The following is a 115,343-nucleotide window of genomic DNA, read 5'->3' as shown; positions in this document are numbered from 1 at the left end:
AAGTTTTTTCAACTTGCTGTATATGCTCAATTCCATCTACATTTAATGTTTTTGTATTATTTGCTTCTAATTGATTGTAATTGTGAGACACAATTTTGGATAAGTTTTTATCAATTTCGCAATGCGTTACTTCTTCAAAATATTTTGAAAAGAAAAAGCAATCAACTCCAAAGCCACCTGTAATGTCAATAATGGAGTTGCCATTCATTAATCTGGATTTGTAATCTGCGGTAATTTCTGAAGATGTTTGCTCAATATTTAACTTGTTCGGATAATAAATATTAGAAGTTTTAAACCAAGTTGGTAGTTTTGTTTTACATTTTCTTTTGGCTTCAATCTGTTCAATAACCTCTTTTAATTCAACATTACTAAAAGATTTTTTTTTAAATAATAAAGAGGCTACATCTGAATTAATATTATCATCTATGAATTCTTGAATTTCAGTATTTAAAATAGAATTATTCAAATAGATGTTATATATCTTTAGTAAGTTGCTTGACTATCTTGTTTTCGGCTAAAAACTCCTTTAAAATCACTTTAATAGCTGTGTAAGTTGGTATTGCGACAATCATACCTAAAACGCCAAATAAAATTCCAGCTATTATAATTACTAGAAATATTTCTAAAGGATGAGATTTTACACTTTTCGAGAAGATAAATGGTTGGCTAAAAAAATTATCAACTAATTGACCAATAACGAAACCGATCATTACATACGTCGTTTTGGGTACAATTACTTCGCTAAAACTAGAGCCCATAAAACTTGACATGGTAAGCGTTAGCATTAAAACGCCTCCAACCATAGGTCCTACATAAGGAATTAAGTTTAATAAGGCGCATAGAAACGCAATTACAATAGCGTTTTTCACTCCAAAAACGAGTAATACGATTGTATAGATTACAAATAGGATGAGTATTTGAAATATCAAGCCAACAAAATAGCGAGACAATAATGTTTTTATTTTTTCAAATGATTTTTTAGACCGTGTTTCCTTATTATCTGGAACAAAAACCATAATACCTTGTTCTAATAATTGACTGTCTTTTAGTAAGAAAAATGCAATAAATAGTACTGAAAACAATCCTACACTAAAACTACCTAAACCACTAACTACAGAGTTTAAAAAATTTGGAATGATAGAGTAATCAAGCTTTGAGAGTAGATTGGATTCTTTTATTGAGCGTTCAACATCATAACTATTTAAACCAAAATAATTGGTTAATTGAAAGTATAAATCTTCAACATTGTCTTGTAATTGGTCAATATTTAGCAAAGACAAGTTATGACCTTGCTCAACTATAAGCGGAATAAACATTCTCACAAGCCCAATTAGTAATGCTATTAAAATAGCCATGGTAGTAACAACAGCTATAGTGCTTCTAAATTTTAATTTTGCCTTTAAAAACCTAACAATTGGTAAACCAATTAATGAAATAACAGAAGCAATAGCGATATATACTATTACTGACTGAATTTTATATAAAAAATAAAGCAATACTGTTATACCAAGAATAATTGCTAACGCTCTTAATATACCGTTTGATATGATTTTAGAATTCATTTAGTAAATATATAAAAGAGTTTACAATAATTGCTTAGTCATTTCATATAGTGCAATATTTGCTGCTTGTACAACATTCATACTACTGTTTTGCCCAAACATATCTATATGGATTATTGCATCTGAAATGTTTAAAATTTCTTCAGAAACTCCGAAATTCTCATCTCCAATGACTAATGCAATAGGCATATTTTTTGGAATTTTAAACTGATGAATTGGTTTGCTGTTAGTAGTAATTTCTAAAGAAATGATTTGATGGTTATTTTCTTTAAGTTTTTTAACGACTTCAATGGCAGAGTCATTTACTTGATGTGACACAATTTTTTCGGTAGCTCTAGACGTCTTAGTCATTTTACGTCCTAACGGAATATATTCACCGCAAAAAATAAGTTCTGTAATCCCAAAAGCATCAGCAATTCTAAACAAACTACCAAGGTTTGGTGCATTAGTGATGTTATCACAAATTAGTGTGATTGGAAACTGTCGTTTAGTGAAATTGGTATTGTAGTGGTTGAGTTGCAATTTAATACGTGCAAAATAAATTGTTTGTACTACAATTAACAGATAGATGATCAGGCCAACATCCAAAACAACCGCAATTGTAATGAAAGCTATCAATTCCAGTTGTATAAGTATGCCCATTTACATCATTAAGAGATAGAAATGTCATGAATAGCGTAAGTACTACTGCAATAATTTTATGGTAAATTTTAAATTTCTTCATGAATTTAAAAATACAAATTAATTCTCAAAAGCATATTTAATAATATTCGCTCCCATTTTTAGTGCTTTTTCTCTAACATCTTCTGGATCGTTGTGTATTTCTGGGTCTTCCCAACCATCACCTAAATCACTTTCAAACGTAAAAAGCACTACCAAACGTGACTCGTAAAATATACCTAAAGCTTGCGGACGCTTACCATCATGCTCATGGATTTTTGGTAAACCTTGGGGAAAGTCATACGCAATATTAAATAGCTTGTGATTTGCTGGAATCTCTACTAAATCGGTATTTGGAAATACTTTTTTAAGTTCTTTTACAATATAGGGTTGCATGCCGTAATTATCGTCGATATGTAAAAACCCTCCAGAAGTAAGATAGTCCCTTAAGTTTCGAGCGTCGTCATCATTAAAAAAAACGTTTCCATGACCAGTCATGTGTAAAAAAGGAAATTGAAATATATCTACACTATTGGCTTCAACAGTTTGAGGCTTCGACTTTATTTTGGTATTAATATTCTCGTTACAAAATTCTATTAGATTTGGTAAAGCGGTTGGATTACTATACCAATCGCCACCACCTCGATATTTTAATATAGCTACTTCCTGTGATATTGAGACAAGAGAGAAAAGAGAAAAGACAATAGAAAATACTAGCTTCATAGATTATTCATTAGTATAGGCAACCGAATGACTAGCAACTACTGCAGCAGTTTCTGTTCGTAATCTGGTTTCTCCCAAAGTTACAGGAATAAATTGATGCTCCAAAGCCATTGCAATTTCTTTAACACTAAAATCGCCTTCTGGTCCAATTAAAATAGTCACATCTGCATTTGGTTTTAGTTGACTTTTTAGCGACTGCTTTTTAGTTTCTTCACAATGTGCTATAAATAATTGTCCGTGGTGTTGTTGATTTATAAAATCTGTAAAGGAGATAGCATTATTCAACTTAGGTAAATAATAGTGTAATGATTGTTTCATGGCAGATTGTAATATCTTCTCAAAACGCTCTGGTTTAATAACTTTACGTTCGCTATGGTCGCAAATAATAGGAGTGATGCTGTCGATTCCAATTTCGCTAGCTTTTTCTAGAAACCATTCGTAGCGGTCGTTCATTTTTGTTGGAGCTACTGCTATATGTACTTTATATGATTTTGGTTCTTTATAAGTCTTTGAAACAATAGTTACCATACAATTTTTTAAATCGACCATTTCAATTTCTGCTTCAAATAGCCAACCATTACCATTGGTGATGCAAAGCGTATCTCCAGTTTTTTTGCGTAACACTTTGGCAATATGCCTGCTTTCATCTTTTGGAAAAGTGAACTGAGAGGTGTTTTCGTTGATATCTGGATTGTAAAATAGTTGCATGATTCAAATATAAAAACATTTGTGTCATTGCGAATATAATGAAGCAATCTTTTGAATTTAACAGATTACCACGTCATTTCATTCCTCGTAATGACATTATGATTTTCTTTTAAAGTACTTAAAAGTACTAAGAAGTATGTTGATAATGAAAAGAAATTTTGCAAAGAAAAAGGACGAAAAAATTATGATTAAGAGAGTATTTAGTATAGAATTATAATTAAACTCGCCATTACTTAACTGTGAATCATCTTCTAATACAGCCATACATAAAAAATATAAAAAAAAAGCGATACTAGCAATATATGAATGTAATTTAACCAATGATTTAATTAGTTTAAACTTCTTGTTTGAAGTAAGCAGATAGATGATTCCGGGGATCAAATACAATAATGCCAATATTGTAGTAACGTAGAAGACATGTACGATATAGTAGGTGTCATAAATACTAAATTCTAAAGAAGCTGATTTGTCTTTTATTGTTATAAGTCCTAAAATAAAGGAAATAATACCAACAAAAAACAGTAAATAATAACTCTTTCCTTTAAACATAAACCTATATTTTCAATCTTGCAGAAGCAGTAATATTTTGTTCTGCAAAATCTTCTTCTAGATATTTTAAATACCCAACAATGGCTATCATAGCGGCATTATCTGTGGTGAATTCAAACTTTGGTACATAGGTTTTCCAACCAAATTTTTGCTCACCATCTTTTAATGCTTTTCGTATCCCAGAGTTAGCAGATACTCCACCACCAATAGCTATTTGCTTAATTCCAGTTTGTTTAGTGGCAAGTTTTAGTTTATCAATTAAAATACCAATAATAGTGTATTGTATAGAAGCACAAATATCATTTAGATTTTCCTTTATAAAATCTGGATTCTCTTTGGTTTCACGCTGTATAAAATAGAGTATGGCTGTTTTTAATCCTGAAAAACTAAAATTTAAACCATCAACTTTGGGTTTGGTGAATTTAAAAGCCTTAGGGTTTCCTTGTTGTGCACGTTTATCCATTTCTGGACCAGCTGGATAACCAAGGCCAAGTACCTTTCCACTTTTATCATAAGCTTCACCAACAGCGTCATCAATCGTTTCTCCAATGACTTCCATATCAAAATAGTGGTTCACTTTTACTATTTGTGTATGTCCGCCAGAAATAGTCATTGCTAAAAACGGAAATTCTGGTTTGTCGAAACCTTCTTCATCAATAAAATGTGCCAAAATATGTGCTTGCATGTGGTTGACATCTATTAGCGGAATGTTTAATCCATAAGCAAGTGATTTAGCAAATGATGTTCCAACCAGTAAAGAACCCATTAATCCTGGACCTCTTGTAAACGCAATAGCATTAAGTTGTTCTTTTGTAATTCCAGCTTTTTCAAGCGCTTGATGCACGACAGGAACAATGTTTTGTTGGTGAGCTCTAGATGCTAATTCAGGCACAACACCACCATATTCTTGATGTATTTTCTGGTTAGCAACAACATTGCTTAAAATGCTTCCGTTGTGTATAACAGAAGCGGCTGTATCGTCGCATGATGACTCAATTCCTAATATGTAAATATTTTGTGATGTCATTAAGAAGTTTTAGGCATAATAATTGCTTATTTTGTAATTAGATAAACGTCTGTATTTTTTTCTTTTAACGTATATACAAATAAATAAAAAAATAAAGAGCTAATAGTTAAAAATAGCCTTAAAAATTGATAAGTTTAAAGCTAGTTTTAAATTAGGGTTTAGAATCAAAATTCATAACTTTACTACAACATTAAAAAAGCACTTAAAATAGCGTTAAAAATTATAGCAATCTTTTTGCTATTGTTCATCATTTTGGTGCTATTGTTATCTATTCCTGCAGTTCAAACTCGGTTGGGTAAATATGCTACAAAAACTCTAAACGAAGATTTTGGAACGAATATAAATATTGAAAAGGTAGGTCTTCAATTTAACGGAGATGTAGAACTAAAAAACATCTACATTCAAGATTATAAAAAAGATACACTTATAAGTATTAAAGAGTTAAATACTGCTATAATAAGTTTTAGAAAGCTATACAACAACAAGCTTACTTTTGGAGACATAGATATAGAAGGGATGGTGTTTAATCTTAAAACCTACAAAGGAGAAGAAGATACCAACTTAGATATTTTTGTGGCTAAGTTTGATGAAGATTCTCCAAGTAGAGAAAAAAGCGATTTCCTACTATCATCAAGTGATGTGTCAATAATTAATAGTGAGTTTAGGCTGGTTGATGAAAATAAAGAAGAAAGTAATGTACTTACATTTAAGGACTTAAATATTAATGCAACCGATTTTTTAATATTAGGGCCAGATGTGAGTGCAAGAATAAACAAGCTTGGATTTGTTGACAATAGAGGATTACAGATAACCAATATGACTACAAATTTTGGTTATACTTTGCAGGATATGACCTTTGATTTTCTTCAAATAAAAACACCTAATTCTACTTTAAAGGGTAATTTAAAATTCGAGTACGAAAGAGAAGATTTACAATACTTTGTAGACAAAGTAAAGCTTACTGCAACTTTTGAAGATTCCGAGATTACTTTAAGTGATTTAAATATATTTTACGACGAATTTGGAAACAATCAAAAAGCGAATTTAAATGTAAATTTATTCGGTACTTTAAATAATCTAACTGCAAGTAATTTAGAATTTAGTAACTCTAGAAACACTATAGTAGACGGAGTAATTGTGCTTAAAAACTCTTTTGATAATAAGGAGGATACATTTTTAATGGATGCTAATTTCAATAGACTTACATCTAGCTATAGTGATCTTACTAGAATACTTCCAAATGTTTTAGGAACATCTATACCAACAATTGTAGATAGCTTAGGTGTATTTACTATTAGAGGAAAAACAAACCTTACTACAAAAAATCTTGATACGGATATAAAGTTAACTTCTAATATTGGAGATTTAACTGCAAAACTTAAAATTGTAAATATAAATACCAATGATGCAGCTACTTATATTGGTAACGTTGTTATGGATAATTTTGATGTAGGCGCATTAATAGGCGATGCAAATGCAGGTAGTATATCATCAAATTTAGATGTTAAGGGAACAGGTTTTACAGCCGAAAGTATTAACTCGCAAGTAAAAGGAGACGTGTTTAGTATTGTCTATAATGCGTATGAATATGAAAAAATCAAAGTAGTAGGAAATATTAAAAACAAGATATTTGATGGTAATTTAATTGTGAATGACCAAAATTTAAATCTGACTTTTAATGGTTTAGTAGATTTTTCTGAGAAGGAAAAAAAATATGATTTTAATGCCAATGTAGAACATGCAAACTTGAAAGCTCTTAATTTTATAAAAAAAGATAGTATTTCAATCTTTAAGAGTAATGTAAGCATGAACATGAATGGAAGCTCTTATGATGATGCTTATGGGAATATTAGTTTTGAAAACACACTCTATAAAAACCAAAATGATGAATACTATTTTAAGGATTTTGCTATTTCCTCAAGATTTGATAAAGATGTCAGGTATATAGAGGTAAACTCACCAGATATAGTTAAGGGAAGTCTTAATGGTAAATTCGTTTTTAGAGACATTTATAAACTTTTAGAAAACTCTTTAGGAAGTATTTATACCAACTTTAAACCGCACGATATAGCTTCTAACCAATTCATAAACTATAAATTTAATATTTATAATAAGATAGCCGAAGTATTTTATCCCGAATTAGAACTTGGAAGTAATACCTATTTCGAAGGTCGTGTAGAAAGTGATGCTAAAAAATTTAGTTTAGAATTCAATTCGCCACAAATAAAACTACAAGATTATTTTGCAAATAACATTCATCTAGAAGTAGATAATAAAAATCCTTTGTATAACACTTTTGTTGAGATAGACAGTATGTCCTCAAAGTTTTACAATGTCTCTAAATTTAGTTTAATTAATGTAACTAAGAATGACACTTTATTTGTTAAAACAGAATTTAAAGGCGGAAAAGATAATCTTGATGATTTTGACCTGAATCTGTTCTATACCATAAATGAAGAGAATAACTCAGTATTAGGATTTAGAAAGTCTAACATAGTATTTAAAGAAAATGATTGGTATATAAACGAAGAAAAGAATGACTTCAATAAAGTTGAATTTGATAGAGAATTTAAAAACATCAATATTAGAAGCTTGCGAATGAGCCATCAAAATGAAATTATTAATTTATATGGTGTCATAAAAGGTAAAACAAATAAAAATATAAACTTAGATTTTAAAGATGTTGAGCTTGCAAAAATAACACCAAGAGTAGATAGTCTTACCTTGGCAGGAAATGTGAATGGTAAATTAAATATACAACAAGCTCAAGGCGTCTATATTCCAGAATCTAATGTTACCATAGACAATTTTAAAGTTAACGATTTCAATCTAGGTTCATTTAAAGCTAATATTAAAGGGAATAGATCTCTTACTAACTATGCTGTAGACATTAGTTTAAAAGACGACAATACCGAATCTCTTTCAATAACTGGAGGATTGGATTTTTCAGGCAATAACTCAACAATTGATTTAAATGTTAATCTTAATGAGTTTATATTAAACCCTCTAAATCCTTTTGGAGAAGGTGTTATTACTGATATTCGCGGTGAAGTATCAGGAAATGCAAAAGTTTCAGGATTATTAAGTAAACCACAAATAAATGGTGAATTAAGTTTAGATAGAGGAGGACTTAGAGTTCCTTATTTGAATGTTGATTATTCATTTGGAGATGAAACAAAAATCATCTTGCAGCAACAAAGTTTTATATTTAATAATGCCAGATTAACCGATTCTGAATTTTTCTCAAGAGCAACATTAAGTGGTAATATAAATCATGTAAATTTTTCTAACTGGCAACTAAACCTTGATATAGATTCTGATAGACTATTAGTATTGAATACAGACGATTCAGAAGATGCTTTATATTATGGTAGAGCCTTTGTTAATGGTACTATTGATATTGTTGGTCCAACAGATCAATTAGTTATTGGAGCTATTGTGTCATCTGAAGAAGGTACGTTTTTCAAAATTCCACTAAACGATACAGAGTCATTTGGCGAGAGCTCTTATATTCATTTTTTAACTAAAGAAGAAAAGATAGCCCAAATTAATGATGAGAAAGTTGCTGCAGAAGCCATAAAAGGTTTAGAAATGGACTTTGAATTGGATATAACTGATGATGCCGAAATCGAAATTATAATGGATAAAAGCACTGGAAGTGCTATTAAAGGACGTGGTAGAGGTGCTTTAAGAACAAGAATTACTACCAATGGTATTTTCGAAATGAATGGCGATTTTTTCATTACTGAAGGAACTTACAATTATAGTTTTCAAGGTGTTGTAGAAAAAGAATTTAGAGTGTTAAACGGAGGTACTTTGGTTTGGGAAGGTGACCCATTAAAAGCACAAATAAACATTGAAGCGGTTTACGATAAAATTCAAGCAAATCCATCGGTATTGTTAGATAACCCTATTAATACAAGTATTCCAGTTGAGGTGAAAATTCATTTAACCGACCAATTAGAGAAACCAACTATTGATTATGATTTAGCGTTCCCAACTGTAAGTTCCACTTTAGATTCCGAGCTGCAATACCGTTTAAACGATAAAGATAGTAAGGAACTACAAGTAATTTCTTTATTACTTACAGGAGGTTTCCGAAGTGAATTGAGTTTTGGCTCTCAGGATGCTTTTGGATTGGTTTCAGATAGATTACAGTCTATGTTAAACGAAATATTATCCTCAGAAGACGGTAAAGTAAATTTAGGATTAGACTTTCAAATTGGTCAAAACACTCCAGATTTTGAAACTAGCAGTCGCGTAGGTGTAACATTGTCAACTAAATTAAGTGATAATATCCTTATTAATGGTAAGGTTGGTGTACCAATTGGAGGTGTTAGCGAAACTGTAATTGCAGGAGATTTTGAAGTAGAAATGCTAATTAACGAAGACAGAACCTTATCGTTAAAATTTTTCAATAGAGAAAATAGTATCAGGTATTTTGGAGAACAAATTGGTTATACACAAGGTGTAGGGCTTTCGTATAATGTGGAGTTTGATAATCTAAAAGAATTAGTTCAAAAAATATATAGTGGTAAAAAGAAGGAGAAAAGGAAAAAAGAAAATACTACCGAAAACGCAACTCCGTCTTATATTAATATCAAGAAAAAAGATTCTATAAACTCACGTCAATCTAATAACTAAATAGTCGTTTCTTAATCATATTTTAACGAAAATTGAAACTCAAACGTTTTCGTTAAAATATGATAAAACTTAGCTTTTTTCTTGTTTAAGTTTATTAGTTTTACTTTTTCAAAGGCTTAAAAAATGGCAAAAAAAATCAAAAGAATAGGAGTGATGACTTCTGGAGGAGATGCTCCAGGAATGAATGCTGCAATTAGAGCTGTTGTTAGAGCTTGTGCTTATTATAATATTGAATGTATTGGTATTTATAGAGGTTATGATGGCATTATTGAAGGAGATTTTAAACCTATGAACGCTCGTAGTGTAAAAGGCATTATAAATAAAGGCGGAACGATTTTAAAATCTGCACGTTCTGATGATTTTAGAACTAAAGAAGGTCGAAAAAAAGCGTATGAAAGCTTAACGAATGCTGGAGTTGATGCTTTAGTTACTATTGGTGGTGACGGAACATTTACTGGAGCACTTATTTTTAATGAAGAATATAACTTCCCTGTTATTGGAATTCCTGGAACTATCGATAACGATATTTTTGGTACAACACATACTCTAGGTTACGATACGGCTTTAAATACTGTGGTTGAAGCTATCGATAAAATTAGGGATACTGCAAGTTCTCATAACCGCTTATTTTTTATTGAAGTAATGGGAAGAGATGCTGGACATATAGCACTAAACGCTGGTGTTGGAGCTGGAGCTGAGGAAGTATTAATTCCTGAAGAGGATTTAGGATTAGACAGACTTTTAGAATCTTTAAATCGAAGTAAACAATCTGGAAAATCATCAAGTATCGTAGTTGTCGCCGAAGGTGATAAAATTGGCAAAAACGTATTCGAATTAAAAGACTATGTCGATGAGCACATGTCTTACTATGATGTTCGCGTATCTGTTTTAGGTCATATGCAACGAGGTGGAAGCCCTTCTTGTTTCGATCGTGTTTTAGCAAGTAGAATGGGAGTGAAAGCGGTAGAAACTTTACTTGAAGACAAAACCAATTTTATGGTAGGGCTACTTAACAATCAAATGGAATTAACACCTTTAGAACAAGCAATTAAAGGAAAATCAACAATAAATTTAGAATTATTGCGTGTGTCAGATATCATGACAATATAAATTAGAAAAAGAATATGTCAAAAGTAAAAATTGGGATTAACGGATTTGGTCGAATTGGAAGAATTGTTTTAAGAGAAACAATAAAGAGAGCAGACATTGATGTAGTAGCTATAAACGATTTGCTAGATGTTGACCATTTAGCATACTTATTAAAATACGATTCAGTACATGGTAATTTTGATGGAAACATTCAAGTTAAAGATGGTCATCTAGTTATTAACGGAAAAACGGTAAGAGTTACAGCCGAAAGAGACCCTCGAAATCTTAAATGGAACGAGGTGGATGTAGATGTTGTTGCTGAGTGTACGGGAATTTTCACCACTCTAGAAACTGCAAATTATCATATTGAAGCTGGCGCTAAAAAAGTGGCTATTTCTGCACCTTCAAAAGATGCACCTATGTTTGTAATGGGCGTAAATCATAAAAGTATTAGCGACTCAGATGTGATTGTATCTAATGCATCATGTACAACTAATTGTTTAGCGCCTATAGCTAAAGTATTACATGATAATTTTGGTATAGAAGAAGCATTAATGACAACCATTCATGCTGCAACTGCAACACAATTAACGGTTGATGGTCCATCAAGAAAAAATTATCGCTTAGGCCGTTCAGCTTTAAATAATATTATTCCATCAACAACTGGAGCAGCCAAGGCTGTTGGAAAAGTAATACCAGAACTTAATGGAAAACTTACAGGAATGGCATTTCGTGTTCCAACTGTAGATGTGTCTGTAGTTGATCTTACGGTGAGATTGCAAAAAGATACTAGTTATGAGGCGATTAAGGAAGCCTTTAAAAAGGCAGCAGATGGAGAACTTAAAGGTGTTTTAAAATATGTAGACGAACCAGTAGTTTCGCAAGATTTTGTTGGTGAATCACATTCAAGTAACTTTGATGCTCAAGCTGGAATCGAATTAAATTCTAAGTTCTTTAAAGTAGTATCGTGGTACGATAATGAGTATGGGTATTCTGCTAAATTGGTAGATTTAATCCAATACATTCATAATCTATAATATTTATAAAGTATAAGCTGCTAATCATTATATTTGATTGGCAGTTTTTTTATGCATTAACAATTTTTTTATGATTTTTATAGTTGATAGTGGCTCTACAAAATGTGATTGGTTAGCAATTGATAATACTGGAAATCAATTGTTGGAAAAGCAACGTACTAAAGGAATGAATCCTGCAATTTTAAGCGAGAAAAAACTCTATAAAACCATAAAGAAAAACGAAGTTTTAGACCAAGTAAAAAACGATGTAACACATATCTTTTTTTATGGAGCAGGTTGTGGTACAGAAAGACCTAGACAATTATTAGAAGATGTACTTCATAACTTTTTCTCTAATGCAAAAGCCGAAGTAAGAGAAGATACTTATGCAGCTGTCTATTCAACAGTTGGAATTAATTTAGAACCAGCAGTAGTTTGTATTTTGGGTACTGGTTCCAATTGCAGTTATTTTAATGGTACAAGTGTAGAACAAAAAGTGAAATCTTTAGGCTATTCTGTAATGGATGATGCTTCTGGTAATTATTTTGGAAGACAACTTATAAGAGACTATTATTTTAACCATATGCCACAGCATTTAAAAGTATCGCTTGCTGAAAAACACAACATGGATTCCGATTTTATAAAATACAATCTCTATAAACAACCAAATCCAAATGCTTATTTGGCATCTTTTGCGGAATTTATGTTTCTTAATAAAGATTCAGAGTATATTGTAAATGTTATAAAAGAAGGAATTCGTTTGTTTGCTAAAAACATGATTTTGCAATATAAAGATGTATTAAATACTGTTCCTGTACATTTTGCAGGCTCCATTGCTTATTTCTCGCAAGAAGAGATAAAAGAAGTTGCTAGTGACATGGGATTCACAGTCGGTAATTTTGAACGTCGTCCTATTGAAGGATTAGTACACTACCATAGTAATCAATTATCTTAGCAGAATTTTGAAGAAGAAACTTGCTTATCCAACCTATTTTATTTCCAAGCTTTATATATGTAGTTCTGCATATAGCTACTAAAGAAAAATTTGACTAACTTCGTTTAGCCTCTGATATAAAACATTTAAATGTTGTATATCATCGTTTTGGCATTAATATAAACTAACCCATCGAATTATTGGAAAACGAGTTTGCAAAAGTGATGTCTGAAAGGACAAACGAGGAATTAATTAAGATTGTAATGGTAGAGAGAGAAAGGTATAACCCGACTGCAATCGAAGCTGCCGAATCTGAAATTGAAAAGCGGAAAATAGACACAAACGAGTTTGAAAAAATAAAAGAACAAGCAATTGTCGAGAAAGAACAAAAACAAAAAGTTGACTCAAATGTAGTTGGATCGGGAATTAGATTTTTGAATTTAATAATTGACTCAATTGTTTGGTATATATTAATTGTTCTCGTTTTTTTTATTGTTGGTTTATTGTTTCCAACTTATATCATAAACAACAACTTTACTGTTGTAATAATTAATTTGATTTTAATATTTGGGGCTTTTTTTGTTTATCATTCAATTATGGAAATCAAGTTTCAAAAAACTCTTGGAAAATTTGTAACAAAGACTAAAGTTGTTAAAATAAATGGAGAGAAGCCGACTAATGAAGATATAGTTACTCGGACTTTTTGTAGACTAATTCCATTTGACCGAATTTCATTTTTGTTTGTTAAGAACGGAATTCACGATTTTTTATCGAAGACTAAAGTTGTAAAAGATACAGCGGAATAAAAAAAACTATTACCAACAAAGAACTGAGTTAAAAAACAAGCAATTTTAACCAAATTTAGTTATTTGTTTGTTAGCTTTCGGAAAACTCTCGCACACAAAGATGCAACTTTCCATATTTATAACCGTTAAACAAATCTACTTCACCGCTATCATACTAATTTCTACATTCACATTTTTTGGTAAACAAGCTACTTGTACAGTTTCGCGAGCAGGTGCAGTCGCTTCATTAAAATATGACCCATACACAGCATTAATAGCTCCAAAGTCGTTCATGTCGCTAATAAAAATTGAGGTTTTTACAACATTTTCAAAGGTCATTCCAGCAGCTGCTAATACTTCTTTCATGTTTTCCATAACTTGTTTGGTTTCATCGGTAATATTGTCTAAAACTAACTCGTTAGTTTCTGGGTTAAACGCTATTTGTCCAGATGTAAAAAGTGTATTTCCACTTAAAACTGCTTGATTGTATGGTCCTATTGGTGCAGGGGCTTTGCTAGTAGTAATAATTTGTTTCATTGAAAATTGATTTTCATTTCCGTGAAAACGGAAATCTGTTAATATTATTTTATAAATCTCTATCGCGTTGTCTTCGCTTTTCGTATTTAATATCTTGTAAGATACTAGACTTAATACCTATAAAGAAATTCCATTGTTTATTGGCGCTAAATGGAATCCAAGAAAAATTCATTCGCCAACTTTCTAAATCACGCTCAAAACGTAATTGCGTATAAGTAATACCTTTATTTTTTAAATCGTAACCAGAAGACGCTCCTAGCGTCCAACGCGGAGAAATCTCTATATCTCCAGAGAACATCAACGAGTGCGACGCAATTTCGTTTTGTCTACGTGTGTTACTGTAATTTATAGCGTAAGCCAACCGAATGTTCCAAGGAATTTTATATCTATAAAGGTCGCTTGGTTTTTGAGCTTCGGAGTCATCCTCATTATTATTAAATGATTTATCGGCAAAATCTTGAGGTTTTCCAAATAAATCATCATCACGTCCACCACTACGCAACGATTCCTGTTGAGATCTACTATTGCTTGTATTGTCATCTTTTTCAGAATCATTACTAGAAAATGAATAACCAGTAGTTAAATTGGCGCTTGTTAGCCTAAATAGACTTCCGCCATTATTTATATTGAATTCATCAATTTTAATATTGTTACTATCAAGTGCATAAGGATCTAATGTGGCACCAAAATTCACGGTCATATCTTTAAGCAATTTGAAGCCACCATTAACTCTAACAGGGCTCCATTTTAACGAATCACCAGCAAGATTGTATGAGGTAGAGAAGTTTAAGTTATTAATAAGTGTAATTTTTTTAGGCTCTACAACAGTACTATCTCTATCTCGTATTTTTGCTTCAAAATTGTTACTAACAGAAATACCTATAGCACTGGAATAGTTATTGGTTGGACTTCCAAAAATTGATTGTTCAAAACGGGTATAATCAGCTTCAGTGGAGGTAAGTCCATCTGCACTTATCACTTCGTAAGTATCATAATATTGGTCAAAAGCTGGAGAAATATTATAGCTAATAGATGGTCTCATAACATGCCTAATAGCTTGAATTTTTTTATCCTCTCCAAATTCAAACATACCATAAAGCGTCGTGCCTATGCTGGCACTAAAATTATATGTTCTAAAAGAGTCAAATCCATTCTTTTCGGTAATTACTGTTTTTTGTGTCGCTTGGTTGAAAGATTTTTCTATCGTATTAAGCGTCCAAGTTTCTTGAAAATTAGCCGAAGCGCTTAAGCTTAAATAATTAAATACTTTAAAGTTGGTACTTATTGGAATACTATGTTGCATACCTACTTTGGCATCTTCAAACATTTCTTTTTTAAAGAATAACGAATCGGTAGTTTGAATTCTGTTTTCGGCTCTAGTATTATATTGCAAGTTTATATTTTGAATAATCCCTTTTTTCGCACCAATCCTAGGAGCAAAAGGGAATACACGACCAATACTTCCTTGAAATGTAGGAAGCGTCATATTAATGGTTTGAGTATTTGTATTTTGCGAATGATTGGCAGTAAGGCTAACATTTACTTGAGGTTCACCTTGAAATGTTTTGGAATATGATACAGATGATGATAAGGTATTATTTAAATAATTTGAAGCATTTAATTGATTGATAGATTGTTGATAATAGCGACTACTACCAAGGTTTACAGAAGCCGAAAATCTAGAGCTTGGATTTGCTTTCCCATCTTGACTATGTGACCAACGTAAGTTATAAATAGCACTTTTTGAGTAGTCTGGAAAACCTCGCTCACTACTAATTAAGTTTTCATACCTAAAACTTAGGTTGCCTCTAAATTTATAGCGTACAGCATAGTTGCTCTCTATACGCATACCATAACTACCATTGGTATAATAATCTCCTAATAAAGCCAAATCAAAATAATCGCTTACAGCAAAATAGTAACCACCATTTTGCACAAAATAACCACGACTATTTTGTTCTCCAAACGATGGAAAAATCACACCTGACGTTCGTTTTTGAGTTAGAGGGAAATAAGCAAAAGGTAAGCCAATAGGTGTTGGCACATCTGCTATAAACATATTTGTTAAGCCAGTTACCACTTTTTTGCCAGGAACTATTTTCGCTTTTCGCATTAAAAAATAGTATTCTGGATTTTCAAGATCTTTTGAGGTTGTAAATTTTCCACGATCTATAAAATAGACAGAGTCATTTTCTTTTTTCGTAGTTTCAGCAATTATATAACCTCCACTTTGCTCAGTTCTGGAATTAAATATTAAAGCTTTTTGAGTATCAAAATTAAAACGGATAGAATCAGGCTCAACAACATCACTACCTTGCTTAAAAATAGGAGCTTGAGTGTAATTGCCTAATGAATCTTTTAATCTACCTGCATACACTTCATTTTTTTCATAGTCAATTACAATGATACCTGCGGTAATTTCCATATCCTCATAATTAATCTGGGCATTATCATATAAGGTGATTTTTTGATCTTTTCTAGTAATAGATGTATAACCAGACGCACTGTATTTTACAATATCTTTTAAAAGTTTGGGCTTATTTGGGATACTGTCTAATTTAATAGTATCGTTTACTAGAATGTTAGATTCTGCATTTCTAGTTTTTAAACTGTCTATTTTTATAGGAATAGTATCTCTTGCTACAATAGGTTTTATTTTTTCCTTTTTTGGAGGAATATCTTGAGCGTAGCTAAAAGTGTTTATAAGCACTGTAAAACTTAAAGCAAAAAGTATTTGAAAGATGTTTGTTCGCAACGCTTTTAGATGTATTTTTGTAAAAGTATGGCTCGGTTTTTGAATTGCCAAATGTACATATATTTTTTTGTGAATATTTTAATAACTAAAAAAATATAGAATTTAAAATAAACCTAGTTTTAATGCCGTTTTAGACTTTATATGAAAACGAATCTGAAATACCTTTTAGTATCTTTTTTCTTTATATTTTCCTCCTATGCGTTTCCTCAAAAATCAACCGATAAATTTGTGGTTGTACTTGATGCTGGACATGGAGGCAAAGACCCTGGTAGACCTACAAAGTTTGATACCGAAAAGAATGTAGCTTTAAGTGTTGTGTTGAAAATAGGTAAAGAACTTGAAAAGCATAAAAACATAGAAGTTATTTATACTCGAAAAACTGATGTTTTTGTTGAGTTAAGAGAACGAGCAGCAATAGCGAATAGGGCTGATGCCGATTTATTTGTTTCAGTGCATTGTAACGCTCATAATACTCAGGCTTATGGAACTGAGACTTATGTGCTCAGCGTTGGTAATACTGATAGAAATATAGAAATTGCTAAAGCAGAAAACGAAGTAATATTTTTAGAAGATAATTACGAAAAACATTACGAAGGTTACGACCCAAACTCACCAGAGTCTATTATTGGCTTGACATTATTACAAGAAGACTATGTAGAGCAAAGTATTTTATTGGCTAGCATGGTAGAGAAAAATTTCAAAAATAAATTAAACAGAAAGAGTAGAGGTGTTAAGCAAATTCCTCTTTGGGTTATGCATAATACGTACATGCCAAGTGTTTTAATCGAAACTGGATTTCTAACCAATAAGCATGAAGGAAAATATTTAAGTTCAAAAAAGGGACAGCAAGAAATTTCGAAATCGATTTATGAGTCAATTTTGATGTATATAGAAACCGTAAACGAAAACAATGGTTTTGAAATTATAGCTAATACCGATAATGATAATACAACTATTAATTCTAGTATTACATTCAAAGTTCAAATAGCAGCTGGAGCTAGAAAGTTAGAAACAAAGCCTTATAATTTTAATGGTTTAAGAGGTATAACCTCTGAAAGTATTGGTAATGGATATAAATACTTTTATGGTGAAACTTCTAATTATGAAGACATAAAAAGACACAAACAAGAAGCTTTAGAAAAAGGATATACTAGCTGTTTTATTGTGGCTTATAAAAATGGTGTACGTATAGATGTTAATGAGGCTTTAAAAACTATTTCAAATTAAGGCTTTATTTAAATTAATTGCTAATTTTGTGTTTAACAAAAAAAAATCATATTGAAGATCACTAGAGAAGTAAAAACAGCAGTCTTAGTCATCAGTGGGTTGTTACTAATTATATATCTATTTAACTATTTAAAAGGTGAAAACCTCTTAGATTCTTCCCGTACATTTTACGCAGTTTATGATAATGTTGAAGGTTTAGCGACATCAGCACCTGTGACTATTAGCGGTAATGTTGTTGGAAAAGTTCAAGAAATTGTATTTACAGAAGATGGTTCAGGAAAGCTTCAGTTAAAGCTTATGGTTGATAATGATTTTCAATTTTCTAAGAATAGTAAAGCAGAAATCTATGAGACTGGCCTTATTGGAGGTAAAGCAATAGCTATTGTACTTGCAAACGATGGGTCGGAAACTGCAGTTGATGGCGATTTTCTTCAAGGCACAATTAAAGCAGGTTTAACAGAATTGGTAAATCAAAAGCTAACGCCATTGCAAGGAAAAATTGAAAATGTCATGGTAAGTGCCGATTCACTTTTAAAGAATATTAATGATGTGTTTGATGAAAAAACGAAAACGAACTTAAAGAGTAGTGTTTCTAGTTTAAACGAAACAATACTATCTTTTAAAAACACATCTAAATCAATCAATAGTTTAATTGCAGATAATAAAGGAAAACTAGACAGTACTATTACTAGTTTTGAAAGTACTTCGGCAAATTTAGCATCAATAACCGATGACATGGCTAAAGCAAATCTAGGACAAACTATTACGGAATTGCAAACAACTATTAATAGCTTTAAAAACATATTGTCAAGTATCGAAAAGGGTGAAGGCTCTATGGGTAAACTATTAAAAGAAGATGCTTTATATAATAATATTGAGGGAGCTACCAAAGAGCTAGAAGAGTTATTGAAAGATATAAAGTTACATCCAAAACGTTATTTTAGAATCCTATCTAAAAAGGAAATTCCATATAAGGAGAATTAATACATTTTATAAATCCAACCAACTATGAATTATTTACCAAACATACTTTTTGCAATTGCATTGGTTATTGGTATAGGTTATTTTGTTAGAAACGTTCAAAAACTCATTCGTAATATTAAACTAGGAAAAGATGTTGATGTTAGCGATAATAAATCGCAGCGTTTAAGAAACATGGTAAATATTGCGCTCGGACAGAGTAAAATGGCACGTCGTCCAATAGCTGGTTTTTTGCATATAATTGTATATGTTGGGTTTGTTATTATCAATATTGAAGTACTGGAAATAATAATTGATGGCCTATTTGGCACACACCGTATTTTTTCTGGAATTGGTAGCCTATATGGTGTTTTAATTGGAAGTTTTGAAATTCTAGCAGTATTGGTTTTAGTATCTGTAATAGTGTTTTGGTTAAGAAGAAATATTATAAAACTAAAGCGCTTTTGGAATAGTGAAATGACTAGTTGGCCAAAGAATGATGCTAATTACATTTTGTATTTTGAAATGGTGTTGATGTCTTTGTTTTTGATTATGAATGCAACTGACACTTCATTTCAAGCAATGGACTCAGGAAACATTATAAGTCAATATATTGCTCCGTGGTTTAGCGGATTTTCTGAAAACAGCTTACACTTAGTTGAAAGGACCGCATGGTGGATTCATATATTAGGTATACTAGTATTTTTAAACTACTTATATTTTTCTAAACACTTGCATATATTGTTAGCATTCCCTAACACCTATTATGCAAGTACAAAGCCTAAGGGACAATTAGATAATTTAGAATCTGTGACTAAGGAAGTGATGCTCATGATGGATCCAAATGCAGATCCTTTTGCAGCGCCTGAAGACACAGAAACCGATGATGTCCCAGAAAAATTTGGAGCAAGAGATGTCACTGATTTAAACTGGACGCAATTACTAAGCGCATATACATGCACCGAATGTGGGCGTTGTACCTCATCTTGCCCTGCGAATTTGACAGGAAAAAAATTATCTCCTCGTAAAATCATGATGGATACAAGGGATAGATTGGAAGAAGTTGGTAAAAACATAGATGCTAATAAAGGCGAGTTTAAGGATGATGGAAAGCAATTATTAGGCGATTATATCACTAAAGAAGAACTTTGGGCATGTACCACTTGTAACGCATGTGTTGAAGAGTGTCCTATAAGTATTAGTCCTTTATCTATTATCATGGATATGAGACGTTATTTGGTGATGGAAGAATCTGCAGCACCTGTCGAATTAAATAATATGATGACCAATATTGAAAACAATGGTGCGCCATGGCCTTATAATCAAATGGATAGGCTAAATTGGAAGGACGAATAAATTAAATTTGAAATGAATCTCAAAGTACTAACAATGGCCGAATGTATGGCTGAAGGCAGACAACCCGAAATATTATTTTGGGTAGGTTCAGCTGGAAGTTATGATGATCGTGCTAAAAAAATCACAAAAGCATTTGTAAAATTGTTAAATGCAGCAAATATTGATTTTGCAGTGTTGGGTACTGAAGAAAGTTGCACTGGAGATGCTGCAAAACGTGCTGGAAACGAATTTTTATTTCAGATGCAAGCAGTAACTAACATAGAAGTACTAAATGCCTACGAGGTAAAAAAAATAGTGACTGCTTGTCCGCATTCTTTTAATACGTTAAAAAATGAATATCCTTCTCTTGGTGGTAATTACGAGGTACTACATCATACACAGTATTTACAGCAACTAATTCAGGAAGGAAAATTAAAAATAACTAATAATACCTTCAAAGGAAAACGAATCACATTTCACGACCCTTGTTATTTAGGAAGAGCGAACGAAGTTTATGAAGCACCAAGAGAGCTTTTAAAAGAACTTGGAGTTGATTTAGTTGAAATGAAACGTCATAAGCGTACAGCGCTTTGTTGCGGAGCTGGAGGTGCACAAATGTTTAAAGAACCTGAAAAAGGTGATAAGGATGTAAATGTATTACGCACTGAAGATGCTTTACAAACAAATCCAGACATTATCGCTACTGGTTGTCCTTATTGTAACACTATGATGACAGATGGTGTTAAGTTTAAAGAAAAAGAAGCTGATATACAAGTGTTGGATGTTGCTGAGTTGTTGGCTAATAATCAAGAATTATAAAAATTTAAATGCTAGTAGATTTTAATACATTACCAGAAACCGCTAGAGTTTGGATCTACCAAGCCAATCGTTCATTTACCGAACAAGAAATAGAGGAAATAAGTTCCAAATTAGATATGTTTATTGAAAACTGGACTGCGCATGGAAGCGATTTGTATTCTGGTTATGAAATTAAATATAAGCGCTTTATAGTTGTTGGTTTAAATCAAAACTTGAATAGTGCGACTGGTTGTTCTATAGATGCTTCTGTACATTTTATTCAACAGTTAGAAAAAGAATACAATGTCGATTTAATGGACAAAATGAATGTGTCCTATAAACAAGGTGAGTATATTGCTTATAAGCCTTTGACAGACTTTCGAAAAATGGCTAAAGACAAAGCGGTATCCAAAAACACAATTGTATTTAACAATTTAGTAGCCAATAAAGCAGAATACCTTGAAAATTGGGAAGTCCCTGCTAGTGAAAGCTGGCACAATAGATTTCTTAATTAGATAACTCCTTACCAAGGTTTTTAATTTTTAAATAGTATGGCAAACGAGATTATCTTATTAAACATATCTGGACAGGATAAACCGGGTTTAACATCAGAGTTAACATCAATTTTGGCCGCATATGATGCTAAAATATTAGATATTGGTCAAGCAAATATTCATAATACATTATCTCTAGGTATTTTATTTGAAGTACAATCTGGTAAAAAATCAGGAGCTGTGTTAAAAGATTTGCTTTTTAAATCGTATGAACTTGATATTCAGGCTAAATTCACACCTATTTCACTTAAAAATTATGAGAATTGGGTAAACCTTCAAGGTAAGGATAGGTATATTGTTACAATTCTTGGAGAAAAATTTGGAGCAAAACAGATATCTGAAGTGACTAAGGTAATCTCAGAAAAGAAGTTAAACATTGATTCTATAAAAAGACTTACGGGACGTTTATCGCTAGTGAAAAATGATGAGTACCCAAGAGCATGCATACAACTATCTATTCGTGGTGAAATAAATAATAAAGCAGAGATCACTGAAAGGTTTATGAAGATTTCTCATGATTTAGATGTAGATATTGCATTTCAAGAAGACAATATTTATCGCCGCAATAGACGACTAGTTTGTTTTGATATGGATTCCACACTTATTCAAGCAGAAGTTATAGACCTGTTAGCGGAATTAGCTGGTGTTGGAGATGAGGTTAAAAAAATTACCGAATCTGCTATGAATGGTGAGATAGATTTTAAAGAAAGTTTTAAAAAACGTATGCAACTTTTAAAGGGGCTAAGCGAAGAAGTATTGCATAACGTTGCTGTTAATTTACCAATTACTAAAGGAGCACGAAGACTTATTGATACTCTAAAAAATTACGGTTACAAAACGGCCATTCTATCTGGGGGATTTACATATTTTGGAAAATACTTACAGAAAGAATTAGGGATAGATTATGTCTACGCCAATCAACTAGAAATAAAGGATGGTATGTTAACTGGTGGCTATTTAGGTGAAATAGTGGATGGAAATAAAAAGGCGGAATATCTTAGAGAAATTGCTATTAAAGAAGGGATAGATATTGGACAAACAATAGCTGTTGGTGATGGTGCTAATGATTTAGCTATGCTCAATATTGCAGGCTTAGGCATTGCTTTTCATGCTAAGCCGAAAGTAAAGGATAATGCTCAAAGTTCTATTTCAAGTATTGGTTTAGACGGCGTATTGTATTTATTAGGTTATCATGATAGGCATATTGATCTAATCGCCCGCTAACAAAATAAATAAAATGCTATTGTTATTATCTTGGTTATAAAACTATCTTAAAGTTTTTTATTCTTCGTTGTAAAAATGCTATTTTGGCATAGTTTTTCGTTTTCCATGTAACAATGGATAAATTAATTAATCCCAAACTATGCGAAATATAACTTTACTATTACTTTTTTCGTGTGTATTTGCTTCAGCACAAAGCAATCACCCTTTAGCTACAAAAGATTATGAAGCTCAACAAAAATGGGTGGACAGCGTTTATAACTCAATGACTTTAAAAGAAAGAATTGGACAATTATACATGGTTCAAATTTTCTCTAGTCAAGATGAAAAAACGAAACAAACACTTATTAAGCAGCTTAAAGAATATCATCTTGGAGGAATTATCTATTCTAAAGGTGGACCAGTAAGGCAAGCAAAACTCAATAATGAGTTGCAGGCTATGTCTAAAATCCCTTTACTAATTGGTATGGATGCTGAATGGGGATTAAATATGCGACTAGATTCTACTTACGCCTTTCCCTATAATATGGCTCTTGGAGCAATACGGGATAATGAGTTAGTTGAAAAAGTAGGGAAGCATATAGGAGAGCATTGTAAACGATTAGGAGTACATTTTAATTTTGCACCAGTTGTAGATATTAATACCAATCCAAAAAATCCTATTATTGGAAATCGTTCATTTGGTGAAAATCGTGATAATGTCACTAATAAATCTCTAGCTCTAATGAAAGGAATGCAGGAAGCTGGTACATTGGCGTCTGCAAAACACTTTCCTGGACATGGTGATACTGAACTAGATTCACATCATACGCTACCAACAATTAGTTTTAATGAGCAAAGAATAGATTCAGTAGAGTTATATCCTTACAAAGAACTTATTAGCAAAGGACTCTCTAGTGTTATGGTTGCACATTTAAACGTACCAAGTTTAGAGCCAAGAGATGGTTATCCTTCGTCATTATCAAAACATATTGTAACAGATATTTTAAAAGAAAGATTAGGTTTTGAAGGTTTAATTTTTACCGATGCACTTACAATGAAAGCTGCTTCAAATTTTAGTAACCCTGGCGAAATAGATTTGGGAGCTTTTAAAGCAGGAAATGATGTCATGCTAATGTCTGCAAACATTTCTCAAGGTATTGATAAAATTTTAGAGGCTTATAACAATAAAGATATTACAGAAGAACGTTTAGCGCATTCAGTAAAAAAAATATTAATGGCAAAATATAAAGTAGGCCTTAATAATTATAAACCTATTGGAACTGCTAATTTGGTTGAAGATCTTAATCGCTTGAAAGACGACGTGTTAAATGAAAAATTGATAGAAGATGCGCTAACAGTTATAAAGAATAATGGCGATTTATTGCCTTTACGAAAACTAGAAAATAAGTCAATAGCTTATGTGAAATTTGGAGATGACAATGGAACAGAATTTTTAAAAGAACTAAAAAAATATGCAAAAGTTCATGAAATATCTGCAACTAATTTAGACGATCTTATTTCTAAACTCAATAACTATAATACTGTAATTATTGGCTTTCATAAATCTAATAAAAGTCCATGGGAAAGTTATAAATTCTCTAACCAAGAATTAGTTTGGTTGTACGAAATAGCAAGAACTAACACAACTATTTTAACTGTATTTGCAAAGCCTTATACGTTATTAGACTTAAAAACCAACGAAAATTTAGAAAGTATTCTAGTTGCATACCAAAATAGTGATGTTGCACAACAAAAAGCTGCGCAACTAATATTTGGAGCTATTCCTGCAAAAGGTGTTTTACCAGTTACTTCTGGTGATGAATTTAAAGTTGGAGATGGGATTCATTTTCCATCATTGAGTAGGTTGGGCTATGGCTTACCAGAAAGCGTAGGTATGAACTCTCATAGACTTGCAAAATTAGATTCTGTTGCTCAATTTGCAGTAGACTCAATAATGACTCCTGGATTACAACTATTAGTTGCCAGAAAAGGAAAAGTTGTTTATAATAAAAACTTTGGAAAACATACTTATCAGGGAAAGCAAAAAGTTAGATTTTCCGATATTTATGATATCGCTTCGTTAACCAAAATTGTTGCTACCTTACCATTAATAATGGAATTGGAAGAAAAAGGAATCATCTCTTTAGATAGTAAATTATCAGACCTATTACCAGAATTTAAAGGAACTAATAAGGAAGATGTAACTATAAAAAAAATGCTATCTCATTATGCACAATTAAAACCTTGGATTCCTTTTTATGTAAATACATTAGACTCAATAACAAAAAAACCAGATGCGAAATATTATAGAAGAAAATCAAGTAAAGGTTTTGATATTGAGGTTGCAAACAAATTATTTTTAAGATCTGATTATCAGGATTCTATACAGGAAACTATAAAAGAGAGCGATATGTTAGAACGACTAAGATATCGTTATAGTGATTTACCGTATTATATTCTAAAGAAATTTATTGAGAAACATTACGACCAACCTTTGGATGAATTGGTTCAACAGCATTTTTACAAATCATTAGGTGCAAATTATACAACTTATAAACCTAGGGAAAGATTTAGTAAAACTCAGATTGTACCAAGTGAAATAGACGATTATTATAGATTTCAAGAAGTGCATGGATATGTACATGATATGGGTGCTGCAATGCAAAATGGAGTAGGTGGTCATGCAGGAGTGTTTAGTAATGCAAATGATATTGCAAAAATTATGCAAATGTATTTGCAAAAGGGCTATTATGGTGGACAAAGATATTTTAAAACGGAAACTTTAGATAGATTTAATGAATGCTATTACTGCGAAAGTGATAACAGAAGAGGTGTAGGTTTTGATAAACCACAACTAGATGAAGATGGTCCAACATGTGGCTGTGTGTCTATGACTAGTTTTGGTCATTCAGGATTTACAGGAACCTATGCTTGGGCTGATCCAGAAGAAGAAATTGTGTATGTGTTTATGGCAAATAGAACCTACCCAACATCTTTAAATGGAAATAAATTATTAAAAGAAAATATTAGAACAGAAATACAACGATTGATTTACGAAGCTATTGAAGAATAAAAAAATGATTATAGGTATAGTTTGCTATCCAACGTTTGGAGGAAGTGGCGTTGTGGCAACTGAGTTAGGGTTAGAATTATCCAAACGCGGACATGAAGTGCATTTTATAACATATAGTCAACCAGTTAGATTAGATTTGTTGAGCCATAATGTACATTTTCATGAAGTAAATGTTCCCGAATACCCTTTGTTTCATTACCAGCCTTATGAGTTGGCACTTTCAAGTAAATTAGTCGATACTGTAAAGCTACATAATATAGATGTGTTGCATGTACATTATGCCATTCCGCATGCTTATGCTGCGTATATGGCAAAAAAAATGCTGCATGAAGAAGGTATAGAATTACCAATAGTAACAACACTTCATGGAACAGATATTACATTGGTTGGAAGTCATCCATTTTATAAAACAGCAGTTGAATTTAGTATCAATAAATCTGATGCAGTAACATCTGTTTCGCAAAGTCTAAAGGACGATACATTGCGTTTATTTAATATTAAAAACGATATACAAGTTGTGCCAAATTTTATTGATTTAGAAAGGCATGTAAATCAGTTTACAGACTGTCAAAGAGCTATGCTTGCTAATGAGAATGAAAAGGTAGTAACACATATCAGTAATTTTAGAGAGGTTAAGCGCATAGGCGATGTAATTCATATTTTTAATAATATTCAAAAAGAAATACCTGCGACATTAATGATGGTTGGAGAAGGACCAGAAAAAGAGCCAGCAGAAAGACTTTGTGAAGAATTGGGAATTGAAAATAAGGTGAAGTTTTTAGGGAATAGTAGCGAAATAGATAAAATTTTGTGCTTTAGCGATTTGTTTTTGCTTCCTTCCCAAACTGAAAGTTTTGGACTAGCTGCTTTAGAAGCCATGGCATCAGGTGTTCCTGTTATATCAAGTAATACAGGAGGAATACCAGAAGTGAATAAACATGGTGTATCTGGGTATTTAAGTAATGTAGGTGATATTGACGATATGACTAAAAATGCTTTGCAAATACTTAAAGATGATACAGTTTTAGAGAAGTTTAAAGAAAACGCAAAAAAAGAAGCTTTACAATTTGATCTTCATGCTATTGTCCCTAACTATGAAGAAATTTATAGATTAGCATTAACACGATGTGTATCAATTTAAATCTCAAATAACCTTTGTTAAAACATTATTAGTCTGGCAGAGGTTCACATTGAAAGCCTCTAGCTTTAATCAAAGTTTTAATATCGTTTTCATTTAACGCTTCTGTAGCTTTCACTTTTAGCACTTTGTCAACATCTTCTATATCGATTGACCAATTAATAATACTAGACTGAAATTTAAAAAGAGATTTTACAGCCTTTATGTTTTTTTTAGTTTCTATATCTGTTCTAAAAATCAATAGTTTCATTATAACTTCTTATTATATTGATTCTTCATTAGAAGAATCTTCTAAATTATTATATTGTCGTTCTACATATTGTTTATAAAGTTCATCACCTTCTTCTTTCCAAAATTTATCATAATGTTTCCATTTTGAAAAACTTGTTTTAGAATCGGTTTTACTATCTGATTTTGAATTTTTTGATGAATCGCAGTTGCCACTACTACCACTACCACAGCTACCAGTAAGGATTTTAAATAATATAAATAATCCAACACCTTGCCAATATGTTATTGTAGTTAATCCAAATAATTCAGGCATTAACCAGTTCCATAGCCACATTATTACAAAACCAAAAAGGATGGCTAATCCAGTTATACCAATAACTGCTAGTATGATTAACCCAGCAATTTCTCCAGGGGATCTCCCTCTTAACTTGTGATTGAAAAAATTTGTCATCTCTCTCTTTTTTAATTAATATTTTTTAATTCTATTTTTTTATAAAGTATGCCAATAGCTCTATGTCTTCTTGACATTAAAGTACCTTTTGGTATTCCAGTTTCTAACGATAGTTCTTTATAACTATACCCTTCAAAGTCAATAGCTATAATAATATCTCTGTATTCTGGTTTGAGATTTATAATAGCCTTTTTCAAGACATTATCCATTTCTTCGGAATATGGATTATCTGGTGAATCATATACCATTTCCGCAAATTCTTGAAGCTTAGCCTCGGCATTATCTTCATAACTAACATTATGTTTATTAGACCGCATAATATCAATAATTTTATTTTTTATCGAGTTATACACAAAGCCTGCTACATTGTTTATAGGCGAATATCTATCGGCTCCAGCAAACAGTTTTAAAGCCACATCTTGAATTATATCTTCGGCATCACGACTAGCCGTTGCTTTTATTCTTGAGTTGACATAAACTTTAAGTGATTGGTATTCTTCACCAAAAAAGTCTTTAAGTTTTTTATTGTTTTCTGATTTCTGAGTCATTTAAAAGCCTTTTAAACAAGTCTTCAATTATAAAGACGAAACTTTTTAAATCTATTGCATTTATTTTTATTAAAATAAAAAAGACCACTTAAATAAGTGGTCTTTAGTAAAATAAAATATTTCAATGTAGTTAGAATTGATAACGCAATCCTAATGCAATATCAAAATCTAGGTCGTCATTAATATCTCCAAAACCAAGTTCAGGTCTAAAGTCTAATGAAATTAATAGTGGAATATCAAAATTATATTCAATACCAATATTACCAGCTACCAATAAAGAGGTGCTACTATCATCAACTCCTGGAGCTACATTATCTAAGCTGTATGAAGCAAAACCACCACCAGCTCCAGCGTACCAGTTAAAGTTTCCATCAAGAGGCATTACCCATTGGTACAACCCAACTGCTCTCAATGCACTGTAATTATTGCCATCTCTCCAGCCTAAACCAAACTCTAATCTGTTTGTGTCGCTTAAACCAAGTTGATATGAAATTTCAGCTCCAAAGCCATCACTATCACCTAATCGTAATCCAATTGCATGATCTGAGATATCCTGTGCTTGAGCAGTAAGTGCAAACCCTAATAAGGTCATTGATAATAAAAATAATTTTCTCATAAGTTTTAAGTTTTTGTAAATGTAATTATTTTGATAAAAAATTATAAATCTATAACGCTAATATTGTGCCAATATTGAAATTTCGAGTATAATATCGCAATATTTAGAGCTAATATTTAAAATCCATTTTTGTTTCTCTAATAATACAATTACATTAGCAAAACTAACTAATAAGAATATACAATTAATGGCTGGAAATTCTTTCGGTAATTTATTTAAACTTACAACCTTTGGCGAATCTCATGGAATTGCTATTGGAGGCATAATAGATGGTTGTCCTGCAGGACTTCAATTAGATTTTGATGCAATTCAGCAAGAAATGGATAGACGTAAACCTGGACAGTCTGAAATTGTAACACAACGCAAAGAACCTGACACAGTTGAATTTTTGTCAGGTATTTTTGAAGGACAAACTACAGGAACTCCAATAGGTTTTATTATTAAAAATGCTAATCAGAAATCTAAAGATTACTCACATATAAAAGATGTGTATAGGCCAAGTCATGCCGATTATACTTACGACCAAAAATATGGCGTAAGAGATTATAGAGGAGGAGGGCGAAGCTCAGCAAGAGAAACAGCTTGTAGAGTTGTTGCTGGAGCAATTGCTAAACAATTACTAAAGGATGTAAAGATTCATGCGTTTACATCGTCAGTTGGAAAAATAAACATTAATCAACCTTATCAAGATTTAGATTTCTCGAAAATTGAAGCAAATGCTGTACGTTGCCCAGATGAAACTATTGCAGAAAAAATGATAGCACGCATTAAAGAAATTAGAAAAGAAGGCGATACTATTGGAGGTACAGTTACTTGTGTATTGCAAAATGTTCCAATAGGTTTAGGAGAGCCTGTTTTTGATAGACTACATGCCGAATTAGGAAAAGCTATGTTGTCTATAAATGCTGTTAAAGGCTTTGAGTATGGTAGCGGATTTTGCGGTGTTGAAATGAAAGGTAGCGAGCATAATGATAGCTTTAATGTAGATGGAAGCACTAAAACGAATCTTTCGGGAGGCATCCAAGGTGGTATTAGTAATGGTGAAGATATTTATTTTAGAGTCGCTTTTAAGCCAGTAGCTACCATTATGCAAAAACAGGAAACTATTGATGCGCAAGGGAATACTTTAGAAATGCAAGGTAAAGGGCGTCACGACCCTTGTGTGGTACCAAGAGCTGTGCCTATTGTTGAGGCAATGGCTGCCTTGGTGTTAGCAGATTACTATTTATTGAATAAGATTACTAAACTATAAAATTATGAAGAAACTCGCATTACATTGGCAAATTCTAATTGGAATGCTATTAGGACTAATCTTTGGCTTTATCATGTTGCAAATTGATGGTGGTAAAGCTTTTACTGATGATTGGATAAAACCTTTTGGAACTATTTTTGTAAAGTTATTGAAGCTAATCGCAATACCTTTAATACTAGCATCTTTAATAAAAGGAATTTCCGATTTAAAGGATATTTCAAAATTTAAAAGTATTGGTATTAGAACAATCATAACGTATGTAATTACTACAGTTATTGCTATATCTATAGGTCTATTAATAGTAAATGTTTTACAGCCAGGTAATGGTGTGTCTGAAGAAACAATTTCAAAATTAACTAGTACATATTCAGAAAACAGTAGTGTTCAGGAAAAAATTAGTGAAGCTTCTAAACAAGTTGAAAGTGGGCCATTACAGTTTATTGAAGATATGGTTCCAGATAATGCAATAAAAGCCATGAGTGAGAATAGCCTGATGCTTCAAGTTATTTTCTTTTCTATATTCTTAGGAATCTCTATGCTATTAATTGGAGAGAAAAAAGCTGAGCCTTTAAAAAACTTTTTTGATTCGCTTAATGATGTTGTTCTAAAAATGGTAGACCTAATTATGCTTACTGCACCATATGCTGTATTTGCGCTGTTAGCAAGTGTTGTAGTATCTTCCGACGATCCAGATATATTAGTAGCATTAGCACAATATGCTGGAGTTGTATTACTAGGGTTAGTACTAATGATAGCTTTTTATACAGTTATTGTGGCAACAGTTACAAAAAAGAATCCGTTTTGGTTTTTAAAAGAGATTAGTCCAGCACAATTGTTGGCATTTTCAACCAGCAGTAGTGCAGCGACACTTCCTGTAACTATGGAACGTGTTGAAGAGCATATAGGAGTAGACAAGGAAGTTTCAAGTTTTGTTCTTCCAGTTGGAGCAACTATTAATATGGATGGAACTAGCCTATATCAAGCAGTTGCCGCAGTATTTATATTTCAAGCACTAGGATTAGACCTTACATTTGGAGATCAAATAACAATTGTTTTAACAGCTTTACTAGCATCAATTGGTAGTGCAGCAGTTCCAGGCGCAGGTATGGTAATGTTGGTTATTGTTTTAGAGTCTGTTGGACTTCCTCCTGAACTTTTACCAATTGGTTTAGCTTTGATTTTTGCAGTAGATAGACCTTTAGATATGTGTAGAACTGTTGTAAATGTTACTGGTGATGCAATGGTATCAATGGTGGTAGCCAAATCAGTTGGAAAACTTGGTGAGCCAAAAATTAAAAATTGGGATGACCATTATGAAGAAGTAAAATAAACAGATAAAAATTTAAGATAAAGAAGATGAATGTTTGTTTTATAATGTACCCATGGGAAGATATTGATGCAGAAAACGATACAAGTTTAGCATTAATGAAAGAATGTGCCAAACGAGGACATGGAGTGGCAATGTGTACCCCAGCAAATTTGACTATTAGAAACAGTGTAACCAATGCATTTTGTACTGTTATTGGTAGGATGGATAAAGTACCTGCTTCACTAAAAGCATTCTATAATAAGGCAGAGTTACGTGAAGAAATGCTGCCATTAGCTGGCTTTGATGCGATTTTTTTTAGAGCAAACCCTCCATTAGACCCAATCATGTTAAATTTCTTGGATTCGGTAAAAGACGATGTGTTTATAATTAATTCGCTTCGCGGAATGAGAGAAGCCAATAATAAGTTATACACAGCTGCTTTTGGTGATGCACATAGTAATATTATTCCTGCTACACATGTATCAAAAAATAAGGATTATTTAGTAAAACAAATAAAAGAGTCTAAAGCAGATAAAATGATTTTAAAGCCATTAAATGGTTTTGGAGGCTCAGGAGTGATTCTTATAGAGAAGTCAGCAATGAGTAATATTAATTCCTTATTAGACTTTTATATAACAGGCTCAGATGGTGTTTCGAATTACGTAATTTTGCAAGATTATATTGAAGGTGCTGATCAAGGAGATATTAGAATTTTGTTACTCAATGGAGAACCGGTTGGTGCGATGAGGCGTGTTCCTGGAACTGACGACCATCGTTCTAATGTTTCTGCTGGTGGAAGTGTACAAAAACATACACTATCAAAAGCCGAAAAAGCTTTGTGTAAACAAATTGGCCCGAAATTAGTAAATGATGGATTGTATTTTGTTGGTATTGATGTTATTGGTGGAAAACTAGTTGAAGTAAACGTGATGTCTCCTGGTGGGATTACGTACATAAATAAAGTATACAAACCAAAAATTAGGGTTGAAGAAAAAGTAATTGACTTCCTTGAAAGTAAAGTTATTGACAAATTACAAGCTTTTGACAGACGTACACGTTTACGTAAAACTGTAGATGAGGCTTAGTTTAATAAGGATAGTATGGGTAGCACGTCACAATTTGGTTCTTTGGTTTCGGTTGAATGGTTACATAATCATTTAAACGAAAATAACTTGCTCATCTTTGATGCAAGTATGAATAAAGTTACTGATAATAAAACGGATTATGAAAGCTCACAAATCCCGAACACTCAGTTTTTTGATATAAAGTATGTATTTAGTGATACAAGTGCACCTTTTCCTAATACAGTACCTTCAGAAGAGAAATTTTCCAGAGAAGCTCAAAATCTAGGAGTTAATAATAACTGCAAGATTGTAGTGTATGACGATAAAGGTATTTATTCCAGTGCAAGAGTTTGGTATTTGTTTAAAGCTTTTGGTTTTGAAAACGTTGCAGTACTAGATGGAGGTTTGCCTGAATGGAAATCTAAAGGTTATAATTTAGAAACAAAGAAAGCGCACTCAAAGACTAAAGGAAACTTTATAGCAAAATACAACCCTAAAGCGTTTAAGTTTTTTAACGACATTCAAAAATCATCTAATAACAGTAAGCATTTAATTATAGATGCACGATCAGAAAATAGGTTTAATGGTATAGTACCAGAGCCAAGGGAGGGTTTACGAAGTGGCTCAATTCCAAACTCAGTTAATATTCCTTTTTCTAAGCTTTTAGATAAAAATTGCTTCAAGTCTACAAAACAAATTGAAGAAGCATTTGATATAGTTAATGTTAAAGACGAGCATTTAGTTTTTTCTTGTGGTTCAGGAATCACAGCTTGTATATTAGCATTAGGAGCAGAGTTGATTGGTAAAAAAAATGTTTCAGTTTATGATGGCTCATGGACTGAGTATGGCACATTAACAAAAGAATAATTTTAAAATGAGCAATACAAAGAATTTGATACCAACAAAAATGATTATCGGCGAATTACATCTGACCTATAAAAAAACAAATAAACTAAACTGATGAAACAACCTCATTGGACCAAAGAAGAGTTAGTTGCTTATATATTATTATATACAGCTCATTCAAATTTTGAAGAAGCAAATACAGAAAAAAACGTTATCATCTCAAAAGTAGACATGCAAACGTTTCAAAAAATACATGATGAGTTTGATAAGGATAATGACTATCAAAGTCTTCAAAAAATAATTCAAGGTGTAAAAGACCATAATTATAATGCTGATGAGCTAGAATCACTATTTACTGATATTAAAACGCTTTTTTTAAGTGATGGCGAATATGATATTATGGAACGTAATATGTTTCTATTCCTTAAAAAAATTCTGAGTTGATATGCAGAAGTTATCTATTGAAGCAATAATTAATAACATTAAATCTCAACAAACATTTCATGCAGTAGCTGAAGATTATTCATTTACAATAAAAATAGAAGAATATGTGCCTTATGTCTGTGCAGCTATACACGATGGGCACCAATTTAGAAAAGAGCTTTGGGATAATTGTTTACATACAGAATATGATAGGTGGTACGAAGAAGACCCTGAAACTAAGAACATGATTATTTCTCATCCAATTGTAATAGCAGGTTGCGATTCTCGTTTCGAATATGATTTAAACAGAGCACCTGAAGATGCAGTGTTTGAAACCGCATGGGGAAAACAACTTTGGAGATTACCTTTACCTGAAGAGCATAAACTAAAATCGTTATCTAAGCATAAAGCGTTTTACAATGTTACTTATGCTTTAATCGAAAGTATAGAGGCAAAATTTGGAGCAGCTATAGTTTACGATATGCACAGTTACAATTGGAAGCGTTGGGATAGGGAAGTGCCAACATGGAATTTAGGAACTAGTAATGTTGATAATAATCGTTTTGGAGAAGATATTGAACTGTGGAGACAAAGTTTGTCTGAAATACAGCTTCCTAATAATATCAAGTCTACTGCGTTGATAAATAACACCTTTTTTGGTAATGGATATTTTCTAAAGTTTATTACCAATAGTTTTAAAAATACATTAGTTTTAGCAACTGAAATTGCTAAAGTGTATTGTGATGAATGCGAGCAGATTAATTTCCCGGAAGTTGCCCAGAGTGTGGAAAATCAGCTAAAAAAACGACTTCCAATTCACGCAAAAACATTTATAGAAAAGCACAGTAAATAAATTACTTAGTAAAGAAGTTTTCACTTTCGTGAAAAATAAATATGAAGCAAGAGACGAGCACACCTAGTAAAACACTACTAGAGATTGACACTTATTTAGACAAATTGGTTAAAAAAATAGAGCTTTTAACTTACGTTAACCCTGTTAATATTGAAAGTGAAAAAGAGAAATTTTTCGCGTCTAAGTATTTAACCAATCCAGTTTTCCATTATCCAAATATTGACTTTGATAAGTTTAATCTTCATCGTGAGTTCTTTTCTTTACCTATCGAGCGAATTGAAGATGAACGAATTAGAGACTTGTATGAAGAAATTATATATTTTTATTCTGGACTTATTCAAAGTATTGAAACCATAGGGAAAGGAAAAAAGTTTTATTATAACAGTCTACATTCATTCGGAACACCAACTGAAAAAGATGTTGAAAATGCAAAGTACATTCTTCATTTTGAAGATAACTACGATGATGCTCATTTTAAACCTAAATATACGGCAGAAGAAACTGAAGAAATTTTTAGGGGGTTTTCGGGAAGATACGATTTTACTTACAATATAAAATACTCAACCACTATGGGAGCCATAGCTATGGTTCTTAATAATTCAAAAACATTAGTACTTAACAATCATCATACATTTAGCGAAAACGAAATTGGTGTACTAACCAATCACGAAATTGGAGTACATATGGTTACCACTATGAATGGGTTATTACATCCTTTAAAAATCTTTTCTCATGGTTTTCCAAATAATGTTGAAACACAAGAAGGGTTAGCCGTTTTTAGCGAATATATGTCTGGAAATTTAACTATCAAGCGATTACGAGAGTTAGCGTATAGAGTTATTGCTGTTAATAGTTTGGCAAAAGGATATTCCTTTTCAAAAACATTTAGACTACTTCATAATACGCACGATTTAAATAGAGAAGACGCTTTTCATATTACTGTAAGAGCGCATCGTGGTGGAGGTTTTACAAAAGATTATTTATATCTGTCAGGTCTAAAGAAAGTGTTTGATTATTACCAATCAGGAAAAGACCTGAGCTTACTACTTACTGGAAAAGTGTCATTAGAACACATCGATACTATTGAGTATCTCATTGAGAATGGATATGCTGTAAATTCAAAGTATTATACAGATTCTTATTTGAGTAATGATAATAAAAATGAAACGATAGATTTTATTTTAAAGAATTTAAAGTAGCAATTACTTCTTTTATCAAATAAAAGAGAGTTTTAACGATAATTTTGCACTATAAGACAAATGCTTAGTTATATTTATTGTCACCAAAATAAGTGTGCTAAGATTTACATTTAATTGTGTTAATTGTTAAATGTATAAAACCCAAAGATAAATCTTTGGGTTTTTTTATTGTAAAAATTTTGCTTTTAGTTCTTGGGTTGGTATCATGCAAATATCTTTTTTACCATACCACTTATATCTATTCTTGGCAATATAATCATATACCCAATTTCTAATAAATGGTGGAATAATGTAAAACACTACTAGTAAATTTCTTGGAAAACCTAATTTGGAAGCTACCGCTAAAGCTGCTGTTGATTTTATTTTTAAACCTTTTTCTTGAGAATATAAAAGAATAGAATCGGTTTTTGAAGTATCTAATTGAAATTGTTTTCTAATTAGACCACCAACCTCTCCTTGCAATGGAGCAAACATAAACACATCATTTTTATCATGCTTTATTACATAATTAATACTAGAATTGCAGAGGTTGCAAACACCATCGAAGAGGATAATATGTTTATGTTTTGGTAACTGTATCATTTCTTATTTTCAACTAATTCCAATTGTTCCATACTAACATTTGTTGTAAATAAGCCGTAGTTTACTATAGCTTTATTTTTTTCAATCTTATCAATGCTTCCAATGGCACGACCATCTTCCATTCTAACTCGATCTCCAACTTTAAGTATAGGTTTTGGCTTTGGCGTTTCTATGTTTTTTTTCTTTGCGGCTATCTTTTTCTTTCTAATAACTTCAACTTTTTTCTCAACTTCTTTCTTTACTTGTTGCTCTTTTTGTTTGATAACTTTTTTTTCGCGAACGGATACTTTTTTGCGTTTTGAATTTTCAATTTGAACCAACTTGAATAGTTCAGCCATCAATTCACGTTTTCGTTTGTTATTTAAATACTTTTCAGATAAATCGTTTACTTTTTGCCCTAAATAGATAAGTCTCTGGTTACTATCGTATAACTCCTGATAGCTTTCAAGTTTCTTTTGAACTTTATCGTTAATTGCTTCTAGTTTATCAGCTTCGGCAAGTTTCTTTTTCTCATTTTGTTTTAATGATTCTCCAGTTTTTTCAAGCTTAGATCGTTCTTTCTGTAACTTAGCAATAGTAGCATCAAAACGTACTTTTGAACGTTCAATTTTCTTTTTAGCTTTATTTATTAAGTTATAGGGAATACCATTTTTTTGAGCAACTTCAAAAGTAAACGAGCTTCCAGCTTGACCTAATGCTAGTTTATATAATGGCTCTAGCGAGCGTTCATCAAACAGCATATTAGCATTAATCATGTGTTCCTTCTCATTGGCTAACAATTTTAAATTGGAATAATGAGTTGTTATAATACCAAAAGCTCCACGATCATAAAAGACTTCTAGAAAAGTTTCAGCTAAAGCGCCACCAAGTTCAGGATCACTACCTGTACCAAACTCATCAATTAGAAATAATGTTTTCTTGTTGCATTTCTTTAAGAAATAATTCATTTGCTTTAGTCTGTAGCTATACGTACTCAAATGATTTTCTATGGATTGATTATCTCCTATATCGCTCAATATACGATCAAATAAGCACGCTTTACTACGTTCATGAACAGGAATTAGCATGCCACTTTGCAGCATTACTTGTAATAAACCAATAGTTTTAAGTGTGATGCTTTTTCCACCAGCGTTAGGCCCAGAAATAACAATAATTCTACTGTCATGCTTTAAGGCAATAGTTTGCGGAAATGTTTTTTCTTTCTTTTCTAAATTGGTCAAATATAGTAGTGGGTGGTATGCATCTCTTAAGTACATATCACGTTCTTCTGTAATTTCAGGAAGAATTGCATTCATAGACTTTGCATACTTTGCTTTGGCCGCAATAACATCTATAGTTGTTAGAAACGATTGGTAATTTTGTAATAAAGGCAAAAATGGGCGAATATAATTTGTTAGCTCTTTTAATATCCTAACAACTTCTTCGCTTTCTTCATATTCTAAATTGTTGAGTTCTCTAGAATGTTGAAGAGTTGCTTCTGGCTCTATATAAACGATACTTCCAGTTTTGCTACCACCCATAATAGCACCTTTTACTTTACGTCTATACATAGCTTTTACAGCCAAAACACGCTTATTTTCTACGACAGATTCACGAATATCATCTAGGTATTCTAAATTATGGTAGGTGTTTAAGGCACTTGTGAAACTAGAATTAATTTTACCTTTTAATTTATTAATACCTTGTCGTAATTCATAAAGCAATGAAGATGCATTATCCTTTACATCACCAAAACGATCAACAATAGTATCAACACTCTCAATAAGTGCAGTAGTTATTTCAATATGCGAGGTGTAACGATGTAAGTTAGGATAATATTCTTCGAATTTTTTTAAGAATTTAAGAATATCATTTACCGTTAAAGATATGAATACTAGCTTTTTCAAGCTGTGTGTTTCTAAATAAGTATTTTCAATATTTAGTAATTGTAGTTCTTTTGTTATAGGATCAAATCCGTGATTTGGTATACGATTATCATTATAAAACGAGGACACATACTCATGTGTTAACTGTAGGCTAATGAGTAGGGTTTCCTTTTTATCATATGGTGTAATATTAAAAACCTTTGCTTTGCCAAGAGCAGTAACACAATGGTCACTTACTTGTTGCAACACGGTAGAAAACTCTAAATCTTGAAGTGTCTTTTCGTGAATGTTAATCATCCTCTGTAATCCTATTGTTTTAAAGGAAGACAAAGTTACGTATTACAATCGAGATGTGGAATTTTTAGAGTTAAGCTTACGTATTTGTGCATAATTTATTCTTATTTAATTTTTTCGATGTCCATTTAATTATTAACAATCAATAAGACCAAAATTCCAATAGCACAAAAAGAATTTCTTCCATTAACTTTATCAAATATCTACTAAAATTGTTTTAATGTTTTACATGCAATGTCATAAATCGCTCCAAAAAGAATATTTTTGTATATAGAAAACACATATAGAAAATGATTCCAAACTTTAATAAAATTCATGACAAATTCAAACTAAATGGAAAGTACTACGACCGAGGCGCTTTAAGTGAATTTGCTTCCGATTTTATTAAAGAAGGTTTGCCATTTCAAAAAGTGATTGGCGACTTTTTATTGGACTGGTTAAATGATAAGGAGGTTATCTCTGTAACTACGTCTGGCTCTACTGGAACACCAAAATTATTGGCTTTAAAAAAACAGTCTATGGTGCATTCGGCTCTAGCGACAGGCGATTATTTTGGGTTAGTTTCTGGAAATACTGCTTTGCATTGTTTGCCAACTGGTTTTATTGCAGGAAAAATGATGTTGGTAAGAGCTTTAATTTTAGGTTTAGAATTGGACATTGTAGAACCAAATTCACAACCACTTTTATTTATTGATAAGTCTTATAATTTCTGTGCAATGGTGCCTTTGCAATTACAGAATTCGATTAATCAATTACGTGACATAAAAACCCTTATTGTTGGAGGAGCAGCCGTATCAAACAAGCTTCAAAATAAAATTCAAGAAACCAACTGCAATATATATGCAACCTATGGCATGACCGAAACCATTACGCATATTGCTGTTAAGAAACTAAACAATTTTTCGTCATTGCGAGGAAGCAAGACAAAACAACCTGATAATGAAACGTTTGAAATACTTCCAAATATAAGCATATCAAAAGATGATAGAGAATGTCTAGTAATAAATGCGCCTCAATTAACAGATGTTCCAGTAGTGACTAACGATATTATTGAACTGTGTTCTAAGAACAGCTTTAAACTACTTGGTCGTATCGATAATGTCATTAATTCTGGTGGTATAAAATTATTTCCTGAGCAAATAGAAGAGAAGTTAGCTCAAGTTATTGAAGTGCCCTTTTTTATTGCCTCAAGAAAAGATGATTCACTGGGTGAGTGCCTAATTTTAGTTATCGAAGGCTCTTGTGATATTGAGCAAATTGCCGAAACCATAAAAAAACTCCCAAATCTAAATGTCTACGAAATCCCAAAACAGATATTTTGTCTCCCTCAGTTTGCTACTACTAATTCAGGAAAACTACAACGTAAGCAAACTCTAGAATTATTACAATAAGGTGTTCACTCACTCAAAGTACCACTTCACTCATTCTTGGTTTTAAATATTACTATTTGACTATAGTTTTATATAAACTTTAAAACCGAGACAAGATGAAAGTATTCACTACATTAATACTAACGGCATTTATAACAATGTCTAGTATGGCGCAACAAAAAATGATTAAAGGAACAGTATCTGATGAATCTGGAATGCCACTTCCAGGGGTTAATATTATGATTAAAGGAGCAACTACTGGAACACAATCTGACTTTGATGGCAACTATGAAATACTAGCTAATGTTGGAGATGTTTTGGTGTTTACTTATGTAGGCTTAAAAACCTCAGAACAAACTGTAGGGGCTTCAAATACTATTAATGTGACTATGCAAGAAGATGCTGCTCTTTTAGAAGAAGTTATTGTTACAGCTTATGGATATTCAAGAGTTAATCATAAACCAACCAAAGCACAGCTTAAACGTCAAAAACAAAAAACATATCATAATAGTATAACTCAAGCGCTTCAAGGGAAAGTAGCAGGTGTACAAATAAGGGGGACAGCAGTAAATACTTCAAAAGATCAACCATTATACATTGTAGATGGTGTGCCAATTCAATCACATTATAATTCAATTATCAAGAATATTAACTCTCAAGACATGGACCACATAAATGTTTATAAAGGCGCTAAGGCAAAGGCAGTTTTTGGACAGTCTGCTAAAAATGGATGTATTGTTATTACAACCAAACAGGGTAATTATAGAATTGAAAATCAAGAGACGTATGCTCAAATTGACGAAAACAATTTTGAAAGAACCAATTTAGCACCATTGTCAACCTTTTCGATAGATGTAGATAAAGCGTCTTATAGCAATATTAGAAGGATGATTAATAATGGTCAAAGAATTCCTTTTGATGCTGTAAAGATTGAAGAAATGGTTAATTATTTCGATTATAATTACCCGAAACCTTTAGGCGAACATCCATTTTCTATTAACACTGAAGCAGCAGTTACACCATGGAATAGCAATACTAAAATCGTAAAAATTGGATTACAAGGAAAAACTTATTCAAATGAAGAATTACCACCGTCTAACCTTACATTCTTAATAGATGTTTCTGGCTCAATGAATTCAGATAACAAATTACCATTACTAAAATCGGCATTTAAACTATTGGTAAATCAATTGAGAGAGCAGGATAGAGTATCTATTGTGGTGTATGCAGGAGCAGCAGGTGTAGTTTTAAAACCAACCTCTGGTGCACATAAAGAAAAAATACTAAGTGCACTAGAAAATTTAGAATCTGGAGGCTCTACTGCTGGTGGTGCAGGAATTGAATTAGCTTATAAATTAGCTCAGCAAAATTATAAGCGAAAAGGAAATAATAGAGTGATATTAGCTACAGATGGCGATTTTAATGTTGGAAAATCAAGTGATAAAGCTATGGAAAAGCTAATTGAAGAAAAAAGAAAATCTGGAGTATATCTATCGGTCTTAGGATTTGGTTATGGTAATTACAAAGACTCAAAATTAGAAACATTAGCAGATAAAGGCAACGGAAACCATGCTTTTATTGATACTATGCAAGAAGCTCAAAAAGTATTTGGTAAAGAATTTGGAGGCACTTTATATACCATTGCTAAGGATGTGAAAATTCAGGTTGAATTCAATCCAAATAAAGTAAAGGCTTATAGACTAATAGGTTATGAAAACCGCCTTTTAAACGATGAAGATTTTATTGATGACACTAAAGATGCTGGTGAATTAGGTAGTGGACACACTGTAACTGCACTTTATGAAATAATTCCAGTTGGCGTTGAAAGTGAGTTTTTGAAAGAGGTAGATGATTTAAAATACACAAAATCAGTTAATACCGATAGTTTTTCAGATGAGCTTTTAACGGTAAAATTCAGATATAAAAAGCCTAGCGAAGATAAGAGTATAGAAATGATTCACACATTAAAAGATGAGGTTACTGAATCTTCTGAAGATTTAAAATTTGCATCTTCAGTGGCTTTGTTTGGTATGCATTTAAGGAAATCTCAATACTTAAACGATTCTAGTATTGATGACGTACTTACTCTTGCTAAAAACTCTAAAGGAGATGATAAAGATGGCTATAGGGCTGAGTTTATAAGACTAGTTAAAGCTACTGATTATAATACATCAAGTCAATGATTGGTTGGTTCATAAGTAGTTTAGTTTAGACTTGATAATTGAGGAGCATTTAAAAGATGTTCCTCTTTTTTTGATGTCAATTAAATTCTATATTTTTATATCCTAACCAACCAATATTTTCAACATGAGAAAAGTATGCTTCATTGTTTTTTTAATCACGCTTCAAATTAATGCTCAACGTATTTTACCAGAACGTGAAAGAGCAAGAGTAGTCGATGAAATATTAGCTGATAGATTCAATAACCTGTTACCTCAATTAATGGATAGAACTGGTATTGATATGTGGGTGTTAATTTCACGTGAATATAATGAGGATCCAGTGCTTAGAACCATGTTGCCAGCTACTTGGTTAAATGCACGCAGACGAACAATTATTCTATTTTATAGAGATAAAGCAAACAATACAATTGAAAAATTAGCAGTTGCTAGATATAATTTTGGTGAAAATATCATTTCGGCATGGGATAAAGAAAAAGAACCAAACCAATGGAAACGCCTCATGCAGCTCATTGAAGAGCGTAATCCTAATAAAATAGGACTCAACTATTCTAAGCATTTTAATATAGCAGATGGTTTAGATAAAACCGATTATGATGAGTTTATGTCCTACTTACCAAAAAAGTTTGAAAAAAGAGTGACTTCGGCACAACCATTAGCCACAGGTTGGATAGAAACCAGAACAGAACGTGAAATGGTTATTTTTAATCAGTTAGTAGATATCACGCATGATATTATAGCTGAGGCTTTTTCTGAAAAAGTCATTACCCCTGGAATTACCACCACGACAGATGTAGAGTGGTGGATGCGTGATAAAGTAACGCAATTAGGTCTTGAAACATGGTTTCACCCAAGTGTTGATGTGCAACGAACTAGTGAGGAATTAGAAGGTCACTTATATTCGTTTTCAGATAGACCAGGAGAAATGGTAATTTTGCCAGGAGATTTATTGCATTGTGATTTCGGAATTACTTATCTGCGTTTAAATACCGACTGTCAAGAATTGGCGTATGTATTAAAACCAGAAGAAAAAGCACCACCTAAGTTTTTATCGGATGCCTTTGCAGAAGGGAATAGAGTTCAAGATATATTCACAAATAATTTTGTGGAAGGTGCTACAGGAAATCAAATTCTGTTAAAGTCACTTGAAGAGGCTAAAGCAGAAGGGTTGCGACCATCTATTTATACACATCCATTAGGGAGTTATGGACATTCGTCTGGGACCACATTAGGTATGTGGGATGCTCAAGGAGGGGTTCCTGTAAATGGTGATTATCCGTTACATATAAACACGGTTTATGCTATTGAATTGAATACAACCGTAAACATTCCAGAATGGAAACGTGATATTCGTATTATGTTTGAAGAAGCTGGTTTCTTTGATAAAGATGGTTTTAGATATGTAAACGGACGACAAACAAAGTTGTTAACCATTCCGAGAGTTAAAGGCCGTCAAGGGAATTAAACCTGAATCACTCCTAAATTAAAAGGTTTATCAATAGGGGCGTGGTTAGCACCTTCTATACCCATACTTACCCATTTTCTTGTATCAAGAGGATCTATGACTCCATCTGTCCAGAGTCTAGCTGCAGCATAATAAGGCGATACTTGGTTGTCGTATCTGTCTTTTATTTTATTGAAAAGTTCTTCCTCTTTTTCAGGGGTTATTTTTTCACCTTTTTTAAGTAACGAGGCTTTTTCAATTTGTAGTAGCACTTTAGCTGCTGAGTTCCCACTCATTACTGCCAACTCAGCACTTGGCCAAGCGACTATCAACCTTGGGTCATAGGCTTTCCCACACATAGCGTAATTTCCAGCACCATAACTATTTCCAATGATAATAGTGAATTTTGGCACTACAGAGTTACTTACAGCATTTACCATTTTAGCACCATCTTTAATAATACCTCCATGTTCACTTTTACTACCTACCATAAAACCTGTGACATCTTGTAAAAATACCAACGGAATTTTCTTTTGGTTACAATTGGCAATAAAACGTGTGGCTTTATCAGCACTATCATTATAAATCACGCCGCCAAATTGCATCTCGCCTTTTTTGGTTTTTACTAATTTTCGTTGATTGGCAACTATACCAACTGCCCAACCATCAATTCTTGCATAAGCTGTGATAATAGTTTTCCCATAGCCTGCTTTATATTCATCATATTCAGAATTATCAACCAGACGTTTTATGATGTCGTACATGTCATATTGGTCAGCACGACTTTTAGGTAGTATACCATAGATGTCTTCTTGTGTTTCTTTTGGTAACTCAGCTTTAGCTCTATTAAACCCAGCTTTATCGTAATCACCAATTTTGTCAATAATGTTCTTAATGGTATCTAAAGCATCTTTATCATCTTTAGCTTTATAATCGGTTACACCACTAACCTCACAGTGTGTCGTAGCACCACCAAGTGTTTCGTTATCGATGGTTTCACCTATGGCTGCTTTTACCAAATAACTTCCAGCCAAGAAAATACTACCAGTTTTATCAACGATTAAGGCTTCATCACTCATAATAGGCAAGTAAGCGCCTCCAGCGACACAGCTTCCCATTACCGCAGCTATTTGGGTTATTCCCATACTGCTCATCACAGCATTGTTTCTAAAAATGCGCCCAAAATGCTCTTTGTCTGGAAAAATCTCATCTTGCATAGGTAAATACACACCAGCAGAATCTACAAGATAAATTATAGGTAATCTATTTTCAATCGAAATTTCCTGAGCACGTAAGTTCTTTTTTCCAGTAATTGGGAACCAAGCGCCAGCTTTAACTGTTGCATCGTTAGCGACGACAATACATTGCTTTCCTTTAACATAACCAATTTTAACTACAACACCTCCAGATGGACAACCTCCATGTTCTTTATACATTTCGTCCCCAGCAAACGCTCCAATTTCTATACTATTTGCTTTGGAATCCAATAGGTAATCGATGCGTTCTCGTGCTGTCATTTTACCTTTAGCATGATGTTTTTCTATTCGATTTTTTCCACCACCAAGCTTAACTTGAGCGAAGCGTTTTCTTAAATCTGATACTAAAAGTTTATTATGATCTTCGTTTTTATTGAAGTTAATGTCCATTAATTCTTTGTTTGATGCTAAAGTACGAAAGAACTCGATGCTATAAAAGATTGAATTTGTATTTATATATTACACGGAAATATATTCCATGGAATATATTAATTTTATTTTGTATATTTGCATCAAATAAAAACAACTTAAAATGAAAAGAGATAAAATTATTTATTACATAGCAACAGGATTGTTAACCCTTTTAATGCTATTTTCAGTTAGTATGTACTTTTTCAACCATGATGAAGTAGCAATTATGTTTAATGATTTTGGATATCCAACGTATATTATTTATCCATATGCAGTTGCAAAGCTATTAGGACTGTTTGCACTTTGGAATCCAAATTTCAGGACTCTTAAAGAATGGGCTTATGCTGGTTTCTTTTATGCATTCATTCTGGCATTTTTTGCTCACTATATGATAGGCGACGGAGAGCAAGGAGGAGCTTTAATGGCGTTAGTTTTATTAGTAATATCATACATTTTTAACAAAAGAATTAGTAAATAATAATATGAAAAAAGTTGTAACCTTTGCAGGAAGTAATAGCAAGAATTCAATAAATAAGACATTAGCAATTTATGTTGCAAATCAAATAAATAACGCTAAAGTTGAAGTTTTAGATTTAAACGATTTTGAATTGCCACTTTATGGTATAGATTTAGAAAATGAACATGGTATTCCAGATAATGCTCAAGTATTTCTTGATAAAATAAAATCATCAGATGGTATTGTATTATCCTTAGCTGAGCATAATGGAGCTTATTCAACAGCATTTAAGAACATTTTTGATTGGATGTCTAGAATAGATGGAAAACTATGGAGTAATATACCAATGCTGTTAATGGCTACTTCACCAGGAGGAAGAGGAGGAGCTACTGTTTTAGACATTGCTAAGGGTCGTTTTCCATATATGGGCGGAAATATTATAGCAGATTTTTCATTGCCGTTCTTTGGAAATAATTTTTCTGATGTAGGAATAAAAGATAAAGAATTAGCTCAACAGCTTAATGAAGCTGTTACTAAATTTGAAAATAAACTATAATGGGAGATATATCAAAGGATATTAATTCAAGTTTTCCAAATAACAAGGTAAAGGCATTACTAAATATTATTTACACGAGTAATTGGATAAATAGTCACCAGAACACGTTTTTTAAACCATTCGGTATTTCCCCACAGCAATTTAATATTCTTAGAATTTTAAGAGGTGCTGGAGTACCATTAAAAGTACAAACCATTAAAGAACGTATGATAGAACGAGCTCCAAATGCCACACGATTAATGGATAAACTATGTGCAAAAATGCTAATAGAACGCATACCATGTCCTGAGGATAGAAGAGTTGTACATATAGCTATTACTGATGAAGGTTTAAAATTACTTGAAGATATTTCAAAAAAAATGAATTTTGATTTATTAAAAAATCTAAATGAAAAGGAAGCAGCACAATTAAGCGACCTGCTAGATAAAATTCGCTAAAAAAAAATTGATTAAATAGTTTCCATGGGAACTAAAAAACAAGAAATTATGAAACTAAACACAATAAAGAGAGTAGGACGAAGTGACTTCGTTAATATGGGACCAATAGAGTTACGTCAACCTATTCCGACTCAGGACATAGAAATGGTAGATCCATTTATATTATTGCATCATTATGGACCGTATCAAATAGATGAAGATAATAATCCGTTTGATTTGGGACCGCATCCACATCGTGGATTTGAACCTATTACATTTCTTATTCAGGGAGAGCAGCTGCATCGTGATTCGCTAGGTAATGAAAGTATTGTGAAGTCTGGTGATGTGCAGTGGACAACTGCTGGAAGAGGTATTATTCATGCTGAAGGACCAACAAAGGACTTTGTTCAAAAAGGTGGTGTATTAGAAGGAATTCAGTTATGGTTAAACTTGCCTGCAGAAAAGAAAATGGTTCAGCCAAACTATCAGCATGTAAAGAATGAAGACTTTACTGTTATTGCTTCGGAAGATGGTAAAGTAAACATCCAAGTCATTGCAGGTTCTTTAGAAGGGAAATCAGGAAAAATAGCAACCCAAACATCTGTCAATGCATATATGATTGATATTGATGAAGGTGGGACTTATAATGTTAGTATTCCTAAAAATCATCAATCTGTACTTTATTTACTAAATGGGGAAGTGTCTATAAATGATGATACTGAGTTAGCTTTAGATAAAAACCAACTGATAGAGCTTAATCAAGATGGAGAAGGCTTCAGTTTATTAGGATTTGCAAAAAGCAAATTGCTATTTTTATCTGGAACACCTTTTAATGAGAAAGTTACAAGTTGGGGGCCATATGTTATGAATAATCAAACTGAAATTATGGAAGCGCTTCGTGATTATCAAATGGGTAAAATGGGATTTCTTCCTCGATAAATTAAAGCATCTAAAAGGATGCTTTTTTTATATAAAAAATGCGATATTTGTGTTTCGACTAACTATCAAACTAATTAAGATTTAGAATATGGCAATGAATAAAAATACTGTGCTGGCTTGGGCTACCACAATAATGATTATAGTAGGATTGGGACTAATAGCTTTAGGTGCTTTTAGGTATGATGAAGTGGCAGGTTGGGGATTTGCAGCTGTAGGAATAGGTTTTTTTGCTATTGCTTGGGTGTTTAATGCTTTAAAAGGACGTGTATAATGAGTGACGATAAAAAAATAATATTTTCAATGTCTGGTGTAACCAAGACATTTCAAAGTGCAAATACACCAGTTTTAAAAAATATCTATTTAAGCTTCTTCTATGGAGCTAAAATTGGAATTTTGGGTCTTAATGGTTCTGGAAAATCTACGCTTTTAAAGATTATTGCTGGAGTTGATAAAAACTATCAAGGAGATGTGGTTTTTTCTCAAGACTATTCAGTTGGTTATTTAGAACAAGAACCACAACTAGATGATAATAAAACTGTAATGGAAATTGTTCGAGAAGGAGCTGCAGAAACTGTAGCTATTCTTGATGAGTACAATAGCATTAATGACCAATTTGGTTTAGAGGAAGTTTATAGCAATCCAGATAAAATGGAGAAACTTATGAATCGTCAAGCCGAATTGCAAGATCAAATAGATGCTGCAAATGCTTGGGAACTTGATACTAAATTAGAAATAGCCATGGATGCATTGCGTACTCCTGAAGGTGATAAAAAAATTGGTGTGCTTTCTGGTGGTGAGCGTCGTCGTGTAGCTTTGTGTCGCTTGCTATTACAAGAACCAGATGTATTGTTATTAGATGAGCCAACTAACCACTTGGACGCAGAATCTGTGCATTGGTTAGAACATCATTTGGCACAATATAAAGGTACGGTAATCGCTGTAACTCACGATAGATACTTTTTAGATAATGTTGCTGGTTGGATATTAGAATTAGATAGAGGCGAAGGCATCCCATGGAAAGGAAACTATTCGTCATGGTTAGATCAAAAATCTAAGCGAATGGCTCAAGAAGGAAAAGCAGCTTCTAAGCGTCAAAAAACGTTAGAACGAGAGCTGGAATGGGTTCGTCAAGGAGCAAAAGGTCGTCAAACAAAGCAAAAGGCACGTTTGAAGAACTATGACAAGCTAATGAGTCAGGACCAAAAGCAGTTAGATGAAAAACTTGAAATCTATATTCCTAATGGTCCACGTCTAGGTACCAATGTTATTGAATCCGTTGGTGTAAGTAAAGCTTATGGCGACAAGTTACTTTACGAAGATTTAAATTTCAATCTTCCCCAAGCTGGAATTGTTGGAGTTATTGGACCAAACGGCGCAGGTAAGACCACTATTTTTAGAATGATTATGGGAGAAGAAACTCCTGATAAGGGCGAGTTTAAAGTAGGCGATACCGCAAAAATTGCTTACGTAGATCAAAAGCACTCGAATATAGACCCAGAGAAAACAATTTGGCAAAACTTTAGTGACGAACAAGAATTGGTTATGATGGGTGGAAAGCAAGTAAACTCTAGAGCCTATTTAAGCCGTTTTAATTTTTCTGGAAGTGAACAAAACAAAAAAGTAAACTTATTATCTGGTGGTGAACGTAACCGTTTACATTTGGCTATGACGCTTAAAGAAGAAGGTAATGTATTACTTTTAGATGAGCCTACTAATGATCTTGATGTCAATACTTTAAGAGCTTTGGAAGAAGGTCTTGAAAATTTTGCTGGATGTGCTGTTGTTATTTCTCACGATAGATGGTTTCTAGATAGAATTTGTACACACATTCTAGCTTTCGAAGGTGATAGTCAAGTATATTTCTTTGAAGGAAGTTTTAGTGATTATGAAGAAAATAAGAAAAAACGTTTGGGTGGCGATTTAATGCCGAAACGAATAAAATATAAGAAACTAGTAAGATAGAAAATAAAAAAGCCAGCAATTGCTGGCTTTTTTATTGTATGTTTTTGTTTCTGTTAATCATATAAATGACCTTCAGTAAAATCTTTATACTTTTTGTTATCTTCAGTAGTAGATGCATTTGATTTTTTGCTTAGCTTTTCGTTTTCAGCTTTCAATTTATAAGACTTTCTAACACCCAATATTAATAGTATTAAAAAGAACGCAACTGTTATCATTAATATGGTAACAATACTTGTTTGTTCTAATAAGGAGATAGAATTAAAATTGAATTTTAGCAGATTGATTAGCAGCATTTTATAAAGCAATTTGGGTTAATCATTTTCAAATATAGAACATTTATTTTACTAAAATACTTAAAACGAATAAATTATCGATGAAATGCATTTTAAGAGTTAACTTACATAAACATTGATAGATAATTCGTACTTATAAAAACCTAACTCTCATCTAGTAATTTACAAACGATTCTTCTTTATGTAACTTAAGTTGCATAAGGCTCTAAATGTGATTTTTATCATAATTTTTGGGCAAACTTCAGATTAACTTCACACTATAAATTTTAACGAGAATATTAAGTCATAGTTATTTCTATGGATATACATAATTACTAACTTAATTATAAGCATTATGAAAAATAACTTTTTAAAACTAGTAGTATTATTGTTTTCAACAGTAATATATGCACAAGCAGGACATATTATGCAAGGTGTAGGATCCGTCAATATGTCTATGGGTGGAGCATCAACCGCACAGCCATTAGATATTTCAGGCGCTTTACAGTGGAATCCGGCAGCTATAAGCACCTTTGATTCAAAGATTTTAAAATTTGATTTAGGTTTATTCTTTTCATCACCAGAATTACGCTCTAGTTTACCACCAGATATGTTAGGCCCTGGATCACCAGGAGTAAGCGGTGTTACAAAGGATGAAAGAGGAGTTTCTCTAATGCCAGCTTTAGCGATGGTTTGGGGAAAACCAGAAAGTAAACATACTTTTGGTGTTTCAGCTTTTGGTATTAGTGGTTTTGGAGTCACTTTTCTAGAAGAAAAGAATAATCCTTTAAGCCCAGATTTTAACCCAATGAATGATTCGAATCCAATTAATTATCCTCAAGAAGCGATGGGATTTGGACATATTGAATCAGATTATATGTTGTTACAAATAGGATTCACTTACGCTTATGAATTGTCTGATAAGTTATCTATTGGTGTGCAACCAAATATAGATTATGCAACCTTAGAGCTTATGCCAAATCCAACGGCTAATCCAAACTCATCAGGTTACCCATCAACCAATAAAGCATCAGCAATAGGTTTTGGTGCGCAATTTGGTGTGTTTTTTGATTCAGGTTCTGGATTTAAGCTAGGAGCATCTTATAAAACAACACAAAATTTTGGAGATTTCGAATTTGAAAACACGTATTTAGATAATAGTACCTCGACAAGTAAATTCAGTATGGATTATCCATCAATTTTATCATTTGGTTTAGGATATTCAACTGGAGCTATTGATTTTGCATTAGATTACAGAAGTGTTAACTACGAAAACACTGAAGGTTTTTCAAAAACTGGTTGGACATCAACAGCATCTGTAGCAGGGTTTGGTTGGGATAATATTTCAATAATTTCTGCAGGACTTCAGTATAAAGGCATTGATAAAATACCTTTAAGAGTTGGCTATACTTATAGTACGAACCCAATTAATAATGAAGTAGCTTTTTTTAATGTACCAGCTACTGCAATAATTAAAAATGCTTTTCAAATTGGCTTAAGCTATAAAGTGAATGATAATTTAAATTTTGATGGTGTTTATCACTATGGAACTAGTGGTGGTACAACTTCAGGACAAATGCTATCTCCAATGATGGCTGGATCAGGAAATCCTTATGGAGCAATTCCTGAATCTTCAGTATCATACGATATGACAACTTCTATGATTATGGTAGGTTTTAGTTATAATTTCAGTAACAACTAGCACCTAATTATTATTAGAATAAGTGGTTTCAACACAATTGAAACCGCTTTTTTATTTTAATATGTAAAGCTTTGTAACATTTACTAAAAAAATAATACAAATATTTTAAGCGGTTTATATTTTTAAAATCCTAATTTTTAACGAAATTGCTTATCTAAATAAATGTTCAACCTTAACTACACAAAACAATATGTCTGATGATTTTGATTTATTAGAAACAAATTCTAACGAAAAACAGGAAAAAGTAGATGTAAACTGGGGAAAAGCTATCGATACAATGAAATCGAAATTAGCTCAGGAAGATGACCCAGAAATGCGTCAAAAAATATTAAATGCTACATTAGATGATGTTGTACATATGGCAGAAAAAGACAGAACGTCTTTATTGGATGCTATTAAAGACCTTACCGATTACCAAGATGAAGTAGGAATTATTTTTGAAAACTTTTCATCTTTAAATGGTGATGAGCAAAAAATAATCGATAATGCTATTAAACGTCTAGAAAGAGCTAAAGTAGAACTTGAAGATGCCGAGAATAAACCTGATACTTGGTGGAATAATCTTTGGGGAAGAAAAAGTAAAATTAAAAAAGCTCAAGACGAGTTAAAAGCAGCTCAAAAAACTCGTGATGAGGCAGATAATAAAGCAAAAGCATTATTTCAGCAACGTATTGAAAATGCAGATGTACAAACCCTGCTTAATGAACTATCTTATAAAAGTCAGGCAGCAGTTAAGCGTTTAAAAGATCGTGAAGTTGAGATTAAGGAAGTAGAAGACAAACTTCAAGATGCTATTGTAGAGGCAACAAAAAATCATACTAAAGCTTTAGAAAAGAAGAAAGAAGTAGAAGGTTTGTTAGAAGAAAAATATGCGTTACTAAAACAAGCACGTCAAGAGCTTGAAGAAATTGTAGATAAGCAGTCTGCAGATTATGCTCAAGCAATAGGAAAAGTAACACAGTTAGAGCAGAAAGTAGAAGAATTAGAAGGATTGAAAAATGCTTATACAACATTAGCTGCATCTAAAGACAGCTTTGTGCACAAACATAACTTAACTATAAAAGTATTAACGTCGTTACGAAGTAACTTACAAACACACAGAGCCAAATTAAAATCTGATACTGAAGAGCGTCTAAAGTATTATGATGGTTATATAGTGGCTTTAAAAGCACGTACAGACCAAGAGTTTGCTGCGATATTAGAACACTTGGGAGTTAAAACGGATGAACATATAGGCGAAACGTTAGCAGCAATGCATTCAGCTTCAGCTAAGGCAAGACAAGAAATGATGGATAATATTCCAGTGCACGAAAAAGTAATGCAAGGAGTTTATGGTAGTTATGCCGAAGCTTTACAAGAAATTCGTGTGAAAGATGCAGAAATTCAAAAAAACTTTGCAGATCGTTATGGCATCGATATGAAAGAGATTTTTGAAGAATACTATAAAGCTGAAAACAACCATCCAGCTGGAGATGATGGAGGTGAAGGAGCCAATCCAAAGCCTAAAGGAGACGACGATTTGTTATCATAAATAAATGTGCTTCTTTCGAGAGGCACAATTTTTCTTATTTAATTTTATTAATAACTTTCTTAAATAGCAATGTCTATTAATCACATAGCAACACCATTAGATTCTGCCATACTAGATTCCAAAGAGCAGTATGTATTTTATCATAAAATGGTAGACTTTAGTTTAAAGGAACTAATTGTTAATGTGCAACGTCAGCAAATTTGTAACGACCAAGAGCTAGTATTTTTTAAGCAATATTGCGATTTGTTATTATATTCTATTGAAGCAATGCGTGTAAAATACATGTATGATGAAGAGGATAATATGAAAATTGATTTAACCGATTCAGGTTTTCCAAACTATTTAGAGTTTCGTTATTTGTTCAACGACCTCTCATTAAGAGCAGATTATTTAAATAAGTTAATTCCAGCTGAAACTTTAAAAGAAGAGTTTTTAGATACCTTAATGCGTAAAAAGCAGCCTATTAAAAAAAGTAGATTATTTCAAGCTGCTTCAATTGTATATTATACATCTGTACAGCAAAAATTTATTTTCAATCGTTTTGTGCAAGGTAAAATTATTAATGCACCAGAGAAGAGTCAAGGGGAGTTTATGACTAGCTGGAGCTTTTATGACGTATCACATAACAGACCTTTTGTTTGTTTTATGTATTTCAATTATAACGGAAGTAAAATTAACGACTATAAAGAGAAAATATATGAAGTTTTAAAAGCGACTTCAGATAGAAAGATGACACTAGATACGATGGCTTATTCGATAGACAGAAAATTACCAGACGTATTTCCTAAACACATTAAACGAATAGATTTAGGACCTCTACATAATGTATTTGCAAAAGACCAAAACGATATTACGCATGCTATTTTAGATAGTATCACTAAAAAAGAGATACCATTAGAATCCTATGCAATATCTTTAAAAGTTGATGAAGTATTTTCAGGTAGTGAATTTAAAGAGGGTAGTTTTTTTAGTAAACAAACCCTTCAAAACTGGAATGATATTGTTAAGCAACAATATGTATTCGCACCACATCGCATTATACAAATGCTATATAATAAAACACCAGACATTATGAATACGTTGGCAAAACCACCAATTCAAATGGCTGATTTAAAAATTAATAAATAAGAAAATCATGCAGTCATAGTCATAGCTTTCTATCGTACAGGATAGTAGCTGAACTACTGAGACTGAGGCTGAACACTAAAACATATGGAACACAACTCAACATTTCCAATTAAACAAAACGAACTTGATGCACTTCGTGATGAAGCAACGTCGTATATAAAAAGTGTACAATGGGAACAAGGTCAACGTGCAAAAAATAAAGAAAATAATGGCAAAGATGAATCTATATTGTTGTATTTGTCTAGAGCACAAGGAGGAAATGGAGGCGTTGAAGTAACATCGGTATCTAAAACAATTTTAGCATTAAAAAAGAGACTACTACCAGGTTCTGTAGCAATTCCAGTTCATTTAAATGAAACACTTTTCGCAGTTCAAGAAGGGTTGACTTTAGGAATTTGGATAAAAGACAGTTATTATGATGCGTCTGGCTTATCTAGTTTAAATGAACGAAAATCTGTTCTAGATAATTCAGGCAAGCGTGAATATGAGAGCAAAATGCACACAGCAACTGCTTTTATGTTATTTGCTACTGCGTATAATATCCTTCATAATTTAAAACCTCATGCTTCTGATGATTTAAGTGTCATGAAAAACAAGTTTGCAGGAATTCCTGAAGTGTCTTTTATGTCGCCTTTAAAAGGAGTTGCATGCGCTTTGTACTATTATGACAAGTATTTAAGTCATCCAGATATTGTAAAGACTGATAAAGATGTGATTGATTTCACGGTCGTGTACTTTGAGGCACTCATAGATGAAATTCAGCTACGAAAAAGCTCATTGGAATATACCGAAACAATTCTTGATAGAACCTATAAACTTGAAAGTTCAGATTTCGCTGTTTCAGGTTGGGAAAATGTATTTGCAGGTGTTGCTAAAAGTATTGAGTTTAATAAAATTCAATTTGAACAGATAGTAGGAAACAGAGATGCAAAGCATTTTGCACGTCGTTTAACTGAACGTATGTTGAGTTACGATTTTACAGCTAAAAAGAATCCGTTTCAAGAGCTTGGAGGTTTTATGCCAGTGTTTATGGGTTACGGAATTCCAGGTACTGGGAAGAGTATGTTGATTGCGGCTATTGCTACACGACTAAAAGAGCATTGTGATAATCTAGATATTCCATTTTTGTTCCATCCTATGCCTGATACGTTAATTAGTACATTTCAAGGTGGTTCAGCTGAGAAAATGGTAGAATGGATGAAGCCATTGCAAGACCCAACAAAACTCATTTTCGCACCAATTGATGATGCCGAAAATAATTTGCAAGAGCGTACTGCTCAAGGTGTGTCTGCTGGTGTTAAAGAAGTAATTGGTGTGTTTTTAAGATATACCGAAGGTGCCTATGCAGTAAATTACGGAAATAGCTCTATTGGGTTGTTTACGAATCTTCCTGAAATGTTAGATAAAGCAGTAATTTCACGTGTACAAGGTCGTTTTAAAATTGATGGAGCAAGAACGGAACATGACTTTTTAGACCAAGATCATTTATGGTGGCGAAAATTGGATGATACCATGCCAGATTTTGTAAACATGCAAGGACCAGAAAATTATAGTTATTTGCAAGATCAAGGTTTAGCTAAAAATATGGGCGAAATCTTAAAGGTTTCAGATAAGCCAACAGAAGAACGTGTACTTGAAGCTTATGATAAAATTGAGGAAAACTTTAAAACAAATCAGCATTTGTTTTACGCTAACCTTTATAAAGAAATTCAAAAGATATTCCCGTTTTTCTCATCGCGTGATGTTAGAAACATTCAAAGTGCAGTATCATTACGTTTAACCGATTTTGATTTAGAGGAAGATTGGTTTGAAAATCCAGACATCTATTTCAAAAAGGATTACGATACTAAGTTTAATATGTTGCAAGAATTGATGCGAGCAAATATGAAAGGTTTGGATTTCTCAGAAATTAGACGACAAGAAGTAGTACGTTACTTAGATAATGTGGCAACCATTGCAGATACCGATTTTAAACGTAAAGTAGATGCTAGAGTGAATCAATTAAATATTGATTTGGAAGCGAGAAAGCAATTTGATGAAAATGATGATTGATGGAGAAAGAAGTTTTTAAATATTCTTGGACTGTTTTAAATTCTTCAGTGATTGTCTTGGAATTGTGGTTGTTTATTTATGGAATCACTCATTGGAAACAATTAAATAGTTATGAGGGATGGGGTATGCTTGGTATTATTATTTTTGCAATTATTGTTGGTTCTTGCTTATTTATCGACTTCGTTTTACAATTATTAATAAGTAATAGAAGGGCTTTAAACATTATAGAGATGATTGTTTTAGCTTTTTTAGTTATTATGTTTTTTACTAAGATATATATATAATGCAAAAACTAAAAGCAGCAAATTTATATAGAAGCGAGCTCATTCCTGTTAGCGGGAAATTAGTTGAGCGTTATAACCTATGTCTAGAAAAATTAGGGTTTAAAAAGACCAAGCTTAAAACTTTTTCTATTGACGGTTTGGGTTGGAGTCCTGAAATTGCTGAGGAAAAGAAAGACTTACATTATCTTAACCATGGTGATGCTAACCCTCATGGTATCATTATATCTCCTTTGCAAAAAGGAAAACCTGTGTATGTGCCAACACACACGTTTGATAGAGATATGATGCAACTTATTTTTAAAACGCATGGTGATGCTATCAACGACATTACTAGAGATTGTGCAATTTGTATAGATTTTGACCAAAATATTGATGCTTTCTTTGGACCATTGGATGTGCTAAAGTATGATACATTTACTATTAACTTTCATTTAATAAACAATTTATTCCATATTCAAGAAGCACAATTACAATTGGTTGAAAAGTTTAATCAAGGCAACAATTTTGTAGATGAAACTATTCATCAAGAATTGCTTGAATCGGCAAACAAACATGGAGATTTACGTAAGCGTAGACTGTATTTAGAACCAGTTATATTTCAAACAAATTCATTTTATACTAAAGCATTTGGAGGTATTTATGTATTGCGTGACTTTATTTCGCCAATTGTGGTGTTTGAAGATGAAGCTACCCATAAAGAAGCCATTAAAGATACGGTTCATGATGTATTAATTTATCATATTTCTCAACCTGAATTAATGGATAAGTTAAAAGATCATTTAATTATAGAATGTAGTTTAGATGAGGTTGTGAAAAATAATCGTTACGAGCGTATTAAAAAAGTAATGCTATTTGGGGAGTTAAAGAAGACAGAACATCCTATAAAAGATATTTTAAATGATAAAGTATTATTCCGTCGTTATTTAAATTCTATAGACGCTAACGCCTTAAAGCGAGTAACTGGAGTAGAGATTTATTTAGAACGATTGGAACGAAGTAACGCCTTTAAAATTAATGATTTAGTAGATCAAGATTTCTATTTTGCGTTACACCAACCACATTCATCTTTAGATGTAAAACAATATGATTTAATTTGGAGACTTTTAATTAATGTGTCACCAAAAGATGTATTATTCTTGTATTGGTATGATAAAGAAGAGTTCTATAAGTCTTATGAAACTTGGAATGAATCCTTCCAAGATTGGGTAATTGAGACTATTAGTAACAATATTTAAAAATTATAGACTAATTTTATGAGTGCCTATCAAATAGTTTATATTGTTTTATCAGTTACAATTTGGTTTATAGGATTTTTTCATATAGGAAAATATGTAAAACCAATATGGAAACGTTATAGCAAGTTTGTATTTTATTTTGGAATGAGCATTTTGCTTATTTTTTGGGTTAAGCATTATAGCTTGATTTTTATTGTTGGGCATCAAGTTTTAGGTTTAGTTTTTCATATTAAAGCATGTAAGAAGCATGATATAGATTGGAAGACATGCGAACCAAAAGACAAATATTTAGAACTTCATGAACAATGGGGTAAGGGTAAATTTAAATAAGAAATTATGGGACTTGATTTAGTAATATTTATAGCAGCTATTTTGTTAGGAATCTTCATCTACTGGAGAGAATCTAATAGCAATAAACTGTACAAATTTGTCAATAAGGTTTTTAACAGTAAAAAACTAAGAATGAAATCTGATGATAAAAAAGGATTTGTATATAAACAAGCCTTTTTACCACGATTAGTTTATATAGCAGCCTTTTTTTTATTATTAGGTTCAATTATTCAATTTTTATCACCATTTGAAATATACACTAGTTACAATGGTATCTCTGCTTTATCCTCAATAACGGTAGGAACTTTGATAGGAACTTACTTAGCAAGCTTTGTATTGAAGTCAGGTAAGATTGTAGACGAAAAAAGTGGAACAATAACCGAAATGGTAAGCGAAACTATTGAAAAAGGAAAAGAGCTTCTGGATGATATTACAACAAAAGATGACGTGGAAGATGTAGTAGAAACTCCAAAGGTAGAAGACGCATCAAAAGAAGATAAGAAAAGTGCTCGTGAGAGACTGAAAGATAAAGGATTAATGTAATTGTCATTCCTGCGAAAGCAGGAATCCACATATAAATCAATAAATTCCTGCTTTCACAGGAATGAAAAATATTATGATTAAAAAATACTGGAACAAAGGAAAGAAACAAAAAGTGATTACGGTTATAGGTAGCATTATTCTATTATTGCTATTATTTATTCTTCGTGATGAATACCAACCATTTTTATTATTCATTAGAAAATTTATATTTGTCATTCTACTATGTGGGACTATTTTGTTTTTATTGCTTAAAAAATTCAGGAGAACACCAAGTTCAGGAAAGCGAATTGGCATTTTAGGTTTATTAGTCTTGATTTTTGGAATTATCTACGCTATTGGTTGGCATTTTAAAATGTACGACTACATGAAAACATACAATGTATTCAACAATCTTAATAAAGTTGAGATACATGATTTGCCACTCACACAGAATGAACGTATACAGCCACTACGTAATATTTTTTCCATGGCTAACGAATCTGTTGGAGAAACTAAAGATGTATCGTTGCCACATTTAGTAAGAGTCGATGGTGTAAACCAATGGACAATGGCTATTCAGCCAACAGTAAAATATATTTGGCAGCGTATTAGCGATAATACAGAGGAAGTGTTTTCGGTATCGAGTACAACACCTTTTCCACGATTTTCTAGTGAGAATAGAATTCCAGTAACCTTTTCCATTGGTGAATCGTTAAAGTTTAGCAGAAACACTTATAACGCAGTTGTACAACGTTTTGGAATCACAAAATTATTCTCTACAGAACCTGGAGATGTTTTTTATATGAAAAATGACGAAGGTGAATGGGTACAAGTTGTGAGTTTAATTAATTGGAAAGGTTTTTTCTTCCCTTATCCAACGTTTGGTGGTGTGGTTATTATTGAAAATGGCGCACACGATTTTAGTGATTATGTTGAGCGAGTATTAATTGGTAAAGGAACATTTGTGAGTCCAGAGGATATGAAGAATTATCCGTTTTTAACAAAGCAAAACACCTTGTCAGAAAAAGTATCACGATTACAAGCCGAATCTTTAAAGTTTCTGGGAGGTTTTAGCGACCCACTACCTTGGAATATGGAAACAGCTGTTAAAATTCCTGATTTACCAGATGATCAAAATCAGCAACCATTTGTAACCGATTTCAACTTTGAAGGTTCAGAAACTGATGCTTATAGTGGGTTATACCATTGGTTTGGTTTAGAACCAGTAGGAGAGGAGCGTACGAGTTTAACTTTTAGTGTGTTTATTCCTGCAGATGGTACAGACAAATTGTATTACTACGATCATGCAGCTAAAAAACAAGGATACGCTGGTGTATCTGCAATGCCTTTAAAGATAATTGAGTCTCGAAAAGAATTTGATTGGTCTGTAAACAAACCAGTAGAGTTTAGACCCTATATTAAAGAAATTGCTGGCAGAAAGCGAATGTTTTTTTTAGGAACAGTGTCAGCTGTAAAAGAAGATTCTGGGAATTTTGATGGTTCTGCAACGCCTGATTTAGCATTAGTTGATAGTGAATATCGAGATGTGGTTTGGATTGATGTAAAGCACCCAAGTCAATGGGATAAAACGGTCTATGACCAATTAGCAGAAGCTTGGAGATCAAGTGAAGGTATAGGTTATTATTACGAAGAAAAACCAGTAGTGGATATAGATTTAATTCAAGCAGTGACAGACACCATAAAGACCATTCCTGATTCGAGTAAAAATCAAGAACAAATAGACGCTTTACAGCGTAAGATTGATTCATTAAAAAAAGCTAACAACTAATGCTTAATCTGTAACAGAACACTTCCAAAATAGACTAATAAATAAAGGTTTGTTATGGGATATATGGGTTTTGGTATGCAGAGATGGGTTTACTCAAGAAATCCAAAAAAACCTTTTGTTAAGGGTAGAATACCTTCTTTTTCTACAACAGATTCTTATGATAGAAAGTTTAAATTGCAGCCCTCTAAACAATATGATAGCTTTTATATCATAATTAGTATACTTCTTATAAGTTTGTTTTTCAGTGTTATTTATTCAAAGAAAGATGCGTTTCTAATTCATTCGAATGAAGTTAATAATCAAAAAAAGGAAATATTCAAATACAGGGATAAAGAAGCTTTTATTTTTTTAATGAAATCAGGTAAACACCGTCTTGAATCTGGTAATATAATAGGGGCTTATTATGAATTTAAATTAGCTAATAATATTAAGCCTAATGACGCTTATTTAAAGCAAATTACAATAGAAACATTGAGCATCCTTTGTTCAAGGAATGAGAAATATTGTAAAGAGTTAGATGTCTTTATGAAAAAGGAATAAGTTAATTCAATTAATAAAATAAGACGCTCCGAATATATAAATAGAACACAACACCAACTCTCCTAGAAATAAAGAAATAATAAATATTGGTAATTTTATACGTAACGCACCAGATACGTAGCATATAACATCAGTTGGTACAATTGGTATAAACGACCATAGTAGAATATAAATAAAGCCGTTTTTGCTTGAAAGTTTTTCTTTTACAACTTTTAACTTACGACTTTCACTATCAAAAAAGCTAGAAAAACCAAGTTTATCAGAAAAGAAATATATAAGCAGCGAAGAACCAATAATCCCTAATAAAGAAACAATGAGTACCCAAATTAAATGTTCTGGGAAAAGAATAACTCCTGCAAAAACAAGTGGTGTGCTTGGTAATAATACAAAACCTCTAAATAGATGAATTAAGAAATAAGTTGTCCACGCATAACCACTAAATTTACTAATGAATGCAGCGATGGATTCATTCGAAAAAAAGGAAGAGTCAATAAAGTACATTATTATGCATATAGTAATAATACTTATCCAAGTCCACTTAAGTATTCGCTGCAATTTTGGTGACATAACTTTGGTTTCAAATACGACGAGGTTATTTAAAAAAAGTTACAGTCTTTACTAAATAAACCTAAAAATTTAATTCCATTTTTATATCACTACGTTTATACGGACTATTAGCTTCTACAGGTATTTCAATAAAACCATACTTTCTATAGATATAAATTGCATTTTCCAATACAGTATTAGAATAGAGAATAAGTTTTGGTAACCCAATCGATTTAGCAAAATCAATACAATGTTGTATTAATTGTTGTCCAATTTTTAAACCTCGGTGCTCAGGTGAAACAGCCATTTTAGTAAGCTCAAACAAACCATTTTCTCCAATAGGCATTAAAGCTACGGTACCAACTATTTGGTTGTTTAATTTGGCAAAGAAAATATGACCACCTTTATTTATAATATAAGTCTCAGGTTTACTAAGTACTTCTTCATCTAGAGGTTCAACATAAAAAAAGGTTTGCAGCCATTCTATATTTAGTTCATAGAAGTTTTTGGAGTATTGCTTTTTAAACGAAGTAATTTCTATATCCTGTATCTTTGAAGAATTCATTTTGATATGTTTAATTATTGTATCACTAAAACTTTTAGTGTTTAATTTGTTTTCAAGAGAATTTAGATGTTCAATTAAAGAACTTGAGGTTTCTAAAGTGTATTCTTTAATTACAATATCTATGCTTTTCCAAATGGGTTTTATTGTTTTTAATAAATCTTTTCCTTTTTTTGATAAATGAACTATTTTTTTTCGTTTATCTATTTTATCAGATTTATATATTATTAACCCTTTGTTACTTAGTTTATTTATTGCTTGTGTTATAGCTGGCTGAGTAAATTGCAAAGAGTTTTGTATCTCAGAATTTGTAACTCCCTTTTTATGGGCTATAATTTTGAATATTGGGAATAAGTAAGGATCAAAGCCTATATTAAAGTAGTCATAAACAATTTGTGTTTCTTTCATTACATATTCACTTACCCTTTTTAATCTTGACCCCAAACCTAACTCACCTAATCCTCTTAAAGCATCCATAACATTAATATTTATATAAGTACTTATTCAAATTTATGCAATAGTTATGAATTGTACAAGTAGAGTTATAGTTTTATGATTAATAGATGCTTTTTACAATAAATAAAGCAAAAATCTCGATTATAATTAAAGTTTCAAAAGCCATTTTCATTATTTTAACAAAACTTTTATTACAAATAAAAAGAATCGTTAATGCTTTATTTACAAGTGTTTAATTAATTTTCAACTACATTTTATATAGTTACTTAAACATTAAAGACATCCAAAATTTTTAAGTTGTCGTATATATTGCATGAATGAGTTAATAGAAAGTAATTGTTAATTACATGATTATAATTTTTTACTCATTACAATTACAAGCATTAAAGTTTTAATTAGATTTATAGAGCATTTAACAAAACAATTATCAATTATGGAAAACAAAACTGCAGACAACAATAGAAGCTTAAAAGTAATTTTAAGTATCGCAGTATTATTACTAGTAGGTACAGCATTTTACTCGTATTCGTTATATAACGAAGGCGTAGACACAAAACAACAATTAACACAAGAAAAAGAACTTGTATTAAAAGATCTTAACAACATGGCTGCTCAATTTGATGTAGCAATTGGCGAAAACAAGATTGCAAATGAAAAATTAGTAGAAGCTAGAGAGCGTATTAAAGGATTAATGGATTCACTTAAGGTTTCTGATAACTCTGTAAGAAGTTTATGGAAGTACAAAAAGAAATTTTTAGAACTACAATCTGAAATGGATGTAATTTTAGCAGAAAATGATTCGTTGAAAGTTGAAAACGTATTATTAGCCTCTTCTTTAGATAGCACAAAAATTGAGTTAGAAGCGAGTACTATGTTTAACGATTCTTTATTAGTTCAAAACTCTGAATTAGCTGACATCGTTGAAAATGCGGCAGTATTAACAGCTGCTAAATTGGAAGGTTATGGCGTATTAGTACGTACCTCTGGAAAATTAGTTCCTATGGAAAGAGCTAGAAGAGTAGACAAAATTAGAGTATGCTATACAGTTGCTAAAAACAACTTAGTGGAAAAAGGTGATAAAGAATTTTTTGTTCAGGTATTAGATCCGCAAAGTAATGTGTTAGGGTTAAATGAACAAATTCAATTTGGGGAAACAACCTTAAATTATAGCTTAATTAGCAAGTTTAATTATGAAGCTAGAAACCTTGATGTATGCGAATTTGTAGACGCAAGAGGTGCAGATAAATTTGGAGAAGGACGTTATGTAGTTAACGTATTTGACCAAAAAAATCTTGTATCTTCTACAGAATTTATATTAAAATAGATGACTTTTTAATTGGTTGGAGAAAAGAGCCTTGGCATTCGTGTTAAGGCTTTTTTTATGCTAAAATTTCACCATTTAAAATAACAGTATCAATATGATTATTTCCAAAGGCGTAAGGTAAAAACCCATAACTAGGAATATTCTTTGTTATGATAAGATTTGCCTTTTTTCCTTTAGTAATACTACCACATTCATTAGATAATCCCATGGCATAAGCACCGTTTATGGTGGCTGCATTAATAGCTTCTTCAGGTGTCATTCTCATTTTTATGCAGGCAGTGCTTACTACAAAATTCATATTACCACTTGGTGTTGAACCTGGATTATAATCGGTTGCCAAAGCAAGTGGTAAACCAGCGTCTATGAGTCGTCGTGCTGGTGTATAAGGAATACTCAAGAAGTAAGAGCAAGAAGGTAAAGCCACAGGAATAGTGTTGTTAGTTTGTAAGGCTATAATATCTTCTTCATTTAATTCTTCTAAATGATCTACAGATAAAGCTTTGTGTTTTACACCAAGTGTAACACCACCAAAAGCATTAAATTGATTTACATGAATTTTTCCTTGTAAACCATATGCCATTCCAGCGTTTAATATACGTTCGGTATCTTCTAGTGAAAAATATCCTTTTTCACAAAAAACATCTATATAATCTGCTAGTTGTTCATTAGCAACTTTTGGGAGCATATCATTAATTACCAAATCTACATAATCGTCTTTTCTATTTTTGTATTCTAAAGGCAATGCATGAGCGCCTAAAAAAGTAGTTTTAACTAATATTGGAAACTCTTTTTGAATTCTTTTTGCAACACGAAGCATTTTGAGTTCTGCTTCGATAGTTAATCCATAGCCAGATTTAATTTCAATTGCGCCTGTACCTAATTTCATAACCTCTTTTACACGAGGAATGGATTGATTGTATAAATCATCCTCGGAAGTTTCTTGTAATGTTTTGGCTGAATTTAAGATACCACCACCACGATTAGCAATTTCTTCGTAACTCAAACCATTAATTCTATCAACAAATTCCTGTTCTCTATTTCCAGCATAGACAATATGTGTGTGTGAATCACACCAACTAGGTAATACCATTTTACCATTGGCATCAATTTGCTTGTCTGCTTGAATGTTTGGTAAATGTTTCATTTCTCCAAAATCTAAAATCCTATCATTTTCAATAACAACAAAAGCATTTTTAATGGTTGGCAAATGGTTCATCTCATTTCCTGAAACCTTCTTGATATTTATATCTCGTATTTGAAGTAATTCTTTAATATTTGTTATTAGTGTCGTCATTTATTTTTGTAGAAATCTGTTTCGAACTATAAATTTAGAATAAATTATGATGCTTGATAAGGTATCTTTAAATTAATTGCTTTATTTGTGAAGATGTAAAAAATAATTAAACAGCTTTTAATGAAAACTATTGGATTGATAGGAGGTATTACACCTCAATCTACTATTTTATATTATCAAATTTTAAATGATTTAGCAAATAAGAAATTTGGAGGAAATCATTCGTGTAAAACAATAATCCATTCTTTAGATTTTGGTGAAATTTCTAAACTTCAATCGGAAGATGATTGGGTGACATTGGATACTATAATGGAGACAGCTGGTAAAAGTTTGCAAAATGCAGGAGCAGATATTATAATTATTTGTGCCAATACGATGCACTTATCTATTGATGCAGTAAGAAGAGTTGTTACAATTCCTGTTATACATATAGCCGAAGCAACTGCTCAAAAAATTAGAGTTCAAAAAATTAATAGAGTAGCTCTTTTAGGAACAAGGTACACAATGGAAAAAGATTTTTTTAAGGATATATTGATTTCTAACAATATTGAAGTAGTTATTCCTGATCAGGCTCAAAGGGAAGTAATACATGATGTGATTTATTCTGAATTAGCAAAAGGCATTCTAAATAATGCATCTAAACAAATTTATTTGCAAATAATAGATAAATTAATTGCTAATGGAGCAAAAGGTGTAATTTTGGGTTGCACTGAAATACCTTTATTAATTAAACAAGAAGATGTTTCGGTTCCTGTATTTGATACTACAATGATTCATGCAAATGAAGCATTTAATAGCGCTTTAATTTTGTGACAATATGAACGCTAACTTTGTTTTTTTAAACTCGTTTACCGAAGTAGATGAAACGACTTTTAAAAAACTCACAAATATTTCTTCATATAAAGTATTAAAAAAAAACGAAGTAATAGTTAAAGAAGGAGAGATTGCTTCAACAAATGTATATATGCTAATTTCTGGTATTATGAGAGCGTATATTAATTCAGAATCTGGTAAGCAACATAATAAAAAAATATTTGCGCCAAGATCTTTTGTCGGCTCATTAACTGCAATTATCACTAACAAGCCATCAAAATTAACTTATGAAGCACTTACCGAATGTAAAGTAATTGAGGTTGATTTCGAAACTTTTTTAAAACTGAGTAAAATAGATATTAAGTTTTCTAATTTGTACAACAGTATTCTTGAAAGAATATTTATAGAATATGAGCGAAGAAACTTAGAGTTAATGACTTTAAACGCTACTGAAAGATATAAAAACTTAAGAAAGAGTATTTCAAATATCGATGATCTAATTCCTCAATTTCAAATTGCATCCTTTTTAAACATTACACCTGTACAATTAAGCAGAATTAGAAAAAAAATGAATTAATTGATTTTTATAAACATATGTTAATTTGTAATTGAATTAGGAACTATATTTTTATGCTTTCATATTACATAATAATCCTAAGAAGATTAATAGCTAACTAACCAATTGATAAAAAGCAGGAAACTTAATGTTTACCTGCTTTTTGTAATAATATAAGATGGTTATATTTATCTATTACTATGCTATTTTAAGCTTCCTACCATATCTTCAGGTTTTACCCACTCGTCGTAATCTTCTGCAGTAACATACCCTAACCGTATCGCTTCTTCTTTTAGAGTAGTTCCATTTGTATGCGCAGTATTAGCAATTTCAGCTGCTTTATAGTAACCAATTTTCGTGTTTAATGCTGTTACCAACATTAAAGAGTTATTTAACAATTGTTTTATTACGGCATGATTTGGTTCTATACCAATAGCACAATTCTCATCAAAACTTACACAAGCATCACCTATTAATTGAGCAGATTGCAATAAATTTGCAGCCATCATTGGTTTAAAAACATTCAACTCGTAATGACCTTGAGTGCCACCAACTGTCACAGCGACATCATTACCCATAACTTGAGCGCATACCATAGTTAACGCCTCACACTGTGTTGGATTTACTTTTCCTGGCATAATTGAGCTACCAGGTTCGTTGGCTGGAATAATAATTTCGCCAATACCACTTCGTGGTCCAGAGGCCATCATTCTAATATCATTCGCAATTTTATTTAATGATACTGCTAATTGTTTTAAAGCACCATGAGATTCTACTATGGCATCATGAGCAGCTAAAGCTTCAAATTTGTTTTCAGCTGTTATAAAAGGTAGTCCAGTGAATTCAGCAATATATTTAGCAACCAAGACATCATAACCTTTTGGTGTATTTAAACCAGTTCCGACAGCAGTACCACCTAAAGCTAATTCACTTAAATGAGATAAGGTATTTTCCAGAGCTTTTAATCCGTGGTCTAATTGAGACACATAACCAGAAAATTCTTGACCAAGTGTTAATGGTGTAGCATCCATTAAATGTGTACGACCAATTTTAACTACATTTTTAAATGCTTCAGATTTTTGTTTTAGGGTATCACGTAATTGTTTTACTCCTGGAATAGTCGTTTCTACAATTTTTTTATATGTAGCAATATGCATTCCAGTAGGGAAGGTGTCGTTAGACGATTGCGATTTATTTACATCATCATTAGGTTGAATCGTTTTTTCTCCTTCGCCAATGACTTTTCCAGCAATTTGGTGAGCTCTATTTGCAACAACCTCATTCACATTCATATTACTTTGTGTTCCTGAGCCTGTTTGCCAAATTACTAATGGAAATTGTGCATCATGCTTTCCTTCTAAAATTTCATCACACACTTGAGCAATTAAATCACGTTTTTTAATTGGTAGCACACCAAGTTCACAATTTGTATATGCTGCAGCTTTTTTTAAATAGGCAAAGCCATAGACTATTTCTATAGGCATGGATGCTGGCGTTCCAATTTTAAAGTTATTTCTTGAACGTTCTGTTTGAGCTCCCCAAAGTTTATCAGCAGGAACTTTAACTTCACCCATCGTATCTTTTTCTATTCTGTAACTCATTGTTTGTGATGATTTAATTTAAGTTGCAAATTTACGGCATTTCACTAACATTTTTCATGTCAATTGCCATAGATTTATGGATATATTTATAAAGTTTTAAACACTATAATCATAAAATGATATTGTGCATTAAATAAATATTAGCTTATATTCGGCTTTATAATTAAAAACAGATAATCAACTTCATCATGAAATTTAAGAACACTCTCTTCATCCTAATATTTATTGGAATAATAGCTAATGGTTATTCTCAAACTAATAACGACGAAAAAGTTTTAGCTCAAATAAGAACCGAAGGCTTTTTAAATACACAAGCTATGTCTATGCTAGAAGAGCTTACAGAAGTTTATGGACATCGCTTAACTGGTTCTAGAGAGTATTTTGCTGCTGCAACTTGGATTTCTAATAAAATGAAAACATTAGGGTTACAAAATGTACATTTTGAAAATTACTGCGATAATTGTCGAGGTTGGAGTATGAAGAGTTTTAATGTAGAAATGACGTCACCAAATTTTATGAACATTAATGCTTATCCACTAGCAATGGCTAAAAGCAGTAATGGCATAGTAGAAGGAGAAGTGGTACATATTAAGAGTTTTAGAAGTATGGATGCCATAAGAAAGCAATACGCAGGAAAATTAAATGGGAAAGTAATTTTACTAGGCTCTGAACCAACAAGGAAGTCGCTAACTGAAGATGTATCTAAACGCTATACTCAAGAGGAGTTAGATAAAATGGAAGACAAACTGGTTCCACAAACTAAGCAAACACCTTTACCAGATTTGTTTAAAGGATGGGAAACAAGTGATGTTTATGATAAAGAATTTTTAGAATTTGTAGAAGCTGAAGGAGCTCTAGCTGTGTTAAAATCTCGTTCTATTTTATTGGGAATATTACATCCTGATGGCACATATTATTATCAAGAAGGTGTTTTAAAACCTTTACCATACTTTGCTATTATGCCTGAGCATTTTGGACGATTAGCAAGAATGATAAAACTAGGCGTTATTCCAAAAGTTCGATTGAATCTAGAGACCGAATTTTATAATGAACCAGAAAACAACGTCAATATTATTGGTGAAATTACAGGCACCGATTCTAAATTAAAGTCTGAAACGATACTAATTGGTGCACATTTCGACTCTTGGCATTCGGGTACAGGAGCAACAGATAATGGCGCAAATAGTGTAGTGTTAGTTGAAGCATTACGTATCTTAAAAGCTATTGGTTATCAACCAAAAAGAACCCTAAAAATGGGGCTTTGGGGAGGAGAGGAGCAAGCCTTTCTAGGGTCGGCTGCTTATGCAAGACAGCATTTTGGTGGCTTGTTAGAAAAACCAAATAATGCTTCAAAGAAAATCTCAGCGTATTTAAATCTAGATAATGGAGCAGGAGCTATTAGAGGCTTGTATTTACAAAAAAATGAACTAGCACGACCAGTTTTTGAAAATGTATTTGAACCTATCGCTAACTTAAGTGAAGGTGCTTTAACCATTGAAAACACCTTGTCCACAGATCATGAAACATTTGATCATTATAACATTCCAGCATTTCAATTTATACAAGATGAATTAGCATATCATAATGTGACGCACCATACACAATTAGACGTGTTAGAATATGTGCCAGAAGAGGATATTATGAAGAATGCGGTTATTTTAGCTTGGACAATTTATAAGTTATCTGAAAATGAAGCGATGGTGCCTAGAAAGACTAAGAACTAATTTTGTGATTTCGTAAATAAATTAAACCCATTAAGAAATGAAAAAACTAAGCTATCTTTTTTTAGTATTTACTTTATTAATAGTATCATGTAATGAAAGAAATGTTATTATTCCAGATATTAATTTTAAAAATGCATTATTAAGTTCTAATTATGTAGATACAGATGGAGATGGTAAGGGAGATGCAACAATTGATTTAAATGGTGATAATGAAATTCAGATTAATGAAATTGAAAGTGTAAAGTTTTTGAATGTTAGCTCAAAGAACATAGAATCTTTAGAAGGAATTGAAGGTTTTGTAAATCTAGAAAAATTGGATTGTCACGATAACCAACTCAAAAATTTAGACGTTGTAAATAATAAAGAGCTTGTAACGCTTTATTGCTATGATAATCAAATTGAAAATCTAGACTTAATAGCCAATAAAAAACTTAAGGTTTTAGGTTGCAGAGGTAATTTATTGACAAGTCTAAACTTGTCTAAGAATAGCAATTTAGAAGTATTATATGGCTATAATAATCGCTTGACAAGTTTAAACTTAAAAAATGGGAACAACTCTAAGATGCGAGCTATGTTTGCTCACGGAAATGAATATCTTAAATGTATAGAAGTAGATGATATGGATGCTATTTATCCGTCAAGTGATGTGGAAAATTATAAAGGTTGGTGCAAGGATGATTATGCTTCCTATGTTGAATCATGTGATAACTAAGGTTATGTTCTAAATTAATTATCTAAAAAAAGTAAGTTCAAATTCATTAGTTTATATCCTGTTAATAAATTTGAAATTTCCTACTGTATTGGTGCCTTGTAAAATTGCGGATTAAATTTTATATGCTAATAAAATAAATTAGTAGGCATAGATAAATTATTGACTTAGTCGCCAAGCCTTATACAAACACATAGATTTTTAAACTTCAAAAACTCACTTATTCGTAAGAACCCAAAGCTCAACTTGTTCAGAAGAACGCCAATGTTGGTTGCGTTTCGTTTTATTTGATGCAACTTGCACTCTTTTTTTAAAGCATTTTTCTAATTGAAATCTCCCACCTTCAGCTAGTTCCTTTTCTATAGGATGCTCTGTTTTGACATTGGTTATTTGAGCTAAATTTGAGAATAAGAGTACTAGTTTTCCTTCTGGTAAAAGTCGCTTTCTCGCATCTGCAAAAAAATCAGGAAAAAGGTTTTCATTGTAATAAATAGCTTTATCAATAGCATCTAGATTATGAGATTCTGGTAACCAAGGCGGATTAAAAACAATTAGTTCAGTCTGCTTTTCAAACTTTCCAAAAAGATATCCAAAATCTAATTCTATTTTCCGAGATAACTTTGTATCTCCCATAGATTCTTTTAATCCAAAAACCGCATTATAATTTATTTCTGTTCCAAATATCTTTTGAAAACCATACTTTATCATTTGAAGAGAAAGTACTCCACAACCAAAACCAACATCTATTGCTGTTTTTTTTGGTCCTTTATAGCGTTTCAACCATTTGTCAAAAAGGTTTAAATGATCGAAGCGTGTAGGAAAGTATGTTCCGTAATATGGATGTATTTTATTGCGTAATACAGGAATTGAAACTCCATTTTTGTACCATTGCCAAGCACTATTTAGTCCTTGTATTTGAGGAAAGGTTAATAAGAAATTATTATTATCAGGATAAAATTCTTCTAACCAACCAATTGCTGGAGATTTTTTTACAAACAATTTTTGGTCAATAATTTCAATTAAAATAAGATTTGAAAGTTTCTGATATGCAGAACGGTATTCACGTTGCTCTTGAAAAGATTTGTTTGGCAGCTTTACTTTCAAATACTTGTGTAAATCTTGAAGAAGAGATATTCCATTATTATAAAACTCTGTTATTAATATAGTTTTACCAGCTTCTAAGGCTTTAATAGTAGACTTGACATTTGTTCCATATTTAAACAATTTTATTGCTTTATCTATTTCAATAGGTTTTGGCTTGTTTATTTCTATATCTATAATCATTGTTTGTTTTTCTGTTCACATAAAACCAAATAACTCTTCTTACTTTACTAGCTCATTTATTGTATGAGGGTAATTGGAGTTGCGATTCTGGAATCTTAAAATGTTATCTTTTACGATGACTCCTTTATCTATATTTATAGCATTTTTAATCGTCTTATTTTCATTCCAACTATCACGACCAGACACCACAGATGGTAGATGTACAAGCAATGCAGCAGAAATAGATCTAGAAGCACTTTCCCAAAAGTAACTGGGTGTGTGATCTACAGCATAGTAATGAATATTATCAATCTCTATCATGGGCTTTTTAAAAGATGTAGGTTTAGCAAAATAAAATCCCATGCCTTCATCGCAACTAACATCTATAATGAGAGTTCCAGGTTTAAGCATCGTTTTTTCATCTTCTTTAACATAATCAATAGGATTATCTGTATCTTGATAGGTACCATTAATTATTATTTCAGATTCATGTATTAAATCTAATAATGGTCGTTCTGAACCATCATGTTCAACTACAATTAGACGTGGCTCGTTTCCACGTCCCTTTCTAACTCGAACATAGTGTACATTTAAAACTTCTTCTCTAACCTCATGATCTGGTCTTTGAATACAAATCGTAATATCTCTAAAACCATGTGCTTTTAAAGCATAAATAGCACCTCTGCTTACTGCACCAAAGCTAAAAATGATCACCTTTCTTTGATTTCCATAATGACCATCTATTCCCTTTAGTTGCAATGCATGTATTACGGCACTATAGCCAGCCATTTCATTATTCTTGTAAAAAGTGTGTCTCCCCATTTGGCCATTAGGATGCCATACATACATATCTTCAAAAGCAATCAAGGTTAATTTTTTATCTATAGCTGTTTGTGTAATTTGCATTTGTTGTGCACAATGAGGATAACCCCAAATAGTGCCTCCATCTTTCAAATCTTCTAAATCAGATAAAATAGGTTTAGCAATAATAGCTGAGCCTATATTAGATAATATTTCGCTACGTGCCGCAATTCCACCAGTTAAGTTGCTAATTTCCTTGTCTTCGATATTAAAAGGTAAGCCATAGCCTTCTTCAAAAATAAGTTGTCTACGAATGTACTCTGGAAGTCTTTGTAAATGTTCAGGGTGGATAGGCACACGTCTTTCATCTTCTTTTTTTGAAGTTCCAATAACACCCATTTTTAATAAAGCCATATGTTTTTTAGTTAAAACGGATTGCAGACTAATGACATTAGCAAAGCGTAAGATTAAAATTACTATTAGATAGTTACTTTCTAGTAAACAGTCATTAAGTTGTTAACTAGTGTTGCATTAATCAAAAAATAAGGGTTTAGAAACAAAGCCTCAACAATTCGCTGAAGTGATGCGAAGAGATAAATAATACTATGCTAAAGATACAATATTAAAATCTGCTATACGCATAATACCAAAGTAATATCATTTACTTATAAAGTTGAACAGTTAGTTTTTGATAAGGAAAGGTTATTCGAAATTTTTAAAATTAAAATATTCAATAAAAATTATCGGTTTATATCCTGTTAATAAATTTGAAATTTCCTATTGTATAACAATATTTCTTAACTTATCTTTGTACACAGTTTAAAACAAGACACCACAATTATGTTTGAATTTGACCAATATTTAGGATTTTTAGCATTTTTAACCATTTTAACCATAGGTTTTTGGTTAATGATATTTTTATTAACGTTCGTAATCCCTTATTGGATTGGAGGCTCGTTAATAGAACGTCTTAGAGAAATTAAAGCCGAAAAGAAAGCAAAACGCGACGCATTAACACAATAATTTTGTGTTTATCATATAAAAAAAGGAAGCCAATTGGCTTCCTTTTTTAGTTTCATATATTTTCTAATTCTAGCTTTCTCTAGAACATCATTTCTTCATCACCACCACCAAAATCTTCACCACTTCTTTGACGTTGCTTTTTCTGATTAAATCTATATGTAAAAGACAAGTTAAAACTACGTTGTCTCCATCTATATTCACTGTAGCTATTATATGTTGGCGTAAATGTATCAGATTGACGCTTATTTGTATTAAACAAATCACTTACTCTAGCTGAGATAGATCCATTACCTTTAAATACATCTTTACTAAATGCCATGTTTGTAGAAAGAACACCTTTACTCTTAGATTGTGCAGATTCGCTAGGACCTCTATATGATATAGTAGTTTGCCAATCTATTTTTAATGGTAATGTGTATTTATTACTTAAACGTGCTCTATAGCTAACATTTTCATTATCAAAATTTTGTCCATTAAAATCACCTCTATCTATAGATTTGAAAAAGTTAAAATCACCATTAATACGCCAATCTCTATTTGGACTATATGTTAAGTTAAATTCATAACCGTAACGATCGTTTGTTGATAAATTTATTGGTGACCTTTGAATCACGTTTACAAATTCGCCATTAACTTCAACAGTTTCGCCAGAATCAAAACTTATAAAGTTCCATGAATTTTTAGAGTGTGTATGATAAATAGAGGTACTTAATACAAACTTTCCAAAACGATTTAAGTAGCCTAAATCATAAGTCCCCGAATAGGTTGGGTCTAAGTCTGGATTACCAGTAAAAATACTAGTAACACTAGATCTTGAAGGGAAAGGATTAATCATTCTTGAACGTGGACGGCGTAATCGTCTACTATATCCTAACGTAATGTTTTCTTTTTCACTTATTTCAAAGTTTAAATTAACCGTAGGAAATAAACCTGTATAATTTTTCTTTTTATAATCTCCACTTGTCGGCTGGTCGATTGTTATTCTTGTGTTTTCCATACGTAAACCCAGTAAAAATGAAAACTTACTTAGTTTGGTTCCATACTGAGTGTAAAGTGCATTAATATCTTCTTTATAATTTAATACGTTTGATAAGTTTTGGTCTTTTACAAATTGATTTAAATTAGTATCTAAAGAATCTACAGTATAATCTGTAATATTATCTTGGAAACCGCCACGATACCCTATTTCAAACTGTGTGTTTTCGCCAATTGGTAATACATAATCAGCCTGTAATAAAATACGGTTTTGATTATTCAAGGTTGCAACTTTTTCTGAATTAACATCATTAGCAATTACATCAGATGCTTCATCTTCATCACTTTCTTCATATTGAAACTCAGCAGTGAACTTAGCATCGTTTTTAAAGTTTTTTGTAAAATTACTAGTGTACTGTATAGTTTTACTATCTGAAAACTCTGGGTCTAAGCGAAACCCTTGACTTGTTAAAACTCTATTTTCGTCATAGAAAAAAGTTTTGTTAAGTGTTCTACTTTCATTATCACTATCTCTATATACAATAGAGTTAGTTAACGATGCCGAATCGTTGATATACCATTCTACGCCAAAATTGGTGTTAAATCCTTTCCTAACACGTTCGGTTTCTCTAAATTCATCCATAAAATTACCAGTTAACAAATATTCTGTTAATGATAACCCATCTCCAGGAGAATCACTATATCTATATCCAGAGGTATTAAAAATGTTTAAATCTCCAGTTCTATAGTTTACATTTCCTGAAACGCCATACGAATCTGGATGGCCAGCATTTAATGTTATTGCGCCATTGAATCCTTGTAATTTACTTCTACGTAAGATGATATTTAAAATCCCTGCAGTTCCTTCTGATTCATATCGAGCGGATGGCGATGTAATTACCTCTACCTTTTCTATTGATTCTGCAGGCAATTGACGTAATGCATCTGTTGAGTTTAATCCAACAAGTCCTGATGGCTTTCCGTTAATCAGAATTTGCACATTATCATTGCCTCTTAAAGCTACGTTACCTTCAACATCTACTGAGACCGAAGGAACGTTATCTAAAACATCACTTACGGTACCTCCACTTACGGTAAGATCTTTACCTACGTTGTAAATCTTTTTGTCTAAACGAATTTCAACGGTTGTTTTTTCTGCAATAACTTCTACTTCGCCAAGTGATTGTGCATCGATTTCCATTTCGAAAGTTCCTAGACCTAAGTCTTCCAGTAACTGGCGATCTGCTAAGGTAATTTTCTTAAACGAAATGTATTCTATAGAAATATCATAGACTCCAGCAGGAACTGGAATACTAAAACTTCCTTTCATATCGGTAATACCACCTGTAACTATTTTATTTTGTTGTTTGCTAAAAAAAGCTACTGTGGCATATTCTAGAGGTTCTTTAGTTACTTTGTCAATAACCTTACCAGTTATTTTGACATCTTTTAGCACATTTGTATGACTTGGTCTTTGTTGTGCAATTGCATTGTTTACAAATAATCCTATGAAAAGGATGGTTAGAGATAGTTTGTTCATGTGTGATTTTTTGCAATTTAGACCGCAAAATTAGAGTAAGGTTTAACTTGGTTTGGTTAAACTTTTGTTAAAAGAAAATAACACATTATCAAACTATAAGATATCCTTATAAGATATCTAAAATGCATTCGGGAGGACGACCAATAACAGCTTTATTACCATTAATGATTATAGGACGCTCTATAAGTTTTGGATGTTTGATCATTGCTTCTATAACGGCATCGTCGGAGAGAATTTTTCCTTTATAGTTTTCTTTCCAAATAGCTTCATTCTTTCTAACCAACTCTAACGGTGAAATACCTAATAAGCTAATTATGCTTTTCAGTTCTTTTGCTGTTGGCGAATCATCTAAGTATTTTATAACCTCAAACTCTTTACCAGAGTCTTCTAATATTTGAAGTCCACATCGAGATTTACTACATCTATTATTATGGTATATTTTTATCATAATTATAAGGTTTTACTTTCTGTATTTTGTCCCATCATCATGAGGTAAGATTTTAAAAAGGCATCTATATGGCCATCCATAACAGCATCAACATTACCAGTTTCGTGACCTGTTCGTACATCTTTCACTAATTTATAAGGATGCATGACATAGTTACGTATTTGGCTTCCCCACTCAATCTTCATTTTTCCAGCTTCAATGTCTTCACGTTGCGCCAATTGCTTTTTAAGTTCAATCTCATAAAGCTGAGATTTTAGCATTTGTAAAGCTCGAGATCTATTATCATGCTGTGATCTTGTTTCTGAACATGAAATTTGAATACCTGTTGGCTTATGAGTTAGCTGTACTTTAGTTTCAACTTTATTGACATTTTGCCCTCCAGCACCACTAGAACGTGCAGTTGTAATTTCTATGTCTGCCGGATTTATGTCAATTTCAATAGTGTCATCAACTAGAGGATATACATAAACTGAAGCAAAACTTGTATGGCGTTTTGCATTGCTATCAAATGGAGAAATTCTTACCAAACGATGGACACCATTTTCTCCTTTTAACCATCCAAAAGCAAAATTACCTTCAATCTCTAAGGTTACAGTTTTTATACCAGCAACGTCACCTTCTTGGTAGTTTAACTCTTTTACTTTATGACCACATTTTTCAGCATACATTAAGTACATACGCATAAGCATTTGTGCCCAATCACAACTTTCTGTTCCACCTGCGCCTGCGGTTATTTGTAATACAGCACTTAAGCTATCTCCTTCATCGGACAACATGTTTTTAAACTCTAGGTTTTCAATTTGCTCTAGGGCTTTATTGTATCTGTTCTCGACATCTTCAGCTGAGGCTTCGTCTTCTTTAAAAAATTCGTAAATCACTTCGAGATCTTCCACAAAAGTTTTTGAGGCTTTATACTCTTGTAGCCAACTTTTTTTCTCACGAAGAGATTTCATAACAATTTCAGCTTGCTTAGAGTTATTCCAGAAATTAGGATCAAATGTTTGCTCTTCTTCGTTTTGAATCTCTATAAGTTTGGCATCTATGTCAAAGATAGTGCCTTAGTTTATCAAGGCGTGTGTTGAGATCTTTTATTTGGTCAGATGTTACCATAATTTTGCTATTTAAGGCAAAAATATAATTTAAATAGGTTAGACAAAATATATGTGACTATATTTTAAAATGTTAAAGTTTTTAAAAGAGCATTATACTCTTTTTTAGTAATAAGATAATTATGTAGTTTTATGTACTTATAATATCAAAAAAACACTCAATTAGAGTAAATTACCAACCATGTTAGCTCTATAATGTAGCTAACTAAAAACCAATATTAATGAAAAAATATAGTGTATTATTTATGCTGTTTTTATGCTCAAGTTTAGCATTTTCTCAGTCGTTTAGTGAAAAAAAACTTCAAAATTTCAATGGGTATTTTAATTTTTTCTACGAAGAATCTCAGGATAAAATGTATTTGGAGGTTAAAGATTTGGATAAAGAATTTTTATATGTAAACTCCTTATCAAGCGGTATTGGATCCAATGATATTGGTCTAGATAGAGGTCAATTAGGAAATGATCGTGTAGTAAAGTTTGTTAAAATGGGTAACAAGCTTATGTTAATTCAACCAAATCAAAGTTATAGAGCACTTACAGATAATGAGCAAGAACGAAAAAGTATAGAGCAGGCCTTTGCAAAATCTGTTATTTATGGCTTTAAAATAGAAGAGACTCGAGATGATAGTTATATAATAGATATTACACCATTTTTAATGCAAGACACACATGGTGTAGCTGGAAGATTAAGAGGAGAAGGAACTTATAGTTTAGACAAAAGCAAGAGTGCTTTAAATATGGAGCGCACAAAAGCATTTCCGAAAAATATTGAGTTTGATGTGATGTTAACCTTTAGTGGGCGACCAACTGGAAGAAATATTAGAAGCGTTACACCTACAGCTTCATTGGTAACAGTGACCCAACATCACTCTTTTATTGAGCTTCCAGACAACAATTATAAACCTCGTGAATTTGACCCTAGAAGTGGCGCTATTTCTATGTCTTATATGGATTATTCAACACCAGTACAAGAGCAAATTAGAAAGCGTTACATTATTCGTCATAGATTACAAAAAAAGAATCCAGGAGCTGCAAAAAGTGAAGTGGTAGAGCCAATTGTATATTATTTAGATAATGGTACACCAGAACCTATTCGTTCTGCTTTACTAGATGGTGCTAAATGGTGGAATGAAGCTTATGAAGCTGCAGGTTTTATTAATGCTTTTCAAGTAAAAATGCTACCAAATGATGCAGACCCTATGGACTGCAGATATAATGTGATACAATGGGTACATCGCTCTACAAGAGGTTGGAGTTATGGAGGAAGTGTTACTGACCCAAGAACCGGAGAAATTATAAAAGGTCACGTAAGTTTAGGAAGCTTGAGAGTGCGTCAAGATTTTTTAATTGCTCAAGCACTATTAAATAAACCATTTGCTGATCGTGATGATAATTACCAACCAATGTTAGAAATGGCATTGGCCAGAATTAGACAATTAAGCGCGCATGAAATTGGACATACTATTGGTTTTGCACATAATTTTGCTGCAAGTACTAATGGAAGAGCTTCAGTAATGGATTATCCGCATCCAACAGTTACGTTAAAAAATGGTGAAGTAGATTTAAGTAATGCTTATGCAGTTGGAATTGGCGATTGGGATAAAGTAACTGTAGCTTATAGTCATTCAGAGTTTGATAAAAACGCTAATGAAAGAGCAGAATTAAACAAGATTTTAGATAAAGCTAAAAGCGATGGACTTCGTTTTATTACCGATAGTGATGCAAGAGCGCAAGGAGGTGCACATGCTTTAGCGCATTTATGGGATAATGGTAAAAGCGCATCAGAAGAATTAAATAATGTATTAGCAGTAAGAGAAAAAGCAATCTCTAATTTTTCAGTAGATAATATTCGTACTAATGAGCCTTATTCTATGCTAGAAGATGTATTTGTACCACTATATTTTTTCCATCGTTATCAAGCTGAAGCTGCATCGAAAGTTGTAGGAGGTTTAGATTATAATTATGCTGTAAAAGGTGATGGACAATTAACGGTTAAAAGCATAGACATTTCTTCACAAAAAGCAGCATTAAATGCTTTATTAAAAACGATTGATGCCAATACCTTGGCAATTCCAAAAAGTAAGCTTAGTTTATTTCCACCACGAGCAGCTGGGTATGGAAGAAGTAGAGAATCTTTTAATGGAATGACAGGAGTTGCGTTTGATCCTTTAAGTGCAGCGTCTACAGCTAGTGATATGACATTGAAATTACTGTTGCATCCGCAACGTGCAAACAGAATGATTCAACAAAAAAGTTTAGATAGCAAGCAATTAGGATTTGATGAATTATTAAAAACATTAATAGATAATTCATTTAAGAAAACTCATAAGGATGCTTATTTAAGTGAAGTTCAACAAATGATTAATCTAAATGTCTTAAAGTATATAATGAATCTTGCTACAAGTGACCAATCATTCTTTCAAGTAAAAGCGATTGCGAATAAAGCTGTTAGAGATATTGCAATGATGTCATTTAGTACCGAAACATATAAAATGCAATATATGTTATTGATAAAGCAGTTTGGTGATAATCCAAATGATTTCAAATTACCTTCATCACCTGGAATTCCTGATGGTTCTCCAATTGGTAGTGGTATTTGCAACTACAATGGTTTAGACTAAAGTTAAATTGAATATATGATTTTTGAAAAAGACGAATTTTAATTCGTCTTTTTCTTTTAAATAATTATTTTTAATGCATGATTATAGATTTAAGAAGTGATACAGTTACCAAGCCAACAAAAGGCATGCTCGATGCTATGATGAATGCGCAAGTTGGGGATGATGTTTATAAAGAAGACCCAACTGTTAATGCGTTAGAAGAACGTATTGCAAAAATGTTTGGTAAAAAAACAGCGTTGTTTTTCCCTACAGGAAGTATGGCAAATCAAGCTGCCATTAAATTGCATACTAATCCTGGGGAACAAGTAATATGTGATAAATATGCACATGTATATAATTACGAAGGTGGAGGCGCGTCTTTTAATAGTGGCGTGTCGTGTAAACTCATTGATGGACACAGAGGCATGTTTACTGCACAACAAGTAGAAGAGTCTATAAATCCTCCAGATTTTTACCATAGTCCTTTAACAAGTTTAGTGGCAGTTGAAAATACGACAAACAAAGGTGGTGGGGCCTGTTGGGATTTTGAGGAAATCAAAAAAATAAGAGCAGTTTGTGATACCCATAATTTAGGCTATCATTTAGATGGTGCACGTTTATGGAATGCTTTGGTTACAAAAAGTGAAACAGCAAAGCAATATGGTGAAGTGTTCGATACAATTTCGGTGTGTTTAAGCAAAGGTTTGGGTTGTCCAATTGGATCAGTATTAGTTGGTGATGAAGACCTCATGAATGGTGCTATTAGAATTAGAAAGATATTTGGTGGAGGCATGCGTCAAGTAGGTTATTTGGCAGCAGCTGGTTTATATGCATTGGATAACAATATTGAAAGATTAGCTGAAGACCATAAAAAAGCGAAAGAGATAGGAGAGGTGTTAAGTTCTCTTTCTGCTGTAAAGATTGTTGAACCTATTGAAACTAATATTATCATTTTTGAATTATATCCTGATATTAGCGAAACAGACTTTGTTCAAAAATTAGCAGATAATAACATTCACATTATCGGTATGGGAGGAGGAAAGCTACGCATAGTCACGCATTTAGATTATACTGATGTGATGCATGAGAAGTTGCTTTCAACCATTAGCAATTTATAGGCTCTATAAACTACTTTTGGAATATTTCGTATCTTCAATAAACTACAACACTAGTTTATGCGAAATAGTTTGTACTTTTTATGTGTTATTGGACTTCTAATAAGTTGTAACGAGAAAGACTCCAAAAAGTACATTTGGCAAACTAGAGAAGTGACTGCTACTGCTTATAATTCCTTAGCATATCAAACAAGTTCGCAACCAAATATTACAGCATTTGGTGATTCTTTAAAACCAGCAATGAAATGTATAGCTGTGTCTAGAGATTTATTGGCTTTAGGCTTAAAGCACAATACGCTAATTACTATTGAGGGATTAGAAGGTATTTACCTCGTTAAAGACAAAATGAATAGACGTTGGCAAAACCGCATTGATATTTATATGGGAAATGATGTAAAAGCTGCTAGAGAATGGGGACGCAAAAAACTAACAATAAAGTATCGTCTAGAGGTAAAAGATTCTATTTGAATATATACATTTCAGGAATGTTTAGTATACTTAGTAGTATATCACTAAAATTTTAATTCCAATAACCCCTGACATGTTGTGACAAAACAGCAACTACATTTGTAATATGTTTAATAAATAAATACACAATCAAATGACAAATGCAGTTAACTGGTTTGAAATTCCAGTAAAAAATTTCGACAGAGCAAAAAAGTTCTATTCAATTATTTTGGGAGAAGAAGTAATTGATGCTCCAATGGAAGGTATGAAATATGGTATATTGCCACATGACAAGGAAAGCCAAGGTGTTGGTGGTGGAATTGTTGAAATGGATGGATATGCACCTTCTCAAGAAGGCTCATTAGTATACTTAAATGGAGGTGTAGATTTAGAATTACCACTTTCAAGAGTTGAACGAGCAGGAGGCAAAATTGTGATGCCAAAAACGGCTATTGGAGAAGATGGATTTATAGCTCAGTTTTTAGATACCGAAGGCAATAAAGTAGCGTTTCATTCTATGAACTAATCTTAATTTGTAAAGATAGTGGGTCATGCTATGATTCACTATCTTTGAATCTTTATGGATCAATTATCGCGACTTATTTCTATACTTACGCTCTTAAAATCTAAGCGTATTGTTACCGCTACTGAACTCGCTGATAGATATAAGGTAAGTGTACGAACTATTTACCGAGACATACGTAAATTAGAAACCGCTGGTGTGCCCATTATTACTTTGGAAGGTCGAGGCTATACACTTATGGAAGGTTATCAAGTAGCTCCAGTACAGTTTTCTGAAAAACAAGCTAATGCATTGATTACTGCGCAGCATTTGGCAAATCAATCTAAAGACACTTCATTTAGAAAGGAATTTAATGAAGCTATGATTAAGATAAAATCAGTATTCAGAACCTCCATTCAAGAAAAAAGTGAATTGTTAAACGATAAAATTGTGGTGTTCAATACAAAGCATGAAAGTATAGAAAGTAATATTTTATCAGAAATTCAATTGGCTATTACTAATTTTAATTATGTTGAAATTAATTATAAAAAAATTAATGACTCAAATATTTCATTTCGAAAAATTGAACCATGCGCTATGTATTCTACAGATAATAAGTGGATTTTAATAGCATGGTGCCACTTGCGTAAAGACATGCGTGCCTTTAGAATAGATCGAATTAAACATTTTAAAATACTTCACACGACCTTTGAGGATAGAAAATTTAGTTTTAAAGACTATTATACATCCAGTCCTCATGGTAAAAAATAGACTCTATGTTTTTATTTTTTTCCAATAAATGCAACCCTTTCTTTTTTTACCTGTCTATAATATTAGACAAGAAATAAAAACTATTTTTAAGAAAATTACAGTTAGTAAATTTATTTGAAAGCAGATATCCTTTATACTCACAAAGACCTTGTTGAGAAAAGTAAGTTAGGTGATAGAAAATCACAATATCAATTGTATGAACTTTATGTTGATGCTATGTATAATGTGTCTATGCGTATGGTTAAAACAAAGGAGGATGCTGAAGATATCGTGCAAGATAGTTTTGTTGAAGTGTTTAAAAACTTGTCGTCTTTTAGATATGAAAGCACTTTTGGATCTTGGTTAAAACGTATTGTGATTAACAAAAGTATTAATCATTTAAAGTTGAAAAAAATCGCTGTTGTTCCATTAGAAAATGAAATCTATAAGATAGGAGACGATGTTGATTATAACCCTCCAGAAGTGAATATTAAAAAAGTTATTAAAAGCATTAGTCTTTTGCCTTCAGGCTTTCAGCAGATAATTAATTTGTATTTAATAGAAGGTTATGATCATGTAGAGATAGGAGAAATTTTAGGAATTGCAACCTCAACATCTAAATCTCAATACCATAGAGGTAAGAAAAAATTAATAGAAATGATAAACGAATTATAATGGATAATTTCGAAAAGCACATAAAAAATAACAAGGAACTCTTTGACGAGCATAAAGCAGATAGAGCAAAGCTTTGGGCTAACATCGAATCTGAATTGGATAAAAAACCTAACTCTGAGACAAAAGTTGTGAAATTATGGCAATCTCCAGTATTTAAAATAGCTGCGGTTATTATAGTTGCGCTTGGTTTGTTTTCATTAGTTACAATTGCTACTACAAATAATACTAAGGAAAACATGCTTGTTAATCAAGAACTTGTAGACATAGATATGCATTATAAAGGTTTAGTCTCTTATCAAGTTAAGCTTGTAAACAGTAACACAAAACTATCCCAAGATGAGAAGAAAGAATTCCTTTTGTTTATGGATGAGTTAGATGAAGAATACGAATTATTAAAGTTAGAGTTGCACAAAAATTTAGACACAGAGCGTGTCTTAGAGGCTATAGTTATTAATTACAAGAAGAGAATTGAAATAATAGAAAATCTATTAGAGCAAATCAATGACTCTAATAAAATGAATGAGAATAATGAATATGTACTATAAAAACATCGCATTGCTTATCATATTTATGTTAAGCCTATCAATGTTCTCTCAAGAAACATTGACGAAAGAAATAAAAGAGTCCTTTGAAATGACTAATGCAGGAGAATTGCATATCAACAATAAGTATGGTAAAATTGCTATTAATGGTTGGGAGAAAGATAATATTGAAATAGTTATTAGTGTTAAGGTAAGCAATAAGAAAAAGAAAAATGCTAAAAGCCTTATAGACCGTATAGAGCCAAATTTTAGAATAGCAAACAACTACGTTAGCGTTATTTCAGAAATATCAGATAAAAACACCAGTCTATTCTCTAGGTATTTTAATAAGGTAAATCCTTTTGAATTTGATAAAGGAAATGTAGAAATCAATTTTACAGTTTACTTACCAATAAATGCAGAGCTCGACATTACAAATAAATTTGGTGATGTTATAATTGAAAACTGGACAGGTAAATTAAATGCCAATATAGAGCATGGTGACTTATGGATTAATGAATCTATTGTCAATGCAAACGTAGAAATGAAGTTTGGTAAATTGAGAACGAAATCTATGACTTACGGAACCATTAGTTTAAAAAACGGAAGCATAGATATTGAAGAATCTCAAGATTTGGTATTAAAAACAAGTGGTGCAGATATTGAAATTGATAAGGTTAATACTCTAAAATTTACATCTAGTAAAGATGAAGCTAGAATAGGATATATTGAAAGATTAGAAGGCGATATTAGGTTTTCTAACATTGAAGTTGAAGAAATAGGTAAAAATATAGACCTTACTATGAAAGTTGCAGACTTTAAGGTTTTAAGAATAAATCAAGAAGACGCACAAGTTACAATAAATCAAGAATCTTCAGATATAAGTATCAATATATCGCAACTCTCCTTCAAGTTTGATGCAACACTTGAACAAGGATTATTAAGACTGTCTAAATCGTTTTATAATATCAAGAACAATGTTCTTGATGAAGAAAAAAGACTTCGAAACATCAAAGCATCTTTCGGTGCTACACTTACTGGAACGTTCACATTTACAGGTAAAAAAGGAGTTATAACCTTAAAGGAATAAGGTAATTTTTTAAATTCAGAAATTTTCACAAAAATAAGTACAAGTTAATGCAACCCATGACTATTTGGGTTGTCTTTAATAATAGAATAATTAATCAAAATAAATCATGAATCAAATTAAAATCACACTTTTACTACTTCTTGTTGGCTTTATGTCATTATATACAAATGCTCAAGAACCTGAAGATTATATAGAGTTTAATGATCGCAAAAACACAGTCCATGGAGTTTATTTAGGGCTTGGAACTTATTATGGAAAAATAGACAATAAGGATAGTTACTTTGCAAATTTTAAAATTGCTTATGTGGCAAATCAACAATTTGAAGTTGGGTTTGTTGCTACAGGGCTTTATGCAGATATAAATGAGCAAGGCCTTTCTACAAATGTAAATGATCTTGCTGGAGCGTATGGAGGTTTACACTTAGAGCCTATCATTTTTGGAAAATCAAAATTTAATATATCATTTCCAGTACTCATTGGTGGAGGTGCTATTGTTTTATTAGAAGATGATTTTGATAGTTATGTATATGATGACGATTGGGAAGCCATTTTTGTTGTAGAACCAGGAATTAGTTTATTATATAATATAAATAGATACATACAATTAGAAGCTGGTTTTAAGCATAGATTTTCTAGTAGAGTCAACTTAGCTAATTCGTCTTTATCAAGAATTAATGGCTTTTCTGCTGGTATAGGTGTTAAAGTTGGTGTTTTTAATATGGGAAGAAATAGATACAAGAAAAAAGGGTAATTCTAAACAAAAAGTATGAACACAAAAGATAAAAACGCAAAAATTAAGAAAGAAAAGATTGAGATAAGCTCTCAATTTATTTACTCTAAAGATAATGAAGTTTTAATTCAATTAGATAGGAGTAAAGAACAATGGTTTCCAATCAATTTTCAATGGATTCCAGTTTTAGAATTGCAAAGAAGTATGAATAAGTAAATTGTTTTTAATCAAAACAATAGTATTAAACAACATCAATCAAAATCAATTATTATGAAAACGAACATTCTATATATTATTTTAATAGCCTTATGTATATCATCATGTAATGTAGACAATATAAGAGTCAACGACACCATAACTTCTAGAGAGATTAGTTATACAAATTACGATGCTATAGAAATCGCAAATGGTTTCAAAGCGTATGTTACATTTTCTGATACCGAAGAAAGTATCAAAATCGAAGCGAATGATAATCTGCATGAACATATCATCGTAACAAACAATGATAATACACTAAAAGTAAAAGTAAAGAATAATGTAAATATTAAAGGATCTGCTACTATTAACGTATACATTACAACAAGGATAATCAATAGTTTTAAAGCATCATCTGATGCTAAAATTTATTTACAAAATGTACTTATTGCAAATAATGCAAAAATTAGATTAGCAGCAGATAGTTATTTTTCGGGAGAAATAAACGTAGATAATTTAGAGTTCTCTGGATCTGCAGATACGAAAGCAGATTTATACGGATTTGTAGATAATCTTGATTTAGATTTATCAGCAGATTCTAAAATGTATGATTACGATTTAATAGTAAATAACTTAAAAATTGATATGTCAGCAGACTGCAAAGCGTATCTAACAGTAAATGAAACTATCGATATTGATGCAGTAGCAGATTGCACCCTTTATTATAAAGGAAATGCAGATATTACACATCAAAATTTGAGAGCAGATTCAAGAATTATAAAAGTAGATTAGCTAAAAATATTATTTAAACATATCCATGCCAGGGATATTTGGCATACCTTCTTTAGCAACAGCAGCCACTTCAGTTTCGTGTACATTACCAGCTTTTTCAATCGCTTTGTTTAGCGTTAAAATTAAGTAATCTTCCAATTGCTCTTTATCTTGGAGAAGCTGGTTATCAATCTCAATAGATTTAATAACTCTATTTCCAGTAAGTGTTACTTTTAATAAGTTATCAAAGCTTGCTTCATCAATATATACCGAGTTTAATCGCTCTTTTGCGGCTTCAACTTTCGCTTGGGTTTCTTTAAGTTTTCCCATCATTCCCATTAAATCTCCAAACATAATTTTTAGTTTTTGGTTTCTAATGCAAAGCTATTTAATTTTTATATTTTTGAAAGCTTAATATGGTGTAAAAAACAATTTCTTGAAAAAAAACATATTCCCTCCAGTTGCAAAACAAATTCCTAAAGAATTAGTAGCTCATAATGACATTAGAATAGATAATTACTTTTGGTTGAACGATAGAGATAATCCAGAAGTTATTAAATATTTAGAGCAAGAGAATGCTTATTGTGATGGCATGATGAAGCATACCGAACAATTTCAGAAGAACTTGTTTGAAGAAATGAAAGCACGTATCAAAGAAGATGACGAATCTGTACCATACAAATACAATGGTTATTGGTACATCGTGAAATTTGAAACAGGAAAAAATTACCCTATTTATATACGACGAAAAGAATCATTAGATGCTCAAGATGAGTTGCTGTTTAATTGTAACGAAATGGCTGAAGGTCATTCGTATTTTAAACTCACAGGAATTAGTATTAGCCCAGATAATTCAAAAGTTTCGTTTGGTTTAGATACTGTTGGAAGACGTCAATACACAATCCATATAAAAGATTTAAAAACCAATAAGCTTTTCCCTGAACAAATTACCAATGCAACAGGTTCATCAACTTGGGCAAATGACAATAAAACGTTGTTTTACACATCTAAAAATGAGCTAACACTCCGTTCAGAAAAAGTGTTCAAACATATTTTAGGCACTAGTGTTGACAAGGATATTATGGTGTATCAAGAGAAAGACGATACATTTAATGTTTCGGTTTATAAAACAAAATCTAGGCAGTATATTATCATTGCAAGCAATAGTACATTAACTGATGAATTTCAAATTTTAGAAGCCGATAAACCAAATGGTGATTTTAAACTATTTCATCCAAGAGTGAGAGGTTTAGAATATAGTATTTCTCATTTCGAAGATCATTTTTACATACTTACTAATCTAGATAATGCTACTAATTTTAAACTCATGAAAACCAGTATTAAGAATACTGCTATTGAGAATTGGGAAGAAGTGGTTCCACACCGAAAAGAGGTGATGCTTGAAGGAATAGACATTTTTAAGGAGTACTTAGTGATGAGTGAGCGTGAAAATGGACTGAATAATATTAGAATTAAGCGTTGGGATAATACTGACGATTATTATTTACCTTTTGATAATGAAACCTATACTGCTTACACGAGTACTAATGTAGATTTCGATACAACCATTTTGCGTTATGGTTATAATGCATTGACAACACCAGCTTCTATTATTGATTTTAATATGGTTAGCAAAACCAAAGAAGTAAAAAAAGAACAGGAAGTTTTAGGAGGAAAGTTTAAAAAAGAAAACTATATCTCCGAACGTATTTGGGCAACAGCAGAGGATGGTACAAAAATCCCAATGTCGGTTGTTCATCATAAGAACACTAAAAAAAGCAAAGAAACACCCTTATTAATGTATGCTTATGGATCGTATGGACACACAATAGACCCATATTTTTCAACGATAAGATTATCGCTCTTAGATCGAGGTTTTATCTATGTGATAGTGCATATTAGAGGGAGTGAATATTTAGGTAGGCCTTGGTACGAAGGAGGTAAATTATTACTAAAGAAAAATACATTCACCGATTTTATTGATTGCACAAAACATCTAATTGCACAAAATTATTCGTCACCTAGTCATTTATATGCTATGGGAGGAAGTGCTGGAGGTTTGTTAATGGGAAGTATTTTAAATATGGCTCCACATTTGTATAATGGCATAGTTGCTCAGGTGCCTTTTGTAGATGTAGTTACTACCATGCTAGACGATTCTATTCCTTTAACTACTGGAGAGTATGACGAATGGGGTAATCCAAATAACTTGGCTTACTACAACTATATAAAATCATATTCGCCATATGATAATGTTGCAAATCAAGACTATCCGAACATATTAATAACAACAGGATTACACGACAGTCAAGTACAATATTGGGAGCCAGCTAAATGGGTTGCAAAGCTAAGAACACATAAAGCAAACGGTACGCTTTTATTACTTAAAACAAACATGGATGCTGGACACGGTGGAGCTTCTGGTCGTTTCGAATCTTTAAAAGAAGATGCGCTCGAGTTCGCATTTTTAATGGATTTAGAAGAGATTGTAAGCTAATTAAAAAAAAACTTGTACTTTTGCCAAGTTGAAGAGTTACTAATGTAACTTTAAATTACATTTATGAAACAAAGCAAAAATGTATTTGATAATGTGTTAGACCTTATAGGAAATACACCTCTAATCAAACTTAATAAAATGACCTTAGACTTTAAAGGTGATTACTTAGCAAAAGTAGAAGCTTTTAATCCAGGTCATTCTTCCAAAGACAGAATAGCACTTTACATTATTGAAGAAGCCGAAAAAAAAGGCATTCTAAAGCCAGGAGATACCATTATAGAAACTACCTCTGGAAATACTGGTTTCAGTATAGCTATGGTAAGTATTATTAAAGGGTATGATTGTATTTTAGCAGTAAGTTCTAAGTCATCGGCCGATAAGATTGATATGCTTCGTACTATGGGAGCTAAAGTATATGTTTGTCCTGCACATGTTAGTGCAGACGATTCGCGTTCTTATTATCAAGTAGCAAAACGTTTACACGAAGAAACAAAAGGATCGGTTTATATCAATCAGTATTTTAATGAGCTTAATCTTCAAGCACACTATGCAACTACTGGACCAGAAATCTGGGAACAAACTGAAGGTAAAATAACGCATTTAGTTGCTTGTAGTGGTACAGGAGGAACAATCTCTGGTACGGCTAAATATTTAAAAGAACAAAACTCTAATATAAAAGTGATTGGTGTTGATGCTTTTGGATCTGTACTTAAAAAATACCACGAAACTCGTGAGTTAGATATAGACGAAATTTATCCATACAGAATTGAAGGCTTAGGAAAAAACTTAATTCCTACGGCAACAGATTTTGATATAATTGATAAATTTATAAAAGTAACAGATGAAGAAAGTGCGCATACAGCACGTGAGATTGCAAGAACAGAAGGCTTATTTGTTGGTTATACAAGTGGAGCAGCAATGCAAGCAATAAAGCAACTTAATGAAGATGGAGAGTTTAAAAAAGATGATAAAATAGTAGTTATTTTCCCAGATCATGGGTCACGCTATATGAGTAAAATATATAGTGATAAATGGATGGAAGATCAAGGCTTTTTCGATAGTAAAAATGAAGTATCTATTAAAAAGGCACAATATATTAAATAACCAAAATAACTAACCATACCTACCTGTAATGCTTTTCATACAAGTGTTACGGGTTTTTTTATATACATAGTATATAAATATATAGTGTATAAATTAATTATGTAGTAAAGATTAATTTCCATAATTTTGCTGCATCTAACTAAGACTAATAGCTGAATGAAGGATTTATTTGAAAAGATATATAAAGACAAAGGACCATTAGGAAAATGGGCTTCACAAGCAGAAGGTTATTTTGTATTTCCAAAACTTGAAGGTGAAATTAGTAACAGAATGAAGTTTCAAGGTAAAGAAGTTATCACCTGGAGTATTAACGACTATTTAGGGTTGGCAAATCATCCTGAAGTACGTAAAGTTGATGCCGAAGCTGGAGCTGCTTACGGTTCTGCCTACCCAATGGGAGCTAGAATGATGTCAGGGCACACGTCACTTCATGAGCAATTACAAAATGAATTAGCGGCTTTTGTTAATAAAGAAGCTGCATATTTACTAAATTTTGGTTATCAAGGTATGGTATCAACTATTGATGCTCTTGTTTCTAAAGATGACATTATTGTTTATGATGTTGATGCACATGCTTGTATTATTGACGGTGTTCGTCTTCACATGGGAAAACGATTTACTTACAAGCATAATGATGTTGAAAGTTTAGAGAAAAACTTAGAACGTGCTACTAAAATGGCAGAGCAAACTGGTGGAGGAATTTTAGTGATTTCTGAAGGTGTGTTTGGGATGCGTGGAGAGCAAGGTCGTTTAAAAGAAATTGTTGATCTTAAAAAGAAATTTAACTTCAGATTATTTGTTGATGATGCACATGGCTTTGGAACACTTGGTAAAACTGGTGCTGGCGCAGGAGAAGAGCAAGGTGTACAAGACGATATAGATGTGTATTTTGCAACGTTTGCTAAATCAATGGCAAGTACAGGTGCATTTATTGCTGCAGATAAAGAAATCATTGATTATTTAAAATATAACTTACGCTCACAAATGTTTGCAAAATCATTGCAAATGCAGCTGGTAGTAGGCGCATTAAAGCGATTGGATATGCTTAGAACAATGCCTGAGCTTAAAAATAATCTTTGGACAATCGTAGATGCATTACAATCTGGACTTAAAGAACGTGGTTTTGATATTGGAACAACACAAAGTTGTGTAACTCCTGTATATTTAAAAGGAAGTATTCCTGAGGCTATGGCTTTAGTTAGAGACTTAAGAGAAAATTATGGAATATTCTGTTCTATAGTGGTTTACCCAGTAGTACCTAAAGGGATTATTTTACTAAGAATGATACCTACAGCTACACATACTTTAGAGGATGTTGAAATAACTTTAAATGCTTTTTCAGCAATTAGAGAGCGATTAGAAAACGGAACTTACAAACGTTTATCTGCCGCAGTTACTGCTGCCATGGGTGAGTAAATAGTAGAATAGAAACTAATAATAAAAAAGAGCCACTCAATATTGAGTGGCTCTTTTTTATTTTATATCTTTTACGTAAGTACAACGTTTTTTAAATACTTGAGGATTAAAATTTTTCCATAGCTTTTGTATAGCAGTGTTATCATCTAGCTCTGGACCACGAATACACATTGTTATTCCTTTTTCAGTAAAAGTTTTATGAAACTCTTCAAAAATAACAGCAGTAACGCCTTTATTTTGATATTCTGGTAAAACACCAATAAGATAGAATGTTACCGTTTTGCTATGCTTTTTAGCATGTAATAAGTGCTTAAAACCAAAAGGCCATAGCTTTCCATTCATTTTTTGTAAAGCTTCAGCGTAGGAAGGAGTTACAATTCCAAATCCAATAAGGTTGTCGTCTTTGTCTAGAACGAATTTTACATATTCAGGATTCAAAAATCCAATAAATTTCTTTTTAAAGTATTCCCTTTGTGCATCATTAATGTCAACAAAAGATGATAATACTGAGTGCGATTTTGTAAATACCTCAAACATTTGGTTCGTATAAGGTAATATCTCCTTATTGCTAGTAAAATTTAAGGCTTTTAATTGATAACGTTTTTTTACAAGCTCCTGGATTCTAGAAAAATACTCACGTTTAATATCACCAAAAGCCATTTTATTTTCAGAATATCCTTTCCCGAAAGTCATTCCGTAAGCTTCTAGATGATTAACATAATAGGGGTGGTTTTCCCAAGTAATCATACTACCTATATGGTCAAAACCGTCATAAACAACACCTACTTTGTCTAAATTAGAAAAACCTATTGGTCCTTCTATAAACTCTAAGTTGTTTTCTTTTCCAATTTCGTTAACCTTGTCAAGCAATGCTTTTGTTACATCTTTATCATCAATCACATCAAACCAACCAAAGCGCATTTTTTTTATGCTTTGCTCTTTGACTTCAATCCAATTAATTAAAGCAGCAATACGACCAACAATCTCCCCATTTTTGTAAGCTAAAAAGAAGCGTCCCTCGGCATCTTGAAATACAGGATTTATTTTCTTATTGAATGTCCTTAATTCTTCACTAATAATTGGAGGTACCCAAAATTCTGAATTTTTGTAAAGTGAAAATGGAAATTTTACAAATTTCTTTAAGTCTTTCTTAGAGAGTGCTTCTTTAATTTCGATCATATAATCTTATTCCTATTGCTCTTTATCGCTATGGAAATCTAAGCGATATGAAGCTCCAAAATTTACACTAAAAACTGATGGCGTATCTTTTGTATTGAATGTAACAGCTGAATCTAACTGAAAATCTTTACCTAATAAATATGCGCCTCCAAATCTAAACAAATTATCGGCATAAAAATCACTTTGTATTCCTTGAGTTTCAGCAAATATTACCCATTTTGGGCTAAATGAATGTGTTAATGTTAAAATGTATTGAAAATCAGATTGTTCAGTACCTATACGTTCTTTAATAAAATTCATTACAAATACCCAGCCACCAGAAAAGTTGTTTTGTGTAGCAATCATTACTCGTGGACTAATCCCTTCAATTTCTGGAGCAGTATAGGGATTGTTTTTCGTATCGTAATGCATTCCAGCTCCAATAGCTATAGCTGGAATTAAAGAGTTCCATTTAAATTTTCTGTTAGCATGATAGCTATAAATGTTTGGTTTGTCTTCTTCGGCATTTCTATTTGGGTCAAAAAACATGTATTTGGCACCAATGACTAAACTTTTAAAGTTTGCTCTATCTTGGTCTGAACTTAAAGAAGTGATATATGTCTTAGTATCGTTTTGGTATGTCCCTTCAATATTTAGTTCTAACTCTTCAAATAGTAAACCATAACGAACAGCAAAATCAGCTCCAAATCCTGAAACTTCATATCTAGTAGCTGGAGTTCGTTCTTCTTTTATCATATATGGTCCAATTTCAAATTGAGCCACATTAGTACCTACTGAAAAGGCACTTCGTGACACTCCTGGGCGATTTGAGTTAATGACTTCGGTGTATTGCCCAAATGAATTCATAGAAAAACTAAGGCAAATTAGTAAGAATAAATAGGTTTTTATTGATTTCATAATCGATTTGTTATTTACCAAATATATTGATTTTATTATTTTTTTATAAACTTAAAACGGATTTTAAATTGGAAGAATTGTATTTTTGAATAAATTTTATTTTATGTTGCAATACGCTTCTCTTGTAGGTTTTTTAAGAACAATTTTAATAATTCTGTTGATTTGGTACGGAATAAAAATACTTTCTAGGATATTTGCGCCTGTTTTAATGCGCTATGTAGCTAAAAAAGCAGAGCAGAAATTTGGAGGACAATTTAATCAACACCAACAGCCTCAGCCTCAAAAAAAGAAAGAGGGTGAAATATCTATAGATAAAATGCCAAATGAGAATACATCTTCAAATAAAAAGGTTGGCGAATACGTAGATTACGAAGAAATTGATTAATTTTCTAGAAATATTTTTACTGAATTAATCCATGAATTTTTCTTTTAAAAAAATCATACCACACATACTAGTTCTTTTAGCGTTTGTGGTAGCTTCCTTAATATATTTTAGCCCAGTTTTACAAGGCAAACAAATATTCCAGAGCGATATTATGCAATACACTGGAATGGCAAAACAACAAAACAACTTTAGAGCGAGTACAGGTGAGGAAACCTATTGGACTAATAGTGCGTTTGGAGGAATGCCTACATATCAATTAGGAGCAAAATATCCTCATAACTATATAAAAAAATTAGATTTAGCCTTGCGATTTTTGCCTAGACCAGCAGATTACTTATTTCTCTATTTTTTAGGGTTTTATATTCTACTTCTGGTACTTAAAGTCGATTTTAAACTTGCTGCATTGGGTGCTTTAGCTTTTGGGTTTTCTACCTATTTAATCATTTTATTAGGTGTTGGTCATAACAGTAAAGCGCATGCCATTGCTTATATGCCATTAGTCTTATCTGGAATATTGCTCACATTTCAACGGAAATATGTTTTGGGGTTTTTGCTAACCATTATTGCTATGGCGTTAGAGATTGTAGCAAATCATTTTCAAATGACGTACTATCTTCTATTATTGGTAATAGTGTTAGGAGTAGTCTATTTAATTGATGCTTATAAGAAACAAGAATTACCGCATTTTTTTAAATCTGTAGGTATTTTAGTTGCTGCTGTTATTTTATCTATTGGATTAAATGCTACAAACATTATGGCTACTCAAGAGTACGTGAGTGAAAGTTATAGAGGGAAAAGTGAATTAACCATTAATCCTGATGGGTCTCCAAAAGAAGTTACCAATGGCTTAGATAAAGAATATATCACCGAATATAGTTATGGTGTCGCCGAAAGCTTCAACCTTTTTATCCCACGTTTTGTGGGTGGAGGAACTATTGAGAAATTAGGTAAAGACTCTAATGTATATAATGCTTTTATAAATTTGGGAGCAACACCTATACAGGCTTTAAACGAAGTTAAGCAAACACCAACGTACTGGGGAGATCAACCCATTGTAGAAGCACCTGCGTATGTTGGTGCGGTTATTATATTTTTGTTTGTACTTGGACTCTTTTTGGTTAAAGGACGTTTAAAATGGTGGCTTGTTGGAGGTGTTTTAATGTCTTGGTTACTATCATTAGGCAAGAACTTTGGATTACTAACCGATTTATTTATAGACTACATACCATTATACAATAAATTTAGAGCAGTTAGCTCAATACAAGTTATTTTGGAGCTATGTATTCCAGTATTAGGAATCTTTGCACTTGTTAGATTGTTTAACAATTTTGAACAAAAAGAAGCAAAGCTTAAAGCTTTAAAATACGCAACGGCTATTACTGCTGGTATTGCACTAATATTTTTGCTATTTAAAGGCAGTTTATTTGATTTTTCAGGAATTAGAGATGGACAATACTTGCAAGCTTATGGGCAATCATATATAGATGCTTTAAAAGAAGATAGGAAAGCCATTTTCAATACTGATACAATTAGATCTTTAGTTCTTGTGTTGTTATCTGCAGGAATTATTTGGCTATTTTTAAAAGAAAAGCTATCCGAAAAACTAGTAGTTATCGCTTTTGCTGTATTGATTGTATTCGATTTAGTTGGGGTTGATAGACGTTATGTGAATAACGATGATTTTGTTTCAGCAATTCAGGTACAAAAGCCATATCAAGCTAATGCTGCAGACCAAGAGATTTTAAAAGACAATTCGCATTATAGGGTCTATGATTTAACTACTGGAAATACTAAACCATCTTATTTTCATAATTCGTTAAATGGTTATACAGCAGCACGTATGAAGCGATTTAATGAGCTTTTTGATTTTTATATTAGAAGAAATCATTTGGAAACGCTCAATATGTTAAACACAAAATATATTATTGCTCCAGCTGAAAATGATCAACCTCAAGTATTCACAAATACTGATGCCAATGGAAATGCTTGGTTTATTGAATCTTTTAAAGCTGTAGATACTGCTAATGAAGAAATTATGGCACTAGATAGTTTAAATACTAAGACTACAGCTGTTTTAAATAAAGCACAATTTAATATTATACCAGATGTAACATATCAAGTAGATTCTCTTGCTGGTATTAGATTAATAGATTATAAGCCAAACTATTTAAAATATGAATCAAATAATGCTAATGATGGATTTGCTGTATTTTCTGAAAACTACTACCAACAAGGTTGGCAAGCTTATCTTGATGGGAAAGAAATGTCACATATTCGTGTAAATTATGTGTTACGTGGTATGGAGATTCCTGCAGGAACACATACGATAGAGTTTAGATTTGAACCACAAGTAGTAAAAACGGGAAGCACTATTGCTTTAGGCACGAGTTTAATAGTTGTATTGCTATTATTGGTAGGATTATTTTACCAGTTTAAGAAAGATAATGTAAAGACTACCACAAGTGCGTAAAAAAGTGCTTATTATAACCTATTATTGGCCACCTGCTGGAGGTCCAGGTGTACAACGTTGGTTGAAATTTATTAAGTACTTACCAGAGTTTAATATTGAACCTATAGTATATATTCCTAAAAACCCAAATTATCCAATTATTGATAATAGTTTAGTAGATGAAATTCCAAAAGACTTAACTATTATTAGGCAACCAATAGTAGAACCTTATAAATTAGCCAGTAAGTTTTCAAAAGGACAGTCAGATACAATTAGTAAAGGCATCATTCCAAATAAAAAAAAGCAAAGTGTCATGCAAAGGCTTATGCTGTTTGTAAGAGGTAATTTTTTTATTCCTGATGCTAGAAAAAAATGGGTAAAACCTTCAGTTAATTATTTGTCAACCTATATTAGGGATTATAATATAGAAACAATTATCACTACTGGTCCTCCACATAGTTTGCATCTTATTGGTGAACAACTTAAAAACAGACATGATATTAGATGGATTGCAGATTTTAGAGATCCTTGGACAACTATTGGGTATCATAAAAAGCTAAAGCTTACGCCAATGGCTCGGAAGAAGCATAAGTTTTTAGAATCTAAAGTCTTAAATACTGCTGATACAATTGTTGTAACGAGTAATAATACTAAGCAAAACTTTTTATCATTAACTGAAAAACCTATCGAGATTATTACAAACGGTTATGATTATGAATCGGTTGGTAATGTTGATTTAGACACCAAATTTTCGTTAGCACATATTGGTTCTTTATTGTCAGATAGAAACCCTGAAGTGCTTTGGAAGGTTTTGAAAGAACTTATAACAACCAATAAAATATTTGCATCCATGTTGCAACTCAATTTTGTTGGTTCTGTGAGTAAAGATGTATTGAAAAGTTTAGAAGAATATAATCTTTCTCAGTATGTAAATCTAATTGGTTATGTTCCACATTCAGAAGCTATAACACATCAAAAAAAATCACAAGTTTTATTATTGATTGAAATTGATTCCGAAGAAACTAAATGCATCATTCCAGGAAAATTATTTGAGTATATGGTGTCTAATAGACCTATTTTGGCGATTGGACCAAAAGGGTCTGATGTAGACAATATTTTAAGGTCTACAAACACTGGGAACTACTTTTTGTATAATGACTATGACGCCATAAAAGAAGTTGTTTTAGATATGTTTCAAGCTTTTAGATCTGGTGAGTTAAAAAGCAACGCCATTGGACTTCAGCAGTATAGTAGAAAAACGCTAACTTCAAAGTTAGCTGAACTAATAAACTAAAAATCGGTTAATGGGAATAGTTCAAAATCAATCGTTTAAAAACACTATCACAACCTATATTGGTTTTGGTATAGGAGCGATTAATACCTTATTTCTATATACCGAGTTCATGTCTGAGCAATATTATGGACTCGTAACTTACATATTATCTACAGCTTATGTGATGATGCCTCTATTGGCGTTTGGAGCTCACAATACTCTGGTTAAATTTTATTCGTCATATAAATCTAGAAATAACATTAATAGTTTTTTAACATGGATGCTATTTCTACCATTATTGTTAATTATTCCTCTAGGATTAATTGGTTATGTAGCATTTGAGCTAATTAGTAATTTTCTATCTGAAACAAATCCTATAATTAAAGATTATGTATGGCTTATTTACGTTGCAGCCATAGCGTTTTCGTATTTTGAAGTATTCTATTCTTGGACCAAAGTACACATGAATAGTGTGTTTGGAAACTTTATGAAAGAAGTATTTCATAGAGCAGGAGTAATGGTGCTATTATTCTGTTTATACTTTAATGTTATAACAATTGAGACTTTTGTGTATGCTGTTGTTGGTGTATATATTTTGAGGATGCTCATCATGAAATTGTATGCCTATTATGTGAGGCGACCAATTTTTAGATTTGGAAAGTTACCAAACACAACAGCAGTTTTAAAGTATTCAGCTTTAATAATTATTGCAGGTTCGGTGGCAAATATCATATTGGAAATTGATAAGTTTATGATTGGCCAGTACATCGAGATTGAAAAAGTAGCCTATTATGGCGTTGCTATTTATATTGCGACTGTTATTGGTGTTCCTGCACGTTCAATGCATCAAATAACCAATCCATTAACAGCAGAGTTATTAAACAAAGGCGAACGCGATAAACTTAAAGTATTATATAAAAAAAGCTCACTTAATCTATTCATTATCAGTGGATTTGTATTTTTATTAATCATACTTAATATTAATCAGCTATACGAGCTTATTCCAGATAAGTATACAGGTGGATTGGTAGTTGTGCTCTTAATAAGCGTTGCTAAATTATCCGATAATATTATTGGCAATAACAATGCTATTTTATTCAATAGTGATTATTATAGAGTAGTTTTGGCTTTAGGTGTCTTGTTAGCTGCTATGGTTGTGGTTTTTAATGCTATATTAATTCCAGAGTATGGTATTAATGGCGCTGCATTCGCCACATTTATGTCTGTGATTGTTTATAATTTTGCTAAAGTAGCATTTGTCTATTATAAATTTAAGATGTCTCCTTTTTGTACTAATACACTAAAAACGTTAGCCTTAATTATTATTCTAGCTGGAGTCTTTTATTTCTGGGAATTTCCATTTCATCCAATTATTAATATTGGACTAAAATCTATTCTAATAGGAGCTTGTTATGGTTTGATTGTTTATAGAATGAATTTATCCGAAGATATTTCTGTAATCTTTAACAAGTTTCTTAAGAAGTAACAGGTCTTTAAAAAGAAAATCCCGCAAGGTGCTTTGAAGCATTCATCTTGCAGGATCATCCAACTAACTAACCAAAATTATAATATCATTGACGTCTTTTACTACTTCTAGAGTTAGACTTAGACTTTTGTCTTGTTTGTGGTGTTCTTTTCTTACTAGCTTGAGAACTCTTACTACGTCCTGAACGTTGCTTTACACTTTGTGTTTTACGTTGCGTACTGGCTCTTTGAGTAGCTTTAGGCTTAGACGTGTTTCTAGACGTTGTACGTACTCTAGGCTTTGTACTTGTATCTCTTCTTGCTGTTTGAGATCGTGACTGTGTTGTCGTTCTTTTTTGGGATCTACTAACATTATCGTTTCTATCTACTGTTCTGTTTGAACGTGTAGCTCTTGCATCATTTGATGTTCTTGACCTTGTTGCTCTTGTATCACTAGATGATCTAGCTCTATTAGTAGTTACATCTGTATTTCTTCTGGTAGAAGATCTTGTAGTACTACTATTTCTAGTCGCTCTAGAATTTTGATCTGTACTTGCAATACGACTGCTGCTTCTAGTAGTTGTAACATCACCACGTCTTGAAGAGCGTGTTTGTGCATATCTATCACTTTGTCTTGTAGAAGAGCGTTGAGCTACTGAGTTTCCACGTCTACTTCTAGTATAAGATACATTAGGTCTGTAATTATCTCTATATGGTCTGTAATATGTATGTCTTACAGGTTCATAATATCTTCTATATGGTCTGTTGAATACAATTCTAAAGTCAATTAATGGAGCACTATAATATGTGTGCCATGGTCTATATACATAACTTCTGTTATATACATTAATAAATCCTGTGCAGTGCGAATATCTATTATAAGCATTGTAGTGTACATATAAACCTCCAACACGATTTACATAACCGTAATTGTTATATCTTATGCGCACATCGCCAGCACGAACTATACGTCCATAATAATCGTAATAAATTGGAATGTTTTCAATTTGTACAACAGCACCATAGTCATCATATTGTACATAAGCATCGTAGCTATGTCCAGTATTAAAGCTAATGCTTACACCATTAAAATCGGTATAAGCACTAAAGCGTGGACCGTAATCTAACACGTTAAAATCGAACTGACCATCACGAAATACCGAAAACTCCACACCTTGTTCTACAAAAATGAAAGAATTACCATAATTTCTCACAAAATTGTTTGATGCATGAGCATTAATATCTAAACTGTTGGTGGTTGTTGTCGCACTAACAGAGACTCCTGTGAGGAGTACACCTGCAAAAAATAATAGTAATTTTTTCATCTTGATTTGATTTTTGCGTTAAGCAGTACAACAAACATGTACTACAAAACAATTCGTTTTTTTCTTGATACTTAATACTTACCAAGCATCGTGCCAAAAAAATGTATTTAAATAAAAAGCTATAGATATTGAATTGATGAAATTGAAATTTTCAACTATTAGTGTTAATAAGTTTATAAAGAATGTATGAAATGACTACATGAAATTATAAATATTTCCGACCTTAGACATATAACTAATCAAAACATTATTTACATGAAAAAAAATTACTTTATACAATGTATTGCAACTTGTTTAATTTTTATAAGCGTAGAGACAATTCTAGCTCAATCTACAGAAGTTTTTGATGGAGAAGCTGGTAAATCAACTACCTTTACTGATAATGGACAAACATTTAATATAGTTTCTGCTGAAGGGTATGATGTCTTTCTTCATGGAACAGTAAATGGCATTGGACCAGGAACAGATAGTTGTACTGGATGCGGTTGGAGTGGTTCTGCTCCAGACCAACAATTTGTTGATAATACAGGTAATGGTAATTATGATGGAGATAACAATGGAAGCAGTTTCTCAATTGTTCCAGTTGGAATTGAAATGACTGTGCAATCACTGTATCTTTTTTGTTCAACAAGATCCTTAGCTGCAACTACTGGTACATTAACTATTACAGGTAATAAAGGAGGAGTAGAAGTTTTTTCTTTCTCTAAATCTTCTGGATTTGCAAGCCCAGTTACATTTACGCCAAATAATGGATTTACGTTTATAGATTTCGCAACAGAAGGAGCATCAAATTTTGCTAATATTGCTATTGATGAATTAGTTATTTCTAGTACTGGAAATTTGGATTATATGGCATTGGATGCATTTTCTTGGACATTAAATGTTTTGTCAAATGATGATAAAGAGCTAAATAAAATTTCTCTTTTTCCTAATCCATCATCAGATATTATTAATATCGCAAATTTGGAGACTTCAGAAAAATATAATGTGTATTCTATAACTGGAAGATTAATTAAGCAAGGTGTTGTTAGCAAAACAAAGCCAATTAATATCCAAAATATTTCTAAAGGCATGTATTTTTTACAACTTGAAAACTCAAATAAAAGTCAAAAGTTTATTAAACATTAGAATTTCTTTATGTCATTTAGCAATCTATGATAATGCTGAAATCTATTTTGAAGGCTTGATTAAGTTTATTAAGGAAGTAGATAATCAATAGGTTATATATGTGCTAAGTTTTGATTTTCAGCTTATTAGTTGTTAATAAGTTTTCTATTTATGTAAGATTTTTCTTGTATTCTAAAGTTGAAATAGCGAACTTCGTTTAACGTCGTGTATAAAACATTAAAACGATTTCATAAACACTAAAAGTTAGCTGTAATTAAAAAAACGTTAGAATATTTCGAATACGGCTTTCCGTAAATGAAGATGAAAGGAAACTAATAATTTAGTCAACCTAAAAGAATAAAAAATATGGCAAGATGTACAGCACCTTCGAGAGGACATAGAACAGCAAGTGGACGAGCAAATTGCCCTGCGTGTAGTAGTAGATATGGTGGATATAGTTCTGGATATTCATATCCATCTTATGATAACTCTTATACTTCGAGCAGAAGAACATCTTCATCTGGAAATTATAATAGTTCAAAAGGTCGAACTCGAAAAGCTTCTTGGTCAAGATCTGGTTCTACTATTTATTATACTTCAGCAGAGATAAATACACTTACACCTGTTAGAAAAGTCGTTGAAAAAAGAGCTGAAAAACCTGATATTAGAGATATTTTTCTTTGCCACGCTTGGGATGACAGAAAAGAATCTGCGTTAGAATTATACAACTTACTAGAATCAAATGGTGTAAATGTATGGTTCAGTGAAAAAGACATACCATTAGGAACTTCATTTCTTCGGGAAATCGATAAAGGTTTAGCCAAATCTAAAATTGGAATTGTTTTAGTAACACCTAGCTTCTTGAAAAGAGTACAGAACGAAGGTGTAGCCGAAAAAGAATTATCTGCTTTACTTGCTACTGACCAACTTGTACCTATTGTGCACAATACAACTTATGATGAATTGAGAGATGTGAGTCCATTGTTAGGGTCAAGAAATGGATTAGATACACAAGAGGATACAATGGAAAATGTTGCAAAGAAATTGGCTGAATTAATTACTGTGAATGAAAATAACTACAGCTAACACCGTGTATAATTAATTGCTTTGGCAAATGCTTATTTGGAAAATTCCTTCGGAATTTTCTCGGGTTCGCATTTGTTTACTAAATTAGTTACTTAACCACGCAGCTAACCATACACAAACACGTTAAACGAACCTAAAAAAAGCAAGAAACCCCAAAAGTCATTGGGAAATAACTAATGAGGTTTCTAAATAACCAATTTAGTAGGTTACGAACAATAGGTTAATAGCTGCGCCTTTTAGTAAGCGCTTTCTTTTTCAGTTTTTTATCACCTTTTCTGTAATAGTAGTAATCGTCATCACGACCATCCCATCTATCATCATACCAATCGTTGTCTTTATGAAAATGATCCGTTATACAACCTGTCATTCCGCAAAAGCCACAACCTTGGTTACTTCTATTTACGTTTCCACGAGTACCAACTATATCACCCCAACGGTTGTATTGTATATGTAAACCACCAACTTGTTTAAGTTGACCATAACGATATTGCATATATACCGAGCCAATGCGTTTTACACGCCCTTGATAATCGTAGTTAATAAACACATTGCCTATTCTACGAGCACGACCATATTTATCATGCGATATTTGTACACCACGTGGACGATTATAGTTAATTCTTACTCCTGGTGTTCCAAAATTGGCATTAATACTACCACGCTTAGTTCTCGATTTTCGGTAATAAGAATCGCCAAAATGTCCATAATTGGCATCTGTATTAAAATCGAATTCCCCATTTGGAAAGATTAAGAATTCCACACCACGCTCCACAAACAAAATAGGTTGCGTAAAACGATAGCGTTTCGTAATTCTTAAATCTTTACTGTCTAATTCAGAAACTTGTTCTGTTGCTGTTGCAAATGTTACACCTAGTAACATAGTTGCTAATACTAAAGTAATTTTTCTCATAGTAAAAGTATTTAAGATTAATGCCTACTCATTTAGCTTTTCGGCTTACGCTATTTGTTAATGAAGTTTTCATTTATCGTGCCAAAGTTGTAAATGATTGATATACAGTGAGTAGTAATGTTTTGTGACAAGAAGAGCGTATTACTCGTCATTATTATAAGGAAGTATTTTTCTTTTTATTAAATTTATGACTGACAAAAAAGTCGCTAACCAACCATCGATGTCAAAAAATACCGAAATAACAACTCCTTCAGAAAATGATGAAAATGTAGATTTTGCATTAGAGCAAAATATAACGATTTGCCAAAACTGCGAAAAGGAACATAATACTGAGTTTAAGTTTTGCCCTCATTGTGGGCAACAAACTAATGATGAACTAACGGTAGGCGTGTTGTTTTATAATACCATTGCTAATTACTTTTCGTTTGATGCAAGATTTTTTAGAAGTTTTATTCCTTTAGTGTTCAAACCTGGGATTTTAGCAAAGCGATTTGTAAGTGGAAAGCGTTTAATGTATTTGCATCCAGCGCAAATGTATTTATTTATTTCGGTGGTATTTTTCTTTTTATTTTCGTTTAAAATTAGAGAGTATAATGCCAATTTTGATAAGGCTTTAGAAAAGGGCTTTGAGATGGAAAAATCTAAGGATTCTATTAACATAAACCCTATTGATTCTTCAGCTATTGCAAAAATGAGAAAGCCGCTAGAGGGCAAAAATTTAGTACCTGGACTATCTGAACAAGAACAAAAAGAGTTTGATTCTATACTAACTGCGGCATCAAACCCAAAGAACTTAAAAAATAATTTCAATTTTGGATACGATACAGCAAAATTGGACTCTTTAATTGCTATTGATGCTCCAGAAAAAGAGCAATTAAAAGCAGTAGGAATGAAAGACGACGCAGGATTTTTTAAAAAACAATTTTTTAGACAATTAATAAAATTTCATAAAAATAAAGGAGGAGGGATTGTGCAGGCGCTTTTTGATAGTGTTCCAATTTCTTTGTTTTTCTTATTACCAATTTTTGCATTGCTGTTAAAAATATTCTATTGGAGACGAGGCCGTTTTGCACATCATTTGGTCTTTAGCTTTTACTATTTCTCATTTTTGTTTACAGTTATGTGCATTATATTTGGAATAAACTATATAGTTGAAATCCCAGATTGGATAGATTTTCTAGTACTACTTTCAACGTTTTTTTATTTAGTATTTGCGCTACGAAATTATTATGAACAAGGTTTTTTTATTAGCTTAATTAAATCCTCTATGCTCACATTTATATATATGATGGTTGTAGCGCCTATGACCGTTATGATTGTGCTTATTTTGGGATTCTTATTCTACTAATTACTAAATTTCGTCAATTCGCTATAACCCATGAGTTTCCCTTTTTTATTATAGGATTCAGAGCGAACCATGCCAACATTTTCAGAATACCATTCTTTAGAAGAGGCTGTTATTTTTATCATCATTTTTGTGCTAATGGTTTGCGATAGTACAATACAATCAAAGGAACCTGCGGTTGTGGTTAATTCTTCTCTTTTTTCAACTTTTCTGTCGGTGATTTCAATATTCATTTTTACTGCTATCATTCCTGTATCAACATTTATTGCAAGTGTGCCATCATCTAAGGTCGTTCCAGCAGGAGCATCCATATTTGGAATTTCAAATTTCGAAGCATCTACTTGTACGTCCATGTCTTCATAGGCTTGTAATTGGTTTCCATCCATTTTAAAAGCCATACCAAAATCGAATTTGCCATCCTTACAAACGGCTTCAAACTCATTAGTATATGCTTCTTTCCCTTTTTTATCCACTGAAACAGCTTTAATTTTAAAGGTTACATCATTTCCAGAGACTACTTTATCTAACAATTCATAGCTTGTTACGCCTTGAATTTTACCTTTTGCATTGTAATTTGTTATCTCCCAAGTTGCCCCTTTATTAGTTGGTACATAAGGTTTACAATCGGTTTGCGCATAGGTATTACCTACAATTGCAAAAAGTAAAAGAATGGTTTTAATGGCTTTCATTTCAAATGGTTTAATCGTTAATAAATGCTAGGAAGAATTGCTGTTTAAAGATAGCAAAAAAATAATATTATAAACTCATAGGACTTTTGATGAAATTCGTCAGTTCGAGTGAATTTTACGATTGGAAATTAGTGAAATTTGTATCGAGAAAAAGAATTTCAGCTTGCATTTAGTTCTCGATACAATTTTTCGTTCCTCAAAATCACTCGAACTGACGTAAACTTTTTTATGTGTACAATTGGAATAGTACTATAACTTATCTTTTAAGTATTTACCAGTAAATGATGCTTTGCTTTTTGCGACTTCTTTTGGAGTCCCCGAAGCTAATAGTTGCCCACCATTTTCACCACCTTCAGGACCAAGATCGATAATATAATCGGCACACTTAATAAGCTCTACATTGTGTTCTACAACAATAATAGAATGTCCTTTTTTTATAAGAGCATTAAAAGATTTTAGTAACTTTTTAATATCGTGAAAATGCAATCCTGTTGTAGGTTCATCAAAAATAAATAAAGCAGTTTCTTTAGTATTTCCTTTTCCTAAAAAGGTAGCTAGTTTAATACGTTGTGCTTCGCCACCAGAAAGGGTAGAAGAGCTTTGACCAAGTGTCACGTAACCCAAGCCAACATCTTGTAAAGGTTGCAATTTGTTCTTTATTTTTGCTTGACCAGTGTCTTCAAAGAATGAAATAGCATTATCGATGGTCATATTTAAAATATCATCAATTGTTTGTCCTTCAAAAGTAACTTCTAGTACTTCTTTTTTAAAGCGTTTACCTTTGCAAGTTTCACACTCTAAATGCACATCTGCCATAAACTGCATTTCTATAGTCACTTCGCCTTCACCTTTACAGGTTTCACAACGTCCTCCATCTACATTAAAACTAAAATGTTTGGCTTGATAACCTCTAATTGCACTTAATTTTTGCTTTGAATAGAGTGCACGAATATCGTCATAAGCTTTAATATATGTTACAGGATTTGAACGTGATGAACGCCCAATAGGGTTTTGGTCTACAAACTCAATATGTTTTATATTACTAAAATTACCAGAAATGGAAGTAAACTCTCCTGGTTTATCACCATAACTTCCAATCTCCTTTAATAAAGAAGGATAGAGTATTTTTTTAACCAAAGTACTTTTACCACTTCCAGAAACTCCAGTAACAACTGTTAGCATACCTAGAGGGAATGTGACATCGATATTTTTTAGATTATGCTCTCTGGCACCTTTAATATCAACAAAATACTTTGAGGTTCTCCGCTCTTTGGGCACTTCAATTTTATAAGTACCATTTAGGTATTTCGCAGTTAAAGAATCGGAGTCTAATATATCATTATAACTTCCAGTGGCAACAACTTGCCCTCCAAGAGTTCCAGCTTCAGGGCCAATATCAATAATTTCATCAGCCGCCGCCATGATGTCTTCATCGTGTTCTACTACAATGACAGTATTACCAAGATCTCGTAAAGATTTTAAAACTGTAATTAATCGTTCAGTATCACGAGGATGCAAGCCAATACTTGGTTCGTCTAAAATATACATAGAACCTACTAAACTACTACCAAGCGATGTTGCTAAATTAATTCGCTGACTTTCGCCACCAGAAAGTGTGTTAGATTTTCTATTAAGCGTTAAATAATTTAATCCAACATTGGTTAGGAATGACAATCTATTAGATATTTCTTTTAATAAACGCTTTGCAATTTCCGTATCATAGTCGTTTAGCTCTAATTGTTGGAAAAAGACAACAAGTTTATTTAATGGCATTTCAACCAAATCGGTAATGGTTGCATTATTAATTTTTACATAATTTGCTTCTGGACGCAAACGCTTACCATTACATACGTTGCATTTTGTTTTACCTCTGTAACGAGATAACATGACACGATTTTGAATTTTATAAGCTTTTGATTCAAGCTCAGCAAAGAAACTGTCTAAGCCTTCAAAATGTTCATTTCCTGTCCAAATAAGTTGTTTTTGCTCATCTGTTAATTCGAAATAAGGTTTGTGTATAGGAAAATTAAACTTATGTGAGTTATTAACTAATTGATCTCTATACCAGCTCATACTTTCACCTCTCCAAGCAAAAACAGCATTTTCATAAATAGACAGTCCTGTATTTGGAATCACTAGGTTTTCATCGATGCCAATAACATCTCCATAGCCTTCACATTTTGGACAAGCTCCATAAGGATTATTAAAACTAAATAAATGAATATTTGGTTCTAAAAAACTAATACCATCTAGTTCAAATTTATTGCTAAAATGTTGTTGTTTATTATCTATAAGTGTTTCTACAAAGCATTCTCCTTTACCTTCAAAAAATGCTGTTTGTATGGCATCGGCGAGGCGATTAAAGAAATCTTCATCATTTCTGACTATCACACGATCTATTACTAAATGTATAGAATCTTTGTCATTAATTTTTTGAATATAACCCTCAATACGTAACACATCATTATTTACCTTTACTCTAGCATATCCTTGTTGGTACAATACTTTAAGTTTGTCGCTCATTGTTCGACCTTCTTCTAAATGAATAGGAGCAAGGAGCAATAGTTTTTCGCCTTCTGTAAATGATTTAACATGATTAATTACATCTGAAACTGTGTCCTTTTTTACTTCTGAACCAGATTTTGGAGAATAGGTTTTTCCTATTCTGGCAAATAGCAGTTTTAAATAATCATAAATCTCAGTAGTTGTTCCAACTGTTGATCGTGGATTCGTAGAATTCACTTTTTGTTCAATGGCAATAGCTGGAGCAATGCCTTTAATGTAATCAACCTTAGGTTTATTGAGTCTTCCTAAAAATTGACGTGCATAGCTCGATAAGCTTTCAACATAACGTCTTTGTCCTTCAGCATATAAGGTGTCAAATGCTAAACTAGATTTTCCAGATCCCGAAAGTCCAGTGATTACTACTAATTTATTTCTTGGGATAACTACATCAATATTTTTTAAATTATGCAATTTTGCACCTTTAATAATGATGTTTTTCTTAGGATCTACGTTTATAATACTTGTGTTTTTGGACATTTTTTAGCGATAATCTGGCAAAGATACCACTTCTATCTTAGCTTTTAAAATGGATATTTCATCGAATTTTTAGGAAAAAAACACTTTTTTTTTGTTTTTTCGGAATGATTGTTGTTATATTTGAAACATATTAATCAGCAAATTAAACTATTAGCTTATAGCATAACATTACTTTTTTAAATTCTTAACCCCTAACAGAGAAGATACTTCTTTGCAAGAAAAAGTAATGATTATGAAAAAAGAACTTATCACAGATGCTGTATTAGTAAGCAACTACATTAAAGGCGACGAGAGCGCTTTATCAGTTTTAATTACCAGACACAAACAAAAAATTTACAGTTTTATTTACTCTAAGGTTTACGACCGTGACGTTACTGAAGATGTTTTTCAAGATACTTTTATTAAAGTTATTAGAACGTTAAAGCTTGGAAAGTATAATGAGGAAGGAAAATTTCTTCCTTGGGTAATGCGTATTGCTCATAATTTGGTTATTGATCATTTTAGAAAAAATAGTCGTATGCCAAAATTTGACAATGGACAAGAATTCAATATTTTTTCGGTAATAAGTGATACTTCTTTAAATGCAGAAAAAACAATTATTAAAGAGCAGGTACAAGAGGATGTTAGACGCTTAATTGAAGAACTACCTGAAGACCAAAAACAAGTATTGGTAATGCGTATGTATAATGATATGAGTTTTAAGGAAATATCCGAAAACACTGGTGTTAGCATCAATACTGCTTTAGGTAGAATGCGTTATGCACTCATTAATTTAAGAAAGGTTATAGATAAACATAATATTGTTTTGACTAATTAATACAATAAATAAAGTTATGCCACGTTACTCTAATATATTAACAACTAATTTAGTCAGATGGCAAAACTTTACATTGAAGATTCAAAACATTTTGAAACGTTAAAACCGAAGGAAGAGACGGTTAATTTTCTTCTGAATTATTCTCAAGCTTTAAGTGTTATCAGTCATAATGAATTAAAGTTTGAAGCGCTTTTAAACTAAACTTTGGCGAAAAAAAGCCCTAATTTAATTATTAGGGCTTTTTTGCGTCATAATATTTCTGAATTACTGTTTTTCTTCCAATAGTTTTAGTGATGATATCTTTTTCAAGATCCCAACCTCTAGCAGGAGAATACTCTCGACCGTACCATATTATTTGTAAGTGTAAATCGTTCCACAATTCTTTTGGGAACAATCTTTTAGCATCTTTTTCTGTTTGTACGACATTTTTACCATTGGTTAAATTCCAACGATACATTAATCTGTGAATATGTGTGTCAACAGGAAATGCTGGTACACCAAATGCTTGAGACATCACGACACTAGCTGTTTTATGTCCAACAGCTGGTAATTTCTCTAGATCTTCAAAACTTTGAGGTACTTCACCATTATGCCTATCTATAAGTATGTGCGACAATCCATGAATACCTTTACTTTTCATTGGAGATAACCCTACAGGCTTTATTATTTCTCGTATTTCATCTACAGTTAGCTTTATCATATCGTATGGGTTATCAGCTTTAGCAAATAACAAAGGTGTAATTTGATTGACGCGTACATCGGTACTTTGTGCAGACATAAGTACTGCAATAAGTAATGTATAAGGGTCTTTATGGTCTAATGGAATAGGAATTTCTGGATAGAGTTTATTTAAGGTTTTTATAACAAAATCTACTTTTTCTTGCTTGGTCATTGACTTATCTTTGTAAAAATCAAAGATACTAAATATGACGACTCTAAAAATAGGAGATAAGGCTCCAGATTTTCAATCGAAAGATCAAAATGGAAATGTTATTTCGCTTAATGATTATAAAGGCAAAAAATTGGTGTTATTTTTTTACCCAAAGGCAAGTACTCCTGGATGTACTGTTGAAGCATGCAATTTAAGAGATAACTACGAGCGCTTTCAGGCTTTAGGTTACGATATTCTTGGTGTGAGTGCTGATAGTGAAAAAAGACAATCTAACTTCAAGAATAAATATAATTTCCCTTATCCGTTATTGGCAGATGAAGATAAATCTGTTATTAATGCTTTTGAAGTTTGGGGACCAAAGAAATTTATGGGACGAACTTTTGATGGAATCCACCGTATTACATTTGTAATTAATGAAAATGGTGTTATTGAAGATGTTATTACCAAGGTTAAAACAAAAGAGCACACAAGCCAAATACTAAAAGGATAATAAAAAAAGCGACTTTTATAGTCGCTTTTTTTACTTTTTTACTTTTTTCTGGCCAATGACTATTGGTTTTCTTGTAAAACCAAACATTCTATAATCTTTTATTAAATCGGCAATTCCTTCTGGTAGCATATTACTCCAACCTCTTTTGCCTGATGCAATTTTTTGTAATACTTCTCTAGAGAAAATATCTAAAGTTTCTGGATCATAATCTTCAATATCAGTAACTTTTCCGTTGTATTTAAAGAACTTATATAGTTCTTTCATACGAGGATGTACTTTTAAATTTTTACTTGTAATTAATTCGCCTGAAGCTTTGTCAACCATAGGGATACAAGTAAACTTTTAAATCTTTAAAGAATAGCTTACCAAACGCTTCTAAAATACCTCCACTTAAATGTCTGTAATATTTTTCATCAAAAATATCTACTAAGTTATTCACTCCCATTGATAACCCAAGACGTGCTTTTGTGTATTGTGAGAAGTATTCTACTAATTTGTAATATTCTTGAAAGTTAGATATTAGCACAGTTTGCCCCAATGAACAAAGCAAATCTGCTCTATCCATAAAATCTTGTTCATCAATTTCACCTTCTGCACGAAGATTAGAAAGTGTAATTTCAAATAATGTTTGAGTGTTATTTTTATCAACTCTGTTTTCGTTTAAGAACATTTGATAAGATTTTTCAAACATATCCATGTTTACTTTAGTAACAGGTCTAAAACTACCTCTAAGCGCTAAAATATTCTTTTTGTAAAGGACTCTTGCTGGTAATACATTATGACCATCTGGATCAAACATTACCGCATCTGTCATACCATTTTTTACTAATTGTAGACTCATCAAGCGATTATCGACATTTTCGAAAATTGGCCCAGAAAAGTTTATAGTATCAATTTCCAATTGATCCTTGTCTAAATGATCATATAAATAGCGTAATAATTTTTTTGGCTCATTATACTTATAAAAGGCACCATAGATTAGGTTCGTACCAAGTTTTCCTAATGTTTCTTGTTGTAAACGTGCATCATTCTCTTTAAACCTAAAATGCAAGATAATTTCATTATAATCTTGATCAGGATCTATTTGATATTTAATACCAACCCATCCGTGTCCTTTAAATTTTTTTGCAAAATCAATAGTGGTAACTGTATTTGCATACGCAAAAAACATTTTATTAGGATGTTTATCTCTAGTAATTCGCTCTTCTATAAGCTTAATTTCATGAGAAAGCATTTTGCGCAATCTTGATTCAGTTACGTAACGTTTGTCATTTTCAATCCCATAAATTGAATCACTAAAATCTTTATCATAAGCAGACATAGATTTCGCAATAGTTTTGGAAGCACCACCAGCTCTAAAAAATTGCCTAACTGTTTCTTGTCCAGCTCCAATTTCGGCAAAAGTCCCATAAATATTTTCGTTTAAATTTATTCGGAGTGCTTTTTGCTTTAGTGAAGGAATATTTTCAATATCCATGTCTCCTTTTAGCGTGATTTCCATAGCAATTGTATCAAATTATTGTGCAGCACAAAGGTATTAAATATAGAGACGTAATGAAAAAAATAACATTACTTTTGTTATAAAATTTACAGTTTTGAAGATTACATTTTTAGGAACTGGAACATCTCAAGGTATTCCTGTAATAGGAAGCAACCATCCAGTTTGTTTAAGTAAGAATATAAAGGATAAACGTTTGCGTGTATCTGTTTTAATTGAGTGGGATAATTATGCTTATGTTATTGACTGTGGGCCAGACTTTAGGCAACAAATGCTTCGTACAAACGTGTCAAGAATTGATGGTATTTTATTTACGCACGAACATGCCGACCATACAGCTGGATTAGACGATATTAGACCATACTTTTTTAGACAAGGTGATATCCCTATTTTTGCTCATGAAAGGGTTTTAAGCTCTCTGGAAAGGCGTTTTGATTATATTTTTGAAGCTGAAAACAAGTATCCTGGTGCTCCAAGTGTAAAAAAAAATATTATTGAAAATAAACCTTTTGAGTTAGGTAATTTAGAAATTATTCCAATTAACGGATTTCATAATAAATTGCAAGTTTTTGGGTTTAGATTTAAAGACTTTGCTTATCTCACTGATATGAAAACTATAGAAGAAGATGAAATAGAGAAATTAAAGGGGGTTGAAGTATTGGTTGTAAACGCTTTAAGAGAAGAACAACACGAATCACATTTTAATTTAAAAGAAGCACTCCAATTTATTAAAAAAGTAAATCCCCAAAAAGCCTATTTAACACATATTAGCTCTTTATTAGGTTTTCATGATGTTGTTGAAAAATCGTTGCCAAAAAACGTTTTTTTGGCGTATGATAATTTAGAATTAACTATTTAATTAAGTATTATGAAAAGTAAAATTTATTTATATCTATTTGTGTTTACCTTGTTGTTAGTACTTTTTATGTACGTTAATTCTAAAAGCATTATAGAAAAGTATGATAAGGACATTACTATTGCAAAAGAACGAATTACAGCTTATAAAGATTCTTTGACTACGATTCAAGATGAAAAATTTGATCTTATGTATTTTAACTTAGAGCATAATGAAGATGCTATAAGTTATTTTGAAAATGAAGGAATAGATGTGACATCTTTAATACCATTTCTGAAGGATGAATTGTATAAACTTAATGAAGTAAAAGGGGAGCACCCTTTAGTTCCTTACGTTTCGATGACAGATGGAAAGATGATGATTAATAACATCAAGTTCTTAAATCACAAGTGGATTATTGCTGATTTTTCTGATGGTAAATATTGGGGAGAATTATTCCTAACTTATGAAATCACTAAAGATAAACAGCTAACTTATAGATTGGTTGAGCACTTTTTATATCCTCCACAAAGCTATTAGATACGTTCGTCTAACCAAGTTTTAAAATCATAAAAATTTTGTGGTGCCACACCATGACCAACTGGAAACTCGGCATACTGATGCTTAACTTCTAGCGATTCTAGAATTTTTGGTATTTGTCTTGACCATTCTACAGGAATTACTTGGTCTACGTTACCATGTGAGCAATAAAAGTCTAAATTAGATAATTTAGACTTATCAAATGTTTTAGGAATAATATCTGGATTGATATAACCGCTTAAAGCAACTACATTTTTAACTTTTTCAGGATAGGTGAGTGCCACTGCATAACTTAAAATAGTACCTTGACTAAAGCCTAATAATGTAACATTGTTTTTATTTACAGGGTAAGTTTCACAAGCTTCATCAATAAACTTAGCAATTAAATCTCTAGATTTTTTTGCTTGTTCATTATCACTCCATTTACCCTTTTCTGCATCAAAATTTATTGCATACCAAGCATTTCCATAGGGCTGCATCGCATAAGGTGCTTTAGCAGAAATGATAAAAAGTTCTTCTGGTAATTCCGAAGCGAATGAAAACAAATCATTTTCATCGCTACCATAGCCATGAAGCATAATGACTAAAGATGCATTTTTTGCTAAAGACGAAGGTCTTACTATATGCTCTAAAGAAAGATTAGTACTTGTCATTTAGTTACCGAAGCTTGCAAAAATACGTTGATAAAATTCTCCTAAAATTGGAGTAGGTTGGTTACGACCTGTAACTGCTGTCATGAATCCAAAGATGAATAATACTCCAAAGAAAATCCAAAAC

Annotated in this window: 105 protein-coding genes and 1 pseudogene (2 of these 106 only partly in view); 70 read left to right on the top strand and 36 right to left on the bottom strand. The window is 32.0% G+C overall.

Annotated elements, in window-relative coordinates:
* The 6 genes from ABGB03_RS07595 to tsaD all read right to left on the bottom strand — a co-directional run.
* Window positions 1-466: the start of a class I SAM-dependent methyltransferase gene (locus tag ABGB03_RS07595; protein WP_347926222.1), read on the bottom strand. 716 nt of this gene lie to the left of the window's left edge; only the first 466 of its 1,182 coding nucleotides appear in the window; it begins with the start codon at window positions 464-466; its stop codon lies off the left edge, out of view.
* A gap of 7 nt (window positions 467-473) precedes the next feature.
* On the bottom strand, window positions 474-1,562 hold the full coding sequence (locus tag ABGB03_RS07590) for an AI-2E family transporter (RefSeq protein ID WP_347926220.1): 1,089 nt from the start codon (window positions 1,560-1,562) through the stop codon (window positions 474-476).
* A gap of 21 nt (window positions 1,563-1,583) precedes the next feature.
* Window positions 1,584-2,084 (bottom strand): TrmH family RNA methyltransferase, encoded by a 501-nt coding sequence (locus ABGB03_RS07585; RefSeq protein WP_347926391.1) that lies wholly within the window; start codon window positions 2,082-2,084, stop codon window positions 1,584-1,586.
* A 219-nt stretch (window positions 2,085-2,303) separates the two neighbouring features.
* Window positions 2,304-2,945: a DUF4159 domain-containing protein gene (locus ABGB03_RS07580; protein WP_347926218.1), complete on the bottom strand. Its 642-nt coding sequence runs from the start codon at window positions 2,943-2,945 to the stop codon at window positions 2,304-2,306.
* A 3-nt stretch (window positions 2,946-2,948) separates the two neighbouring features.
* Entirely contained in the window at window positions 2,949-3,653 is a 705-nt protein-coding gene (locus ABGB03_RS07575) for a 16S rRNA (uracil(1498)-N(3))-methyltransferase (protein WP_347926216.1), read from the bottom strand.
* Window positions 3,654-4,206: 553 nt separating this feature from the next.
* Window positions 4,207-5,229 carry a tRNA (adenosine(37)-N6)-threonylcarbamoyltransferase complex transferase subunit TsaD gene (gene tsaD / locus ABGB03_RS07570; RefSeq protein ID WP_347926215.1) on the bottom strand — a complete coding sequence of 341 codons (1,023 nt, stop codon included), beginning with the start codon at window positions 5,227-5,229 and terminating at the stop codon, window positions 4,207-4,209.
* A 234-nt stretch (window positions 5,230-5,463) separates the two neighbouring features.
* Here tsaD and ABGB03_RS07565 point away from each other — a divergent pair, with 234 nt between their 5' ends.
* The 5 genes from ABGB03_RS07565 (at window position 5,464) to ABGB03_RS07545 (ending at window position 13,718) form a co-directional block, all read left to right on the top strand.
* A complete protein-coding gene (locus ABGB03_RS07565; protein WP_347926213.1) occupies window positions 5,464-9,873 on the top strand; it encodes a translocation/assembly module TamB domain-containing protein in 4,410 nt (1,469 codons plus the stop codon).
* A 123-nt stretch (window positions 9,874-9,996) separates the two neighbouring features.
* Window positions 9,997-10,983 carry a 6-phosphofructokinase gene (gene pfkA, locus ABGB03_RS07560; RefSeq protein WP_347926212.1) on the top strand — a complete coding sequence of 329 codons (987 nt, stop codon included), beginning with the start codon at window positions 9,997-9,999 and terminating at the stop codon, window positions 10,981-10,983.
* A gap of 14 nt (window positions 10,984-10,997) precedes the next feature.
* Window positions 10,998-11,999: a type I glyceraldehyde-3-phosphate dehydrogenase gene (gene gap, locus ABGB03_RS07555; protein ID WP_347926211.1), complete on the top strand. Its 1,002-nt coding sequence runs from the start codon at window positions 10,998-11,000 to the stop codon at window positions 11,997-11,999.
* Between the two features lie 70 nt (window positions 12,000-12,069).
* The gene (locus ABGB03_RS07550) at window positions 12,070-12,933 is read left to right on the top strand and encodes an N-acetylglucosamine kinase (protein ID WP_347926210.1); all 864 of its coding nucleotides are present in this window, start codon (window positions 12,070-12,072) and stop codon (window positions 12,931-12,933) included.
* Window positions 12,934-13,112: 179 nt separating this feature from the next.
* Window positions 13,113-13,718, top strand: coding sequence for an RDD family protein (locus tag ABGB03_RS07545; protein ID WP_347926208.1), 606 nt, complete (start codon window positions 13,113-13,115; stop codon window positions 13,716-13,718).
* Window positions 13,719-13,853: 135 nt separating this feature from the next.
* Here the strand turns inward: ABGB03_RS07545 and ABGB03_RS07540 are convergent, their stop codons facing one another.
* Complete coding sequence (locus tag ABGB03_RS07540; protein WP_347926207.1) at window positions 13,854-14,234, bottom strand: RidA family protein; 381 nt, start codon at window positions 14,232-14,234, stop codon at window positions 13,854-13,856.
* 49 nt (window positions 14,235-14,283) lie between these two features.
* Window positions 14,284-17,040 (bottom strand): putative LPS assembly protein LptD, encoded by a 2,757-nt coding sequence (locus tag ABGB03_RS07535; protein WP_347926205.1) that lies wholly within the window; start codon window positions 17,038-17,040, stop codon window positions 14,284-14,286.
* Between the two features lie 90 nt (window positions 17,041-17,130).
* Here ABGB03_RS07535 and ABGB03_RS07530 point away from each other — a divergent pair, with 90 nt between their 5' ends.
* From ABGB03_RS07530 to bshA, 8 genes are all read left to right on the top strand, one after another.
* A complete protein-coding gene (locus ABGB03_RS07530) occupies window positions 17,131-18,216 on the top strand; it encodes an N-acetylmuramoyl-L-alanine amidase (RefSeq protein WP_347926203.1) in 1,086 nt (361 codons plus the stop codon).
* Between the two features lie 51 nt (window positions 18,217-18,267).
* Window positions 18,268-19,200, top strand: coding sequence for an MlaD family protein (locus ABGB03_RS07525; RefSeq protein ID WP_347926201.1), 933 nt, complete (start codon window positions 18,268-18,270; stop codon window positions 19,198-19,200).
* Window positions 19,201-19,224: 24 nt separating this feature from the next.
* Complete coding sequence (locus tag ABGB03_RS07520; protein WP_347926199.1) at window positions 19,225-20,532, top strand: (Fe-S)-binding protein; 1,308 nt, start codon at window positions 19,225-19,227, stop codon at window positions 20,530-20,532.
* Between the two features lie 12 nt (window positions 20,533-20,544).
* Window positions 20,545-21,330: a (Fe-S)-binding protein gene (locus ABGB03_RS07515; RefSeq protein WP_347926197.1), complete on the top strand. Its 786-nt coding sequence runs from the start codon at window positions 20,545-20,547 to the stop codon at window positions 21,328-21,330.
* Window positions 21,331-21,338: 8 nt separating this feature from the next.
* The gene (locus ABGB03_RS07510) at window positions 21,339-21,824 is read left to right on the top strand and encodes an ABC transporter ATPase (protein ID WP_347926195.1); all 486 of its coding nucleotides are present in this window, start codon (window positions 21,339-21,341) and stop codon (window positions 21,822-21,824) included.
* 36 nt (window positions 21,825-21,860) lie between these two features.
* Window positions 21,861-23,087 (top strand): phosphoserine phosphatase SerB, encoded by a 1,227-nt coding sequence (gene serB, locus ABGB03_RS07505; RefSeq protein ID WP_347926193.1) that lies wholly within the window; start codon window positions 21,861-21,863, stop codon window positions 23,085-23,087.
* Window positions 23,088-23,226: 139 nt separating this feature from the next.
* Window positions 23,227-26,139, top strand: coding sequence for a glycoside hydrolase family 3 N-terminal domain-containing protein (locus ABGB03_RS07500; protein ID WP_347926190.1), 2,913 nt, complete (start codon window positions 23,227-23,229; stop codon window positions 26,137-26,139).
* Window positions 26,140-26,143: 4 nt separating this feature from the next.
* On the top strand, window positions 26,144-27,280 hold the full coding sequence (bshA, locus tag ABGB03_RS07495) for an N-acetyl-alpha-D-glucosaminyl L-malate synthase BshA (RefSeq protein WP_347926189.1): 1,137 nt from the start codon (window positions 26,144-26,146) through the stop codon (window positions 27,278-27,280).
* A gap of 28 nt (window positions 27,281-27,308) precedes the next feature.
* On the opposite strand, the gene ABGB03_RS07490 is transcribed toward bshA, so the two are convergent.
* The 4 genes from ABGB03_RS07490 to ABGB03_RS07475 form a co-directional block, all read right to left on the bottom strand.
* Complete coding sequence (locus ABGB03_RS07490; protein WP_347926187.1) at window positions 27,309-27,527, bottom strand: hypothetical protein; 219 nt, start codon at window positions 27,525-27,527, stop codon at window positions 27,309-27,311.
* 12 nt (window positions 27,528-27,539) lie between these two features.
* Window positions 27,540-27,959, bottom strand: coding sequence for a hypothetical protein (locus ABGB03_RS07485; protein ID WP_347926185.1), 420 nt, complete (start codon window positions 27,957-27,959; stop codon window positions 27,540-27,542).
* A gap of 11 nt (window positions 27,960-27,970) precedes the next feature.
* Window positions 27,971-28,507, bottom strand: a complete 537-nt coding sequence (locus ABGB03_RS07480; protein ID WP_347926184.1) for an RNA polymerase sigma factor — start codon at window positions 28,505-28,507, stop codon at window positions 27,971-27,973.
* A 130-nt stretch (window positions 28,508-28,637) separates the two neighbouring features.
* Window positions 28,638-29,123, bottom strand: a complete 486-nt coding sequence (locus tag ABGB03_RS07475) for a hypothetical protein (protein ID WP_347926182.1) — start codon at window positions 29,121-29,123, stop codon at window positions 28,638-28,640.
* A 187-nt stretch (window positions 29,124-29,310) separates the two neighbouring features.
* On the opposite strand from ABGB03_RS07475, the gene aroC reads away from it, so the two are divergent.
* The 7 genes from aroC to ABGB03_RS07440 all read left to right on the top strand — a co-directional run bounded on the left by aroC (window position 29,311) and on the right by ABGB03_RS07440 (window position 36,069).
* On the top strand, window positions 29,311-30,375 hold the full coding sequence (gene aroC / locus ABGB03_RS07470; RefSeq protein WP_347926180.1) for a chorismate synthase: 1,065 nt from the start codon (window positions 29,311-29,313) through the stop codon (window positions 30,373-30,375).
* A 4-nt stretch (window positions 30,376-30,379) separates the two neighbouring features.
* A complete protein-coding gene (locus tag ABGB03_RS07465; protein ID WP_347926179.1) occupies window positions 30,380-31,705 on the top strand; it encodes a dicarboxylate/amino acid:cation symporter in 1,326 nt (441 codons plus the stop codon).
* 26 nt (window positions 31,706-31,731) lie between these two features.
* Window positions 31,732-32,769 (top strand): glutathione synthase, encoded by a 1,038-nt coding sequence (gene gshB / locus ABGB03_RS07460; RefSeq protein ID WP_347926178.1) that lies wholly within the window; start codon window positions 31,732-31,734, stop codon window positions 32,767-32,769.
* Window positions 32,770-32,784: 15 nt separating this feature from the next.
* The gene (locus ABGB03_RS07455) at window positions 32,785-33,615 is read left to right on the top strand and encodes a sulfurtransferase (protein WP_347926176.1); all 831 of its coding nucleotides are present in this window, start codon (window positions 32,785-32,787) and stop codon (window positions 33,613-33,615) included.
* A gap of 93 nt (window positions 33,616-33,708) precedes the next feature.
* On the top strand, window positions 33,709-34,038 hold the full coding sequence (locus ABGB03_RS07450) for a hypothetical protein (RefSeq protein ID WP_347926175.1): 330 nt from the start codon (window positions 33,709-33,711) through the stop codon (window positions 34,036-34,038).
* Between the two features lies 1 nt (window position 34,039).
* A complete protein-coding gene (locus ABGB03_RS07445; RefSeq protein WP_347926174.1) occupies window positions 34,040-34,870 on the top strand; it encodes an N-formylglutamate amidohydrolase in 831 nt (276 codons plus the stop codon).
* Between the two features lie 41 nt (window positions 34,871-34,911).
* Window positions 34,912-36,069 (top strand): tyrosine/phenylalanine carboxypeptidase domain-containing protein, encoded by a 1,158-nt coding sequence (locus ABGB03_RS07440; protein WP_347926172.1) that lies wholly within the window; start codon window positions 34,912-34,914, stop codon window positions 36,067-36,069.
* A gap of 165 nt (window positions 36,070-36,234) precedes the next feature.
* Here the strand turns inward: ABGB03_RS07440 and ABGB03_RS07435 are convergent, their stop codons facing one another.
* Both ABGB03_RS07435 and ABGB03_RS07430 read right to left on the bottom strand, forming a co-directional pair.
* Window positions 36,235-36,651 (bottom strand): DCC1-like thiol-disulfide oxidoreductase family protein, encoded by a 417-nt coding sequence (locus ABGB03_RS07435; protein ID WP_347926171.1) that lies wholly within the window; start codon window positions 36,649-36,651, stop codon window positions 36,235-36,237.
* Window positions 36,648-38,813, bottom strand: coding sequence for a DNA mismatch repair protein MutS (locus ABGB03_RS07430; protein ID WP_347926169.1), 2,166 nt, complete (start codon window positions 38,811-38,813; stop codon window positions 36,648-36,650). Before ABGB03_RS07430 ends, ABGB03_RS07435 begins: the two co-directional genes overlap by 4 nt.
* Before the next feature lie 287 nt (window positions 38,814-39,100).
* On the opposite strand from ABGB03_RS07430, the gene ABGB03_RS07425 reads away from it, so the two are divergent.
* The 3 genes from ABGB03_RS07425 (at window position 39,101) to ABGB03_RS07415 (ending at window position 43,825) form a co-directional block, all read left to right on the top strand.
* Window positions 39,101-40,201, top strand: coding sequence for an AMP-binding protein (locus ABGB03_RS07425; protein WP_347926167.1), 1,101 nt, complete (start codon window positions 39,101-39,103; stop codon window positions 40,199-40,201).
* 95 nt (window positions 40,202-40,296) lie between these two features.
* Window positions 40,297-42,363, top strand: coding sequence for a von Willebrand factor type A domain-containing protein (locus ABGB03_RS07420; RefSeq protein WP_347926165.1), 2,067 nt, complete (start codon window positions 40,297-40,299; stop codon window positions 42,361-42,363).
* A 124-nt stretch (window positions 42,364-42,487) separates the two neighbouring features.
* Window positions 42,488-43,825: a M24 family metallopeptidase gene (locus ABGB03_RS07415; RefSeq protein WP_347926163.1), complete on the top strand. Its 1,338-nt coding sequence runs from the start codon at window positions 42,488-42,490 to the stop codon at window positions 43,823-43,825.
* Here ABGB03_RS07415 and ABGB03_RS07410 read toward each other — a convergent pair.
* The gene (locus ABGB03_RS07410) at window positions 43,822-45,450 is read right to left on the bottom strand and encodes a carboxyl transferase domain-containing protein (RefSeq protein WP_347926161.1); all 1,629 of its coding nucleotides are present in this window, start codon (window positions 45,448-45,450) and stop codon (window positions 43,822-43,824) included. The genes ABGB03_RS07415 and ABGB03_RS07410 overlap by 4 nt on opposite strands.
* A gap of 142 nt (window positions 45,451-45,592) precedes the next feature.
* On the opposite strand from ABGB03_RS07410, the gene ABGB03_RS07405 reads away from it, so the two are divergent.
* The 6 genes from ABGB03_RS07405 to ettA all read left to right on the top strand — a co-directional run bounded on the left by ABGB03_RS07405 (window position 45,593) and on the right by ettA (window position 49,801).
* Window positions 45,593-45,949, top strand: a complete 357-nt coding sequence (locus ABGB03_RS07405; RefSeq protein WP_347926159.1) for a DoxX family protein — start codon at window positions 45,593-45,595, stop codon at window positions 45,947-45,949.
* Window positions 45,950-45,953: 4 nt separating this feature from the next.
* Complete coding sequence (locus tag ABGB03_RS07400) at window positions 45,954-46,484, top strand: NAD(P)H-dependent oxidoreductase (protein ID WP_347926158.1); 531 nt, start codon at window positions 45,954-45,956, stop codon at window positions 46,482-46,484.
* Window positions 46,484-46,921, top strand: a complete 438-nt coding sequence (locus ABGB03_RS07395) for a MarR family transcriptional regulator (RefSeq protein ID WP_347926156.1) — start codon at window positions 46,484-46,486, stop codon at window positions 46,919-46,921. Before ABGB03_RS07400 ends, ABGB03_RS07395 begins: the two co-directional genes overlap by 1 nt.
* A gap of 48 nt (window positions 46,922-46,969) precedes the next feature.
* Complete coding sequence (locus ABGB03_RS07390; protein ID WP_347926154.1) at window positions 46,970-47,839, top strand: pirin family protein; 870 nt, start codon at window positions 46,970-46,972, stop codon at window positions 47,837-47,839.
* Window positions 47,840-47,927: 88 nt separating this feature from the next.
* The gene (locus tag ABGB03_RS07385; RefSeq protein WP_243472163.1) at window positions 47,928-48,110 is read left to right on the top strand and encodes a CAL67264 family membrane protein; all 183 of its coding nucleotides are present in this window, start codon (window positions 47,928-47,930) and stop codon (window positions 48,108-48,110) included.
* Entirely contained in the window at window positions 48,110-49,801 is a 1,692-nt protein-coding gene (gene ettA / locus ABGB03_RS07380; RefSeq protein WP_347926153.1) for an energy-dependent translational throttle protein EttA, read from the top strand. The genes ABGB03_RS07385 and ettA overlap by 1 nt, the downstream gene beginning before the upstream one ends.
* Window positions 49,802-49,854: 53 nt before the next feature.
* Here ettA and ABGB03_RS07375 read toward each other — a convergent pair whose 3' ends face one another.
* The gene (locus tag ABGB03_RS07375; RefSeq protein WP_347926151.1) at window positions 49,855-50,094 is read right to left on the bottom strand and encodes a hypothetical protein; all 240 of its coding nucleotides are present in this window, start codon (window positions 50,092-50,094) and stop codon (window positions 49,855-49,857) included.
* A 334-nt stretch (window positions 50,095-50,428) separates the two neighbouring features.
* Between ABGB03_RS07375 and ABGB03_RS07370 the strand changes: the two genes are divergently transcribed.
* The 10 genes from ABGB03_RS07370 (at window position 50,429) to ABGB03_RS07325 (ending at window position 61,186) form a co-directional block, all read left to right on the top strand.
* Entirely contained in the window at window positions 50,429-51,775 is a 1,347-nt protein-coding gene (locus ABGB03_RS07370; protein WP_347926150.1) for an outer membrane protein transport protein, read from the top strand.
* A 190-nt stretch (window positions 51,776-51,965) separates the two neighbouring features.
* Window positions 51,966-53,306, top strand: coding sequence for a microtubule-binding protein (locus tag ABGB03_RS07365; protein ID WP_347926148.1), 1,341 nt, complete (start codon window positions 51,966-51,968; stop codon window positions 53,304-53,306).
* Between the two features lie 69 nt (window positions 53,307-53,375).
* The gene (locus tag ABGB03_RS07360) at window positions 53,376-54,434 is read left to right on the top strand and encodes a hypothetical protein (protein ID WP_347926147.1); all 1,059 of its coding nucleotides are present in this window, start codon (window positions 53,376-53,378) and stop codon (window positions 54,432-54,434) included.
* 84 nt (window positions 54,435-54,518) lie between these two features.
* Complete coding sequence (locus tag ABGB03_RS07355; protein WP_347926145.1) at window positions 54,519-56,486, top strand: AAA family ATPase; 1,968 nt, start codon at window positions 54,519-54,521, stop codon at window positions 56,484-56,486.
* The gene (locus ABGB03_RS07350; RefSeq protein WP_347926143.1) at window positions 56,486-56,770 is read left to right on the top strand and encodes a hypothetical protein; all 285 of its coding nucleotides are present in this window, start codon (window positions 56,486-56,488) and stop codon (window positions 56,768-56,770) included. Before ABGB03_RS07355 ends, ABGB03_RS07350 begins: the two co-directional genes overlap by 1 nt.
* Window positions 56,770-58,005 (top strand): DUF6638 family protein, encoded by a 1,236-nt coding sequence (locus ABGB03_RS07345; RefSeq protein WP_347926142.1) that lies wholly within the window; start codon window positions 56,770-56,772, stop codon window positions 58,003-58,005. Before ABGB03_RS07350 ends, ABGB03_RS07345 begins: the two co-directional genes overlap by 1 nt.
* Window positions 58,006-58,023: 18 nt before the next feature.
* On the top strand, window positions 58,024-58,335 hold the full coding sequence (locus ABGB03_RS07340; RefSeq protein WP_347926140.1) for a hypothetical protein: 312 nt from the start codon (window positions 58,024-58,026) through the stop codon (window positions 58,333-58,335).
* A 6-nt stretch (window positions 58,336-58,341) separates the two neighbouring features.
* Window positions 58,342-58,878, top strand: a complete 537-nt coding sequence (locus tag ABGB03_RS07335) for a hypothetical protein (RefSeq protein ID WP_347926138.1) — start codon at window positions 58,342-58,344, stop codon at window positions 58,876-58,878.
* Between the two features lie 73 nt (window positions 58,879-58,951).
* Window positions 58,952-60,646 (top strand): hypothetical protein, encoded by a 1,695-nt coding sequence (locus ABGB03_RS07330; protein WP_347926136.1) that lies wholly within the window; start codon window positions 58,952-58,954, stop codon window positions 60,644-60,646.
* A 54-nt stretch (window positions 60,647-60,700) separates the two neighbouring features.
* A complete protein-coding gene (locus tag ABGB03_RS07325) occupies window positions 60,701-61,186 on the top strand; it encodes a hypothetical protein (protein ID WP_347926134.1) in 486 nt (161 codons plus the stop codon).
* Between the two features lie 6 nt (window positions 61,187-61,192).
* On the opposite strand, the gene ABGB03_RS07320 is transcribed toward ABGB03_RS07325, so the two are convergent.
* Together ABGB03_RS07320 and ABGB03_RS07315 are read right to left on the bottom strand one after the other, a co-directional pair.
* The gene (locus tag ABGB03_RS07320) at window positions 61,193-61,753 is read right to left on the bottom strand and encodes a VTT domain-containing protein (RefSeq protein ID WP_347926132.1); all 561 of its coding nucleotides are present in this window, start codon (window positions 61,751-61,753) and stop codon (window positions 61,193-61,195) included.
* A gap of 61 nt (window positions 61,754-61,814) precedes the next feature.
* On the bottom strand, window positions 61,815-62,771 hold the full coding sequence (locus ABGB03_RS07315; RefSeq protein ID WP_347926130.1) for a bifunctional helix-turn-helix transcriptional regulator/GNAT family N-acetyltransferase: 957 nt from the start codon (window positions 62,769-62,771) through the stop codon (window positions 61,815-61,817).
* 412 nt (window positions 62,772-63,183) lie between these two features.
* Here ABGB03_RS07315 and ABGB03_RS07310 point away from each other — a divergent pair, with 412 nt between their 5' ends.
* Window positions 63,184-64,074 (top strand): chromosome partitioning protein ParA, encoded by an 891-nt coding sequence (locus tag ABGB03_RS07310; RefSeq protein WP_347926129.1) that lies wholly within the window; start codon window positions 63,184-63,186, stop codon window positions 64,072-64,074.
* 55 nt (window positions 64,075-64,129) lie between these two features.
* Here ABGB03_RS07310 and hutI read toward each other — a convergent pair whose 3' ends face one another.
* The gene (gene hutI, locus ABGB03_RS07305; protein WP_347926127.1) at window positions 64,130-65,368 is read right to left on the bottom strand and encodes an imidazolonepropionase; all 1,239 of its coding nucleotides are present in this window, start codon (window positions 65,366-65,368) and stop codon (window positions 64,130-64,132) included.
* A gap of 120 nt (window positions 65,369-65,488) precedes the next feature.
* Here hutI and ABGB03_RS07300 point away from each other — a divergent pair, with 120 nt between their 5' ends.
* Both ABGB03_RS07300 and ABGB03_RS07295 read left to right on the top strand, forming a co-directional pair.
* Window positions 65,489-66,181 carry an aspartate/glutamate racemase family protein gene (locus ABGB03_RS07300; RefSeq protein ID WP_347926125.1) on the top strand — a complete coding sequence of 231 codons (693 nt, stop codon included), beginning with the start codon at window positions 65,489-65,491 and terminating at the stop codon, window positions 66,179-66,181.
* Window positions 66,182-66,185: 4 nt separating this feature from the next.
* Window positions 66,186-66,758, top strand: a complete 573-nt coding sequence (locus ABGB03_RS07295; protein ID WP_347926123.1) for a Crp/Fnr family transcriptional regulator — start codon at window positions 66,186-66,188, stop codon at window positions 66,756-66,758.
* 182 nt (window positions 66,759-66,940) lie between these two features.
* Here ABGB03_RS07295 and fumC read toward each other — a convergent pair whose 3' ends face one another.
* Complete coding sequence (gene fumC / locus ABGB03_RS07290; RefSeq protein WP_347926121.1) at window positions 66,941-68,338, bottom strand: class II fumarate hydratase; 1,398 nt, start codon at window positions 68,336-68,338, stop codon at window positions 66,941-66,943.
* Window positions 68,339-68,526: 188 nt separating this feature from the next.
* On the opposite strand from fumC, the gene ABGB03_RS07285 reads away from it, so the two are divergent.
* Together ABGB03_RS07285 and ABGB03_RS07280 are read left to right on the top strand one after the other, a co-directional pair.
* On the top strand, window positions 68,527-70,062 hold the full coding sequence (locus tag ABGB03_RS07285; protein WP_347926120.1) for a M28 family peptidase: 1,536 nt from the start codon (window positions 68,527-68,529) through the stop codon (window positions 70,060-70,062).
* A 37-nt stretch (window positions 70,063-70,099) separates the two neighbouring features.
* The gene (locus ABGB03_RS07280; RefSeq protein ID WP_347926118.1) at window positions 70,100-70,774 is read left to right on the top strand and encodes a hypothetical protein; all 675 of its coding nucleotides are present in this window, start codon (window positions 70,100-70,102) and stop codon (window positions 70,772-70,774) included.
* A gap of 213 nt (window positions 70,775-70,987) precedes the next feature.
* Here ABGB03_RS07280 and ABGB03_RS07275 read toward each other — a convergent pair whose 3' ends face one another.
* Both ABGB03_RS07275 and ABGB03_RS07270 read right to left on the bottom strand, forming a co-directional pair.
* The gene (locus ABGB03_RS07275) at window positions 70,988-72,055 is read right to left on the bottom strand and encodes a methyltransferase (protein ID WP_347926116.1); all 1,068 of its coding nucleotides are present in this window, start codon (window positions 72,053-72,055) and stop codon (window positions 70,988-70,990) included.
* A gap of 39 nt (window positions 72,056-72,094) precedes the next feature.
* Window positions 72,095-73,249 carry a N(5)-(carboxyethyl)ornithine synthase gene (locus ABGB03_RS07270; protein ID WP_347926114.1) on the bottom strand — a complete coding sequence of 385 codons (1,155 nt, stop codon included), beginning with the start codon at window positions 73,247-73,249 and terminating at the stop codon, window positions 72,095-72,097.
* A gap of 426 nt (window positions 73,250-73,675) precedes the next feature.
* Here ABGB03_RS07270 and ABGB03_RS07265 point away from each other — a divergent pair, with 426 nt between their 5' ends.
* Window positions 73,676-73,858: a hypothetical protein gene (locus tag ABGB03_RS07265; protein ID WP_347926113.1), complete on the top strand. Its 183-nt coding sequence runs from the start codon at window positions 73,676-73,678 to the stop codon at window positions 73,856-73,858.
* A gap of 79 nt (window positions 73,859-73,937) precedes the next feature.
* On the opposite strand, the gene ABGB03_RS07260 is transcribed toward ABGB03_RS07265, so the two are convergent.
* From ABGB03_RS07260 to prfB, 3 genes are all read right to left on the bottom strand, one after another.
* Complete coding sequence (locus tag ABGB03_RS07260; RefSeq protein WP_347926111.1) at window positions 73,938-76,373, bottom strand: TonB-dependent receptor; 2,436 nt, start codon at window positions 76,371-76,373, stop codon at window positions 73,938-73,940.
* A 106-nt stretch (window positions 76,374-76,479) separates the two neighbouring features.
* Window positions 76,480-76,821 (bottom strand): arsenate reductase (glutaredoxin), encoded by a 342-nt coding sequence (gene arsC, locus ABGB03_RS07255; protein WP_347926109.1) that lies wholly within the window; start codon window positions 76,819-76,821, stop codon window positions 76,480-76,482.
* A 2-nt stretch (window positions 76,822-76,823) separates the two neighbouring features.
* Window positions 76,824-77,931, bottom strand: a protein-coding gene (gene prfB / locus ABGB03_RS07250; protein ID WP_347926107.1) for a peptide chain release factor 2 whose coding sequence is annotated in 2 segments (ribosomal slippage) — window positions 76,824-77,867 and window positions 77,869-77,931 — 1,107 coding nt in all. Because the reading frame shifts where the segments join, the coding sequence is not laid out codon by codon here.
* Window positions 77,932-78,151: 220 nt separating this feature from the next.
* On the opposite strand from prfB, the gene ABGB03_RS07245 reads away from it, so the two are divergent.
* From ABGB03_RS07245 to ABGB03_RS07195, 11 genes are all read left to right on the top strand, one after another.
* Window positions 78,152-80,551, top strand: coding sequence for a zinc-dependent metalloprotease (locus ABGB03_RS07245; RefSeq protein WP_347926105.1), 2,400 nt, complete (start codon window positions 78,152-78,154; stop codon window positions 80,549-80,551).
* A gap of 77 nt (window positions 80,552-80,628) precedes the next feature.
* Window positions 80,629-81,648: a GntG family PLP-dependent aldolase gene (locus ABGB03_RS07240; protein WP_347926104.1), complete on the top strand. Its 1,020-nt coding sequence runs from the start codon at window positions 80,629-80,631 to the stop codon at window positions 81,646-81,648.
* Between the two features lie 57 nt (window positions 81,649-81,705).
* A complete protein-coding gene (locus ABGB03_RS07235) occupies window positions 81,706-82,113 on the top strand; it encodes a hypothetical protein (RefSeq protein ID WP_347926102.1) in 408 nt (135 codons plus the stop codon).
* Window positions 82,114-82,246: 133 nt separating this feature from the next.
* A complete protein-coding gene (locus ABGB03_RS07230) occupies window positions 82,247-82,618 on the top strand; it encodes a VOC family protein (protein WP_347926100.1) in 372 nt (123 codons plus the stop codon).
* Between the two features lie 54 nt (window positions 82,619-82,672).
* On the top strand, window positions 82,673-83,365 hold the full coding sequence (locus ABGB03_RS07225) for a YafY family protein (RefSeq protein ID WP_347926099.1): 693 nt from the start codon (window positions 82,673-82,675) through the stop codon (window positions 83,363-83,365).
* Window positions 83,366-83,479: 114 nt separating this feature from the next.
* Window positions 83,480-84,019: an RNA polymerase sigma factor gene (locus tag ABGB03_RS07220; protein ID WP_347926097.1), complete on the top strand. Its 540-nt coding sequence runs from the start codon at window positions 83,480-83,482 to the stop codon at window positions 84,017-84,019.
* Window positions 84,019-84,564, top strand: coding sequence for a hypothetical protein (locus tag ABGB03_RS07215; RefSeq protein WP_347926095.1), 546 nt, complete (start codon window positions 84,019-84,021; stop codon window positions 84,562-84,564). The genes ABGB03_RS07220 and ABGB03_RS07215 overlap by 1 nt, the downstream gene beginning before the upstream one ends.
* Entirely contained in the window at window positions 84,539-85,630 is a 1,092-nt protein-coding gene (locus ABGB03_RS07210) for a hypothetical protein (RefSeq protein WP_347926093.1), read from the top strand. The genes ABGB03_RS07215 and ABGB03_RS07210 overlap by 26 nt, the downstream gene beginning before the upstream one ends.
* A gap of 106 nt (window positions 85,631-85,736) precedes the next feature.
* Window positions 85,737-86,381, top strand: a complete 645-nt coding sequence (locus tag ABGB03_RS07205; protein WP_347926091.1) for a hypothetical protein — start codon at window positions 85,737-85,739, stop codon at window positions 86,379-86,381.
* A 15-nt stretch (window positions 86,382-86,396) separates the two neighbouring features.
* On the top strand, window positions 86,397-86,576 hold the full coding sequence (locus ABGB03_RS07200) for a hypothetical protein (protein WP_347926089.1): 180 nt from the start codon (window positions 86,397-86,399) through the stop codon (window positions 86,574-86,576).
* Window positions 86,577-86,630: 54 nt separating this feature from the next.
* Entirely contained in the window at window positions 86,631-87,347 is a 717-nt protein-coding gene (locus tag ABGB03_RS07195; RefSeq protein WP_347926087.1) for a head GIN domain-containing protein, read from the top strand.
* Window positions 87,348-87,356: 9 nt separating this feature from the next.
* Here ABGB03_RS07195 and ABGB03_RS07190 read toward each other — a convergent pair whose 3' ends face one another.
* Window positions 87,357-87,680 (bottom strand): YbaB/EbfC family nucleoid-associated protein, encoded by a 324-nt coding sequence (locus ABGB03_RS07190; RefSeq protein WP_347926086.1) that lies wholly within the window; start codon window positions 87,678-87,680, stop codon window positions 87,357-87,359.
* An 82-nt stretch (window positions 87,681-87,762) separates the two neighbouring features.
* Between ABGB03_RS07190 and ABGB03_RS07185 the strand changes: the two genes are divergently transcribed.
* The 3 genes from ABGB03_RS07185 to ABGB03_RS07175 all read left to right on the top strand — a co-directional run bounded on the left by ABGB03_RS07185 (window position 87,763) and on the right by ABGB03_RS07175 (window position 92,343).
* Window positions 87,763-89,823 (top strand): S9 family peptidase, encoded by a 2,061-nt coding sequence (locus ABGB03_RS07185; RefSeq protein WP_347926084.1) that lies wholly within the window; start codon window positions 87,763-87,765, stop codon window positions 89,821-89,823.
* Window positions 89,824-89,886: 63 nt separating this feature from the next.
* A complete protein-coding gene (locus ABGB03_RS07180; RefSeq protein WP_347926082.1) occupies window positions 89,887-90,927 on the top strand; it encodes a pyridoxal-phosphate dependent enzyme in 1,041 nt (346 codons plus the stop codon).
* 156 nt (window positions 90,928-91,083) lie between these two features.
* Window positions 91,084-92,343, top strand: a complete 1,260-nt coding sequence (locus ABGB03_RS07175) for an aminotransferase class I/II-fold pyridoxal phosphate-dependent enzyme (RefSeq protein WP_347926080.1) — start codon at window positions 91,084-91,086, stop codon at window positions 92,341-92,343.
* A gap of 57 nt (window positions 92,344-92,400) precedes the next feature.
* On the opposite strand, the gene ABGB03_RS07170 is transcribed toward ABGB03_RS07175, so the two are convergent.
* A complete protein-coding gene (locus ABGB03_RS07170) occupies window positions 92,401-93,522 on the bottom strand; it encodes a GTP cyclohydrolase (protein ID WP_347926079.1) in 1,122 nt (373 codons plus the stop codon).
* 12 nt (window positions 93,523-93,534) lie between these two features.
* A complete protein-coding gene (locus tag ABGB03_RS07165) occupies window positions 93,535-94,419 on the bottom strand; it encodes a transporter (RefSeq protein ID WP_347926077.1) in 885 nt (294 codons plus the stop codon).
* A gap of 103 nt (window positions 94,420-94,522) precedes the next feature.
* On the opposite strand from ABGB03_RS07165, the gene ABGB03_RS07160 reads away from it, so the two are divergent.
* From ABGB03_RS07160 to ABGB03_RS07145, 4 genes are read left to right on the top strand one after another with little or no spacing between them, the layout of a single operon-like run.
* Entirely contained in the window at window positions 94,523-94,804 is a 282-nt protein-coding gene (locus ABGB03_RS07160; RefSeq protein ID WP_347926075.1) for a DUF4834 family protein, read from the top strand.
* A gap of 31 nt (window positions 94,805-94,835) precedes the next feature.
* On the top strand, window positions 94,836-97,274 hold the full coding sequence (locus tag ABGB03_RS07155) for a YfhO family protein (RefSeq protein ID WP_347926073.1): 2,439 nt from the start codon (window positions 94,836-94,838) through the stop codon (window positions 97,272-97,274).
* Window positions 97,267-98,547, top strand: a complete 1,281-nt coding sequence (locus tag ABGB03_RS07150) for a glycosyltransferase family 4 protein (RefSeq protein ID WP_347926071.1) — start codon at window positions 97,267-97,269, stop codon at window positions 98,545-98,547. Before ABGB03_RS07155 ends, ABGB03_RS07150 begins: the two co-directional genes overlap by 8 nt.
* 10 nt (window positions 98,548-98,557) lie before the next feature.
* Window positions 98,558-100,012, top strand: a complete 1,455-nt coding sequence (locus ABGB03_RS07145; RefSeq protein WP_347926069.1) for a polysaccharide biosynthesis C-terminal domain-containing protein — start codon at window positions 98,558-98,560, stop codon at window positions 100,010-100,012.
* An 85-nt stretch (window positions 100,013-100,097) separates the two neighbouring features.
* Here ABGB03_RS07145 and ABGB03_RS07140 read toward each other — a convergent pair whose 3' ends face one another.
* Window positions 100,098-101,315 carry a hypothetical protein gene (locus ABGB03_RS07140; protein ID WP_347926067.1) on the bottom strand — a complete coding sequence of 406 codons (1,218 nt, stop codon included), beginning with the start codon at window positions 101,313-101,315 and terminating at the stop codon, window positions 100,098-100,100.
* A 255-nt stretch (window positions 101,316-101,570) separates the two neighbouring features.
* Here ABGB03_RS07140 and ABGB03_RS07135 point away from each other — a divergent pair, with 255 nt between their 5' ends.
* A complete protein-coding gene (locus ABGB03_RS07135) occupies window positions 101,571-102,443 on the top strand; it encodes a T9SS type A sorting domain-containing protein (RefSeq protein WP_347926065.1) in 873 nt (290 codons plus the stop codon).
* Between the two features lie 345 nt (window positions 102,444-102,788).
* A complete protein-coding gene (locus ABGB03_RS07130) occupies window positions 102,789-103,508 on the top strand; it encodes a toll/interleukin-1 receptor domain-containing protein (protein WP_347926064.1) in 720 nt (239 codons plus the stop codon).
* Window positions 103,509-103,728: 220 nt separating this feature from the next.
* Here ABGB03_RS07130 and ABGB03_RS07125 read toward each other — a convergent pair whose 3' ends face one another.
* Entirely contained in the window at window positions 103,729-104,418 is a 690-nt protein-coding gene (locus ABGB03_RS07125) for a hypothetical protein (protein ID WP_347926063.1), read from the bottom strand.
* A 187-nt stretch (window positions 104,419-104,605) separates the two neighbouring features.
* Between ABGB03_RS07125 and ABGB03_RS07120 the strand changes: the two genes are divergently transcribed.
* A complete protein-coding gene (locus ABGB03_RS07120) occupies window positions 104,606-105,766 on the top strand; it encodes a DUF3667 domain-containing protein (protein WP_347926061.1) in 1,161 nt (386 codons plus the stop codon).
* Here the strand turns inward: ABGB03_RS07120 and ABGB03_RS07115 are convergent.
* Together ABGB03_RS07115 and uvrA are read right to left on the bottom strand one after the other, a co-directional pair.
* Entirely contained in the window at window positions 105,763-106,452 is a 690-nt protein-coding gene (locus ABGB03_RS07115) for a hypothetical protein (protein WP_347926059.1), read from the bottom strand. The two genes, ABGB03_RS07120 and ABGB03_RS07115, sit on opposite strands and share 4 nt — an antisense overlap.
* Before the next feature lie 249 nt (window positions 106,453-106,701).
* Complete coding sequence (gene uvrA / locus ABGB03_RS07110; RefSeq protein WP_347926057.1) at window positions 106,702-109,494, bottom strand: excinuclease ABC subunit UvrA; 2,793 nt, start codon at window positions 109,492-109,494, stop codon at window positions 106,702-106,704.
* A gap of 232 nt (window positions 109,495-109,726) precedes the next feature.
* Here uvrA and ABGB03_RS07105 point away from each other — a divergent pair, with 232 nt between their 5' ends.
* A complete protein-coding gene (locus ABGB03_RS07105) occupies window positions 109,727-110,311 on the top strand; it encodes a sigma-70 family RNA polymerase sigma factor (protein WP_347926055.1) in 585 nt (194 codons plus the stop codon).
* A gap of 232 nt (window positions 110,312-110,543) precedes the next feature.
* Here the strand turns inward: ABGB03_RS07105 and nth are convergent, their stop codons facing one another.
* Window positions 110,544-111,203 carry an endonuclease III gene (nth, locus tag ABGB03_RS07100; RefSeq protein WP_347926054.1) on the bottom strand — a complete coding sequence of 220 codons (660 nt, stop codon included), beginning with the start codon at window positions 111,201-111,203 and terminating at the stop codon, window positions 110,544-110,546.
* Between the two features lie 34 nt (window positions 111,204-111,237).
* On the opposite strand from nth, the gene bcp reads away from it, so the two are divergent.
* Window positions 111,238-111,693, top strand: a complete 456-nt coding sequence (gene bcp, locus ABGB03_RS07095; protein WP_347926052.1) for a thioredoxin-dependent thiol peroxidase — start codon at window positions 111,238-111,240, stop codon at window positions 111,691-111,693.
* A gap of 30 nt (window positions 111,694-111,723) precedes the next feature.
* On the opposite strand, the pseudogene ABGB03_RS07090 reads toward bcp, so the two are convergent.
* Window positions 111,724-113,194: pseudogene (locus ABGB03_RS07090) on the bottom strand (TonB-dependent receptor).
* 94 nt (window positions 113,195-113,288) lie between these two features.
* On the opposite strand from ABGB03_RS07090, the gene ABGB03_RS07085 reads away from it, so the two are divergent.
* The gene (locus ABGB03_RS07085) at window positions 113,289-114,050 is read left to right on the top strand and encodes an MBL fold metallo-hydrolase (protein WP_347926051.1); all 762 of its coding nucleotides are present in this window, start codon (window positions 113,289-113,291) and stop codon (window positions 114,048-114,050) included.
* A 9-nt stretch (window positions 114,051-114,059) separates the two neighbouring features.
* Entirely contained in the window at window positions 114,060-114,566 is a 507-nt protein-coding gene (locus ABGB03_RS07080) for a hydrolase (protein WP_347926050.1), read from the top strand.
* On the opposite strand, the gene ABGB03_RS07075 is transcribed toward ABGB03_RS07080, so the two are convergent.
* Window positions 114,563-115,219 (bottom strand): alpha/beta fold hydrolase, encoded by a 657-nt coding sequence (locus ABGB03_RS07075; protein ID WP_347926048.1) that lies wholly within the window; start codon window positions 115,217-115,219, stop codon window positions 114,563-114,565. The two genes, ABGB03_RS07080 and ABGB03_RS07075, sit on opposite strands and share 4 nt — an antisense overlap.
* On the bottom strand, window positions 115,220-115,343 hold the end of the coding sequence (locus ABGB03_RS07070) for a hypothetical protein (protein ID WP_347926047.1). The gene runs 209 nt beyond the window's last position; 124 of the gene's 333 nt are visible here — the last part of the coding sequence; its start codon lies off the right edge, out of view — the gene reads right to left on this strand; it ends in the stop codon at window positions 115,220-115,222. It abuts the gene before it with no gap.

The organism is Pontimicrobium sp. SW4, assembly GCF_039954625.1.
GTDB lineage: Bacteria > Bacteroidota > Bacteroidia > Flavobacteriales > Flavobacteriaceae > Pontimicrobium.
Note: the sequence above shows the minus strand (reverse complement) of the source record. Positions and strands in the feature narration are given on the sequence as shown.

Coding starts and splice junctions, on each gene's coding strand:
- ABGB03_RS07225 (WP_347926099.1), top strand. CDS start 82,673: ATGGATCAATTATCGCGACTTATTTCTATACTTACGCTCTTAAAATCT.
- ABGB03_RS07370 (WP_347926150.1), top strand. CDS start 50,429: ATGAAAAATAACTTTTTAAAACTAGTAGTATTATTGTTTTCAACAGTA.
- ABGB03_RS07230 (WP_347926100.1), top strand. CDS start 82,247: ATGACAAATGCAGTTAACTGGTTTGAAATTCCAGTAAAAAATTTCGAC.
- ABGB03_RS07210 (WP_347926093.1), top strand. CDS start 84,539: ATGAGAATAATGAATATGTACTATAAAAACATCGCATTGCTTATCATA.
- ABGB03_RS07450 (WP_347926175.1), top strand. CDS start 33,709: ATGAAACAACCTCATTGGACCAAAGAAGAGTTAGTTGCTTATATATTA.
- ABGB03_RS07075 (WP_347926048.1), bottom strand. CDS start 115,219: ATGACAAGTACTAATCTTTCTTTAGAGCATATAGTAAGACCTTCGTCT.
- ABGB03_RS07300 (WP_347926125.1), top strand. CDS start 65,489: ATGAAAACTATTGGATTGATAGGAGGTATTACACCTCAATCTACTATT.
- ABGB03_RS07130 (WP_347926064.1), top strand. CDS start 102,789: ATGGCAAGATGTACAGCACCTTCGAGAGGACATAGAACAGCAAGTGGA.
- ABGB03_RS07390 (WP_347926154.1), top strand. CDS start 46,970: ATGAAACTAAACACAATAAAGAGAGTAGGACGAAGTGACTTCGTTAAT.
- ABGB03_RS07375 (WP_347926151.1), bottom strand. CDS start 50,094: ATGCTGCTAATCAATCTGCTAAAATTCAATTTTAATTCTATCTCCTTA.
- hutI (WP_347926127.1), bottom strand. CDS start 65,368: ATGACGACACTAATAACAAATATTAAAGAATTACTTCAAATACGAGAT.
- ABGB03_RS07455 (WP_347926176.1), top strand. CDS start 32,785: ATGGGTAGCACGTCACAATTTGGTTCTTTGGTTTCGGTTGAATGGTTA.
- pfkA (WP_347926212.1), top strand. CDS start 9,997: ATGGCAAAAAAAATCAAAAGAATAGGAGTGATGACTTCTGGAGGAGAT.
- ABGB03_RS07240 (WP_347926104.1), top strand. CDS start 80,629: ATGATTATAGATTTAAGAAGTGATACAGTTACCAAGCCAACAAAAGGC.
- ABGB03_RS07170 (WP_347926079.1), bottom strand. CDS start 93,522: ATGATCGAAATTAAAGAAGCACTCTCTAAGAAAGACTTAAAGAAATTT.
- ABGB03_RS07410 (WP_347926161.1), bottom strand. CDS start 45,450: ATGGACATTAACTTCAATAAAAACGAAGATCATAATAAACTTTTAGTA.
- aroC (WP_347926180.1), top strand. CDS start 29,311: ATGGCTGGAAATTCTTTCGGTAATTTATTTAAACTTACAACCTTTGGC.
- ABGB03_RS07420 (WP_347926165.1), top strand. CDS start 40,297: ATGAAAGTATTCACTACATTAATACTAACGGCATTTATAACAATGTCT.
- ABGB03_RS07080 (WP_347926050.1), top strand. CDS start 114,060: ATGAAAAGTAAAATTTATTTATATCTATTTGTGTTTACCTTGTTGTTA.
- ABGB03_RS07475 (WP_347926182.1), bottom strand. CDS start 29,123: ATGAGAAAATTATTTTTATTATCAATGACCTTATTAGGGTTTGCACTT.
- ABGB03_RS07445 (WP_347926174.1), top strand. CDS start 34,040: ATGCAGAAGTTATCTATTGAAGCAATAATTAATAACATTAAATCTCAA.
- ABGB03_RS07140 (WP_347926067.1), bottom strand. CDS start 101,315: ATGAAAAAATTACTATTATTTTTTGCAGGTGTACTCCTCACAGGAGTC.
- ABGB03_RS07215 (WP_347926095.1), top strand. CDS start 84,019: ATGGATAATTTCGAAAAGCACATAAAAAATAACAAGGAACTCTTTGAC.
- ABGB03_RS07120 (WP_347926061.1), top strand. CDS start 104,606: ATGACTGACAAAAAAGTCGCTAACCAACCATCGATGTCAAAAAATACC.
- ABGB03_RS07320 (WP_347926132.1), bottom strand. CDS start 61,753: ATGTCACCAAAATTGCAGCGAATACTTAAGTGGACTTGGATAAGTATT.
- ABGB03_RS07500 (WP_347926190.1), top strand. CDS start 23,227: ATGCGAAATATAACTTTACTATTACTTTTTTCGTGTGTATTTGCTTCA.
- fumC (WP_347926121.1), bottom strand. CDS start 68,338: ATGAGTTACAGAATAGAAAAAGATACGATGGGTGAAGTTAAAGTTCCT.
- ABGB03_RS07360 (WP_347926147.1), top strand. CDS start 53,376: ATGTCTATTAATCACATAGCAACACCATTAGATTCTGCCATACTAGAT.
- ABGB03_RS07260 (WP_347926111.1), bottom strand. CDS start 76,373: ATGAACAAACTATCTCTAACCATCCTTTTCATAGGATTATTTGTAAAC.
- ABGB03_RS07105 (WP_347926055.1), top strand. CDS start 109,727: ATGAAAAAAGAACTTATCACAGATGCTGTATTAGTAAGCAACTACATT.
- ABGB03_RS07145 (WP_347926069.1), top strand. CDS start 98,558: ATGGGAATAGTTCAAAATCAATCGTTTAAAAACACTATCACAACCTAT.
- ABGB03_RS07235 (WP_347926102.1), top strand. CDS start 81,706: ATGCGAAATAGTTTGTACTTTTTATGTGTTATTGGACTTCTAATAAGT.
- ABGB03_RS07280 (WP_347926118.1), top strand. CDS start 70,100: ATGAAAAAACTAAGCTATCTTTTTTTAGTATTTACTTTATTAATAGTA.
- ABGB03_RS07490 (WP_347926187.1), bottom strand. CDS start 27,527: ATGAAACTATTGATTTTTAGAACAGATATAGAAACTAAAAAAAACATA.
- ABGB03_RS07440 (WP_347926172.1), top strand. CDS start 34,912: ATGAAGCAAGAGACGAGCACACCTAGTAAAACACTACTAGAGATTGAC.
- ABGB03_RS07395 (WP_347926156.1), top strand. CDS start 46,484: ATGGGAGATATATCAAAGGATATTAATTCAAGTTTTCCAAATAACAAG.
- ABGB03_RS07400 (WP_347926158.1), top strand. CDS start 45,954: ATGAAAAAAGTTGTAACCTTTGCAGGAAGTAATAGCAAGAATTCAATA.
- ABGB03_RS07540 (WP_347926207.1), bottom strand. CDS start 14,234: ATGAAACAAATTATTACTACTAGCAAAGCCCCTGCACCAATAGGACCA.
- ABGB03_RS07190 (WP_347926086.1), bottom strand. CDS start 87,680: ATGTTTGGAGATTTAATGGGAATGATGGGAAAACTTAAAGAAACCCAA.
- ABGB03_RS07160 (WP_347926075.1), top strand. CDS start 94,523: ATGTTGCAATACGCTTCTCTTGTAGGTTTTTTAAGAACAATTTTAATA.
- gshB (WP_347926178.1), top strand. CDS start 31,732: ATGAATGTTTGTTTTATAATGTACCCATGGGAAGATATTGATGCAGAA.
- ABGB03_RS07415 (WP_347926163.1), top strand. CDS start 42,488: ATGAGAAAAGTATGCTTCATTGTTTTTTTAATCACGCTTCAAATTAAT.
- ABGB03_RS07275 (WP_347926116.1), bottom strand. CDS start 72,055: ATGATTATAGATATAGAAATAAACAAGCCAAAACCTATTGAAATAGAT.
- ABGB03_RS07330 (WP_347926136.1), top strand. CDS start 58,952: ATGATTAAAAAATACTGGAACAAAGGAAAGAAACAAAAAGTGATTACG.
- ABGB03_RS07350 (WP_347926143.1), top strand. CDS start 56,486: ATGGAGAAAGAAGTTTTTAAATATTCTTGGACTGTTTTAAATTCTTCA.
- ABGB03_RS07115 (WP_347926059.1), bottom strand. CDS start 106,452: ATGAAAGCCATTAAAACCATTCTTTTACTTTTTGCAATTGTAGGTAAT.
- ABGB03_RS07165 (WP_347926077.1), bottom strand. CDS start 94,419: ATGAAATCAATAAAAACCTATTTATTCTTACTAATTTGCCTTAGTTTT.
- ABGB03_RS07425 (WP_347926167.1), top strand. CDS start 39,101: ATGATTCCAAACTTTAATAAAATTCATGACAAATTCAAACTAAATGGA.
- ABGB03_RS07510 (WP_347926195.1), top strand. CDS start 21,339: ATGCTAGTAGATTTTAATACATTACCAGAAACCGCTAGAGTTTGGATC.
- ABGB03_RS07265 (WP_347926113.1), top strand. CDS start 73,676: ATGTTTGAATTTGACCAATATTTAGGATTTTTAGCATTTTTAACCATT.
- ABGB03_RS07430 (WP_347926169.1), bottom strand. CDS start 38,813: ATGATTAACATTCACGAAAAGACACTTCAAGATTTAGAGTTTTCTACC.
- bcp (WP_347926052.1), top strand. CDS start 111,238: ATGACGACTCTAAAAATAGGAGATAAGGCTCCAGATTTTCAATCGAAA.
- tsaD (WP_347926215.1), bottom strand. CDS start 5,229: ATGACATCACAAAATATTTACATATTAGGAATTGAGTCATCATGCGAC.
- ABGB03_RS07530 (WP_347926203.1), top strand. CDS start 17,131: ATGAAAACGAATCTGAAATACCTTTTAGTATCTTTTTTCTTTATATTT.
- ABGB03_RS07465 (WP_347926179.1), top strand. CDS start 30,380: ATGAAGAAACTCGCATTACATTGGCAAATTCTAATTGGAATGCTATTA.
- ABGB03_RS07405 (WP_347926159.1), top strand. CDS start 45,593: ATGAAAAGAGATAAAATTATTTATTACATAGCAACAGGATTGTTAACC.
- ABGB03_RS07325 (WP_347926134.1), top strand. CDS start 60,701: ATGGGATATATGGGTTTTGGTATGCAGAGATGGGTTTACTCAAGAAAT.
- ABGB03_RS07385 (WP_243472163.1), top strand. CDS start 47,928: ATGGCAATGAATAAAAATACTGTGCTGGCTTGGGCTACCACAATAATG.
- ABGB03_RS07270 (WP_347926114.1), bottom strand. CDS start 73,249: ATGGCTTTATTAAAAATGGGTGTTATTGGAACTTCAAAAAAAGAAGAT.
- ABGB03_RS07135 (WP_347926065.1), top strand. CDS start 101,571: ATGAAAAAAAATTACTTTATACAATGTATTGCAACTTGTTTAATTTTT.
- ABGB03_RS07590 (WP_347926220.1), bottom strand. CDS start 1,562: ATGAATTCTAAAATCATATCAAACGGTATATTAAGAGCGTTAGCAATT.
- ABGB03_RS07155 (WP_347926073.1), top strand. CDS start 94,836: ATGAATTTTTCTTTTAAAAAAATCATACCACACATACTAGTTCTTTTA.
- uvrA (WP_347926057.1), bottom strand. CDS start 109,494: ATGTCCAAAAACACAAGTATTATAAACGTAGATCCTAAGAAAAACATC.
- ABGB03_RS07575 (WP_347926216.1), bottom strand. CDS start 3,653: ATGCAACTATTTTACAATCCAGATATCAACGAAAACACCTCTCAGTTC.
- ABGB03_RS07285 (WP_347926120.1), top strand. CDS start 68,527: ATGAAATTTAAGAACACTCTCTTCATCCTAATATTTATTGGAATAATA.
- ABGB03_RS07200 (WP_347926089.1), top strand. CDS start 86,397: ATGAACACAAAAGATAAAAACGCAAAAATTAAGAAAGAAAAGATTGAG.
- ABGB03_RS07480 (WP_347926184.1), bottom strand. CDS start 28,507: ATGACTCAGAAATCAGAAAACAATAAAAAACTTAAAGACTTTTTTGGT.
- ABGB03_RS07295 (WP_347926123.1), top strand. CDS start 66,186: ATGAACGCTAACTTTGTTTTTTTAAACTCGTTTACCGAAGTAGATGAA.
- serB (WP_347926193.1), top strand. CDS start 21,861: ATGGCAAACGAGATTATCTTATTAAACATATCTGGACAGGATAAACCG.
- ABGB03_RS07365 (WP_347926148.1), top strand. CDS start 51,966: ATGTCTGATGATTTTGATTTATTAGAAACAAATTCTAACGAAAAACAG.
- bshA (WP_347926189.1), top strand. CDS start 26,144: ATGATTATAGGTATAGTTTGCTATCCAACGTTTGGAGGAAGTGGCGTT.
- ABGB03_RS07315 (WP_347926130.1), bottom strand. CDS start 62,771: ATGGATGCTTTAAGAGGATTAGGTGAGTTAGGTTTGGGGTCAAGATTA.
- ABGB03_RS07355 (WP_347926145.1), top strand. CDS start 54,519: ATGGAACACAACTCAACATTTCCAATTAAACAAAACGAACTTGATGCA.
- ABGB03_RS07195 (WP_347926087.1), top strand. CDS start 86,631: ATGAAAACGAACATTCTATATATTATTTTAATAGCCTTATGTATATCA.
- ABGB03_RS07125 (WP_347926063.1), bottom strand. CDS start 104,418: ATGAGAAAAATTACTTTAGTATTAGCAACTATGTTACTAGGTGTAACA.
- ABGB03_RS07580 (WP_347926218.1), bottom strand. CDS start 2,945: ATGAAGCTAGTATTTTCTATTGTCTTTTCTCTTTTCTCTCTTGTCTCA.
- ABGB03_RS07180 (WP_347926082.1), top strand. CDS start 89,887: ATGAAACAAAGCAAAAATGTATTTGATAATGTGTTAGACCTTATAGGA.
- ABGB03_RS07550 (WP_347926210.1), top strand. CDS start 12,070: ATGATTTTTATAGTTGATAGTGGCTCTACAAAATGTGATTGGTTAGCA.
- ettA (WP_347926153.1), top strand. CDS start 48,110: ATGAGTGACGATAAAAAAATAATATTTTCAATGTCTGGTGTAACCAAG.
- ABGB03_RS07335 (WP_347926138.1), top strand. CDS start 58,342: ATGGGACTTGATTTAGTAATATTTATAGCAGCTATTTTGTTAGGAATC.
- gap (WP_347926211.1), top strand. CDS start 10,998: ATGTCAAAAGTAAAAATTGGGATTAACGGATTTGGTCGAATTGGAAGA.
- ABGB03_RS07485 (WP_347926185.1), bottom strand. CDS start 27,959: ATGACAAATTTTTTCAATCACAAGTTAAGAGGGAGATCCCCTGGAGAA.
- ABGB03_RS07520 (WP_347926199.1), top strand. CDS start 19,225: ATGAATTATTTACCAAACATACTTTTTGCAATTGCATTGGTTATTGGT.
- ABGB03_RS07345 (WP_347926142.1), top strand. CDS start 56,770: ATGCAAAAACTAAAAGCAGCAAATTTATATAGAAGCGAGCTCATTCCT.
- nth (WP_347926054.1), bottom strand. CDS start 111,203: ATGACCAAGCAAGAAAAAGTAGATTTTGTTATAAAAACCTTAAATAAA.
- ABGB03_RS07175 (WP_347926080.1), top strand. CDS start 91,084: ATGAAGGATTTATTTGAAAAGATATATAAAGACAAAGGACCATTAGGA.
- ABGB03_RS07245 (WP_347926105.1), top strand. CDS start 78,152: ATGAAAAAATATAGTGTATTATTTATGCTGTTTTTATGCTCAAGTTTA.
- arsC (WP_347926109.1), bottom strand. CDS start 76,821: ATGATAAAAATATACCATAATAATAGATGTAGTAAATCTCGATGTGGA.
- ABGB03_RS07515 (WP_347926197.1), top strand. CDS start 20,545: ATGAATCTCAAAGTACTAACAATGGCCGAATGTATGGCTGAAGGCAGA.
- ABGB03_RS07310 (WP_347926129.1), top strand. CDS start 63,184: ATGGAAAACAAAACTGCAGACAACAATAGAAGCTTAAAAGTAATTTTA.
- ABGB03_RS07435 (WP_347926171.1), bottom strand. CDS start 36,651: ATGATACAGTTACCAAAACATAAACATATTATCCTCTTCGATGGTGTT.
- ABGB03_RS07205 (WP_347926091.1), top strand. CDS start 85,737: ATGAATCAAATTAAAATCACACTTTTACTACTTCTTGTTGGCTTTATG.
- ABGB03_RS07340 (WP_347926140.1), top strand. CDS start 58,024: ATGAGTGCCTATCAAATAGTTTATATTGTTTTATCAGTTACAATTTGG.